Raw genomic sequence first — 115,343 nt, forward strand, 5'->3', positions numbered from 1 at the left:
GCACCTGCGAATCTCCCTGGCTGCCGTGTACCCATTCATCACCGGCATCTGAAGGTCCATCAGAATCGCCTGATACGTAGAAGGGGCAGATGAGGAGAAGGTTTCCAGGGCTTTCAAACCATTTTCCACGCCTTCCACGATAAATCCGGCATCGTGCAGAATCGTCTGTGCAATTTCCATATTAAGCGCATTATCCTCAGCCAGCAAAATGCGCATACCCGCTCTCTGTTCCATGCGGGAAGCACTTCTAACGTCATTTCCCATATCCAGAACATCTTGTTTCTTGTCCGCAGGGGTCTGCCCGCTGTCATTCAGCTTCAGATTTACAATGACTGTAAAACAGCTTCCCTTACCTTTTTCACTTTCCACTCGTATATCTCCCTGCATAGCAGAAACGATTCCCTGGGCAATAGACATTCCAAGACCCGTGCCCTGCATGCGACGGACCTGTGGGTCATCAGCCCGGGAAAAGGGCAGAAAAACGTGTTCCAAGAAGTCTTTATCCATTCCAATCCCCGTATCTTCCACCGAAAAGATAAAGCGTCCGCCCCCCTGAGCAGGAGCGGCCGTTTCTTTTACCGTTACCTTGATGTTGCCGCCGGGTTTGGTATATTTGACTGCATTATCGATTAGGTTAATCAATACCTGGCGGAGGCGCCCGGCGTCACCCAGCAGCCGGTCATGAACCACCTGCTCTTTCTGAAATTCGATGTTTTGATTTTTCGATTGTGCCTCAGACCGGGTGATAGCGGCTAATGTTTCCATCCATTCCGTAAGGGAAAACGGCTCCTCTGATAGATCCAGCTTTCCTTTTTCAATCCTGGACATGTCGAGAATTTCATTGATCAAGCCGAGTAGATATTTACTGGAAACAGCGATCTTAGTCAAACATTCCCGAACTTTTTCCGGATCGTGTATCTGAGTAGATGCAATACTGGCCATACCCATAATCGCGTTCATAGGCGTACGAATATCGTGGGACATCTGCGCTAAAAAATTGCTTTTGGCCTCATTTGCATTCTGGGCTGTTTCATAGGCAGCGCGCAACGCTTTTCGATTCTGCTCTTCCTGCTCCTTTTCCTCTTCCACGCTGTGGGATGCCATGATAATTTTTTCCGGGACACCGTTTCTGCTTTCGGCTAGGATAATATGAATCCGCATCCATCCATAAAATCCTCCGTAATCTCTTTGAAATTCCACAGAATAAATGGTCTCGCCGCTGCGGATTCGACGACTGATCTCCTCAGCAGAAAGATTTTTCATAAACGCCGCCTGGTCTTCTTTGCGAATAAAGGATTGGGCGCAGGTCCGTATCAATTCGTGATAATCGTTTCTCTGTCCCATTCGGGCGCTCAAATCTTTAAGCCAGTTGTATGACTGGAAGGTCTGCTCGACCAAGTCAATATAAAAGACCGAATGATAAAAAGAGGTTAATCCCCGTATGATATTCTGGTATTCAAAATAAAGCTTTTGTTTCTGTTCTTCCTCCAGTTCTTTGATTTTTTGTTCATTAATATTCATATTGGCGAACACAACCTTAGTAACCTGCCCATCTTTCAGTTCCGCCACACTGAACCGAGCACGCACCCACTCGACCCGATCTGGATAGAGGCGGCGGAAATCCACATCGTATACCGGCTGTTCGTGTGATAACGTCTGCCGAAGGAACTGCGGCGTACCGGCCCTGCGCATTTTCTCTTGATCTTCCTCCACCACATAATGGTCTACGAATTTACTATAGTATGTATCAAGACTGCCTTTGGGAAACTCCTGCTGCCGGGCGATCATTTCTTCCTGCCAGATGGGCTCTTCAGTATTCTTTTCCAGATCGAACAGATAGATGGAATAGTAGCACTGGCAGAGATTGGTGAGAACTTCTTCCCGTCTTTTCGCTTCTTGTTTATCGTCCACATTACGCACAGTAATCAGCAGGCGTCCCTCCAGCTCCTGTTGAATCCGGGCGGAATAATAAGTATAATAATGCAGCTGGCCCATATCGTCGCAGAGCCGGAAGGTGCCGTCCATATATGCCTTATCTTCATATGTGGAAATATCCAGCAGCCTGTCGAAAATCGCTTTATCCTCTGCCGGCATTTTCTGTATCATCTGCTGATAGAAATTCCGGAAGGCACCTTGGCTATCTAATTTGAGAACACTTCCTGAGTAATGAATACATTTATATTCTGTTTTTGGAAAATCAATGCTGATCACCAGTGTATAAATTTGTGAAATTGCCATTTGCGCAGCAGTTAAAACCGTATCGTACTCATGTTTGAGCATGACTGTGTTGGTAATATTCTGATGATATCCCCGCAGACAGGTTCCCTTTTGAAAATTTTCGTCCTTTGCTCCGCCGCAGCGAATAAAAATCCTGCCCCACTTGGGATGAAACCAGGGGTACTGGACCTCTGCATGCTCACTCTGGGAAATTTTTTCTACTGCCGCTTGAATTATGGGACGGTAAGGAGGTTCGATTCGTTCATACCAAAACTGGTAGCATTCTTCCGGCGTTAAAGGATTTTCCAGCCCCAGAAGCTCCTCCATTACAGGATCCGCATACAAACGAGGCGCCTTTGCGTATTCCAGTTCGATGACCCACAGTCCGGTCTGGGCCTGCATCAGCACTTCCTGTACTTTTTCTGTATCCTTGAAACGATCTAACATGTTTCTGCTCCTATCATTCTGTGCCTTCTGTTGTACACGCAAGTAAGGTTTCAATCAGTTGATCCGCCTCGAAAGGCTTGGCGATAAATCGGTCCATTCCGGCAGCAAGTGCCTTTTCTCTATCCTCTCGAAAGCTGTTAGCCGTCATGGCGATAATCGCAACCTTCTTTGCATCCTTCCGGTTAAGTCTTCGAATTTCAAATGAGGCATCCAGACCGTTCATAATCGGCATTTGCACATCCATCAGAATCGCCTGGTAATAACCTTGCTGAGAATCCTTAAACATCTCAACTGCCTTTTGTCCATCGGAAGCCCAATCCACCTGAGCGCCTTCCAGTTCCAGCAGGGAAATCGCAATCTCAGCATTAAGATCATTATCCTCTGCTAAAAGAAAATGCATTTCGGACAGCCGTTTTCCCGATTTCATATGATTCGTGTTTTTGCACCCGGTCTGAATATCGTCCGCAAGGGGCAAATCCAAGGTAAAGAAAAAATCTGAACCTGTTCCAGGCCGACTGCTGACCTCTAAGGATCCTCCCATTAAACGCACCAGATTACTGCTGATTGCCAGTCCCAAACCAGTTCCCTGTACCCGATACTCGTTCTGATTGAGCTGTTCAAAGGAACCAAAAATCCGTTCCAGATCGTCTTCGTGAATCCCAATTCCAGTGTCCTTTACCCGAAACTCCAGGCTGGCATGGGTTTGGTTTCGGCTTTTTTCCTCAACTGAACACTGAATGGTACCGCCTTCAGGGGTAAACTTGCAGGCATTGGATAAAAGATTTACTAAAACCTGAGCCAGCCTGGTTTCATCTCCAATAAAGCCGTCTTTGCTCCAAGCTTTGCTAAATGAAAGTTCCAGAGATTTTTCTTCTGCCTGCAAGGTAAAGATGTCCTCGATCTGCCGGATAAGCTTGTTTAAAGAAAACGGCTCGCTTTGTATAACCATTTTATCGCTTTGCAGTTTGGACATGTCAAGAATATCGTTTACCAGAGAAAGGAGAAATTTGGCCGACGTGTCAATCTTATTCAAATTGCTGCCCACATCTTCAGGTGTACCGTCCATTTTTTTAGTAAGAGAGGTCAGCCCGATGATCGCGTTCATTGGGGTTCGAATCTCATGAGACATGCGCGAAAGGAAATCTGATTTTGCTTTTGCCATTTCCTCTGCCTTTTCCAGTTTCAATGCCATCGCTTTGCTCTTCAAACTGAGGCGTCCTATGGTAAAGAATACCAAGACCAGCAAAATGATAAAGGCAATCAGGAAGACAATAACTGCACCTATATGTGAATAGAGCATTGCTTTTAAGTTCGGTTTACTGATCTGTGAGGATATTAAATTCTGCTGTATAATTCCTTCAATTTCTTTTTTACTCAAACTATTGATGGCTTTATTGAGAATCGAATATAGATTCACATCGAAATCGCTGCTTAAGGCCATGGAAATCTGCATCTGCTCATTTCCCGCCGCACTCGGCGTTACATTGGCGTAATAATTGCTGGTAAACAGAGATTCCAGGAGAGCGGAGGGGATCTCCATATAATCCGCGTCTCCTGCGTCTATAGCTTTAAGGCAGTCAGCAAATGTGGGATAAAACGCCACTTTGTGGTTCTGTTCACCATTGGGTACTGCCATATCTTCTGGTACGGCTATGGTTAAATTTTTATCAGACAGCTCTGATTGTCTGTTTCTGATTATAACGGTATTCAACTGGGCGTATTTTTTTGTAAGGACCACTTGCTGTATATCTGCCTGATAAGCATCATTCAGATAGCTGCCCATGATATCCGCTTTTCCGTCCTTGATCTTTCCCAAAGCATCTGAATAGGAGTTGGCATAAACGTATTCAAATTTCAGCCCTGTTTGTTTCTGAATCAAGTTTAAAACATCCGGCACAATACCTTTCAGCGTTTTATTCTGACGATATGTAAGCGGGTATCCCTCTTTGATTATGGCTACTCGAACAGTCCCACTCTCTTTTATATAATTGCGATCCGATTCTGAAAAATGAATTGAATTGGTGTATGTATTCGATACATATTTATCATATAACTCCAGCGCCATATTGGGATCCGCTTCATAAATCTTCTCAATGGCCTGGCTCAGTTCTGAACATATTTCTGAAGAACCGGCTTTTGTTACGATATAATATGATTCCGCAGTAAACTTTGCGCAAACATCATATGCCGCATCTAAATTTTCTAAATTTGCATCGCTGCTCAGCATCAAATCCGCCTCTCCATTATCAAGGCAGCTTTCATACGCTTTTACATCTTTGTATTTTTTGATTTTGCAATTCAATTGATTAGATTCAAGAAATACCTTTAAGCGTTCGATTTTACTTTTTGCATTCTGAAAAACACCGATTGTTTTACCATTCAATGTCGAGATATCAAAACTTTTAACCTCAGGGTCATTTTCTCTGCTGATCAGAAGGCAATAGCTTGATCCGACCGCATATTTAGGATACTCAAAAAACGACTCATATTCCTTCTGATAGAACATGCCTCCCATTAAGTCGTATTTACCCTCCATCATCCCAGACAGCATTGTTTCCACGTCGCCAGTCACAAATTCATATTTCCAGCCGGTGTATTTGGCGATTTCCATAAGCCAATCATAAACAAGGCCTCCATAAGTACCATCCTCGTTTACTTCTTGGAGGCCTTTCGTCTCTGGAAAGGCAACGGTCAGGACCTGCTGGGGATCCTTTTCTCCCTTTTCATCTGCATATATGTTAGAGGCTGTTAGTGTGCATAAAATCATTGCGATTAAAAATATAGAACTTATTCTTTTCCACTTTTTCATATGAGATTCTCCATTGCTCACAGAAATGCAGCTCTTACCAGCTTCGGTTATGATCTCTGCGCCGCACTATTTTCTTTCGTTCGTTCTATTATATGTTAAATCCTTGAAGAAGGCAACAAGTGCAGCGCCATTTCGCGCCCCATTTCTTTTCAAGCCCCGGCAAGTGGCTGGACGGGGTTTCTTTATCATTTCCTCCAGCCCGGACAGCCTTCTATTGTGCAGCGTTTTCTCCAGCCCAAACCAATGCAGAAAGCAGCCGCAATAAGCAGCGCCAATATCCCAAAGAGCACAAAGACATAGCTTTTGGTCAGATCATAAATAAAACCATAGGCTGGGATGAGGATGATGGATGCAAGGGGCGCCCCCATGGAGACTTTGGCATAGATTTTTTCATAATCCTTTTGTCCATAAAATTGAATCGTCAAAATTGGCGCCAATACCATAATCCCGGAGCTGACCAGCCCATGAAGAAAAGTCGCGGTGCCAAAGACGAAAAACCCCGCCGAACTGATAAAAAAAGCTCCCACAGCCGCAATCCCGATGCCAATCAGCCCATAGCAAGTTTTTAGGCTTCCAATTCGGTCGCTGATCATTCCAATGGCAATCGAACCGATGGCGCTGCCTACTGATGCAAACGCTAAAGCAGTACCAGTCGCTTTTACCGAATAGCCTAGGACCGATCCATAGATGGGGATATGTTGTGTAAAAACGCCTGCGCCAGTTATCGCAATCATAAAAAAGAGCAGCAGGTAAAAAGATGCGGAGCGAAGCGCCGTGTTTTCAGTAATCGCCAGCTCTTCAGCTTTCTTTTGGGGCAGACTTTCTTGATTTTTTGTTTCCCCGTAAGGCTGCGTTCCTTGGTCTTCGGGCCGATTGCGCAGCAGCAGCAAAGACACAAAAAAGAGGATCAGAAAGGATCCGCCGCCGACCATAAAGTAGGCATCCCGCCAGCCGCTTACCTGAATCAGTCCGGAGGTAAACGGCTGAAGAACTGCACCAAACAAGCCAACGAAAGCCATCTGTAATCCCAGCATAGTACCCGCTTTTTTTGCAAACCATCGATTAATCAAAATTGGGCCGAGTAAATTAACGATCAAGGCGGCTCCCATTGCGTAAGGAATTGCCAGCACATACCACCCATACACGGTTTTCATAAGACCGAATCCGGCAAAGGAAAGAGCTTGCAGGGCAGCTCCGGCAGCGGCCATTTTACGCACATCATACTTGTTAATCAATTTTCCCGCCGCAGGAAGCCAAATTACCATTACTACAGATGTAATACTCAAATAAACGGATAAGCTGCCGATTCCGGTACCGATTTCGGCAGCAGCAGGAGCTAGAAATAGGCTGGAGGTCATGTTGAGTCCGCCGCCCGCAAACCCTCGTATAAGGATAACACCAACCAGCACCAACCAGGCATAATGCATGTGTTTCTTTATTATTGATCCCATACCCTCACTCACCTTTTTCAATTAACGCCAGAATTTCTTCTTTTGTTTTTGGGCCGAATGTTGGTTTTTGTCCATTCACGATCAACGCCGGAACGCTCATCAAATTCCACTCTTTTTTCATTTCCGGAAATAGTCCAATATCGATCATCTCAGCTTCAATTTTGCTACAGATCGCAGCTAAATGCTGGGCAGCAGCCACTACCTCCGGACAGAAATGACACGAGAGAGAGACGCATATCTGAAGATGCACCTCCTTTTGAATCCTCTGTGCCCGCTCGATCAGCTCTCCGCTGATTTCCTGGCCGGGCCCCGCCAAGTTATAGATCGCCAGGATAAAGGAATTAAATTCATGTCCGCCGGGAATTCCGCTGAATTTGATTCCTGTATAGGCACCCTCGCTGTCGAGAAAAGCTGCTGTCGGTACTCGTTCAAACCCAATTGCTTTTTCAACCTGTAGATTTTCTCCCCTTTGGTAGACTTGCAGATTGATATGAGAGCTGAGGTTTGCGATATTTTTTAAGAAATCGGTAAGTTCTTTTGATTTTTCATTTGTTTCATCGAATATGGTTACAATCGTTATGTCTCGATTCAGCTTTTCAAAAACAGTCAATACTTGTGCACGAACTTCCGGTTCCAGACCACCTTGATTTTCCGTCTGATCAGCAGCGGCCGGACGCTCTTTTGTTTCCTGCTTACCTATAGCCGTATGGGTATATTCTTCCTCAATTCCGTATTTCTCTTTTATTTTTAGGATATATTTTTCGGCCTGAGTCGCTGCTACCGCGCCGTCCGCAGTTGCCGTAACCAGCTGCCGCAAAAGTTTGGGGCGCACATCTCCCGCGGCAAAAACGCCGTCTTCGCTGGTCTGCATGGTTTCATCTGTAAGAATATACCCTTCCTGGTCCAGCTGAATTTGGTTTTTAAACAGCTGCGCATCAGGTTCATAACCAATAAAAACAAAGACGCCGAATGTTCCGTCCTCTTCCGAAGCCTTATACTCTGTTACTTCACCGGTCTTATTGTTTTTTAAGACTGCTCCTTCCAGCAGCTCTTGCCCGTATACTTTAAGCAATTCCGTATGAAAGCGCACCTCGATCTTTGGGTGAGATAGCACTTTATCAGCAATGGATTTCGCACAGCGAAATTGATCTTTTCGCACGAGGACTGTAACTTTTTTGCCGAATCTGGTCAAATAAAGGGCTTCCTCGGCAGCACTATACCCTCCTCCGACTACAAAAATATCCTTGCCTTCAAAGAACATGCCGTCGCAGGTCGCGCAATAGCCTACGCCTCTGCCTTTAAACGCTTCTTCTCCCTCAAATCCCAGTTTTCTTGGATTGGCGCCTGTTGCCAGGATTACGGCCCAGCTCACAAAAGTTCCTGCGTCTGTTTCCACCTCTTTCTGTTCGTCCTTCAAATTAATCTTGCGCACCTGGCTTTGAAGAAATTCCGTTCCAAAGGATTTGGCCTGCTCAAGCATAGTTGCCATCAATTTCGGTCCGGTTGTTGTCTTCAAACCCGGGTAATTAGCGATCTCATCTGTGGTAGCCGCCTGGCCGCCCGCCTGCCGGTTTTCTATAATCAGGGTTCTCAGCTTAGCCCTGCCTGCATAAATACCAGCGGTCAAACCGGCGCAGCCGCCGCCAAGAATAATTAAGTCATAACTGTTTTTATTACGCATAGTTTCACTCCTTTTCCCATTTTAAAAGCAATAAATGCTGCAAAACAGCTGGAAACCAGTCATTTTGCAGCATCCTTCTATCTCATTGCACCTTAAAGCTTGCCTACTAAATCCAGGCTTGGAGACAGGGTCTGCTCACCAGGCTTCCATTTAGCAGGACAGACCTGATCGCCGTGTTCAGCTACAAATTGAGCAGCCTGCACTTTGCGCAGCAATTCCTCAGCATCTCTGCCAATGCTGTTGTCATTGACTTCATAAGCTTTTATTTCTCCCTGGGGATTGACGATAAAGGTTCCCCGAAGAGCCAGCCCTTCCTCTTCAATCAGCACTTCAAACATTCGTGCCAGTATTGCCGTCGGATCAGCCAGCATCGGATACTGAATTTTTTTGATGGTATCAGAGGTATCCGCCCATGCTTTGTGTACAAAATGGGTGTCTGTAGAAACAGAATAAACCTCACAGCCAATGTTTTTAAAATCCTGATAATGATCGGCCAAATCCCCTAGTTCTGTCGGACAAACAAAAGTGAAATCTGCAGGATAGAATACAAATACCGACCAATGGCCCTCAAGGCTCTGTCTGGTAACCTGAGTAAATTCACCGTTGTGATACGCATTAACTTTGAATTCATCCAATTGTTTATTAATTAGTGACATAAAAAACCTCCTTCATGATTTATTTATCTTTAGTATTCTTTATGGAAGAAAATTTATTCTGCCGCAGGCATAAAGAACTGTTTTTTATCTCATACTAAAAACTATCAACGACCAGGATGGTGAAAATACATGAAATGTTTTGAAAATAAAATTGCATTAGTAACATCTTCCACAAAGGGAATCGGGCTGGCCTGCGCACTCAAGCTGGCACGGGGCGGCGCTCATGTCTATATGGGTGTAAGAAGGCCGGATGCCGCGGAAGAGATTTGCGTCCAGCACCCTGAATATCAAATGACTCCAGTCTTTTTCGACGGCACGCAAACGGATAGTTATGAAACGATGATCGAAGAAATCATAAAAAAATCAGAACGCATTGACATCCTGATCAACAATTTTGGAGTGGGCCGTCCAGCTGTGGATTTGGACCTAGTAAACGGCAGCGAAGAAGCTTTTTTTGATCTGCTGCATCTCAATCTGGGAAGCGTTTATCGTCTTTGCAAGCTCACCATTCCCCATATGATCAAAAGCGGCGGCGGCAATATCGTCAATATTTCCTCCATCGGCGGCCTCATTGCCGATATAACCAGAATCGGCTACGGAGTTTCGAAAGCTGCGATTAATAACATCACACAGCAAATTGCACTGCAATATGCCCGCAATAATATTCGATGCAATGCAGTACTCCCCGGGCTGACCGCAACTGAGGCGGCCATGAAAAACATGCCCGAAGATTTTTTAAAATCGTTTCTATCTCATGTTCCCCTCGGCCGTATGGCAAACCCGGAGGATATCGCAGATGCGGCGGCATTTTTCGCTTGCGATGCATCTTCTTATATAACTGGCCATATCCTGGATGTGGCAGGCGGGTACGGGCTGGGAACACCCCAATATGCGGACAGCCGCTCTTAAAAAAGTTCAATTCTGCGATTGAAGCGGCTATCGTCTAGTATATACAAGCTAAGATCAAATCTTTGTTTTAAACAAGCCGTGTTTATTGCAGTATCCGTATACTACACTTTTTCCTCTCATTTGAAAGCGACCTTCTGCAGCCTGCTCAGGATAAAGCTTTATCATTTGCAGATATCCGGCAGAATTAATCGAAGCCAGAAAGGAGATGTAATGATCCTTTGTCATGGGATGATCGATCGAGAGGTATAATTCACCGTCTATTTGTTCGGCTTGAATGTTATGAACCTCGTCTATTTCCTCTGCTTCCAAAGGCGGAAGCGTTATGCCGCAGCAGCTGTAAACACCTTCTCCCAGCGCATGAATCACGTTTCCGCACAAGGGACAGACATAAAAACGGGCGCGCAGCAGATTTGCAGCCGCATTGCGATTGATAATCTGTTCTCCGGATAAAAGCTCCGCCACCGAAACCTGCAGTTCTTTTGCCAATGGTTCCACCATACTGACATCGGGAAGCCCTTTACCAGTTTCCCTTAGTTAAAGATATGACCCCTCATTATCAGTCTACTTTTCCAATAAATCGGTAGTATATCTCTATTTCCTGTATTCTTTCGTTATCCTCATTCGTTGTTGCTTCGTGAATAAGGATTTTTTCTATCATTGCATTTAACAACGGTGCTGTCAGTTCCTTTGGTACGGAATACTCCTTAATTAACTCAATCCACTTTTCAGCACCTATCATATCCTGTTCCATTTTACTTAATTCTTCTCTTAGGTTGGTTATCTGCTGTTCCAGTTCTATCTGTTCTTTTTGATATTTCCCCGACAGCATGATGAAGTTTCGTTCCGTTATCTTCTCACAGGCTCTATCTTCATACATTTTCGTAAACAAGCGGTCAATCTCATTTTGTCGGTTCTCGGCTTTCTTCAAGGCACTTGCCTTTTTCTTCTTTTCCCGTATTCGCTCTGCATTCCCAGCCTTTTGTATCTTATTCAACACCTTTTCTTCGTCCTGCTGTACTGCCTTAGCCCAATACTGCAATCGTTCCAATACGGCTTGATACAACACATCATAACGGATATAGTGCATAGAACAAGTACCTTTGCCAAACTGTCCGTAGTAACTGCAAGCATAATAACTGTATGGCGTTTTATTTGCCTTATTTGTCGCAAACCGCATAGACCAGCCACAATCCGCACACTTGACAAGCCCTGCAAATATCGGCGTTGCTTTTTCCTTTGTCTGTCTACGCCTTGATTTTATCTGTTCCTGCACACGATAGAACACTTCTTTGTCAATAATCGGTTCGTGGGTATTTTCTACTCGAAACCATTCACTTTCGGGCTTACGAACTTTTTTCTTGCTCTTGAATGAAACTGTTGATTGTCGATTATGAACGCTGTTTCCGATATAGACTTCACTTTTTAAAATTGCCTTGACATGAGCAATCGTCCACTCATAACGCTTGCTTTCGGGCTTTCCCTCAAAGATATGTGCAAAAGTACCGTACCTTGTGAAATTCAGCCAAGACGCTGTCGGAACTTTTTCTTCTCGCAGTACCTTTGTGATTTTTGCACTACCGTAACCTTGATAGGCTAGGGAGAAGATTTTTTCAACAATCCATTTTGTTTCCTCATCAACCAGCAGTTTTCCTTTGATGTCGGGGTGTTTCTTATATCCTAACGGAGCATAAGCCCCATAATACGCACCCTCTGCAAATTTTGTCTTAAATGCCGATTTCACTTTACGGCTTGTATCTCTTGCCACCCATTCATTGATGATATTTTTAAATGGTGCAATCTCACTTTCGCCTTTTTCGCTGTCTACCCCGTCGTCAATCGCTATGTAACGGACATTATGGCTGGGAAAATACAATTCTGTATATTGTCCTGTCATAATATAATTTCTGCCAAGTCGGGAAAGGTCTTTCGTTACAACACAGTTGATTTTTCCTGCCTCTATATCTTCAATCATTCTTTGAAAACTCGGTCTTTCAAAATTTGTTCCCGACCAGCCGTCATCAATATACTCATCAATCACATTCAAATGATGTTCTTTTGCATATAAACGCAACATACTTCTTTGTGTGGTAATGCTGGAACTTTCGCCCTGTAATTCATCATCTCGGCTTAACCTAAGATAAAGTGCAGTATTGTAAATCTGTTGTTTCATTGTCAGTTATCCTCCTTTATAACTAACCCATGTTTACAATACCTGCTTGCAAGTAAAGTATAACACGGGTACTTTTTGTCATTCAATCTATTTCTTACAACTGCACTGATTTTATGCGATTGTCTGCTTTGCTTTTTCCAGCATGACATCAGTTAGAAGTTCTTCCATTGTTTTGCCCTTTTCGGAAAAATGCTCTTTTACTACAATCTTTGTCTTTCCTCTGTTGCCAATGCCACACTTGCCATTTTTCTTTTGAATTGTTTTTACAGCATTATCAATAACACATACCCCCTTTCTGTAAAATCTTTCTAAGCAATTCAACGGCTTTTGTCATAGCCCACAGGAGTTCCACCTCTGCATAGTTCTTATGTAGCCGTACCCATTGCGTGCGACGCTCTGAACGCTCAAGCTGTGGCTGTACGGGAGTATCATTATCTGACAGTACAGGTCATGGCGATAAAAGAGGACAAATCTTTTATAAGAACACAAATAGGTTTTCGCTCGCTCTTGCAGGGGAAAGGTCGTGGCGTATTTGTTTCAACGGCTCGCTGTCTGTCAAACGTATTGAATTGCTTTATTCAGTTGTCAAAGAACACGAAAGAAGAAAATCATCTTTCCTATATACCGCGTTGGAAAAGAGGGGAAACGTAACCAAAATCCAAAACTTTTTCCGTTATTAGTACAAATGGAACGGTTCATTTTGGCAATCAACGGTTGATTTTCTCCTTTTTCACTACTATCTGTACAGCAAACGTCCATTTGCTAAGTTGAAATGGAAAAATTTTAACTTCTTTTCTTGCACCATATAGGGATAGACATTGTCATTTTGCTAAGTTAATGACGAAAAAAGATTATTTTTCTTTTCACACCCTAACTACCCAAACCATACCGTTACTGCCAACAATAGAATGAAATATTTTCTTTGCACCATATAGGGAACGGAAACCTTAAATTGTTAAGTTTAGAATAAAGTATTTTCCTCTTTTCACATCAACACTCAACTGCTAATGCCTGTTTGAATACAAAATGATGATGCTTTTCTTCTTTTCATAGAACACTGTCCACTAATCACGAATTTCCGTCATTTTTTCAAAACTTTTTTCTTCTTTCACTTCATATAGGGACAGCAAGCCCCGATTTAATGACCTATTTTCAAAAAAAGTTTAGATTTCCTTTTCTCGCACCATATCTGTACGCAAGTAGCCGTTTTGTTGCAGATTTAATAAAAAATTTATTTTTCTTCTTTCACTTCACATAGGGAATGAAAACAGCTCTTTGCTGACTAAATCTGAAATTTTTCAATTACATTAAAAAATACCGTCATTCTCTTGTGGAACAGCGGTATCTATACGTTCTTCTATGGTTGATTTCTCTAATTGTAATAAATGTTTATGCTTGTCTTTAAGTTCTGCCTGCTCAATCATATCTTTCAGTATCGTTGTATGATTTTCTCTGTCTAATGCCTGTACCATTTTTATTGTTGGTGCAACTTGTCTTTGTAGCCAATGCAACGCTTTTTGTAAAGTGTAAGGCTCTGGCTTTGTGGTTAAGCGTATCGGCTCTCTGTTTTCCCCTACAAACCATGCCCAATCATCATTTGTTATCCATTGACTTTTTGGCTTGTCGTCCTCTCTGTCAACAAAGCGGACATAATGATTGATGATAGAAAAAGCGGTGCGTTCAGCGTCCCGATAGGTCAGTAAATCTACAACCGCATAATAGGCTCGTTCATTCTTCATGCGTATTTCAAAACGGTTCTTAATCTCCGTATCTTCAATTTCTGTGCCATTCTTGACATACTGCTCATAATTTTTCTGATAAGCACACATATATAATTCGCTACTTGTTGAACCGAGATATAAGGTTTCTCCTGTATTCTTTGGTAAATCGCTACCGCATTTTTCTGTACCGCTGTAATCTTTCTGCATACGAAAATAGGAAACACATTCGCCAGCCTTGTATTTTTCCTTTAACTTTGGAATATCCAATATTCCTGCTCGGTCATTGATAGCCAAATCAAGCCGTTTCATCACACCACCAGCCGTCATACAATCCAGCATGAAGTCATACCATGAGCGTTCCTGTGCCAGCAGATAACATTCCATTTGCCGACAGCCTTTGCCTTTCAGTTCCAATAAAACACCTAAATGCTCCTGCATGGAACACATGATATTGATGTCGCCAAGTACATATTTGCTTTCATATCCGTATTTTCCATAATCTTCATAAAGCATATAATCAGATTTCAGTTGTAATACATCACGGATAATCGCCAATGCGTCCGTAGTAGGAAAGCGGACACGAAAGTAATCAATCAATAAGAATAGTGGTTCTTGCGGATTGAAACGCTCAATCTGTTTTTCTATGACTTCTCTTAATTCGTCATTCAATGGCTGTTTCCCTTTTTCAATGCGGTTGTAATATTCACGGCTGATACCACAGGCAACAGCAAGCCTTGTTTGTGTTACTCCGTATTCCTCACGCTTTTGTCTTAGTTCTTCAATAAAGTTTTTATCATTCATTCTAAAATTCCTCCAATCAAAAAAGCAACTACCGTATTTGATAATTGCCTATACTTAAATTTCTGCAAAAGAAAAAGACAATCAATTTCTCGTTTGAAATCAACTGTCTTTCCTATGTCTTGTTCAATTTTCCCAAGTGATAATGGCATAATTTATATCACACCATGTAAAATGCAGTTTCGCCTTGTAAATACAGCGTTTTCCGCTTGTTAATGTATATTGACTCTTGTTTTTTGTGCCCCCCTTGTTAGATAACGGGGGCTTGATGTTCGCTCGCAAGCTCGCTCACAGATGAAGTGAACCAGCCACTTGCAAGCATGGCGGAAAAATCTTGGGGATTTTCCCGCCACCATGTCTGGATCACTCCGTCTTTGTAAGAGATTTTAGGTCATCTTCCACATAAACTGGGGTTGTACTTATTTATCATTTTTCAAATGTGTAGTTGATAAAAGTAAAAAAGAAATACCTAATAATAAAAATATTATTGCTGAGGCAGTATTCTTATCCATAAATTTCATTATTGACACTATAAAGAAACATATTGAGGCAAATAAAAAACATATAAACCTAATTTTATCTTTTTCCATAATTTTTCCACCTTTTTAACTGCTAATTATATAAAACTCTTTTCCTCTTTGCAAACTGGGATTTACCTATTTCAAATCAAAGAGAGAATTTTCATAGTCCTTTACATAGTACCGTACATTTTTCCGCCCTTTTTGAATAATGGTGTGTCCTTCTGCTTCTAATTTTTCTTTTTGTGCTTCAATACCATTTGGATATTTAGCATTTAGTTCTCCGTTCGCTTTCAATGTTCTCCAATAAGGCGTTTCATCTTCTGAACGCTGATAACTCGCCCATGCCACAATAGAAACAAAAATTCCTGCTGTAATCGGTTCTGTAAAATCTGCACCACTTAACTCCGCAAAGTATTCTCGTATTTTCCCGACGGTAATCACTTTACCATACGGAATTTTTTTCATTACTTTGTCATAGTCGATTGGCGGTGCAAAATACATTTTACTTCCACCATATTTTTCAATGCTTTTCTGGTCTGTAATGATTTGAAATTTTGGCATATCCTTATTATCGTGCAACATAGCATTAAAATCTTTTTTATCTTCGTTTGCCATTTCTGCCACCTCCTACTTTAAGGATAATCTGTTTGGCATTCCTATGCAATGAGGCTGTTTGAAAAAACTTGACAACTTCAAATTTATCCTTTCAAGTTTTTCAAAGCAGACGGATTATTCTCATGGATTGCCCTAACAGTAGGACAATTTTCTAAATTTGAACAGTTGGCACAACTAGTAACACCTTTTTTCATTGCACACTGGCGAATACCACAGATACTATCACAAAATACGGTTTTAAGTCCGTCCACACGACAACCTTGACAGTTAATGTGCTCTGGAAGAATAGGAGCATTATTTAATTCAGCCCATAGTTTTGCAGTTTTTTCTCGCAATTTTTGATCGTCATTGATTGTTGCAATATATGCGTCGCATTTTTCACAATCTAGTCCACAATATGCAATCATTTTTTTCATCATCGTTATGTACCTCCACAACTTCAAATTTATTGCTCTCTATATAAACTGGAATTGTCTATTTGACGATAAATCTATAAAGTGCATAGGCAATCCATATAATCCAAGAATAAGCCCATAAATCAAAGAGAATACTTACTGCTAAATAAAAGATAGCAACAATGATTGCTATTATCCAATTTTTCTTTTTAGTTTTTTCCACAATCGACCACCTCCGCATCTTCCAATTTATCTTTATGTACATTATATCATACCCCTTCAATATCGTCATTTCTTTTCTGCTTTTGAAAAGCTACTTATCCGTCTATGATTTGTAAAGGGTGCTAAAGCATTGCTTACGCAACAAGCCCTTGACAACCCACAGACTAATAAGTTTTAGGACAATCAAGCAGAAATGAAATAGCCTGCTGTTTCACTACATAGAAAAAGAGATACCAACACGTTTATGTAGTATCTCTTAGCTTACTTAGTAGCGACATTCTTCTATTTGCAAGCAGGTAAACACAGGTTATTTCTCAATATCCTTTTGTTTGGGAAACTCCCGTTTCCCACTTGGAAATGGTCTTGTCGCTGACAGACAGACGCTCTGCCAGCTGCTTTTGTGTATAGCGCTTCTTTTCTCTCAGAATTCGGATTGTACTACCTGTAATATAATTCATTGTAATTTACTCCTTTACTGTTTGTTAAAAACAGCATATCCGAACTGGCCTTCTTTTACAACCTACGCTCCGTAGACTGTACCTGTCAGAGCAATAAGCATACACAGCAGCAAAGAGTATGTAAGTTGTAAGATAACCATTGGCCACAAAAAGGAAAATAAAGTTAAATTCGGACCCGATCCGCCATTGACGGTTCCAGGTCCGAAGATTCTCATAGGGCATTCTCGTTATTCTACTGTCACTGCTGTCCCGGAAGCTGTCACCATCAGCATTCCGTTGTCCGCCCCAAGGACTTCATAATCGATATCCACGCCAATTACCGCATTAGCACCCAGCTGAGCCGCACGGCGCTTCATTTCTTCCAGAGCCTCGTTGCGTGCATTGCATAGCTCATCCTCGTAGCCCTGGCTCCTGCCGCCGAACATATTTCTCAGCCCTGCGCCAATATCTTTAAAAAAATTAATACCCGTGATTACTTCTCCGAATACAATATCCTTGTATTCAACAACCCGTTTGCCTTCAACCTGATTCGTAGTCGTTACAACCATTTTTAACCTCCAATCTGATTAAACGATTTGTATTGCCGGACTTGGTCCAGTCTGCATACAAGTATCATTCCGTTTAGGTCTATTATATTTCATCGCCCATTCTTGCGTCAATCGCTTATTCTAGAACATTGATACGCTTAACGGAAATCATACCAGCAGTATCTCCCCTTTCCTTGAGCTTTGGCCTTATAAAGCGCCTCATCGGCCCTGCCATATGCCTCTTCAAATGTCATATCTGCATCATCTACGGATACTAATCCCACCGAACAGCTCTGCGGCGGCTGCAGCTCCATCTCCTCAAGAGCCAGTCCGGTCTGCCGAATTAACTGATCGGCTGTCTTTTCTGCATCACTTTTATTCAAATCAGGACAGAAGAGCATGAACTCATCTCCTCCCATCCTGCCCGCAGCAGCCGAACCGGTCTGCAGTCCCTGTAATACCTTTGCAATCTGTTTCAGCACTTTATCACCAGCCTGATGCCCCTGTATATCGTTTACCTTCTTAAAATCATCCAGATCAATGAGAAAGAGAGTACCGGCTGTTTTGTGCTCCAGCATCCGATTAACATATTTTTCCATAAACTTGCGATTCAGAATACCGGTCATCGGGTCCAGCTGAATGTCCCTTTCCAAAACCGCACTTCGTTTCATAGCTTCTTCCGCTTGATCAGCAAAGGTCTTGGGATAATACTCTCCTTCCCTTTGATAAAGGTAAGGAACAGAATGATGCAGACTGTCTACCACCATTCTTCCGTCCGGTTCGCAATGCAGGGATGCGGTTATCCTGGTATCCATATGGATAATCATCCGTTTTCCCTCTATATTTGTTTCACAAGCTTTAAATTCACCATATACCAAACATACATCGTCTGTAATCAGTTTTGCCTCGTACCATTCATTTTCAATTATAAAGTTAATGCCTTCCGCTTCTTGCTGGTCTTTTTTCAGCCCCGCTCTCAATGCATTGAGGTTTTGGTAGAATTCATGCTTGCCCGTTCCTATCACCAGAATATCCGGCGAAATGTATTCCATTACGTCCCTTATCTTTTCTGGTTCTCCTGAAATATAGCTGCTCATTATTTTTTGAATCAACAGGCAGGCTTGTCTGCAGACATCATCATGCATAGCAGCTACCTCCGCATTTTGCATACCCGCCTTTCTGAGCGGAAACGATCAGCATCATCGGGCGCCGCATTTCATCGGCCATCCCCGGTATGTCCAGCATTCTTTCCGGCGGCTGAGGTTCAATCACATGTTTCAGTTCAAACCCGTTCTCCAGCAGAGTGTTCAAGTATGTGGTCAGGGTCCTGTGATATTTTGTCACCTGCTCACCTAAAAAAACTGCCTCCCGTTTTCCTTCATAAAAATACCGGTCAACAGGAAAATGCTCAATATTCCCATCGGTACCATAATACCAATCCTGATTGCCATAAGCTGTGAACACAGGATGTTCCACGGAAAAAGTCAATTTTCCTTGCGGCTTTAGCCATGCGCCGATACGCTTTATCAAGGCACTGAAGTCTTCAATATAATGGAACGCCAGGGAACTAATGATCACATCAAAGGTATCTTCTGCAAAATCCAAATCCTCCATGGCACAAAGCCGGTATTCAATCTTATTATGGCTGTTCTTTTCCGCAGCAGCAGTCAGCATCTTTTCTGAAATATCGGTACCGATCACGGATTTCGCCCCATGTTGAGCCGCATACAGACAGTGCCATCCATAACCGCACCCCAAGTCAAGGATGCTTTTGCCCTTAAAATTGGGAAGCACCCTCCGCATAGCCGGCCATTCACCCGCGCCTATAAGCCCCTGCTGCGAACGATTCATGGCCTGATATTTCTTAAAAAAGATTTCGTCGTCGTACTTATTTTCTTTCATCTTTTGCATGGCTCCTTTTCGCTCAAGTATGATATAGACCAACAGTCCCCATAAAATATCTGTCTCCTAGCCTTTTACTTCCCGACAGAAAGCCTTCAGTTCCTCTTTTCTGCTTTTTTCCAATTCTGTCTTTTTTACATTCCTGATCGCGCCTTCCAGGCCATAGAGCCGATTAATGCAAGCGGACGGATCAATTTCATAAATTTTCAGCCAGGCTTCCTCACTGCCAATCTGCCTGAGCTTTTCCGGCGTATCGATCCCTACGCTGATCAGCTGTTCCTGCAGCTTCTTTCCGATATTTGGAAGGTCCGTTAACGTTGTCATCCTTATCACCTCTTTTACTCTAGATTCAATTGGTAGATTCGATTCGCATTCTCAAAGAACACTTTTTCCTGATACTTTTCCGGCACCAGCCTGGAGACGAATTCAATGTATTCAGCCAAATTGGCAAGAGGCCAATCGGTTCCAAACATAATATCGTCGTATTCTCTCAGATATCCCATCCAGGTTTTCAGCGCTTGGGTGTAACCCTGCTTTTCTTCAAAAAACAGGTCGAGATTGACCCGTCCCTCGAGCAATCCGGAAATATCGGCTGCCACGTTTTCATTTTTGCTGACAACTGCCGCCGCATCCATCAGCCAAGGATTCCCGTAATGACACATAATGAACTGAATTTGCGGGTGGTTCGCAGCTACCTCGTCCAATGTCATCGGATGACTGTATTTTAAATAGGCATTTGGAGTCGAAGTTTCCCCTGTATGGACAGCTATCGGCTTTTGGTAGGCTGCTGCCAGCTCATAGATCGGTTCATAGGCCGTATCACTGATATACATGGGATAATACCCCGGATAAAGCTTTATTCCGACGCACTGAGTTTTTTTTAGATTTTCTTCAATCTGTTCGATGGTATCCGATATCTGCTCATTCTCTAAACATGAACGGTCAATTCCAATACAGTAACGCATAAAGGCAGGGTATTGATGGTCTTTGGGATCCACGGTCCGGTTTCCCATGACAATGCCGCAGACAATTCCCAGCTTCTCATAGATTTGCTGTAAATGTGCTTCGTTATTATCATGTCCCGCTGCCCGGGCTAATTGTGAAAATCCGTCTTCCTCCGGGCAAAAATGCAGGTGGGCGTCAATAATTTTCATAGTCAACTTCCTTTCTGCTCATTATCTTTTAGTATAGCGCTTTTTGCATGAAAACAAAAGGTTTTCCAATTTATTTGCACAAAAGATTCCACCATGGAGTATTAAACGATTATACAACTTTCTAAAAAGCTTTAGCATAAACAGGAATATAAAGGGCCCCTGCAACTTGTTTTGATCACAAGAAGGCAGGGGCCTGAATTCGCCTTATGTGGATTTTTTCTCAACCTTCATGCCAGCAGGGCAGAAACCTTCACCGGCGATATTCCTCCACAACGTTTTCACCGTCGTTCAATTCCCTTCAATTCATATCCAGCATCTTGAATGGCTGCTTCGAAAGTCCCATCTTCGATTTCTTCTTGAGATTTAACGGTTGCTGTTCCGCCTTCCAGATCCACACTTACTTCGGCTCCGTCCAATGCCTCCAGGGCTTTGGTCACGTGGGCTTTACAGTGTTCGCACATCATCCCTTCGATTTTAAGTTCTGCTTCATGTTTTGACATTCTTTCCATCTCCTTTTCATCTTTCATCTCTATATTTGGTGCCGGAAAGCTTTCCTCCTCCGGCGGGTTTACCAGCTTAGCGTCTCCATGTTCCGGTTTGAAAAATTTCAGCCGCAGGGCGTTGCTGACTACGCAAATGCTGGACAAACTCATGGCCGCTGCTCCGAACATGGGGCTGAGCTTCCAGCCCAGCGCAGTATAGAATACGCCCGCTGCCAGCGGTATGCCAATGCAATTGTAAAAAAAGGCCCAGAATAAATTCTGCTTAATATTGCGAATGACCGATTTGCTCAGTCTGATCGCGGTCACTGCATCCAAAAGATCGTTTTTAATCAAGACCGCATCGGCGCTTTCAATGGCTACTTCCGTACCTGCGCCGATGGCGATTCCCACATCAGCCCGGGCCAGCGCCGGAGCATCGTTGATGCCGTCGCCGATCATTGCCACTGTATGGCCCTGATCCTGCAGAGACTTGATATGTTTTTCCTTATCGTCAGGCAGCACTCCGGCAATCACCTTTGGAATATCCAGTCTTTTTTGAATCGCGCCTGCAACCCGCTCGTTATCTCCGGTTAGCATCACCACTTTGATTTTCATATCTTTGAACAACTGGATAGCTTTGCGGCTGGTGGCCTTCTCCATATCAGAAACCGCGATGATACCGATAACTGTTTTATCGTCAGCAAAGATCAATGGCGTTTTTCCCTGATCCGATAACTGGGCCGCTGTCTTCTCAACCTGGTCACCATAGCCGCCAGCCTGACTCTTAATCAGCTTTTCATTTCCCGCGAAATAAGTTTTTCCATCGATCACGGCTTTAATCCCTTTTCCGTGAATGGCTTCAAATTCCTCGGTCTGCAGCAGGGAAAGCTCCTTTTCTTCAGCTCTTCGTATAATCGCCTCCGCCAACGGATGTTCGCTGGATTTTTCCAGGGAAGCGGCTAATTGCAGCAGCTGGGTTTCAGACCCGGAAAATGCGAGTATATCGGTCACCTTCGGATTTCCTTCGGTGATGGTCCCTGTTTTGTCCATGACCACGGTATCAACCCGGTGGGCGATTTCCAGCGCCTCTCCTGATTTGATCAGAATTCCGTTTTCAGCACCCTTTCCCGTGCCCACCATAATCGCCACAGGAGTGGCAAGCCCCAGGGCGCATGGACAGGAGATCACCAGTACCGCAATTGCGGTGGAAAGGGCAAATTCAAAGGTCGCACCTGCGATCAGCCACACAATCGCAGCCACGACTGCAATCCCGATAACCACAGGAACAAAGATTCCGGCAATTTTATCTGCCAATTTGGCAATGGGCGCTTTGCTGGAGCTGGCTTCATCCACCAGGCGAATGATCTGATTGATGGTGGTATCCTCGCCCACTTTGGACGCCCGCATTTTGAAAAAACCGCTCTTATTGATGGTCGCGGAAACGGCTTTATCACCCACTGTCTTTTCCACGGGGATACTTTCGCCAGTGATTACCGATTCGTCCACGCTGGAATTTCCTTCTGTAATAATACCGTCTACCGGTATGGCCGCTCCCGGCTTGATTACCAGAATGTCTCCGGTCATGACTTGTTCCACTGGGATGACAGCCTCTTTGCCCTCCCGCTCTACAATGGCGGTCCGGGGGGAAAGATCCATCAGTTTTTCAATGGCCTCGCTGGTCTTTCCTTTGGATTTGGTCTCCAGGTACTTACCCAGAGTGATCAGAGCCAGAATGGTTCCTGCTGATTCAAAGTAGATATCCATGCTATACTGGTGTACCAGGTGCATGTCTCCGTGGCCCAGTCCAAAGCCGATCCGGAAGAGCGCAAAGCAGCCGTAGATTGCAGCTGCGGCCGATCCGATGGCAATCAACGTGTCCATGTTGGGTCCGCCGTGAAAAAGGCTTTTGAAGCCAACGATATAATACTTTCGATTGGCGTATAAAATGGGCAGCAATAGCAAAAATTGGGCAAAAACCATGCTTACTGCGTTCTCGTTGCCATAAAACGTATCCTCAATAAAGGAGGGCACCGGCATCCCAAAATCCATCTGCATCATGTGTCCCATGGATAAATACATCAGCGGAACTAAAAAGGCAATTGATACAATGAGCCTTTTTTTCATTTGCTCCACTTCTTCCAAAGCGACGTTTTTACGGCTGCCTTTGTTTTCAGCTTGTTTCGTTTCATCGGAAAGCTGAGCGGCGCTGGCCCCGTAGCCGGCCTTTTCCACAGCTTCAACAATGTCGTCCATGGAAAGCTTTTCTTCATCGTAGCTGACCTTCATGCTGTTGGTCAGCAAGTTTACACTGACGCTGCCCATGCCGTCCAGCTTGGCCGTGGCTTTTTCCACCCTGGCCGAACAGGCGGAGCAGGTCATGCCTGTGATGTCAAATTTTTCTTCTCTCATAATCGCAAACTCTTTCTTTTATTTCATTAGTTTTTGCAGGGTGGCGCACAGTTCATCCACTGCCGCTTCATTGCCCTGTTTGATATCTTCCGTAACGCAGCTTTTGATGTGGCTTGTTAGCAGCACTTTGTTAAAGGAGTTGAGGGCGGATTGTATGGCGCTGACCTGTGTGAGGATATCCACACAGTAGCGTTCTTCTTCAACCATTTTTTTCACTCCCCGTACCTGACCTTCGATGCGGCTGAGACGGTTAATCAAATCCGTATACTCGTTTGACTCTCTATGTTTATGTTTTACGGTTTCATTCATAATTATTACCTGCCTCTCTATATACCTTTACCGGGTATAAGTATTTTAACAAGATATCTGTCATTTGTCAACGAAAAAGAGTTTTGATGATGTTCCATGGTGCCCTGGGGAGGCCCCGCTTCCACAGCCGGCGCCGCATAAAAAGGCTGCCCCCATGGGAGCAGCCTCTTTTTCCTAAACAAATTTTCCTTTGTATTCCTGGAGCGGCTGATAGGCACGAAAAAGACTAAATGCTTCTTTGCCGCTTTTTGCCTTTTTGCTGATCCAGTTGACTTGTACGGCTTCTGCCTGAACTTTCACACTGGCTGCGCCTTCGTGATTCGCACCAACCGGTCCTGTCACGGAAGTGAACAGGGATTTTGACTGTTCGCCCGGGCTTACCGGGATGCTATAGTAGTAATAGCCGTCTTCTTCCAGCGTCCAGACGCCGCTTTTCCGTTCGGCTTCCGATGGATCAGCGGTAATCGTATCCGAAATCAGCTGATAATCCTTCCCGACAATGTTCACATTGCGGTTAGCATTCTCCGTATCCGGCGATTCCACCTTAGCCCGAACCCACATATCCGCTCCGCCGCCGTTGATTACCTGCGCATCATCGTTCATCGCAATGCTGGCCAGGGCCATCTCTTCTTCCACTTGCTCTATGCTGCTGACATAGGCCGCTTCATCCTCTTGTGAAAACCAGGTGCCATACACGACTGCCCCGCTGATGCACAGCAGTGCGCAGATTGCCCCGATCATTACAGCGCTTAACTTGTCCACAAACTCCCCCCTTGTCTTATGTAAACGATTTCCCTGTTGAAAATCTTAACACAAAGGCAAGGCGTATGTGCTTGCAATCGTCCCCAAATTATCTACAAAATCTTACACAAATTTGGAGAAATCAAGTTTATTGAGCGTGTCCTGCAGATCCTGTTCCGTAACGTACACTTCCTGCGGCTCCAACTCTTTTTTGCACTCTTCATAGAGAGCAAGTTCTTCTTTAGATGCCGTCGTGTATTTATCCTGCAGTGCCTGATATTGCTGTTTGTCGTCGTTGTCCAGGGCTTCCTGCATGGCATCCGGTTCTTTTTCCCAAGCAGTCTGTATGCCGGAATAAACCTTTTCCTCCAGCTCGTCCAGACTATCGATGCCGACTGCTTTTTTAACCTTCTCATCGAGCTTTTCCACAGCCTTTTCGTATTCCTCAGACTTGGCATCGGACGGTTCGCGGGTCATGGCCATGGTTATGTAATAATCCCCTGCTTTTCCAAATGCGGTTCCGTCAGGGCCTTGGGTCCTGCAGATGAAGTCGCCGCCGCTCTTGGGCTGATAAGTGAAGTTTTTCATCATATCTTCAACTGTCTGGGGAGCCGCATCCTTATCTTGTGCCTGGAAGGATGACGACTGATAAGGAAAGACCCCTTTCGGTGTTATGTTCAGCAGGAGAAGTACGTTTCCCCGTTCTTCATCCTCCTGCTCAATCTCAAGATACAGTTCGCCGTCGTCGAAGACATAGCCTCCATCATATTCCTTCATCGTAGTCTGCAGCTGCTTGGAAAGCTCGTCTCCCAAAAAACCGCTGAGTTTTCTTGCTTCCAGCTCTTTTTCAACTTGCTCATAACTGGTCAAGTCAGTAGCCTTGGCCGCGTATTTTAACCCGTATGTTTCGCATAGCTCTTTCACCTTGGCCGGAGCCTCGTATATGGCTTCATCGCTGGTATCGATTACTTTATCCAATTCCTCATCAGAGAGGCCGTCGAGATAGGCTTCGTATTCAGCACTCGCTTTGTACTCCGGCGCTTGCAGCAAACTGCTGTCAGCAGTCTTTGCCGAGCCGGATTTTCCGCCGCCTGAAAACACGCCGGTCACAGCAGCTACAATGCCTACGATTACCAGCACGACCGCCAGGGCGATCACAATCAATAACAATTTCCGATTTCCGGTTTTCTTGCTTTTCATGTTGTCCATCTTTTCAATCCTTCCTTTTATACACATTTACACATATTGAGCGTTCCCCTCTAGTATGAACGATTTGACCCTTTCGTGCAAGAGGAAAATTCAATTCAATCAAAGCTTGATCTCCTTGCGGCACAACGCCGGACAGCGCATCAGAGCTTCAAGCCCAAAAGCTGGGGCCGAAAGAGCCTTTCCTCCATCACCTTCAGGTCCGGCGATATGAGGGGGCGGAATTCCATTTTACCCAGAATATCCTCTTCCAAATCAATGCCGGGAGCAATTTCAATCAATGTAAGTCCGCCTTCGGTCAGCTGGAAAACAGCTCGCTCGGTGATATATAAAACAGTCTGCGTCCCCTTTTCCCGGGAATAATGGCCTGAAAAAGTGATATGTTCCACATCCTTTTTAAATTTGATATAAGGGCCGTCTTGAATGATCCGAAGGCGCCCGTCTTCAATGCGGATATCGCTCTTTCCTGCAGTAAACGTACCCAGGAAACAAACGGTTTTCGCGCCTTGCGTAATATTGATAAATCCGCCGGGCCCGGTCACTTTTCCGGCAAACTTGGATACGTTCACGTTTCCGTGGCGATCGATCTCCGCTGCTCCCAGTGCGGCAAAATCGATGCCTCCTCCATCGTAAAAGTCAAAGATATCCGGCTGTTTTAGAATCGCTTCCGGATTGTAGGCTGCTCCAGTGGCGATGCCGGGCGCGGGTACGCCGCCGGTCACGCCGGATTCTATGCTGGAAGAAATGGCCTCGATGAGCCCTTCCTCATTGAGCACCTCGGAAACGCCCATGGAAATCCCGATCCCCAAATTGATAAAGTCGCCGGCATGGAGCTGGAGAATGCTCCTCCTGCATATCACCTTGTGAATATCAAAAGGCAGCGGCTCGATGTGATCCAGGGGGATCTTTTCGTCTCCGCACCAGGATGGGATCGGCCGGCAGTCGCCGATGAAATGCTGCCCGGTGTTCTCTGGTTTTCCTGTTATTACATAATCCACCAGCGTGGAAGGAACGACAACCTTTTGGGGATGGATTTCTCCATATTCCACGACTTGGTCCACCTGTACCATCACAATGCCGCCGGAGTTTCTGGCCGCAGCCGCCATCTCCATCTGCTCCAGATGAAGGGCTTCCTTTTCCATGGAGATGTTTCCTTTTGTATCGGCCGTACTTCCTTTAATGATGGCAACATCCAAAGGGAAGGCCGGGTAGAACAGATAATCTTCCTCGTGCAGACGGATCAGCTCCACGATGGTATCGCCGCTTTCCCTGGCAGCCTCATTGATCCGGCCGCCGTCAATGCGCGGATCGACGAAGGTTTTCATTCCCACCTGGCTGATAACGCCTGGCTTGCGGGAAGCGATGGCGCGCATCATATGGGAAAGAACCCCCTGGGGTATCATAAAAGTTGGAAAGGCATTATCCATAATCAGAGGGTAAAGCTTGGGCGCCAGGCTGAGATTGCTGCACAAGAACCTGCGCATCAGCCCTTTGTGGGCAAAATGGTTGATGCCCCGGTCCTTGCCGTCGCCTCCCAGTCCTGCCACGTTGACCACTGAAAGCTCTCGTGGATGACCTTCTTTCTTAAACCTCTCTTCAATTTCACCGAGTATATCATCCGCCAGACAAAATCCAATGAACCCGTCGATGGCAACGGTGGTATGGTCCTCAATCAGCTCAGCGGCCCTCTTAGCATTTATAAATTGTACCGTCATAATTCAACCTTTCCCCAGATTTATTTATTCTTAAAGCATATATCCGTTTCTTTGCGCAAAAATCCACCCATTCCGATCTTCTGATCCTCAGTCTCAAACAGCTTGCTGAAGATTTCCCGTTCAAAGAGGCAGCCTTCTTCCATATCGGCAGCTGCTGCGAAATTGATGGCTGCTTTTGCAGTTCGAACGGCGATCTGGCCGTTTTTCTCAATCCTTTTTGCCAGATTGAACGCTGTTTCCATCAAGTCCTCCGGCTCTGTCACCTGATTGACCAGCCCGATGCGCAAGGCTTCCTCGGCATCGATCCTTTTTCCGGTGAAGATCATCTCTTTGGCCAGACCTTCACCGACGATTCTCGGCAGCCGCTGCGTACCGCCGGCGCCGCAGATCACTCCCAGGGTGGTTTCCGGAAGTCCCATTTTGGCGTTCTTTGAAGCTATGCGAATGTCGCAGGCCATCGCCAGCTCCAGTCCTCCGCCCAGCGCATAGCCGTTGATGGCTGCAATAACCGGAATATCCAGGTTCTCCAGCCGCAGATTCAGGCCGCTGCCCAGAGAGGACCAGACCATGATCGAATCCTTATCTTTCTCATACATTTCCTTGATATCGGCTCCGGCGATAAAGGCCTTGCCGGTGCCGGTCAGGATCAGCGTATAGACTTCTTTATCCGCTTCCGCAAGGTCTACGGCCTCATTGATCTGGCGGAGAAAATCCTCACTGAGCGCGTTTAAATCCGCAGGTTTATGAAAGGTGATAATTGCTGTATGTCCTCTTTTTTCATATAAAACGTCCGTCATGCCAAACCTCCTTTACAGCCGGTCATCCAAAAATCATACTGATGGGCAGCGCCACCAAAAAGGTTGAGGCGATGGGTACCACCAGACAGGTTACAAAATTATATTTATACGACAGCTTGTGAGTCGTATGGCAGATGGCGAATACGGAAACGATGGAACCGTTCCAGGGCAGGGAATCCAGCCCGCCGCAGCCGTCTGCGCAGAGACGATGGATAAACTCCAGATTATATCCCTGCTGGCCGTATTGGAGAAAAGTATCTCCCAGGGTTTCGTACATGAGGGAGATGCCGCCGGATGCGGATCCCAGAATACCGGCAAAGATATTGGAGCCCACTGCCGCCACCATATAAGGATTGGCGTCCGAATTCATAAGGATATGGGTCGCAAAATCGTAAAACGGCGTTTCCTTGACAACAGAGCCAAAACCTACAATAATAGCGGTGTTGATGATGACCGTTACCGAGGTGATGGCGGCGGAATTGAACATTTCCAACATTTCCGGCTTGGGCAGGTGCTTCCAGAACAGAATCAGCGCCAGAATAATTCCCATGAGCAGGCACAATATAATATCCAGTTTTGTTATATTAAAAACGAGTAGTACAAAGGCAATGGGGAGAATGGAAACGATCCCGCCGGGAGCGTTTTTCACATCTTCAATCCGTTTTACGTCCTCAGGCCACTGAAAATGTTCGCCCCGAAGCCTGGCTTTCCTGCACGCCCGGTTCATATAGAGCACGATAGCCACCGCCATTACCGCTGCGCTGCAAAGCCCGGGAAGCAGCCCGGCATAGGATGGCGTCCCCAGATACTGCATGGAAACGATATTGGGAATTTGGGGCGTAAAAGGACCGGTCATGGCAAAGGTCCACATGCCTCCGCAGACGATCCCCGGCAGCAGATAGGTGGGCAGATCGGCATCCTCAAACAGCTTGAGGGCGATGGGATATACGGAAAAAATGATGACGAAGCTGTTGATACCGCCGTAGCTCAAAATTGCCGCCGGAATCATGCAAGCCAGCATGCAGTGTTTGCTGCCTACTTTTTTTGATATCATGGAGCCGATCTTGGCGGCTGCACCGGAATTTTGATAGATATTGCCAAAGATATTTCCTAAGAGAAAAATAAAGAAATAAGAAGTAAAAAATCCCGTAACTCCGGTCATATACGTTTTGGTAACGCTTTGAAAAACGGGCGCTCCGCTGGTCAGGCAGACGAGAATCGCTGCCAGAGGGCCGATGATAATCGGAGAGACGCGCTTAAAAATGAGGATCGCCATGCCCGCCAAAGCGGCAAAGACCCCCACTGCTGATAGTAGTATTGTTGTATCCATTTTGACCCACTCTTTCCCGAATGTACTGACCTGCTCCTATTTGGATGGCTATCAGCAGGCCAGTACACAAATTCTGATTTACGCTTCAAATATTATAGCACTCATTTCTCGTTCTGGGTAGAGTCAAACCGAATCAATCGTCTAATTTCCTGTGTTACAATAACTTTTCAAATCCTTCCGTAGTATATTCTTTTCCTTCGTTTTTCAATGCCAGCGCTTTTCTGAGAAGAGAGAAATTCTTTCGATTGATCGGATAAATGAGGATACATATCACAGATAATATGGAGACAAGGGCCGGTGCAAGGGTGTTCAAAAACAGAATCCCCTGTTTAACTGCCTCTGAATGAATCTCAGCTGTTCCATCGTATCCAACCGCAGAAAGCACCATACCACTGACCCATACGGATACGGCAGAGCCTATTTTCTGCGCGAACAGGATCACGCCCGAAACGGCTCCTTCTTGTCTTTTTCCAGTTTTAAATTCGACCACCTCATTGTAATCATAAAGCATCGTAGCCCCTACGGACCAGAATGCCGCTGCGCTAAAGGAATGCAGGAACGTAAACACGATCAGCTCATTGAACGAATTGATGCCATGAACATAAAAAATTATGCTGACTAAAATTCCCAAAATAACCGTAGCTCCCATAATGAACTTCTTTTCCGTTTTGTTCGAAATAAAATTGCATATGGCGATATCCACAATATAGATGGCGGAGTATAGAGTCCAGTATAGCGCTTGTTTCGCCTCACTCAGCCCTAAATTCACCGACATCAAATACACAAAGGCCGCGCTCGCTATGCCGCCGGCGAATATGTAGGTCAATCTCAGCAATATGACATATATACAAATCTTATCTTTCAGTAATGTGGCATAGGTTTTCATAACCGTCATCAGCCCTTTTCCGGATTCATTCCGGCACAGGTCATCTCGCTTGTCGACCATTTCTGTCCCTCTCAGAATTCGCCATGATATCAATCCGCAGAACAGTGTCACCAAGGAGAAAACCGCGGCAGCGATCGTCCATGCGTGGCTATAGCTCACACCTCGTGCGGTGGCAAAATCAATGATCACCATAGGCCCTGCCGTGATCACCCATACGGCGATATAAACGAAGTATGCCGATATGCACTGTATGGTAACTCTTTCATCATAATCCTGCGTTATTTCAGCTCCCAAAGAAAAATATGGAATCACATAACCTGTATAGAATGTGCGGAACACAAGCGCTAAAAAGATATAATACACGACGTTTCCGGTAGAACCAAAATCCACGGCCACGAACATCAGAATCGTTATGAGGAACAAAGGAAACAGCGAGACAAGCATGTACGGCCTGCGCCGTCCATATTTGGATCTGCTGTTATCTGACAGGTATCCAACAACGGGATCCGTCACAGCATCCCAAAAAAGGGCGATCATGGATATTGTTCCGCCAATTGCAGCAGGGATGCCCACCACATTGGTAAGAAAAAACAGAAAATACGTTCCGTACAAATTATATGGGATCGAGTCGGACATCTGTCCCAGGCCATATCCAAATCTCAGTTTGAAGGGTAACTTCTCAATTTTATTTCCCATGATTTTCACTCCTTTCATCTTACCAAAGCAGGCCTTCCTCTTTAAACATCTTCTTTCTGCATTCGACTGTTAAGTCCGGCTCCGGCAGTTTTTTATAAATCGGAGCGTCTTTTATACATTCCGCATAAGGCATTGGCGGATTAAAATGCGGCAGCTGCCTTAAAAGCTGATCCGTATAGCCCGTACCGTACCGCCGGATGTTTTCCACTTGATCCAGATCAAGGGTCATAGTTAAAGACACAGGCGTTTGACCTGCTTCATAGAGAATTCTCCCATCAGGCGCGGCAACCATGGAATGTCCGTAAGCATACCCGCCGGCCCACTCGCCTGCATGGTTTAGAGATATAAAATAGGCCTGATTTTCAAAAGCTCTTGTAGGCGCCACTGTTTTACAAGTCTCATATAACCCCTCCGGATCAATGGCGGGCTTAATGAGCACTTCTGCTCCCAGTAAAGCTAAATTTCGGGATATTTCAGGGAAACACCAGTCATGGCAATTCAGCACTCCTATTTTAATGTTCTTTTCCTTTATATCAAATGTCACATACCTGTCCCCTGGCGTAATTGCGCTTTCCGCCGGATAGTAAGGGCATATTTTCCGGTACACGTCAATCAGCTCGCCCTGGGGATCAAAGATCGGAATGGAGTTGTAACGAATCGTTTTGCCGTCCTTCTCCACTCTTTCTACCATGCTTCCCGGCATGAAATAGATACCGTTTTCTTTTGCGATGGCTGAAAGCTCCTGTGTCACTCTGCCTGGAATCGTATCGCCTTCCAGTTTGTCCGGACTCCCTTTCCAGCAGCATCCCACCGCCATCTCTACTCCTGCGATCAGCTCCGGAACATTCATGCCGCCCATTAATTTTTCAACATCTTTTTTAATTCTGGCAAGACAAGTTTCAAAATCCGCAGCAGGCCCTCCGCTCTGCACCATTCCCACATTTAAACATCTGCTCATTTTTTATGCTCCTCTCATTTTTCTATCAACTGTGTTGTCTTATATGGCAGAAACAAATACAGCGTCATACTGTTTCTCCGTGTTCGCCTGCGCCTTGGCTTTTTTTCTTATTTGGAATTCCATTTCACTACCTACTAACAGCAAAAGGCGTGCCAACTTATTTTTTTTTCATAACCATAAGAATGACTTCTTAAAAAACTGTTGAAATTTCAACAGTAATGTCTTGCAGCTCTTTGGTGCATCTCAAAAGGTTTTTATTGGTTATGGGTGTCATAAATTTGTACAATTTTTTGCAAAAAAATTCTAATAAAAGTAATTCCAACGTTTTCACCCAGTAGTCATGATTTTCGTCACTGTCCAAAATTTTGACACTTTGCCTGAATATTCTGTAGGTTTCATCAAATATCTGTGCTATAATAATTGAAATAAAGTTTGTGCAGGAGGCTGTTATGGGCAAAACTTATCATCCCAACTTTGATTTGACTTTGGATGAATGCAGAGCGGTTTTGGATGCGATCGGCGGACTTGTAATTGTAGATGAGAATGGAATCATCAAGTACTTTTCCGATGACATCAGAAGTGGTATTGAAGAACTCAATTCAAAAAAACTTCCTGAAAAAATAGTTGGTAATAAAATCAGAGACGTGCATCCCACCACGAAGATCATACAGGCCTTAGAGGAAGGTTCAAAAGATGAGATTCAGATTTACTATGGTTCCGGAACGCTTAATGTGACCCGCATTTTGCCTGTAAAATCTGATGGGCGTATTGTTGGAGCCGTTGATCTTGACGTATTCAAAACGAGCTGGGAACTGGCCCTCTTTCTGAATCGCATTAAAGAATTGGAAAAAAACGGGACCATTAAGCTGCCGGAAACAATTGAAGAGTTTTCTCATCAACGGAAACAAAGGATTGGGAAATACACAGTTGCGGATATCCTGGGCAACAGTCCCGAAATGAACAAACTCAGAGATGATATTTATCAGCTGATGGAATCCACTTCCACCGTACTGATCACCGGAGAGACCGGCACGGGAAAAGAAATCGCCTCACATGCGCTTCATAATATCAGCGGAAGGCAATTATTTCCATTTATTGAGATAAATTGTGCGGCAATTCCTGAAAATCTCTTTGAAGCCGAGTTCTTTGGTTATGAAGAAGGTACCTTTACCGGTGCGATCAAGGGTGGAAAACCGGGGATCTTTGAGCAGGCCAATAACGGCACTTTATTTTTAGATGAAGTGGATCAGATTCCGTGGCATATGCAGCCAAAGCTGCTCAGGGTTTTACAGGAGCAGGAAGTAAGCCGAATTGGCGGACACAAAATTCCGATCAACGTTCGCATCATCGCTGCGACCAACAAAGATTTAAAGAAAATGATCGTCTCCAATGAATTTCGTGAAGATCTGTACTATCGCCTCAATGTGGTAAACATAAAAATACCCCCGCTGAGGGAGCATAAAGACGATATCCCAGTTCTTGTCCATCATCGGATAGCACGTATGAACCATATCTTGAACCGGAACATTCGGGGAATCACGCCGGATGCCTTGTCCCTGCTGTGCCAGTACAGCTGGCCGGGAAACGTCAGGGAGCTTTTTAACTGTTTAGAGCGGGCTATTAATATGTGCAATCAGGACATGCTGACGCTGGATCACTTTGCGGATATCCAGTACTACGCCCGGGAAGAGCAGCTCCGCAGTTCCTATCAGACAACTCTCAGCAACGGTTTGGAGGCACTTTTGCATTCTACTGAAAAAAATGCCATTGAACATGCGCTGCGCATATCAGACAACAACAAGACAAAAGCAGCCCAGATTCTCGGCATCGCACGGACCTCGCTTCACAATAAAATTAAAAAGTACGGCATCCACCTAAAATGAGGGAGTACACCCAAGTTGGAGCATATGGGTGCACTCCCATCCAGAAGCGTTTTTTATCAGACCGGCGCTCTCCCTGTCAAAAAATAGATAATCGAAACTGCGGCCAATAACACCAATACACCCACCCAGTAGACAATCGCGCCCCGCTTGCCTGCAGGCATTTTCTTTTTCTCCTTCATTGCTACACACTCCTTTCCTCTCTTCCTTTTAAGAATCTTCGTTTATATTTTAAATTGGCATATTCTGTAACATGCCTCATATAAACCGCATCGTAAATGCCGCCTGCTGCTCCGACAATGGGAATTCCCTGGAGAAACTTCAAATACAGCAGTTCCCTTGAAAACAGCGCCGCTGTCTCTTGGATCTGCTCTTTTTGATCGTAACCCGCCGGCAGCCGCCCTTCTTGAATAAAGGCGTTCGCTTCCCGATTGACCGCTTCTGCCTGTTGTCCATAGGAAACCGATCCCTGCAGCAGCAAAAGTATAAAATAGCGTTCTTCCTCCTGCTCATAATCGTACCCATAGCTGAGGGCGATTTCATAGACGCTTTTCATCATCATCCCGGTAAAGAGAACAATATCCGGAATACCGATCCCCAAAACTCCCAGCCCCACACCGGAAATTCCCGACATCAACAGGTTTACGGTCCCGGTTCCCTGGGCCTTTTTCGAGAAGGCCCGCAAGGTTCGGCGGTCCTCTTGAAGGTCAGCCGCGTATTCCCTGACCTGATAGTTTTTTTCTCTTTTTTCTTTCCGATATGTTACTTCTATGACGCCGGTCCCCTTTTGGAAAACCACCTCAAAAGCTTTGACAAAGGCTCCGTCCAAAGTGTCCTGCAATTTGTCTGGTACCCTTCCCTCCAGCTTCTGATTGAGAAAGGATTCTTTCTTTTGCGCATGCTTTTTCAAAAAACGTGCTTCCTGCCTCTCCAGATTAGCCCATTCTTTTTCCCAGGCCGTTTTTCTCTCCAAAATCCCCATTGAAAGTCCTCCTTTGCATAGCGTTTGAATATTCTGTAATTTCATTATAGCCTAGTTGGACATTTATCGCAAATGCTTCTGTTAGCTTAACTTCGGGTTTCGATCTTCAAAAATCAGCCATTCGCTATCAGGTGTCTGACAGCAAAGAAATAATCGATGAATATCAGCCTTTTGCCGTAATCGTGGCAACTGGGGCAGAGGCAGCGGCTCCAAAAATTCCCGGCTCTGATTCGGATTGGGTGGTCACTTACCATCATCGAAATGGCTGATCAGATCGCACCCGGCGCCTATCCTACCAATGCGAACGATGCAATCAGCCGGCTAAAGAGCGGCGGGGTTACGTTCCTTGCCGGCCGAAGATTGGAAAAAATTGAAGACGGCTGCCTGCAACTGAGCCGAAAAACGGCACTTTAGAAACCATCGGTGTGGATGTGGTTGTGCCTGCGATTGACATGCGCAGCTGCGATACGCTGCTGAAAGAGCTCTGGCACGGTCGATCGGTTAAGGACGCTCCTTTAATTCCATTTTTATAAGGCCATGGGGCAGGTTTGTTTCCTTATCGAGGTAAACTGCTCCGGCCATTTCCCCCGGTGACTCTTTCAACTCCATTGAATGGAGCAAACCTTTATATCCGCCGAGCAGCAACACCTGATCATCGTTTAACTGCTCGGCGAGTTTATCGGCCGCTTTCGTAAGGCGTTCTTTTAATTGAGCAGGATATTCTTTTTTTATCAGGCAACTAAGGTATTCCCGCATTTGGCCTATTTTCGCTTTAGCAGCGTTGTTGGCCGATTTTAAAAGTTCCCTGGCAGCTTCGATATTATGATAATTAAAACTTCCTTCCAAGGGCGAGTCGGCCTTTACCATTTCAACGGCGACGTGATCGAAAAACACGTCAAAAAAAGCTTTCTGTGGTTCCTCTAAATATTGGGCTTTCTGAATATTGCGCAAAATAATGTACTCCCTTGGAATCGGGACATCATCCACCATAAGCTTCACTGGATTGGCAGTCTCCTGACACAGCGCACCTTTTATGGATGAGCCGGGCAAATAATAGTCCGCAGTATCCGGACTATAAGACTCATAGAGCCCGTACTGGTAAAACGGATAGATGACTTTTAGTTTTTCTGTCTTTACGCAATCTGAATGACCTTCAACATCCTTTAAGGAAAACTGGTCTAAATCCTTATAAAAGGCCAACGAGGTCCTCGGTGATACAATCAGGCTGGAGAGTGTCGTTAATTCATAATAAATCGTTTCCATGGTTATACCTGCCTCTCTCTCAAAATAATTGGATACAAAAACGCGTTTCCAAAAACAATGCTCCTGCTGTTAAAGGGAGACTGGATTGATTTTCCCGCCTTTTCTGCACCTTCAGGCGCCGCGATAATGCTCCCCTGCGCAAGATAGCTGATGTAATACTTGGGAGAATCCTCGCTCCACCCGCCCATCATTTCAAAGGGCCGTCGCTCGGATGTGAACAGCCGCATTGAAGAGGCTTGAAAATCAATATGATCCGGCAGCAGCATTCCGGTGTTGATATAGTTATCGCTGCCTAAGGTCGGAAGTTTTTGCTCCGTGATCCCTTTTACACGAAAGCGGTTCAGCCCCTGTGAAGCTCGTTTCCCCAGGATAAGTTCCAAATTTTCCTCCGCTGCTGACTGAAGCAAGTTCAAAAAATCGGAGCAAAACGCACGATCGTCTGCTTGCAGATAAAAGCAAAAGTTTTTCACAGCCCAATTCTGCCCTTTGTCGTCTTTATCCTGACTTACTTCACATAAATCCACGGTGGGCACCGAATAAAGGCGGGTATCTAATTCAGGGAGATCATAGCGGAGACTGTCGATAGATGCCCGCAGCTGCTGCAAATTCTGCTGCTTTACATAAGGGTATATGCTTTCGCATTTTTCAGGGTTATCCAAAACAGATTGCAATTTGCCAGATTTGATATAGCTTCTCATTTTTATTGCTGACCGTACTTTTTTCAAATCAAGTTCTTCATTGCTGTTTTCTGATAACTTGTCGATCAAATAATCCTGCGGCACCGGCAAATACCCTTCCGGCATAACATTGGACAGCGCTAAATGGGTTTTCTTGTTCAAAATGGATTTTGTCAGTGCCGTAGCCTTCTCATCCCCATAGGTTTCCGCAAACAGATAAACGAGCGCGCCGAATAGCTTTTGGGAATCCGGCACCTGCGTCATGGCGCCCGTCACTTCAAGCTTAATTTCATAATTTTTCATAGCTCTTATTCTCCCTCTTGGCCTGTCAGAAGCTGCACCTTTCCATAACCTCTGCTCTTTGAGTTCCCTAGCCGGTAAAAGCCTTCGTCAAATTTTTTCAGGTTGTAAAGCACATACTCCCTGCAAAGCGCCGCTGCCTCTTCGCCCAGTAAATTCATTTTATAAAAATCGATTTCACCTTCAAATTCCAGATTGCTTTTGGCGGTTTGATAGGTTCTGGGTTTTGACTCTGGAGTCTCCCCCTTCGTATCGATGGTATTTTTCATGTCAATGGAAAAACAGGTTTTTTTATTGCGGAATTTTTCACACAAAAGTAAATCGCTAAAGAGCAGTTTTGGTGTATTGTTAAAGCCTTTGATTCCAAAAATACATTCTGCGGACGCCTCCTCAATCGCCTCTTCGTATCGCTCATTTATCCTTTTGCGGGCCTCTTCTTCCTTAACCAGGGCCATGACTTGCGGCAGATTTTTCTCTCGTTCTTTTTCCAGATAAGCCTTGAACAGTGCGCCAATTTTTTCGGCCATCGGACTTTCGTCTTCCCGCACCATAGTGCGCAGCGTTCCTTTTAATGAAGAAGCGGGAATACATGGAAAGCCCTCTTGGTCGATGGCAGTCCGCTGATCAATTCCTCCAATTTCAAAAGGCGCCGGCATGCCGCCGATATAGAGATTGGACATCGTTTGTATCTTTATAGTAATAAAATTTCTCATTTTGCGTTACCTCCTCCGCTCTTTTTCTTTTCGTTAAATCTGATGGACATCTCTTTGTATTCGTAAAACAGCATGAGCGAATCTATGAAATCCGAATTCCATTCGCCTTCACTATGGGCCAGCTCTAGAAATTTTCCTTTGTTAAAATACAAAAGACACGGGGATTTGCCGTCCTGTTCTCTATCCCTATTTGCTTTCTTGATTTCATCTGCACTGTAGCCATTTTTTAATTCAATCATGTTCGCCGCTTTTTCTACCGGGACTTTGTCGGTATCACGCATTCTCACAAACATGCTTTTTTCAAGCTTAAGTCTTTGAAAGCACGGGATTGTTTTTTTATCCGCAGTCTGATAGTTTTCTTTTTTTATAAAGATATCCCTCAGCGGTTTATTCCTACGTTCCAGCACCGTTCTGTACAAATAATCAGCTGACTTTGACAGCAAATATTTTCGGGAATTCTCCAACTCTACATTACTATAGTCCAGCTTCGATTTAACGTCCGGAATCAATTGAAAACGGTTGTCGGAAAACAGAAGCATTAGCCGCAGGTAAGTTTCCAGTCGATGCTTGCTTTTCTCATTTAATACAATGTTCATACCCTTGCCCCAATTTTTCCTCATAAGCTGGCTCAGAATCCGGCCATTTAAAACCACTTCCAATTCCCGCAGCTTTTTATCGGAAGAGTTGAGATATTTAGGCAAAAGGTGATACAGCACGCTGTTGATATACTTCCTATTGTCTTGCTGCACAGTATCATCGGCGAGCCTGTCCAGTAACGTATAGAAAAAACCGGAGGTTCCCAGCATTTTGTCATATGTATCATTTGACCTTATGGCGTTTATGCGGTACACATCATTTAAGAAATAGTCCCATATCGGCACAGCCTGAAGCTGTTCGTCAATTTCGCCCCGCTTTCTGCAGTTTTCACACTTATTGCATCTATTGTTTTTTCTACCTTTCTTGTTCCTCTTATTCATGCATACCAAAGTTTGCTTATATGTTTTCATGGCGTTGTAGTCGATATCCAGAAAAGCCAGTCCGCCAATGGAAATCTTGGCCTTCACGAACTGTTTTAGCAACTTGGGCGTGTTTTCTTCTTTAGCATGTTTTAACTGCCGCTCCACCATCTCCATATAGTAACGAATCGGTTCCCGGTTAAAGGTAATCTCTACGCCAATGCTGATGGACAGCGGTTTCGAGGACTCTTCTTTCTCCAGGCTTTGTTTAATGCCGACAAGGATTTCCCGGCATAAACGGGTGCCCTTGGTCAAATTTGCCATTGAGACAGCAAAGAAAATATCATCGCCAGCTATGTAAAATGGAAACAGCCACCCGGTACGGCCCTCCGGCCGGCATTTTTCTGCCATCTCATGCAGGCCCTTCAAAGAAACCTTGTCACTCAAGATTTTACTGATCCGGCTGTAGCTTTCATAACTCTTAATCTCTTTAAACATATTTCCCATGCCATCCAGATCAGCCTTTATGACTGCGATTCGAAAACGATTTTCGTTATCCCCCTCTTCCCCTGAAAACAAAGCGTTAATATCCTCTGCAAACATGGGATAGTTTTCATCGTCTTTTTGGGGCTGGGCCTCCTTCGCATCGATCTTGCAAAATTTGAAAAGCTTATCTTTGTTTTCCTCTATGCGCGCATTCAGGCAGTTGGATTGTTTCAGACGTTTCTTAGCTTCCTGAATCGCTCCAATCTCATCGTATTTCCCTTGTGGAAACGAAACGCACCGCAGCCATTTCTGCCCCTGGGACTCTTGATAATATTCGAAAAATAGCTCATTGAAAATATTGTGAATTTCTTTTTCCGGCAGTTGGCTTCTGAAGATATATACACCGGAACAGGAAAGCAACACCTCGTTTTCCTGCGCCGAAAAAGCTTCTTTGACTGTGTTTTGAAAACCTTGGGAAATTTCCCGCGAGGCATTCATGATCTGTTTCAAAGTGGCCTCTTCGGTCTGCTTTTCCTGTACATGCGCATGGATGGCTTCGGTCAAAAATGTCTGCACTTTATCGATTGAAAGGGCCACAATCTGCGTCTCGTTATTCATGGGTTTTACCTCCTTTGCTATGCCGATTAAACATTTTAGCGTACGCCATGTGTGGGAATGGAATTGGGTTGTTGATCAGCATCAGCAGTTGGTTTAACTGCAAGTTGAATGACAGAAGAGATACGCCTTCCACAGCGTAATCTTCGAGTTTTATATCTTCAAGGCCAGTGCCTTCGTTAATCTCTCTGTCTGTCTTCTGCCAATCCGCATGGTTTAAAGCAAGGTACCAGTCTTGCAGGTTCTTTTTGTTTTTATCAAACTCAATCTTCAATAATCCACTCTTCTGGAGGGAAGTCTTGATGATCACATCAAACAACATCTCCCCGTTTTCTAAAAGTACATTCACATTATCAGTATTAAGACAACATAAAATACGCAGCGGCCGTGTCTGAGTCTGCGTTGAATTTTTTTCTTCTTTTCCAACAATAATTCTGCCTGCTACTCTAGTATAAGATTCTAATGAAGTCGTGAGATTTGTAATGCTTGCTGCCCACTTACTTAAAGTATCATCATCCATTGAAGTGCTTTTACATTCCACCACAACAGCCACCGCCTCGATGGGGATGAATTTTATCCGGCCGTAACGAAATATGTAAGGCGTATAAGTTTCATCGAAAATTGCCAGATCAACCTCCCTCGATACCTTTCCGTTGGAATCGATAATAAATACCGACTGCTCAATGACAAATTTTTTAGGGATGATCTGCTGAAACATCTTCCGCCAAATATCTTCTCGAAATCCACCGATTGTAGTTCCGTGGTTATCTACCTTAAAAGCTAATTGTTCTACAATCGCCATCTCATTTTGTCTATAATTGCTGATAATATTGCCAACAACATCCTTTTCTGTTTCACACATAATTCTGCTCCCTTCTATGTGCTTCCGGTTCTATAGCGTTAAAATCAAAGAAATTCTACCTTAACCCGTCCCATGCCAAAAGTCGTGTTGCGGCCGATATTCAGAGTCTGGGCGGCATACAGCCAGGGGACAAAAGGGGTCAGAGGTCCTTCAAACCATAGCTCGCCCATCAGGCCGCTGAAATCCATCTTCTCACCGGTACGGTTTGAATATCGATTCAGATTCACCAGCTTCAATTGTTCTTTTATTGTCGATACATCTGTGGCAAGCGCTTGTATGTGCTGGGCCTCTTTCTCATCAATCCAGCCTCCATAACGCTCACAGAGCCGTTCAATCCTTCGTGTAATATTACGGACTATCGTTGGAAAATCAACCTGCTCCAGCAGCTTGCCGTTCCGACGGATACGCAGCGGCGTAAGTGTCTTAAGCCGCACTTGTTCCAGTGACGAAAGGCTGCGACAAGGCAGTGCTGCGCTGCGGACAGCGACTTCATGAAAAATGCCGGCTTGCCAAATCACCCTTTGATCCAAACTATGGGTGATTTTATCCAATTGAAAGGGATATCTGCCAGCACCCAGTCCACGCCTGCCGATCCCCTCTATCGCGAAAATCAGCTGAGGCGTGTATCTAACTGCGTCACCAAAAAGGATAACATGAAACGTCAATTTCTCGCCTTTCAGATAAACGCTTGTTTCTGCCATCGGCGGACGGATCATATATGGGTTTACTGTATCCTGCAGGTTGCTGCTGAGGGCCCGATTGTTATAAAGATAATTGTAGGCCTCCCGATCCTGGCGCAGGGTTTGTCCAATCACACCGCGCAGGGTAGAGCCTAAAAACAGGGGCAGTTCGGCTCTGTCCATGGATATCAATGTGACTTCCATAGGCAGATAATTTAAGAAAAACGATGCCTCTGGTTTCATTGTTTTTCACTCCTTTTGCTAATACGGCAGATATATTTTATAACCTTTTATCGGTCCCGTCCATGACCAGGCACTCCTTGCGATAGAAGCAAACCCCATACTTTTTAATATCGCGATAGCCGTCGGCCCGCAAAGCCGCTTCGTAATCCCGCTCTTCGATCTGCGAGAGCGCATCCATGCAGGCGTCCTCCATCCCCTGGAATGCTCCCGCTACCTTCAATTCCAGGATCACAGCGGCCCCGCCTCGAATCCCGGGCGTCTTCATCAGGATGTCCGGTCTCCCGATCCCGCTCTCCCTGTTGGAGAGAATCTGGTATTTTTTCAAAACTTTTAACAGACCCGACAGAAATCCGTGGTAATAGATTTCGGCGTAGTCGAAAAAGCTAATGGTGTCCAAGAGTTGTTCGGAAACGATGCGGCCAAAGGTTTCGCAGTCTCCCGTTTCGATGGCTGTAAGCAAAGGGGACAAATCGGCCGTCTGCATTTTTTTATCAAACCAAGTGAGAATGGTACTGCGGTAAATCGATCGGATTTCCGCATTGGGAATCGTCAGTTCCAGATAGCTCGTTTCTTCCTGCTTCCGCTCTCCCACTGCTTTTAAATACCCGGTAAAGTACAGGAAGTTCCACAGATTATCCCTGGATTCATGGATTTCCCCATAGGTGATGTCTTCATGCACCGGTTTTTCGATCGTATTCCCCGCGATCAGACTTTCGATTTCGCTCCTTGTCTCAAAGTCCGCCTCTTCCACCAGCTCCCGGATGATGCTGTTGGAAGACGTGTTGGACCAGTAAGGTTTGGGGAAAGCGTCGCGGTCCAGCAGTGCTGTATCCGCATAATTAATAATGCTCCATGGGTTATAGATTTCCTGGCTGCTGAACTGGTACCCGTCGTACCACTGGCGCACTTCCTCATACTTGTCCGCAAGGTCGTAATAAGCAAGTATCTCTTTTACTTCCCTTTCCGTGAAACCAAAACTGTCTGAATACCCGGGACTCAAAATGGAATAGATTTTCAGATTGTTCAGCCCTGTGAAGATGCTCTCGCGGCTGATGTGCAGGCATCCTGTGATGACCGCAAACTCCAGATAAGGGTTCGTTTTCAGCGCCGACTCGAACAGAGATCGGATGTATCCGATCATTTCTTCGTAAAACCCGGAGAACCAGGCATTTTCCAGCGGCACATCGTACTCGTCTATGAGAATAATGGCGTTTTTCCCATGGTACTTTGCAAGACAGTCAGACAGGAATCTCAATGCGCCGGCATAAAGCAGGGGATCGTCTTTCAACGCCAGAATATCCTCATACTGCACTTTCTCCTGTTCTGTCAGTGCGTCGCCTCGCAGCGCATAGCGGTGCCGGCCGAATTCTTCTTGAAGTTCTCTTTTCAACATGCCATAAGCCATCTCAAAATTGGGCTGTTTGGCTGACTTTAAAGATAAGTTGATGACCGGGTACTGCTGCTGGTGGGTCAGGTATTCTTGCCCGCAGGAGGTGATGGCGAGGCCGTCAAACAAATACCCATTATCCACCTGCTGACCCTGGTCGTCCATCTCTTTCTCAAAAAAACGCCGGATCATGCTTAGATTCAGCGTCTTGCCGAATCGCCGCGGTCTTGTAAGCAAACTCACGCTTACGGCGGAATCCATCAGCGTTTTGAGCATGTCCGTTTTATCAACATAGTACGCGTGTCTATCTATGACTCTCTTGAAGTCTTCATAGCCTACCGGAATTGGCTTTTTCATATCATCACCGTCCTTCTTATGGTTAGTATACGGGAAACAGCCTTCAATTACAACGGAAAGCCAGTCTTTTTAAGCCTTTGTTTATCAAAAAAACAGGGCTGCTGCATGTCAAATGAATGATGAATGCGATCAGCTCCCTATTCGCACAGATTTCGCGAAGTGTTGAAATGCGAAGATGGCCGTAAAGATTCCGCCTTTGTGACGTATTGACTCAAGTCAGTCACGTCGGGAAAATTATATTGAAAGGTTGTGTTTTTTTCGCAAAGCTGTGGGTTTGCTGGGCTTGATCCTGACAGCTTGCGGCCCGCGCAGCCTGATTGCGGATTTGAGAGGGCCTGGCTGTTGAAACTTGCGTAAAAAATGAAATCTTATTTTACATTTTTCCCAAAACCCAAGTCGCAATCAAATTCGCCCCGGTCCCGGCGATATTCTCCGCAATCACCTGACCTGGCGCTATCGGTCCTTTTACCCATATGCGCTTCACCGCCTTCATGATCACAAACAGATCATCCTTATCAACAGGGCGGTCGGTTCTCACCGATAACAGCGGCATATCTGCGCGATCGGTTTTCACCACCGTCGTCAGCACACGTTTTGGGCTTTTTATTTCCTGCTTTGCAAACGCCTCGCCTTTGCTGCATTGATTGCCGGTCACAGAAAAGGGCGACTGTTCCACCTGCATGACACAGCTTTTGGGACAAACGGTACAGATCATATTGCCTTTTCTGCCTGTCAGCTCTTTCTCCACACAATCGAGCTCGCGGATGGAAGAATCGCCTCTTCCCAGATAGCGAGCCGCCTTCCTGCCGACGGCCATCGCTTCCTGGGTCACATGGTCCACAAGATCATGCACGACATGGGCATTGCCGCAGACCAACAAACCCGCCTCCTCCCCCGGAACCAACTGACCGCAGACTTCCAGTTCAGGAATCAGCCCCGCTGCCACCAGCAGCGTATCGCAGGGGATATACTCTTTTCGCTTCAAATCCGGCTTCCCGGCTTCTGTAAAGGGTGCGATGGAAACCCCTTTCAGCCGCTCATAACCGTGGGTGGAAACGACCGTCCAGCCGTAGCGCATTGGAATATCAAAATCCTCCACACACTGGACGATATTTCTTGCAAGTCCGGTCGCTTCCTGCCCCAAAATCAGCTTTACCTTAATACCCTCCAGGGTCATCCGCCTTGCCATGATCAGGCCAATGTCACCAGAGCCGAGAATCACCGCGCTCCTTCCCGGCAGATAATTTTTCAAATTCATCATCAGCTGTGCGGCTCCTGCGGTAAAAATGCCGGACGGCCTGCTACCGGGAATCCGCATCTGTGGAAGGGTCCGCTCCCGGCAGCCGGTGGCGATAATAACCGCATCCGCCGGGAGAGCCCGTGCTCCGCCGGCGGCGCTGACGCATTTGACCTTCCATCCCTTTTCAATGGAAAGAACGGTTGTGTTTGTCAGAACTTCAATACCGGCATCCTTTGTCTTTTTCTGCCAAAGAAGGGCGTATTCACCGCCTGTATAGTCCTTTTCATAGAGCTGGGTGCCGAATCCGTTATGAATACACTGGGGCAGAACGCCGCCCAGATAAGACCGCCTTTCCAGCAGCACAACCTCTTCAACTCCCTGTTCTTTTGCCGAAACCGCAGCTCCCATTCCCGCCGGTCCGCCTCCGATTACGATCACTCTCATGGGCGCAGCCTCCCCTTCACCATCGGGCTTCCCGGCCCGCTTTTAAAAATTTGCTCCGGCGGTTTTCCCCATTCTCTGCTGAGGATATCAATGATTTCCGGCGTGCAGAAACCGCCCTGGCATCGTCCCATCCCGGTCCGCAGCCGTTTTTTCAGTCCATTGAGATTGTGGGGCGGAAGGGGCGAATCGAGCACGGAAAGGATATCCCCCTCCGTAATGCCTTCACACCTGCACACGGCGTTTCCATAAGCGGGATTTTCCTTCAGTAGCTTGGCCTGAAGCTTTGGGTCCGCTTTCAAAAACAAAGGCTTTGCCCGGTAGATGGGATCGAACGCTTGATTGCGTTCCTGTCTTAAACCGGCCTCAAAAAGATGCGCGAGAATTTTTTCCACCAGATAAGGCGATGCGGTCATGCCCGGATTTTTAATGCCCAGAGCGCTGACAAAACGCCGCCCGCTGAGGCGCACGACAAAATCCTTCTCTTCTTTGGGTACATTTTCAATATTTGCCCGAATTCCTGCAAAGGACGCGATGACGCTGCCCAAGTCCAGGTCAGGCAAAAGTTTTTTCGCAACATAGGAGATATGATCGATTCCTTTTTGGGTGGTCTCCGTGCATTTGTAGCTTTTCGCTTTGTAGGATGTGGGGCCGGCCAGCATATTGCCATCCACAGTCGGTGCAAGAAGGGTTCCCTTTTCATCATGCTCCTGGGCCTGATAAATCACATGCTTAATGGGCGAAGGGCAGTCAAAGACCAGATATTCGCCCCGCTTGGGCTTTATAACCAAATCCCTGCCGCGCACAAATCGCTCCAATTCCGCAGCCCCTTCGCCTGACGTATTGACAATATAGTCAGCATGAATTACCCCGCGGTTTGTATGCAGCGCGTATCCCTCTCCAGCAGCCTCTATATGCTCTACTTTCGTATTGAATTGAAAGCGGGCGCCATTGGCCGCGCTGTTGAGGGCCGTATGAAGCACCAGCTTAAATGGCGAAACGATTCCCGTCGTTGGCGCATGCATAGCAGCGATGATTTCAGAAGACAGCCTCGGCTCCATATTCCTGGCCTCATCCCCGGAAATCATCTTCATGTCCGGCACCCCGTTCTTTCGTCCCTTTCCTATCTTCTCTTGAATGTGATCGATACCCTCCTGGTGAAAGGCAACAAAAAGAGAGCCCACATAGTCCATCGGGACATCCAGGTCCCTGCAAAGCTGCCGGTGCATACGATTGCCGCGGGCGCAGGAAATCCCTTTCAGGCTCCCGCCCCGCGGATGAAAACCGGCGTAAAGCACTCCGGAGTTTGCTTTTGTCGCACCCTCACCGATATCCGATTCTTTGTCCACCACCAAAACATCCAACTGATATTTCATCAATTCTCTCGCTGTCAGGCAGCCTAAAATACCGGCTCCCACGATCACCACATCGTATTTCATTAGACCACCTTTCTCTCATTTGCAGCTTTTATTCCCTTCCGGACTCTTCTAAAACTCCTGTCCTTTCAAAAACTCCCGTATATTTCTGTGAAGAATTCCGTTTCTGCTTCGTTCAATCTCATCCATCGTAATCACAAATTTGGGATAATTGTCAGGAATCTCTTCCAGCACCCCAAATTCACGCTCGACTGTCTTTTCATCAGCCAGCATATATGCAACCTGAACATAAATTCTCTTCTCTCTTTTTTTTGCTGCAAAGTCTACTTCCCGCGTGTTGGCCTTCCCTATGGTAACATTATAATCCCGACGCAGAAGTTCCATAAAAACGATATTCTCAAGGATCTGGTTAATATCCCTTTGGTTATGGCCGTAGACGGCCTGGCGCAATCCGTGATCGGTCAGGTAAATTTTCTCCTGAAACTGCAAGATTTTTTTGCCAATGAGATCCTCCCTGGATACCATTTGCAGAATACATGCATCTTTGCAGTACTCGATGTAATTGTACAGGGTTTCCGTCGAGACACTTCGATTTTCGTTTTTCAAATATTTTTTAATAGATGCGGCAGAATACGTATTCCCTATTTCCGCGATAAAATACAGTAAAAGATTTTTAAATGCCCCAATGTCGCGTATCTTATTTCTCTGGGCAACATCTTTTAAAATAATTGAGTCGAATAAATCTTCCAGATACATCAACGCGGCCTGCTCTTCCATCTTATTTTGATAAATAAAGGGCATCCCGCCATAAGACAGATAGTGCAGGAAAGCCTCTGCCTCATTGACCTCTTCTTGGGTTTCTCTCATAATATCCAATATTTCCGCAAAAGAAAAAGGGTATATTTTAATCTCTACATAGCGCCCGCCCAGGTAGGTTGCCAGTTCACCGGACAAAAGTTTTGCGTTGGACCCTGTAATATAGATATCCACATCAAAGTCGATCATCAGCGAGTTGACCAACTCTTCCCACCCGGGTAAATCCTGAATTTCGTCAAAAAATAAATACTTTTTTTCTGATAACAGCGGCTTCAAATAGTCAAAAGCGCTTTGAACATTTTTTGCAAAAGGCAGCAGCCTGCTTTCAAAGTTCAGCATGATTATGCTGTCCTCACTTCGTCCCTGCTCTAAAAGCTCCCTTTGAATCAGCTCCAACATGACCGATTTTCCGCTCCTGCGTATTCCGCTCATGACTTTAACCACATCCTTATCAATAAATGGACGAATCTTTTGTATATAAAAATCTCTGCAAATCATTCGATACACCTCCGCGTTTACGCTTATTATCGTTTCTACTATATCGAAATCTTTTCACATTTTCAACATTAGTTTTCGATATATCGAAAACAATTTGCAACTATTTTCCCCATTTTTCTCGTCTCTGCAAAATCAGCGCGCGGATTCCCATGCTTATGGCGATCAACGCCAAGAGGACTGCCGCTAAAATCAAGTAGACCGGACTGGTCTCTTTCTCCACATCATTACTGAAGGTGGCCGTATTCATGTTTCGTTTCAGCATTTTATTGAGCGGGTCTTTATATTCCTCTTTTTTCTTTTTCGCCTTTTCCAGCTGGTTCAGCTTGTTCTGCGCGTCTTTATCTTTTTTCTGCGCCATCATCGCCTGCATTCTCTGGCCTCTGGCTTCTGACTTTTCCGCTTCTGTGGCAGTGCTTCCGGCCAGCACCAGCGCGGACAGAGTCTTTCTCTTAAAGAACTGCATTCCGTTGGATTTCACCGAATTGATCTTATTGAGGCTGCCCTTCTTACCCACCGAATACACGGTACTGGATTTCTGGCTGATATTGTCGTCGATGGGCATCTGGACTTCCACCGTTTCCGAAGGCTGAATTTTACGGTCGTCCTGGTAAAAGTGAATCCGGTAGAAGATCGCTTCTGTCTCCTTATCCGACAAGTTTTTTTCCATGGACTTATAATCGACCGTCTCCTGGCCCATTCGTCTGACAAACAGCTTTGCATTTTCCGGCAGAGAATCCACAGGCGCGATCACATAGATGCCGGTGACTTTATCGTAAAAGACCTTTTGTTCTTTTTGCACCTTTGAGGCTTTAACCTCAATCATCGCATCTTCCAGAGCTTTCACCTCATCGTTAATTTCATTCTGGGGCGTATATTGGTCCATTTCCTCAGCCCGCTTGATTTCTTCATCCAGGTTTTCCACTTCAATGCGGCCGTACTGGCCTTGATCCAGGCCCACATTGGCATGGGCTTTTGCGTAGAGTTCCCTGGCTTCCTTCAGTTTTTCCTTCAGCTTGGTAATATCCGCAGGTTCCGGCTTGTCGGACTTGGCGTTTTTCAGAAGCCTCTCTATATCATTGATCATGGATTTCATCATACTTTTCGCAGACGGCTGCAGTTCAAGTCTGACCGTATTGTGCGCTTTTTTATTGTACTGGCTGAGGACCTCTTTCAATTCCTTGATATTTGACCGCTTATACTTGCCTTCTTTCAAATCTTTATTGGTAACAGAATTGAGGAAGTTCTGTACCTTATCCGCCTCATTTTTCCAGAGGGTCAGATCCGCATAAGTCTGCACGGTAAAGCGCATGGGAACCTTGTTGACCGTGTAACCTTCGCCGTCAGCCTTTTTGTGCCAGCTGGAAATAAATTTGTATTCCTGATCTTTTTCTTTCATATATTTAGACTTTTCCGCAGAGGTAAGCCCTTTGTTCGTCTCCTGGATATAGCCGATGTTGTTGCCTTTTTCATCCTCCGCAAGGATCAGCGTAATTCCATTGTTGGCCTGCATGCCTCTCAGAAAGCCGAACTCATATCGGCATCCCGGCTCCAGTTCAAAGCCTTCAATTTTAAACACCCAGCAAGTACCTTCGCCCGACGGGTCCACCTTATCGCCTCTAGTTGCGGGAGTTTGCACATAGTCATTGAAATTTGCAATGCGGGAACCATTTTTATATGCGAATAAGAACTTTTTTCCATAGCCGATTCGGCTGCTGCTTTCCGGCCAGGGGTTGCGATCGGTCATCGCGTAGAAGGTGTAATTGGATCCATCGCTCTTTTTCGCCTCCAGATAATCCACGCCATTCTCCACACCGGTGTATTTCACCACCGGACCGCTATTGTTAAACGGGCTGCTGAGCCAGTGCTGACCTTTTTCCGTATCAACCAGATACCCGCGGGGGGTAAATGGATTCTTGCCCTTTCCGCTGGTCCCGAATTCCCACGTCTCCGCGCTGGCAACTGTGGCCGCCAGCCCCATAGCCATCATCACTATTAAAATTATCCCGGTAAACCTGGAAAACTTTCGCATTTTATCCTCCACCTATGATATGATAGTTTTTAGCAATAATCGACAAAGGAGTATCACTATGTTCAAACGCAAACGGCCTTATTTGATTGTCCTTGCCCTCTGCCTCGCCCTGTCCCTATCCGCCTCATTTGCTTTTGCTGAGGGCGGCGATGGAACCGGGGGAGGAAACGGGGAAAACCGGGACATTCCTCTGACGCTGAAAAGCGCTTCGATCGCTGACGGCGCCGCAGGCGTTGCCATTAATGAAACCATTCAGCTCAATTTCAATAAAAATGTTTGTAACGTAACCGTCCTTGCGGACAACAAAAAGTGTTTTCATCTCACCGACGCAGACGGAAATGCCGTTGCCATTAACCTGATCTTTCCAGACAACCAAGTCCAGAAGGATTATCGGCGGGAGGTTTTTATCCGGCCCGCCAAAGACCTGAAAAAGAACACCCAGTACCGCATCTCGGTGGATAACACCCTGGCGGCCAAGAACGGCACCACCATCGACAACGCTTACGCCATCACCTTCACCACCGGCTCAGACCGCACCAGCGAGGAAAACGAAATTCTCAAAAAGCTGGGCGAAAACATCATCACCTACGAAACCGCCTACGGCGAATCGGCGGACTTTGTACCCGTAGATAAATCGGGGCTGGACGATGTTTCTAAAAAGCAGGGGCCGGATACCGGATTCATTGCCAAGATCGCCGCTGTAATCCTGATCCTCGCGGTCATCCTCTTCACGGTCATCTATCTCAAGCTCAGACGTAGAAAAGAATAAATTTCATCAGGAACTTTTTCCCTCTCTTCTGAGTGGAATAAATATGGCGGCCTGCTGCTTTTGCGTAGGCTGCTATTTTTTTATGCTCCTCTTGGGAAAGATTTCTTTCTCCAAATCGAACATCATTTATCAATCTGAGGAACTGGGCAAACCGGATTTCGGTGACAGCATCGTAAGCTGAGCCTACTTCCTCCAGCTTATCGTAAGGATTGGCCGGAATCGGGTGATGGTCAAAGGCCATCACCTTGGTTACATACTTGTACATCGCATATACGTTCTCCTTGTTCCCCACATTGCCGAAGGACGCCAATAACCGCCGGATGCGCATTCTGCCCAGCACTTCGTAAAGGGCTATCAGCAGCAGGAGCGCCAGGCCGGCAAACCACCAGGGACTGATCGATTTGTCTTGCTCCTGCTTGTCCTGCTCCGGCTGATCATTCTGAGGCGCCTCATCCTCATAGCTCTTTTGTTTTTCTTCTTCAATCTTCTCATCTTCCTGCGTTTCTTTGGTCTGTTGCTTCTCCATGTCATAAAAACCGGGGATGACCTCCACCGGGAACCACCCGATCTCATCGATATAGATTTCAACCCAGCTGTGAGCCAAAGAATCGGGTATATCCATGGTAACATCGTCCATCTGTGTATAGAGCTTCATGTAATCCGGCGACAGATAATAGCCTTCCGCGTACCTGGCCGGAATCCCGGCCTGTCGGAACATGAGGGCCGCCGCTGTGGCAAAATACATATCGTTTCCCGCTTTGCTGTGCTCCATGAAATAGGCCAGCTGATCCTTGCCTTCCGGCGCTTTATCCTGTTCGACATCATAGGTAAAGGACTCATCAAACTTACTGCGGATATGATGAAGGGTGTATTCAATGGTTTTTCCTACGCATTGATCGATCCCGCTGCTCTTCAGGGCTTCGGCGTCCTCATCGGAAACGTACAAGTACGTATCATACACATATCTCCGATACACGCTTTCCGGCTCCGCATAATCGTTCCAGTCCGGGCTGCCTTTCAGCTCCGACAGCCAGCCGGTCAGGGCTTTTTCATTGTAGTCCTCGAACTTGGGCAAAAAGGTCTTGAAGGAGTAGTCTCTCTGCCCCCGCAGCCCCTTTGCAAAGGCTCCGTAATCCTTGATATAGCGGACCTGATCGGGCATGGTATCGCCGCTGACGGCCGCTTCATAAGGCAGATACAAGTATTTGCTGCTGCCGTTTACATTCTCTGCCTTTACGGAAACAAAATCATAATCCTTCGACATCCGATACAGCCGGTCCTGCTGCATCCAGGGATAAAAATCCTTTTGCTCCAGCCATTCGATCATGCCGGTATATTCGCCGGAATAGGCGCCTTCCGGGGCCGGGGCCCACTTGCCTCCTGCGAAATCTCCTCCTGCAAATCCCCTCAGATACATAGCCCGGGGCAGCAGCATATTCAGGGTCAATACCGTATTCTCCGTATAAGCCAGCGGATGGGCGCTGTTCAAATCGCCCCTTGACAGCTGATCGATTTCGTCTCCCTGCAGCTTATCATAGCGAAGATGCTCCTGTGCGGCAACGACCGACGCCTTGGCTCCATCGACGCTTTGGGGCGGACGATAATCGTCTCCGGAAAAGACCAGCACATAGCACAGCAGCAAAGCCGTCGTAACGCCTAGAAAAATATAGGGCAGGGGCGAATTTTTCTCATTTTGTATGTAAATGGGCTTTCGTTTTTTTCTGCTCACCGGCCTTGCCACCGCCGAGAGAACTAAAAGTCCGGTCCAGCCCAGCATCAGCAGGATCAGCAGCCATATGGAAGGACCTACCTTTAGGCACAATCCGACCATAACCGGAAGGGCGGTCAGCACAAAGCCCAGCAAAGGCTCTTTGTGGTAAATGCTATGGGCGATCCCCATGGAAGCCAGCAGGATGACCGGGATGACCGCCAGAAGAACATCCTTGCCCCAGTCCGCCGTATCCCCGGTCAATTCAAATGGAATGAGGCCGGCATTGAGCTGATCGTTTAAGACCTGGATGATGATGTTGACCATGACCAGAAAGCCGTTCCACACCGCCTGGTATGCCAGGACAAAGTAAATGGCAGTCAAAAGAAAGACATAGAAAACCAGAAACCGTCCCAGAAACGGATTGCGGCAGAGCAGATAAAGCCCGATGGGCAGCCCTGCGATCAGCAGCATGTTGATCATGGGGTCAACTGGACTGGGAAACATGGAAAAATAGGTATACCAGCACCCGACGGACAGCCCCGCCGCCAAGAGCAGCTCAAAGACCACCCGTCTGCGCGGGTGGCTTTTGTCTTGTTCGGTTATCTGGTTCAGCTCCATTGAGGTCTGTGTTTTTTCCTTCATCCAGTTCATAGACTATACCATAATCTCCGGGATCCCTTCCGCCGCTTCACGGACGGATATGGGTACCAATTGTACGGCCTGCTCGGCCTCATCCCTTTTCTGTTCATCGTCATATACGTAAATCGTTTTCATCGTCTGAGAGACTTCCATCTCCGCCACTTTATCCAGATCCAGATCGGAAACCACATAAACCAGCGTACTGTTTCGGCTGCGGTAGCCGCTGGCCCCATAGTAATCCAGCGCCACCGCTTTTTTGTCAGAAGCATACGAGGAAAGCAGCTGGGCCGAGGCCATATCCAAATCCTCAAAAGCATCCAGTTCCCGCACATGAAAAGCGCCCTCGCCTGCGTCGTACCAGGCCAGGTTGTGATTGATGCCGCTTTCCAAAAGCGCCTTGGAAAGGGATAAGTACAGTTCCACCACTGCGTCTACCACCTCTTCCTTGCCCAGCGTCAGCTCCAGGAGCAGAAAAAGGGAATAGTTGAGGGGCAGGCTGAAATCCCGAACCATCGTCTTATCGATCTTGGAGGAAAGTTTCCAATGGATCTTGCGAACTTCATCGCCCGGCACATAGTCCCGCAACGCAAAAATTTCGCTCACATCCTGTCCCGGACGGTCAGGAGAATACCGGCTGCCGTCGCCCATGGTTTCAATGGGCTTTTCCATGTACACGGCCGCTTCCCGCAGATCCGGATAAACCACGGTCGCCTGGTCGGTCAGGCTGGCTTTTTTCAAAGTAAAGAGGCCGAAGGCATCATAAACGCAGATTTTTTTCGTGGAAATGATCACCGTTCCAACCTTGCTGCCTTTCATGGAAAGATGGGCGTCTACCGTCTTTTTTCCGCCCACGGTGGCGTTGACTTTTCTCATCATCTTTGAACCCGTCATCTGATTTTCCAGCTCAATGGTAAAGGTTGCTCTGGCCACAGGAAAAAGGCTGTGGTTGACAAAATGATAGGTGAACACCGCATCTTTCTTTTCTACCGATTGGGGCACATCCAGCGTAATCGAAAGCCCCCGCCTGGAAAAAAGCATCAAGCCCAGGGAAAGAAGAGGCAGCAGGATGCACAGTCCCAAAAGGGTCAGTGTGTAATAGGTATTTGTAAAAATGTAAATCGCTGTCATCATAGTCAAAAGCAGCGCATAAAACACTCGGTTTCGCAGCATTATTTTACCTTTCCTTCCAGCACCGCAGGCGGTTTCACTTGGTCCAGAATATCCTGCAGAACCTTTTCTTCCGTTTCTTTGCGTATCTTTGCCCTGGCGGTCAGGATCAAACGGTGGGCGCATACATCGATGAATACATCCTTTACATCCTGCGGGATCGCATAGCTTCTGCCCGCCAGCAGAGCACCTGCCTTGGCCATCTGGACCAGGGCCAGAACGGCTCTTGGGCTGACGCCCTGTTCCACCGCCTGTGCAGTTCTGGTTTTCTCACAAAGAGCCGCGGCGTATTCGATGATCTCATCGGACATCTTCACCAGCTGCACTGCCCGTTTCATCGCTTTGATATGGGGTGCACTGACTAAAGGCCGAACCGTTTCTATGGGATCGGAAGTCTGCCGCTGTTTTACAATGTTGACCTGGCTTTCAATATCCGGATACCCCATGGACAGTCTTGCCATAAAACGGTCCATCTGGGAATCCGGCAATTTCTGGGTCCCGGCGCTTCCCAAGGGGTTTTGGGTAGCAATACAGACGAAAGGTTCCGGAGCCTTATGGGTTACCCCATCTACGGTGACGCCGCCCTCTTCCATGACCTCCAGCAGAGCTGCCTGGGTCTTTGCGGAGGTACGGTTGATTTCATCCGCCAGGAACAGGTTGCAGAGCGCCGCGCCCGGTTTATAGTCCAGCCCGCCGGTCTCCTTGTTGTAGATGCTGAAACCCGTGATATCGCTGGCCATGGTATCGGGCGTGAACTGCATCCGCTTATAATCCAGGTTCATGACCTTGGAAAGGCCCAGCGCCAGGGTCGTCTTTCCTACGCCCGGCACATCCTCCAGCAGAATATGGCCGCCGGCCAAAATGACCATCAAGACTTTTTTAATAACCTGGTCTTTGCCCACAATGACTTTTTTCAGCTCAAGGATCATTGCAGCCACGACTTTTTGCATCTCCGCGGTCACCGAATCCTTAGGCGCTGGCGCAGCCGGCTGACCCTGCGGCGTTTTCGTTTCGTTTGACTGATTTTCCATTTCTGCCTCCTACTGGGCCGGCGAATTGGACATTCGCATCCCTTCGCCGGAAAGTATCTTTTTTACTGCTTTATGATCCAGTTTCAGATCAAAATATTCCTGATAATAGTCAGATGTATACGCTTCCAGGTCCATATCCGCAAACTTATCCGGATAAAACAGCTTCGCCACTGCCAAAACGCCCATATGGGCTTCCATAGATCCCGGATGGCACCAGCGGGTGGCTCCCACCGGAAGGGTATAGACCTTCTTATTTTTCACTGCCGTAAGCCCTTCCCACTTGGAATCGGAAAGAATATAGTCGGTTACCGAGGATTCGTTGGCGATGAACGCAAAGGGATCCCATTTGTAGATTTCTTCCAGGGTGGTATAGGTCTTGTCTCCGCCGGCCTGTACGCCCTTTTCAATGGAAATGTTCTTAACTGCAGCCAGGTTCATGATCTCGCCGCAGATATCCCCCTCCCCATCGGTTCGAATCGCTTCGTTGACGGAATGATAGACTGACGGCCAGTTCTCTTCCGCCACATCTTTCAGCTTCCCATTTACCATTTCGATGGTGTCCTTTTGGAACTGAATATACTTCTGCGCCTGCTCTTCTTTGTTGAACACCTTTCCCATTACATCGATGGCGTTCTGCAGCTCTTCGATGGTGGTATAATCCACCACAACATAAGGGATTCCCACCTTTTCCAGCTTTTCCACTTCACCTTTGTTGGAAGCGGTGGAATAACGCACCAGAGCCATGTCCGCTTCGACCCGCAGCAGTTCCTCCACATTGATCGAGCCTTCCTGATAAGGGGTGGCCGTCTCTTTAATCTGCGGATATTTCATCTGCATCAGCACATCGGATTTTACACCACCTGGCGCGCCGACGATTTTATCGCCTTCATCCAGCATGGCCATCATGTGGGCCGTTGACGCATAGAGGCATGCCACTCTCTGGGGTTCCTCAGGTATCTCAACCGTGCGCCCGGCGCAGTCTGTGATGATTTTTGCCGCTCCCTTTGCGGGCCCGCTGCTGCTGCCGCAGGCTGTGACGGAAAAAAGCATCACCAGAACGGCCAATATGCTGACTATCTTCTTTTTCATGCTTACCTCTTGTTTCGCAGCGGAAGAATATACTTTCGTTCACCGGTTCCGTTGCTGACGATTTCTGTAATAATGTTAAAGGTCGCTTCCAGGTTTTCCGTGTTCAAAACCTGGGACGGCGTTCCCACTTGGGCGAAGTTGCCGTCGTTGATGAGGGCGACTCTCGTGTTGACCCCCGCGTTCTCCAGATAATAGGCCTGGTTGAGAAAATGGGTCGCCATGATGATGGAAATCTTTTTATCCCGCACCAGCCGGGCGATGATCTCCATCACGTTCAGCTCATGGGTAAAGTCCAGATGGGCCGTAGGCTCGTCCATGACCAGAAGATGCGATTGCTGGGCTATGGCCCTGGCGATAATGACCAGCTGCAGCTCTCCGCCCGAAAGCTTGGTATACTCCCGATCCTCAAACCCGCTGAGTCCTACTTGCTTTAGTGCATCTCTGGCGATGGTTTTTTCAGCTTCTCCTGGAGGTGCGAACGTCCTGGCGGCATAGGTCCTGCCCATGGTCACCACGTCGAGCACCGTGTAGGCGAAGGTGGTTTTGTGTCCCTGCGGAACGTAGGCCACATGCTCTGCGAATTCTTTGGGCTTTAGCTTTTCCAGCGGATTTCCGCCCACGAGGATCTGTCCTTTTTTTAATTTATTCAGGCCCAGGACGCAGTCGATGAGCGTCGATTTGCCGCATCCGTTGGGGCCGATGATGCAGAAAATTTCTCCTTCTTCCACCTGAAAATTCACGTGTTCAAATATGGTCCGTTTGCCGTCATAGCTGAAAGCGGCATTTCTCACTTCAATCAGAGGCATAGACATCACCAATTCTTCCCTTTCGTCTTTTTCAGCAAATAAATGAAGAACGGTCCGCCCACGATGGCAGTTACAATGCCCAGCGGGATCTCCGCTCCGCTGATGGTCCTGCAGATGGTATCTACGAAAACCATAAAGCAGGCGCCGATGGAGATGCTGGCGGGGATCAGCCATTTGTTGTCGCTGCCAATGACCATTCTGCACATATGGGGCACCACCAGCCCGACCCATCCGATGACGCCGCTGATGCAGACCGCTCCTGCGGTGGCCAGAGTAGCAAAGCCGATGACAATGCCTTTGTTAAGTCCCACATTCAGGCCCAGGGTCTTTGCCTCCCGGTCTCCCATGGAAAGTACGTTAAGCCGCCAGCGAAACAGGATCATCCCCGCCAGTCCGACCAGCATCGGTACGGCGGAAAAGACCAGCTCCGCCGATTTGGTGGAGGCCAGGCTGCCCATGAGCCAAAAGGTAATGGCCGGAAGCTCGCTATAAGGATCCGCCATGTATTTGAGCAGCGACAGGAGTGCGGAAAAGATGGATTGAATGATGGTGCCGCCCAAAACCAGCGTGATAGTCGGCGTCCCGCCGCTGACCTTTCCCACCAGATAGGCCAGGATCACCGCCAGAATGCCAAAGCCAAAAGAAAAGAGAGACGTCATCACCATATTGTTGAACAGCAGAATCGACAGCGCGGCCCCGAATCCGGCCCCGTTGGAAACGCCCAGCATGCCGCTGGATACCAGCGGGTTGCGGAAAAGGCTTTGAAAGCAGGCTCCGCTCACAGCAAGACATCCGCCTACCAGCAGCCCTTGAATGGCTCTCTGAAAACGGATTTCCATAACCACGGTATAGGTCTTTTGCTCAACGCCCAGATCGGTTCCGGTGATGGCCGTGGCAAAACTTTTGAACACATCCTCTATACTGACGCTGTACCTGCCGATGCAGATGGTGCCGATGAAAAAAATCAGGGGCAGGGCGGCCAGAGCTATTACGATCAGCCATTGTTTTTTCTTGTGATTTGCTGTCAAACTCGTTTCTCCATTTTATTTCACACAAATAAATCCGTCTGCCGTCCATCTTCTAAACAGACAGTTGTAACACGCATGTTCGGTCTCTTCATAGCACTCTTCCACGTCATTGTCCGCTTCAAATTGATCGCATGGGGTGGTCCAGGTGGTGATTTTCTGATCGCCTTGATAAAGATCCTGCTTGGTGCAGGCTATGTACCTTGCGCCTCTTTGGGCCGCGATCAGTGTTTTCTTATGATCCACCATGGCCAGTTTCAGCTGTTTATCCACGGATACTTCTTGTTCGTCATTCAATTCTTTTCCATAAAAGTCCAGAACTTGTTCAATGCCCATCATGGTTTTCCACTTAGCCGCCGTGTAGCTTTTCCCTGCATGCTCGCTGCCCTTTCCGCCCCGGAAGGTCCCGTCGCAGCCGGAAAGCCGCAGGCCAACGCCCGCAAGGGCTCCGATGACACCAATCCCCGTGCCGCCGTATTCTTCCAGAACCGTGCCGCCGATTTCTTTTGCCAGGGCGTAGGCCTCTTCCTTTTTAATGATCTCTTTCTGCGCCCGCTTGCCGTAAGCGATCAGCCGGTCCGGCTCCCTGAGCTGGTCCAGCCTGCAAAAGCAGAGCCCTGGATCGGAGCTTTCCGCCATGTTGGTCTTCAGCACTTCCTCGGCAGCCTGCTTCATCTGGGAAACGGTCACCCCTTCTATGTTCATTACCATGCACATGGAACTGTTGTGGGATGTGTAGTCGATGTCCTCATGGAGCAGCAGCTGATGGCGGGTGATGCCTTTTTCCAGGGCGCCGCCCATGGCCTGAATGCGTTTTGCGATCAGATCGGAAATTCTTCCTGTGCTGGTGCTTTTGGTCAAATCGTCGGTGTCGTCTACACAGATGTATATCTTCATTGCCTTGTTCCTTTCATATACCACGATTATCTTGCTTTATACGAAGCTGCGGCCGAGTAGGCGCTGTAAATCTTCTTGCCCTTTATTTTCCGATAGGCCCGAACTTTATAATAGTAGCGTTTGCCTTTCTTCAATTTGCTGTTGGTGTATTTTGATGTCTTGCTGCTCACCGACTTGATGGATTTATAGCCTTTGTTTTTCTTTGTGGAGCGGTAAATCCGATAGCCGCTCGCTCCCGATACTTTCTTCCAGGAAACCTTAATCTTTTTCGATCCGCCTTTTTTCGCTTTTACGCGGGTCGGCTTGGATAGCACTGGCTTTGCGCCGGCATAGGAGGAATAGCTGCCGGAATATCGTTCGTTTCCATTTGTCTTATAGGCGCGAACCCGGTAATAATAGGTGGTTCCGGTTGTTTTTCCCGTATCGGTAAAGCTTCTTGCCGATGCGGATTGGGTGTACTTTTTCGTATAGGAACCGTTTTTCTTTGTGTAGCAAAAGATTTCATATCCGGCTGCGCCGCTGATTCCCGTCCAGGTGACTTTGATTTTATTGTAGCCTGCGGATACAGCTTTTACCGCAGGCGCCGCAGGTGCGTTTACTGTGACCGTACATTTGGCTTTGACCAGGCCTTCCAACGTCTTAGCAGTGATGACCGCCGAACCCGGCTTTATTCCTTTTACGTTTCCGTTTTGATCCACCGATGCCACCTGGGGGTTTGACGAGGACCACATCACGTCTTTGCTGTTGTTATTGTAGACCGTCACATTGGCCGTAAGTTTTTTTGTTGCCGCGACCTCCATGGAGAGGGTTTGCGCGCTGAGGGAGATGGCGATTTGGGAGGTGATGTTGTTTTTATACTGTCTCCAGCCTAATGCCGACTTATATGCGTTTACGCTTCCCGGCGGAACAAGGATCGTTGTGATCGAGTCCGGAAAAACCGCGCCATCGTATTGTGGCGGCGTCTTTGCATTGATGATAATCCGGCTGCCCAGACTTGCGCATTCGCCAAAGGCGCCGTTTCCCAGCTTCTCCAAAGCGGAAGGCAAGATGATGTCTCTGAGATTTCTGCAGCCTGAGAATGCGTTTCCTGCAATAATTGTAGTGTCTTCATTCAGCCGGACTTTTTTCAAGTTTACCCGATCTTTGAAGGTGCTGCTTTTGAACCGATTATCTTCTAACACCGCATTTGACAAATCAATTGTCGTTGCATTAAGGAAATTATCCTGCAAATATGGAATGTCGTCACTGTAATCTAAAACTGCATTGCCAGAAGTTTCGATCCTCAGTGTGTCAATCTGACTTTCAGATTTATTTTCCAAGTTCAGTGCGGCCTCTGCGGTCTCTTGCAGAGTGCCTGTTTTACTTACTCGTAAGGACAGAGTATCTTCAATCTCATCTTCCTCAATTTTAAATTGCTTCCAATATTCGTGGTTTCGATATGCTTCACCGCATCCATACGGAACCTTTATGCCCAAAATGCTGGTTCCCTCAAAACAGCCTGGATACTCACTGCATTCCGGAGGTGTTACTGCATTGATCGTAATCATCTTTCCATTTAATGAAGGACATCTGGCAAAAGCATTATCACCGATAAAAGTCACTCCAGCAGAAATTTGAACATTGGAAAGCGCCTTACAGCCGTCAAATGCCTTAGTATTGATTTTTGAAAGACGATCAGGCAGCTTTACGGTGGTCAAATGATTCATACCCTCACAAACCATGGGTGGAAGCGCATCAACCGTACACTTGGAGATGTCCAGCTCTTCTAAGGCAGATAGCTTCTCCCTCATATAGGTGAAGTCCTTGTCTGATAAAGATGCTCCCCGTACGGTAAATAGCTTGATCTTTTTAATGCTGTTCAGTTCGCTTTCCGGCTTACCGCTCTTTTCTATGACGGTCTGCAGCACACCTTTTGTATCATCTGAATTGCCCTTTGGAATCCCGACTGAAAAAGCATCCCCGGCAGAAGTCACTTCAAATTCAATTGCCCTGGACGCTGCCTTTGCTCCGTCCGGAATGGATTCTGGATGATCCTGATGCCATTTTGAAGTAGCTGTAATATGGCTTTTTTCACCGGCCTTATTTGCCCACAGAGCAGTCCACTCGCCGGTTCTTTCATCGATATCGATATTATCACTGGCTGACCAGACATATTTTCTGTAATCACCCTCGCTGCCGGGATTCGCGGTAACGGAAGTCTTTGCTGTTCCGTAATTTCCTACTGACAGCTTGGAAGGAACGCCTATGATGTCATTTACCGTGGCCTCTACTACCCTCACCGCCTGCAGCGCATCGATAGCGTCACTGAGCTTTTGGGCCATTTCCTCTTTCTGAGCCAATGTCGCATTTTCATTATTGCGAAGCGCTTTTGCCTCATCTAATTGAGATTTCAATGCCTCTTTCAGTGTCCCATCGCGGTATTCTCCCGCCTGCGTTCCTATTACCGCAGATTCATTCAGTTCTTCTGCGACGGTGATCGCTTTATCCAAAGTGTATTTTCCCTTGACTTTGAATTGAAACGCTACGGGGACGCCCAAAACTTTTTCTACATTATTACCGCAAGTTTCTGCGCCAAATTCCAAAATGTAGTCGCCTGATTCTAGCGTCTTTTCCGTATAGAGGGTTATCCTGCCGGAACCGTCTCCATTGGAGGCATTGCCATAGGTCTTGTTATCGTCAACAAAGAGATTTCCTTTTTTGTAATTGATGATCGGCTCCTTGTTTTTCGCCCAGTCCTTCCCCGTATAGGAGTCGCCCGGTTCCAGAGAATAAATGTTGACCTGAGTCTTTTTATCCGGGCTCATCCCTGAATACTGGCTCGGATCCGGGTTTAAATTGTACTTCGTAAAGTTCCAGTTTCCCGCTTCTCCAATCTGGTTCATTCCCGCTGTCATGCAAAGCGCGAATTCAATTCGGCCCGCGGTGCCGTCAAGGGTTTCGTTAATTTGATTTAAGAAATAGCCGCCGGAATTGTCCGTAGTGTGAAGCACCGTTATATCCGATGGTTCTACCAGCTTCATGTTGTTGTAATCTTTAATGCCCTGTCCTGTCTGCAGTGTCCCCTGCAGACCCTGAAAACCATATTCGCTTTCTGCATGAACCTCTGGCAATGGAATCAAAGTAAGCAGCAGCAGCGCTGCTGTGATCCATGCGATCATTCTTTTATTTAATTTTTCCGTCGTATATTGGCTCATCATATTCTTCCGTAACTACCGCAAGTATACTGCTTTACAGCATACTTGCGATGTCTTTTATTTTGCTTTAACCCTTTGTATTTTCGTATACTTACTGTAAACTTTTTTGCCATCTACCACGCGGTACGCACGCAGCTTATAAAAGTAGGCTTTTCCACCGCTGACTTGCTGGTCGGTAAAGCTTCTCTTTGCCGTTTGTCTCACCAGAATATAACCGCCATTCTTCTTTGTACTTCTATAAATCTGATATTTATGCGCGCCTTTTACTTTTGTCCATTTAACTACAATGCCGTTCTTCTTTGCTTTCAAGGTCATCTTTGATACGGCAAGGGCTGCTTTTGCACCCGCAGGTTTGGATATCTTGCTGTAGACTTTTCTGCCATCCACATTACGGTAAGCTTTTACTTTATAATAGTAGGTTTTTCCGGTCTTGACTTTTTTGTCAGTAAAGGATTTGTTTTTTCCTCCTTTTACAACGGCTAACTTTTTATACGCTCCATTTTTCTTAGAAGCTTTATAAATCACATATCCGCTGGCGCCGGGAATTTGTTGGTAAGACACCTTTGCTTTGTTATAGGAGGCCTGCGCCTTAACCTTTTTGATAGGCTTTAAGGCTGGCTTTGCCGCAGAAGTATTGGAATCAGCACTGTAATATTTAACGCCATTGACTTCCGTATAAGTTCTGACTTTATAATATTTCGTTTTGCCAGTCTTCAAACCCTTATCGAGATAGCTGAAAGCTTTGGTCTCCGTTAATTTTCCATACTTGCCGTTTTTGGATGCCGCTCCGTAGACTGCGTATCCGGCTGCGCCGTCTACCTTTGCCCAGCTAATCTTGGCAGAGTTATAAGCGGCTGCGGCAGCTTTGATCTTTGCCGGGGCGACTTGAACAGGATCCACAGTGACCTTGCAGGAGGAGGACAGCCCGTTCTTGTTAACTGCAGTAATGATAGCTGTACCCGCTTTGACTCCCGTAACGTTTCCGCTGTTATCGACCTTTGCCACCGAATGATCCGTTGAGCTCCATGTTAATTCTGTGTCATCCGCGTCTTTTGGCATAAAGGATGCCTTTAATTCCAATGTGCCGTTGACTGGGATGTTTGCAGAAGGTTTGTTGAGGGATATGGCTGTTGCTTTGGTAAACTTTTTGGTTTTGAAGTAAAATACTGCCTCTTTTTCAATCATACTATTCTGCTTGAAAGAATCATCAAAAACAAGTGCATATTCTGTATTATATTTCAACGCTTCTTTCTTTATAGCGAACTTAACCGTCGTTGGGTTCTGCACTTTGTTCGTATCTACTGATTTTAAAATAAGGGTTTCGTCTCCAAAAGTCCCTATTGTCTTAGTCATTTCTTTATTGCAAAGTTTGATTTTATCCAACATATATTTTTGAACATAGTCATCTGGTTTTTTATTTCCATCACCCTTTGCGCTTGCTGCTGTAAAGCTAAAGCTTGAATCTTTCGTATCTACTAAAGTGTTAATATAGTTTTCATACATAAGCTGGTTGCTGGTATTCGTTGAAATATGTAAATCATTTAATTTTAACGTCGTCCCATTTTGCGGTCCCTGAGCTTTATAATCTTCCCGGTTACCTGTAGCTGCATTGGAAAATCCCGGAACATTAACAGTAACTGTGCATTCGCCTAATTCTCTATAATCATCATCTGCACTTATATATTCCATAAGACGCAGTTTTGCCGATCCATTGGCTGCTGGTTTAAAGTAGCCCCTTTTATAGGACATGTCTTCTCCTGGAGCTTCTTTGCTGACGAAGGAGCCAACATTTGCATTTCCGCTTTGATAAAGTGTACCAAGTCCATCACTGGCACTGTCTTTTGTAAAGTATCTCAAATAGACTTCGTCTTGGGTATTTATAGACAAAGTGTCTCCAACCCACTTCCATTTGCTCATATCAGAAGTGTTTTCATGTCCACCTTCCACAATGTATAGCCCTGGTTTGACAACAGTAACTCGATAGCTCGTCGTATATTGCTGCCCATTGGTCTGTTTTATTTCTATATTGGTTCCACCATTTGCAATACCTTTTACTACACCATCTTGATCTACGGTTGCTACAGCCGGATCCTCAGACGTATATTGAAACTGTGGTTCAGGGTTATTGTCAGCTGGCAAAACTTCTTTAATTGGAATCTTTGATTCCTCTCCTGCAGATAGACTCGTGTATGTTTTCGACAGGATAATTCCTGTTTTCGTCTGGATTTCCAAGGTAGCCTTACCTGTTGCAAACTCTTGATCTTCTAAGGTAAATGTCAGTTCCGTATTTCCATCTGCTATGGCGGTTACATTTAATTTCACTTGTCCTGTCGTAGACTTTGTTATAGCAACATCTTCAGATTTGACTACCTTCTCATTGGTAGACTCAATGCATTTCAAATTATCCGCAAACCATGCAGCCCTTGATTCTGATGCTGCTGTCGAGGTTTGATCACGAGGTACTGACGCAAGAATAGCAGTCGCTTTGTTCAAGCTAACTTTCTTGGGTTTTCCTCTATTGATCAAAAATACATCTGGATCAGAAATATCCATCTGAATCAATGTAACATGGCATTTTGCTTGATTTCCATTTTGATCCGTGGCCGTAATCGTTACCTCTTCTCCCACTTTAGGTTTTACCGTTGTCACCAAACCACTTTGGCTAACTTGCAGTACACTCGGGTTGCTGCTTGTCCATGTTGGCGACACTAACTTCCCCTCCGCATCTTTTGCGCGCAATTCTTTTTGTCCATAGATCGCTATCATCTCTATTGTCTGATCGGTCAGTTCTTTGTTAGCTACATCCCAAATCGTAAGCGGCGCTGCCTTTGACTCTGCAAAAGCAATCGCAGGAATGCAAGTTGCTATCATTACCATTACAATTATTACATTTATTATTTTTTTCATTTCTTTAATAAGGCGGAGAAGATGCCTTCTCCGCCGCCTCCAAACTATTTTTATTCAGTATCAAATTGGAAATTTACAGGTACGCCAAGCTTTCTGGATGTATTATTTCCACATACATCGCCGCCAAACTGTAAGATGTAAGTTTCGCCTGATTCCAGCCCTGAGACCTTAATTGTGATATTCGGGGAAGCAAAGGACTTATAAGTAACAGTCGTACCAGGCACTTGCTCTTTAGATGTGTCTAAAACTTTAATATGCGGCAGGCTGTTAGCAATGAAATTCGCAGACTGGAAATTATTGATTCCTGCACTTAACGTAAAGGTAAAGTCGCAGGAAGTATTTGCCGTCAAGGCAACAGGATCATTGATTATATTATCGTATCCTTCCGCAGTCAACACACCCCCTGTAATATTATCCGGCGTAACCATCAGCATGGTATTTCCGCCAGTTCCCTGGTATCCATATGTGGTTGACTCCTCTACGGTCACCGTAATGCTGTCGGTTGCCAGGATTGTACCCGTACAATCGCCGCTAGGTCCTGTTCCTGTTCCTCCTGGGGCCTCACCTTCTCTCAGCGTTGCGGTCAGTGTTGTGGTTCCTTTTGCAACAGGCGTAATATTGCCCTTGTGAATACCAATTGTCGCAACATCTTTATTGCTGCTTGTCCAGTCAATATGCACAGTTGTCCCCGCTGGCTGCGTGATATCTGCTGCTGCCCGCGGATTCGTTCCGGTCAATATGGTCCCTGGGTTTTGAATTGCTACGTCATACCCAGCTACAACGGATTGGGCAAACGCCATCCCTGGCATCATTGCCATCACCATCATCAACGCCATTACGACGCTGACAATGATCCTCTTATTGCTTTTTGCAAGATTCATTTTTTCGTCCTCCTTTTTAAATGTAATAATAAGCTATATATAATTACTCTGCATCGCCGGATGCAAAGGAATTATCATTTGTTTAGTAGGCTAAATGGATGGGCCGGTTTACACCAAAACATTTATTTAACCTTTACAGTCTTCAATTGTGACGTCTTTCCGTATACCTTCTTACCGTCCACCACTTTATACGCGCGGACTTTGTAGTAATACCGCTTTCCTTTTTTGAGGCCCTTATCCGTATATTTGTTCTTTACTGTGATGCTTGCTTTTATATATTTGCCATTTTTGCTTGTGCTTCTATGCAATACATATTTATCCGCACCTGAAACTTTACTCCACTTTGCCGTAGCTTTTCTTTTCCCTGCCTTTACTTTCAAGGCCGGTTTGGAAGGCACCGGCCTTATTGATTTCTTTGCAGAGTAGCTGCCATAAACTTTTTGTCCATTGACAAGCCGATAAGCCCTCACTTTATATGCGTACGTCTTTCCTGTTTTCAGATTTTTTCCGACATAGCTGCGGGCAGTTGTATGTTTTACAGGCTTGTATTTCTTCGATTTTGCGTTATATCGATAGACGGTATAACCATCGGCCTTTGCAGCTTTTGACCAGGTCAGCTTTACACGATTGTAGCTGGACGAAACTGCTTTTAATGATACTTTCGCAATTACGGGAGTTACTTCCACTGGACAGGAAGCCTTCAGATTTGTTCCATCCTTTGTTACTGCCGTAATTGTCGTTTTGCCTGCTTTCATCGCTTTGACTTCACCATTGGAATCAACTACGGCAACTGCTTTGTCTGCCGAAGTCCATGTTACTGCTTTTTCTTTTACATTTTCAGGCTTAATGGCGGCCTTTAATGTTTTAGTCTGGCCTTCTTTTAAGGTTACTTTACTTCCCAGGGAAATGCTCTGTGCAAAAGCATCTGTGGAAAAATGGAAAACAATCTTTTTATCCAGCAATGTCTGTACGCCCATGCCTGACTCAAAGACCAGTACATACTGTGTATTAGCAGCTAATGCGTTAGCAGGAATCTCCAAAAATACATCGAACCCTCTGAGCGGTCCGGAACCAGTTCCCCCGCCATTGGCCAGCCTCTGATGTTTCCAGCCCTTGTAAATCTGAGTACCTGTCAGGACAACCGTGCCGTCCGTCTTCTGAATGCTCATCTTGGGAATAATATTACTAGCCATAATTTGGTCATTGCACTTGGCAGTCTGTGAACCGCCCAGGAAAAATCCAAACTTAATGGGTTGGGTCGGATTTAAAGTTCCCTGAATATAGTTGTCCCAGTATGCGCTAACGGACGTGTCGGTCATAATCGAATAGTTATAGGCATAAGAATTCACATACGGATGGCTATCATCTGCCATACCGCCGTTCTCTTTTTCTATATCTGCCCCATTGAAAAAATACTGTTTTATATTCGTTGTACCATATTGTCCAATTCTGCTATCCTTAGAATTAACGGAAGCATCTATATAGTTTACGAACATGCCCTGGTTCTGTGATGTCTGGGATAGAGCCGTATTCCCTGCTGTGTTTGCGAACGCCATTCCCGGCACCATGACCATGACCATCATCAGGGCCGTTACTACACTGACAGTGATCCTCTTTTTGCCTTTTGCAAGATTCATTTTTCATCCTCCTCGTTCAATATACGAATAAGTTGATAGAACGCCTCACATCTCGAAATGCAAAAGAAGTATCACGCACTTCACTTTAACATTTTAAATCGATAAACTTGTTGCCACAAAAATAAGGAATGCATATAAAAAATAAAACTCTTTCCTAAAAAACGGGAAAGAGTGATTTACCTCTGATACATCATTCCTTTCCAAAACACGGGAGGCAGCACCGTTTCCAGTATTACCCATCGACGCTCAACCATAGGCCAAAGCCTTTAGGTTTTCACGTTCGGAACCATCAATATTTACTTTTATAATCCAAAATTTACTAGATTCAGTTACATTGTATTATAGCTCGTATCTTTTCGCAAGTTTTTTCTTACTTCTTCGATTTTTTTCTTCATTATGAGACATGATGTGCTTTCTTTATCCCTATTATACTACAGCAAACGACAAATTTCCGTTGTCTTACCAACATTTTCTAATCTTTTATAAAAAACGTGGAAATGACGGAATCAAAGATTCCTATTTCCACATGTCGCCCGTAAGGGGGCGACTCTTTGCAAGGTACTGTTGCCGGTAACGTAGTGCGTAAAAACATCCGCTGGCTGATCCCACTGTACACCGTTGGATCTGGAAATTCTTATCAGCCTATTTTTATTTACCAGCTCGCGAATACGTTTTACTTGGCATTTACTTTTGCTTATTTTTGTTCTATGATATATAGAATCTTTGTTAAAGGAGGCGTTTATATGAAGAAACTCGATTGTTTAGGCCAAATCTGCCCCATTCCTGTCATGCGGCTGCAAAACGAACTGTCGGTCATCGGGCAGGGTGAAGAGGTTATGCTCGTAACGGATCATAGTTGTACCTGCAAATCCGTTCAAGAATTCTGCAGGGCCAAAGAACTGGTCTGTTCATGCGAGGAGGTGATGAACGGTATCTGGGAAATCACCATCCGCAGCGCTCCCGAGTCAGCAAATCATCGAGTCAAGCATTCGTTCCAGATAGGCAAATAAATCTTTTATTTGTACATCTTCCTGTTGAGATTTTGGATTTTTGATTAAATAGTAACGAAACTTAAATTCAAACTCTTCTATTTCGATAATTTCCAACTGTTTGTTATACAATTCTTTCTTTATGGACGAATATGGGAGAAAAGCTGCTCCCATCCCATTGACTACCGACTGTTTTGCCGACTCAAAGGATTCAAATTGGCAGGTCACATTCATTTGCTGCCTGGAAACTCCTTTTTGAGCGAGATACCCATCCAGCTTCTGCTGGGTTCTGTGACTGCCGCTGATCATCATCATCGGTAGTTGTTGCAATTCATCCAAGTCCATTTTCTTTCGTTTGTGCGTTCTCGGAGTCATGACCAAATGCACTGGATCAGAGAACATAAAACGGCTATATAATTCTTTATTTGCAGGAGGCCCGACGATAAATCCAATATCACCCTGACCGGCATTGATTTTTTGTTCGATCTGTGCGCTGGACATTACTTTCGTCTCCAAGCGGACTTCTTGAAATTTTTTCTGTATTTGAAACAGCGCACAAGGCAGTGCATAAGTATAAATCACATCCATGGAAAGGATATGGAAACAACGATCCTTTTTCTGCAAAAGTTCCAGTTGGTTGACCAGTGTCTGATAAACGCCCAAAATTTCCTGGGCACGCTGATATACTAGTTCACCGGCAGGAGTCATGCTCACGCCCTGATTACTCCTGTCAAGCAGCCGGCAGCCAAAGGAATTTTCCATTGACTTGATTTGCTGGCTCAGTGCGGACTGCGATACGTGAAGACGTTCGGCTGCCTTTGTAATACTTCCATTGTTAATAATTTCAATAAACATAAACAGAGTATCGATATTCATCCCTACCTCCAATCCTATCTTACACCAGGGTTATCCCATAACTATGCCCATTATTATATCACAACAATCTGAATTGTCATAAGATTTTCTAATATAGCTTCACGTATTACGATTACCCGATTAATTACGCCCATGCTATAATGATCCCATAGTCATCGTCAAAGAATTAACAGTGATAGAAAGGAGAAACGAAAATGGGTGAAGGCCAGAGTAAACCATCGTCCATAGAGCGCAGTCCCAGAAAACGGACACCCCGCAAACCAAAAAAAAGCCAGATTCCTTATGCGATTCTGGTTACCATCGGAATCATCTTAATCGCATGGCTGGTAAATCGCGGCAGTACCACTGCCGCAATCGGCTGGATATTCGGAATCGCATTCGGATATGTCCTTCAGCGATCCAGATTCTGTTTTACCGCTTCTATGCGGGACCCGTGGATTACCGGCAGTACTTCCCTGACAAGAGCTGTACTGATCGCATTTGCACTGACCACTTTAGGTTTCACTGCCATCAAATACAGTGCTTATCTGAGCGGCAGTGACATTCCCGGAGCCGGTGCTGTGCATCCGATCAGCATCCCCCTAATACTGGGAGCGACCATGTTCGGAATTGGGATGGTAATCGCCGGAGGATGCGCCAGCGGAACACTGATGCGTATCGGTGAAGGATTTACAATGCAGATGCTTGCGCTGGTATTTTTTATCGTCGGCTCTCTGTGGGGAGGCCACGATATGGGCGCTTTCTGGAGCAATCTGGAAACAAACGCACCAAAGATTTTTTTGCCCGATGTATTCGGATGGGCTGGAGCACTGGTTGTCCAAGGAGTGATTATTCTGCTGCTTTATCTCGCCGCCCTTAGTTGGCAAAAGAAAAAACTAGGTTCCATTGAGTAAATATTATAAGGATAATTTGTTAAAACATGAACAGGAGGATTTAAAAAATGGCTGAATATGAATTGGATTGTTTAGGAGAAGCTTGTCCGGTACCACTCATGAAGGTGGAGAAAAAAATGAATGAGCTGGAAGTTGGCGATGTTCTTTTTGTGGCAATCGACCACAGCTGCGCAATGAAAAATGTCCCGGAATGGGCGAGAACACAGGGACACAATGTGGATATCGACGAAGTGGATGATGGTGAATGGGAAGTTGTAATTGAGAAGACCAAATGATTACCCTGAGAAAAGGCGGTGAACATAATTGAAAGAGTTTTGGAATAAGTTAGGGGCTAATCCCGTTTACAAACGTCTATTGAAGGAGCCTATGACTTACGTTGGCGGCGCTGTACTGCTTTCGATTCTTCAGATTGCCCATCTGGCAGTGTTAAACTCCGGCTGGGGCGTAACAACTACCTTCAGTATCTGGGGAGCCAAGCTAGCAGAGCTTATCGGAATTCACGCAAGCGACTGGGCGTATTTCGCTTCGGATAACATGCATAAAGAAGTCACCACCAGTTTTTTCGCTGATGTAGGCAGTCTGCGAAATGTGGGCGTAATTGTAGGCGCTCTTGTGGCAACCTTGTTTGCATCACAATTTAAAATTAAAAAAATCAAATCCATGCGTCAGGTCGTTGCAGCGATTCTGGGAGGCTTACTGATGGGATATGGCGCGAGAATCGCTACCGGGTGCAATATCGGTGCCTTGTTTACAGGTATTTCATCCCTTTCCGTATCAGGATGGGTGTTTGCATTATTCCTGCTGGTCGGCGCCTTTATCGGCAGCAAACTGTTGGCAAAATATTTTATGTAACTGTAAAAATGGTTCATGAGTTAAGGAGGAGCATTCTTGGAAAAGAAAACAGAGCGCTATGATGTTGTCATCATAGGGGGAGGCGCGGCAGGATTAACTGCGGGAATTTACTGCGGCCGTGCGCGTCTCAAGACATTATTAATTGAAAAATCGTTGGTCGGGGGCCTTGCCACCTACACCAATGAAATCGAAAATTACCCTGGTTTTCCTCAGGGCCAAAGCGGCCTGGATTTGATGAATTTATTTCATCAGCAGGCGAAAAAATTTGGAGTAAAGTTCAAATTAACAGATGTAAAATCCGTTTCTTTAGAGGGAGATACAAAGGTGGTAGAAACGTTTCGCAATCGATATGAGTGCAGCGCGGTCATTATTGCCAGCGGCGGAAAACCCAGGCTCACAGGAGCGAAAAACGAAGAAAAATACCTTTATGACAAAGGAATTTCTTTCTGTGCCACCTGTGATGCGGCAGCAAATACTGGAAAAACCGTTGTCGTTATCGGCAGCGGCGATGCCGCCATTGAAGAAGGCATGTTCCTGACCAAATTCGCTGATAAAGTTCTGGTCTCGGTCATGCATGACGTGGGAATTATGGACTGCAATGAGATCGCAAAAGGCCAGGCTATGGATAATCCGAAAATGGAATTTCTATGGAATACGGTTCCTGACAGCTTCGAGGGAGATGATCATTTGGAAGGGGTGGTTCTGAAGAATCTCAAAACTGGTCAACTGGAACCGATTGCTGCGGACACCTGTTTTCTCTTCATCGGATATCTGCCGAACACTGAACTGTTCCAGGATATCCTCGATATGAGTCCATCCAAATATCTAAAAACCAATGAACGGATGGAAACGAACATTCCCGGCGTCTGGGCTGTAGGCGATGTCCGCGATAAGTTTTTGAAACAGGTTGCAACTGCTGTAGGCGATGGAGCTGTAGCCGGTTATGGTGCAGAAAAATATATCGCAGAGTCTGAGATGTTTGAAAGCCAGATTCTGCGTGCGGAGAAACCAGCCTTGGTCTATTTGTTCAGCGCCGTTGATCCGGATGCCCGTGAACTTCTTACATATATTGAACAGTTGGAGGAAGAAATTTCTCCACGATTGTCCGTCGCCAAAGTTGACATTTATAAGTCGGACGGAATTGCCCGCAGGTTGGGGATCAACCGCTTTCCTGCCGTAGCGCTGGTGGAAAACGGCCGTATTGTAAAGACTATGACAGAGCATGTAAATGAAGGTTCTATACGTGAGTTCATCGGCTGAGGATTGATCAGTCATCATTTATGGAATCCCATCCTTAAAGAGAAGCGCACCTGCAGCGGTCGGCCGCAGGTGCGCTTCTTGGTGTTTGTTATCTTGCAGGCCGTTTTTCGTTATTCACTATAACTTTCTTCCAAATCTTGGACAATATGATGTATAATACATTTTATATGGATGATTCTTTAACCGGAATAAAAGATAATCCATTATTTAATTCAAAACCCATTTAGAATCATGTATAATATGAATTAGATCGATTAACGAAAGGAGCGCTTGGTGTTTTTTGACACCAACAACGAAGAAATATGGGCAGTGCAACAGCAAAACCGATTCAATCCGTCGAACGGGCGTTAAGAATTCTCGAGCAATTCACTTTGTCAGAACCCAAAATCACACTCTCCGATCTGGCAAAAAAAACCGGTTTGAAAAGGACCACTTGTTATGGTATCGCAGAAACTTTACTGAAACACAAATACCTGGATTATGATGAATCGACCGGTAAATACTCCCTAGGCGTTTCCAATTATATTTTAGGCCAGCTCTATGCCCAGAGCATGGAAATACGCGCCATTGCCAGCCCCTATATCAACCAGTTGGCGGACAACTATCAAACGGCTGTTCATTTGGTCGTACCGGACGGCTACGATGCGGTCTACATCGATAAGGTGGGCGAAACCGAATCTTTTCGAATCCTGTCCAGAGTAGGCAAACGGGCGGAATTGTTTGCGGCCGCCATCAGCAAGGTGGTGTTGGCTTATCAGGAAGAATCTGTTCTCGATCAGCTGCTCAGCAAACCTATGCCCAGATATACGGTCAACTCGATTACCGATCCATTCACATTTCGAAGAATGTTAAATGAAGTGCGCGAAAGGAAAATCGCTTTGGATAATGAAGAGCTGGACGTCGGCCTAGTATGTATTGCGACCCCTATTGAAAACAACCAGGGAGATTTGGTGGCAGTCATCAGCGTTTCCGGCATTTCTGAAAAAATGCATGAGCAGGAAAAAGCCATAGAAAAAGATTTGCTGCAATGCGCTGCAAAGATCAAACAGACCATCGGCGATGTACTCTGATGGGTTCCCCGTTTTATACAAAACGCTCTGTCATCCGGCGGGCCTAGAAAGCGCCACGATCAAAAGCTTCGAAAAAACCTCCCATTACAGACAGTTTTCAGCCATTGACATGCCTTCACATAGTCAAGCAATGATAAAACGATCAGGATTGATCCCGGAACCATTCAATCCTGATCGTTTCTTTTAATGGCTGCCGACAAAAGGATCGGCAAAGCGGCCCTTTTTTCTGGATACTAACAGCCCTCCCATGAAAGCAGCCCGGCGCGAGAGGTTCCAGCTGCCGTTTTGAGCTAATGTATAACATCAAACGAAAGGATCGCTAGGCACATTAATTAAAGGGTAAACCATAATAACATATACACAAGCGCCTCAGTTTTGTTATAATATTCTGAACAGTTAGATAATTGTAAAACAAAGCAGGAATAACCCTGACAATCTAAATCTTAACTGGACACTTATAATAGAAAGAGAGGTTAAAATGAAAAGAAAAGCATTATTAGCCAGCATTATGGCACTGCTGCTCGCAGTATGTATATCCTTTGCGGGATGCGGCAGTACTGACAAAGACTCCGCCGAAAAAACAAAAGACGTGAAGGTAACAGCACCCACCGGAACATACATCGGCCAGGAAAACAACGGCGTTGCTGAATTCAAGGGAATTCGCTACGGGGAATTTGCGCCTTTTAAACCGGCAGCAGATGTAACAACAACGGAAGACGACCAAATTGAGGCGACGGAATTCGGAAAAAACTGTATCCAGCCTTATGACGAAGTAGAAGTTGCTTCTCAGGACCCATGTTCTCAGGACTGCCTGTTTCTCAACGTATGGACAAAAGATGTTGCAACGAAGGATAAACCTGTCATAATGTTTATTCATGGCGGCAGCTGTATCTGGGGAGGAACATCGGATCCAACCTACGATGGGGAATATTTTGTCAGAAACCTTGCCGAGAATGAGGATTGCGTATTTATTACAATTAACTATCGGCTTTCAATATTGGGAAGCCTTGACCTTTCAGGACTTGAAGGGTACACGGATGATTATGCAAGCGCAATCAATCTGAGCAAACTGGATCAAACTCAGGCTTTGAAATGGATCAACCAAAATATTGAAGCATGGGGCGGAGATACAGAAAATGTGACAATCATGGGACAGTCCGCAGGCGGCGGTGCGGTAGAAATGCTAATGGCTGACACCGACACCCATAAATATTTCAACAGAGCAGTCATAAACAGCGGCAGCCAGTCACGCGAGGCCTTATCAAAAGAAAAGGTCAAAAGCAATTCGGAAAAAGTTTTTAAAATACTAGGCGTTAAATCGATTGAAGAACTCACTGCACTAACAGATAAGCAGATTTCAGATAAAATGACAAAAATTACAGACGAATTGGGCGAAGCCCATCCAGGGCTCAAATGTGCGGACGGTAAGATTATTTCTGAAACATGGTGGGAAGACCTACAGAATGGCGCTGCCAAGGATATCGATTTACTCATAGGCGGCACCAACGGAGAGGAAGATTGGAATTCCATTGATTGGGATAATAGTATATCCAAGCCTATTAAAGATCCTGACACAATCAAAAAATGTATGGAAGATATCGATGATGCACGTGCGGATACATATGGAAGATTCTATGCTCTCGATCAAAAAGGATTCTATGACGGATATCTTGCTATGGGAGATGACAAAGTGAAGCAGGCACAAGATTTGTTTAACGATGTGTACTTTAATTATCCTACACATCTGATTGCCGAGGTACAGGCCAAGCACAATAAAAACACGTATCTGTACAACTGGGAATATGCTCCCGATATGAATAGCGTTTTGGATTACAACGGCGATGCTGCTGAAGTGTCTCCTTGGGGAAGAGCTCTCCACTGTATGGATCTCTGCTTTGAATTCGGAACCAAAGAAGGTTATCCTGAGATGACCGGCGACCCCAAAGAAATGTCAGATGATATGATTGCCCAGGCCCGTGAGATGCTTTACAGCTTTGCAAAAATCGGCAACCCAAGCAACGATCTGATTGGCGAGTGGAAGCCATTTGACAACGATCAAATGTACAGCATGGTAATTACAAAAGACGCAAAGTGGGACTGCAAAGCCAACTATCGAAGAGATATCATCGATTACATGAAGAAACTCACTCCATATGGAATGTAGTGTTTACAGCCACTGACATGCCTTCACAGCGTCAAACAATGAAAAAACGATCAGGATTGATCCCGAAATCATTCAATCCTGATCGTCTTTTTAATGACCGCTAGCTCAAGTATCGGCAAAGCGGCTATTTTCTCTGGATACTGACAGTCTCCCATGGAAACAGTCCGGATACCAAGGGAAATCGCCATCGGAGTGTCAGAGTCCATGAACATGCTGCGCTGTTTCGATATTTCGCCCGGCAGCAGGGCGGGGCAAGACGGAACGGCGATGGCGCAGGAGATTCTGATTTCAGATTGACTGTAACGTCTTTTCATACGGCTCTTTCGCAAATACCGCAGCCCCTATGGCCCCGGCCTCCTGGGGACAAATTGAAAGCTACCTCTTTATCTGAGTTTTATTGTTTATATACCCTTCAATTTTTTTATACACAAATTCAGCATTGGTTATCTGAGTCTCGGTATCCGTTCTGCTGGCTATAAACATATCATCATAGTCTGATGCATTTCTTATCGTAAATGCCGCGCCGATCATTTTTGAAAGTTCCACAGGAAGCAAGCCCTCTTTTATATACCTTCTGCGAAACTCAGCAATAATCCCGCTATGCTTACTGGTATCAAAATTATCGAATACTAATAAAGCCCGTATTGTATGGAACATGGCGTAATATGCCCTGTTATTTGCTGCCCGATATTCTCCATTTGCAAACAGCAGGTGTGCCGCCCGCAAATCTTCTTTTGCCCGTTCCAGGCGGTATCCTGAGTAATCTATCTGTGTTTGCGTATATTCAGACAATCCGCACACCTTCTCTCTGTATATTTTGGTAGAAAGCAGATACCGGCCTAAATTTTTGATATACTTCAACACTTTGAAATACCGGCGCTAAAACCACATCATACTGTCTGTCCAGCTTATCCGAAATATCAAAGATCTTGTTCCTTTCCACCCCGATCTCCTGTGGCTTTACGGTAAGAAGCAATAAAAGATCGATGTCGCTGTCAGGCGTGTGTTCCCCCCTTGCGCATGAACCGTAAAGGATCACCTCACTGAGTTTGTCTCCATAAATCAACTTTGCTTCCTCTGCAAAGCTTGCAACTACTTCTTTTATTTTTCTATCGATCATCTTGATTCTCCTTGCTAATTGACAATACTTATCTGAATTTTATCATATTTAAGGTGTAATATCCATGGCGATTTCGCTTCTCCATTCATTCATCTTTTGGATAAATTGCAGAGATACCTCTAGTACCGAATTCGCCCATATGCGGAACAGCGTGCCACGCAGGGATTTCACCCTGTATCCGACAGAAATAATGACATCCAGATTATAGTAATCCACTTGATAGACTTTGCCATCTTCGGCAGTATGGGCAAATTTTGCCCATACTAATTCCTTTTGTAATTCTCCATCATCAAAAATGAAAGAAAAAAATTTTAATTTCAAGAGCCAAAAATATTTCCCGAAAAAACTCAGAGGATAAAATGGAAACGTTTATGGTATTTAACTCCATAGGGGGAGATCTAAACCGAGATTCAGTTGTTGCAAATTTTGCAACAACTGCTGCAGATGGAAAAACCTATCATGTTGATTATTGCAGTTACTGGAAAAAAATGCTTGACCGTATCAGTTATATCTGTTTTTCTGCAAAAGTGCTTTACAGAAAGAGCCACTACCAAAGTCTTAGAAAAACCTTCCATATACAGACACTTTTCAGCCATTAGCACGTCAAGCAATAATAAAACGATCAGGATTGATCCCTAAATCATTCAATCCTGATCGTTTCTTTTAATGACCTCCAATAAAAGTATCCATGGACATGCTACGCCGTTTTAATATTTCGCCCGGCGGCGGTGTGAAACAAGACGGAGCAAAACGGCGCGGCGCGGGAGCTTCCGATTCCAGATTGATTATAACGTCTTTTCATACAACTCTTTCGCAAATACCGCCGCTCCGATGGCCCCCACTTCCTGGGGGTGCGGGGCCGCTTTTATTTCCCGGCCCAGTTCTTCTCCCATCGTCTCTACCATATTGGAATTCAGCGCCACCCCGCCTGTCATAACCACATTCCCTTTCAGGCCAACACGCCCGCACATACCGGCCACTCGTTTGGCAATCGCCCTGTGGGCGCCCTTGGCGACGTCCGAGCGTTTCTCGCCTGACGCCAGCCGGGAAATCACTTCACTTTCCGCAAAGACGGTGCATACGCTGCTGATGGGCACATCCTTGGTCGATTGATCGGCCAACTGGGACAAATCGCCCAAGTTACAGCCCAGCACTCTGGCCATGACTTCTAAAAACCGCCCTGTGCCTGCCGCGCATTTTTCATTCATCACAAAATTCTCCACAATTCCGCCAGCCCCGATCCTGATTACTTTTGCGTCCTGGCCGCCAATGTCAATGATGCACCCGGCAGTTTCACATAAATAAGACACCCCTTTGGCATGGCAGGTAATTTCTGTGATCTGTTTGTCCGCATGTTCATAAGTGATTCGCCCGTATCCTGTGACCACCGTAAAGCTGACGGCATCAACTCCTATTCCTGCTTGCTCAAATGCCAGCTCCAACGCTTGATCGACGCCTTTTGTCCCCGTCCCCTCATTGACAGCCGCATGAGCGATCAATCCGCCCTCGGCATCTAAAATTGCGGTTTTTGACGAGGACGAGCCAATATCAATTCCTAAGTACATCTTTCCCTCCTTCACAGAAGCATCTCGGCAAAGCTCTGAATCCTGGTCCGGATCTGCTCAAAGGATTCGATCTGCTGGTCGAGCTCAAGATACAGGACCGGAATTCCCGCCTGCTCAAGCTGCGCCTTGTAAACCGGATAATCGAACTCTTCCGGATCGCAGAATTTCATCATACATACGACCACGGCCCGGGCCTCCTTTTCCTTGACCAGATCGATGAGCATCTGCCCCCTGGATTTTTTCTGCTCCGCCAGAAAGGCGCATCCCCTTTGGTCGATGATCCTCCCCGCCATTTTTTCCCAGACACTGCCTTCCTTTCTGGCCGGCGTCCGAAACTGTCTCGATTCCTGGGCCAGATCATCTGCGGCGATGGCGATATCGCATTCACGGAATAAATCCAGAATTTCCGCAGGCTCCCCGATGAGCCCTGTAGTTACGACCTTGACGCCGCCAAACCGCTCTTTTTCCATGGCCCTAAGGCCCTCGATCACTTTCTTCATTTCCGCGGTATACAGCTTTTTGTCCATGAAGTATCCGGCCTTAATGAGCAGATGTCTTCTTTTGGCGTCGATGGTAATGGGATAGTCTCCGGCAACCTCTGCGAATTCACGCATAACGGCCCGGTATTCTTCATACACGGCAAAGGCCTCTTCCACCTTTTTATCGGTGATCAGCGTATGGGTCGCCTGCTCCAGCTCAGAACGAACGCGCTTTAATTCCGTCTCCAGATAGGCTTCTGCCGCCCTGGTCCACCTGGCCTGAGGATAAATCAGCCCGATCATCGGCACCTGGGGCACCGCAGTTTTCCAGTTTTCAATGACGCATTTCAGCGTATCGCACAGACCCGGTATGAGGATCGCCTTCAGCTGGTCGTAAACGCCCCGCATGCCCAGTTCGATGTTGGCTCTCATAATGGAACAGCAGAATCCTTGCAGAAACTGATCGGCCCGTTTGATTTCCGTCTTGCCGCCCCAAAGTCCCACGGGCACAAACCCTCCCGCATAGACGATTTCTTCCGGTGTATAAATGGGGAAGCACCCCACCGCATCTTTTCCGCATTCTTCCTTGATGGAAGCCAGCGCTTTTCCGGGATGCAGCGCCCGCTCTTCCAATTTGGTGATTGTCTCCTTTAACATTGCTGTTCCTCCTTTGCCGCCTTGCGCTTTTCCATCATTTCCACCAGCGCCTGTATTCTCGTCTCATATTGGGCCTGGGAAAGGATTCGCGGATCGCACATATCTCCGTCAAAGACAACGGATGGAATTCCCGCCTTTTCCTCCAATCTCCGCTGCTGCTCGTATACGGTAAAGTCCATGAGCTTACAGCTCCTGTTGGAATGAAACACGACTCCGTCTATATCGAACTCTTTCGCAAGTCCGATCATAGTATCGGAAACATAGTCCACGCAGCGGTTGGCGTGATAGTAGCTGTACGCCCGGGCCATACCCTCGATATCGTTTGTTTCATAACGAATGGTCCATGCATCGGGATAGAGGGATGTTACCACGTTGACTCCGTATTTTTTCAGGATTTTGTAGGTTGGGCTCAAGTGAACCCAGCAGGCAATGCCGTCCCAGATCACTCTGTACTTCTCCTCCCCTTCTTTCCAGGGGCCCAGTCCGCTTTTCGCCCGGGCCTCAAGCTCCTCGCACCACAACTTGAATAGATCCCGCCCTTCCTTCTTGCCCCGGATACAGACCACCAGGGCCATATAGTTGAACATATCGAATCCGTTGAGCGGCGACGGCTTGGCGCGGGCCGTAAAGCATGCCTTTCTCCACCAGTAGGCGGTTTCGTTGGAAATTTTCATGACCTCCGACAGCTTGTCGTAGTCAAAGTCCCTGCCAGTCACCTCCTCCAGCTGTTCGATGGCATATTCGATCTGGCCTCTCATGTAAGCAACCGTATGATCCGGCGCTTCATAGAGATGATTGAACGGCGTATCAAAGAAGATAAAGGGAATGTCCAGCTCAGTCGCCAGGTTTTCATACCATTTGGCAACAGTGGTGCAAATATTATTACAGCAGAATACCAGATCCGGCGCCGGAATGTTGCAGGCTTCCGATTCCATAATATCCTTGTACCCCAGGTTCACTCGGGCATAAGAACAGATGTCGATGGAATACCCGCACCCTTCGGATTGCTCCAGAAATTCCATGGACTGTTTTCGCGCCGCAACGGCGGCCGCATGGTTTTCCGGATAAACAACATAAATATCCATAGCTTCCAGAAGCTCCTGGGGGCAAATGGACGTAGCCCACGCTACCAGCTTTCCTTCTTCTTTTGCTTTTGCCGCATCGGCATAATGCCGGGCAACCAGCTCATTTAGCAGCTCTTTTGATGTTTTTTTCTCTGCCATACTATCACCTCATGCTTCCGTATCCCACTGAGCGATCAGTTCCGGGATCACCTTTTTCAAATCCCCGCAAAGGGCATAATCGGCCAGCTCCATCATCGGCGCTCCCGGGTCTTTGTTGATGGCTATAATGATATCCGAATCCTTCATGCCGGCCTGATGCTGGATGGCTCCGGAAATTCCGCATGCAAAATAAATCTTCGGCTTTACCGTGGTTCCCGTTTGTCCCACCTGATGGCTCTGGTCGATCCAGCCCGAATCGACCGCCGCGCGGGATGCGCCCACCACGCCGCCCACTTTATCCGCCAGCTTTTCGATCAACTCAAACCCTTCCGGGCCGCCCAGGCCTCTTCCGCCGGAGCAGATAATTTCCGCATCGGTTAGAGAAACAAATGCTTTCGCTGCCTTGACTGTTTCCACAACCTCCACGTGAATGTCGTCCGCCGACAAGTTGACGGGAACCTTGATGAGCTGGCCTCCGGCGCCTTCGTTCTTTTCCTTTCGGTCCATCACACCGAGCCTTACGGTGGCCATCTGTGGTCTGGTATTGGGCGTAACAATGGTCGCCATCAGATTTCCGCCAAAGGCTGGCCTGGTCTGCTTCAAACCTTTGTCGTCTCCTTTCGGATCAAGCCCGTCCGTGCTCGCTGTCGTATCCCTTTTGAGATAGTCGATATAGTTCGCTGTGCGGATGTCCAGTCTGGTACAGTCCGCCGTAAGCCCGGTGTCCAGTCTGGCGGCGATTCTCGGCGCCAGGTCCCTTCCGATGAAGGTAGCCCCAAAGAGAACGATCTCCGGCTTATAGGTATTGATGGCATTGGTCATCACTTTGGCGTAAGCGTCCGTGGTATATTCCTTCAAAAGCGCATGGTCGATTTGATAGATAACGTCTGCACCATATGCATATAATTCGTCTGCAAGATGCCCTGCCCGATCCCCGATCAAGACTGCGCAAACCCTGGTTTCTTCACTGATTTCCCGCGACAGCCGGCAGCCTTCGCCCAAAAGCTCCAGGGACACATTCATCAGTTTTCCGGCCCGCTGTTCGGCAAATACCCATACGTCTTTGTATTGTGCAAAGTCTGTCATGTTCAATCCTCCTAGATTCTATGTTTTTCCTTCAGCCCTGCGATCAGGTTTGCTGCCAGCTCCTTTGCCGTATCTCCTTGAACTGTCACCCCTTTTCCCTTGGGCTTGGGCGTGAAGGATTTATATACATTGGTGGGAGATGCTTTCAGCCCTACCAGCCCCTCGTTTACGCCGATATCCTCTGCGGTCCAAACTTTGATGTCGGCTTTCGCTCCCCTCAAAATGCCCGGAACCGTCATATATCTGGGTGTGTTCAATTCTTTGATGCAGGTCAGGAGGCATGGCGTCTTTGTTTTGAGAAGCTGGTACCCGTCTTCCAGCGCTCTTTTTGCGGTAACCCGGTTTTTATCCAAATGAAACTCCTTAACGTAGGTAATTTGCGGGATTCCCAGCTTTTCTGCGATCTGGGGACCCACCTGCGCTGTGTCTCCGTCAATGGCCTGTCTTCCCGCAAAGACGATGTCAAAACCGCCGATCTTTTTGATTGCCGCCGCCAAAGCGTTGGACGTGGCCCAAGTGTCCGAGCCGCCCAGCAGCCTGTCCGACAGCAAAATCCCTTCATCGGCGCCCATGGCAATACATTCCTGCAGCATTTCCTTTGCCTGGGGCGGTCCCATGGTCAGAACCGTCACCTTTGCCTCCGGGTCCCGGTCTTTTATCCGCAGCGCCTCTTCCAGGGCATTGGCATCATCGTGATTGAGGATGGCTTCCACCCCATCGCGAATCAGCGTCCCGGTTTCCGGGTTGATTTTAATTTCATTGGTATTCGGCACCTGCTTTACGCATACGATTATTTTCATATTCCCCTTCCTCCTAGCTGAAGATGCTGCCTGAGATGACCATTTTCATCACTTCCGATGTGCCTTCGTAAATTTCCGTTATCTTTTGATCCCGGTACATCCGCTCCACCGGATAATCCTTGATGTATCCGTACCCGCCGTGAAACTGGACCGCTTTATCCACCACATAGGATGCAGCTTCGGAACAGGCCAGCTTGGCCTCCGCCGCTTCAATGGTACTGGGGAGCCCTCTGTCCCGCATATTGCAAGCGTTATACAGAATCAGCCTGGCGCCGTCGATTCTCGTTTTCATGTCAGCCATTTCAAAGGCCAAGGCCTGGAATTTGTTCAAACTCCTGCCGAACTGCTTTCGCTGTTTCATGTATTCCACGGTCTGATCGAAAGCTCCCTGAGCGATTCCCAGCGCCTGGGCCGCGATCCCCAGCCTTCCCACATCCAGGGATGTCATGGCTGTTTTAAAGCCTTTTCCTACTTTTCCCAGCAGATTTTCTTTGGGTATCCGGCAGTCTTCAAATACCAGCTCCGCCGCGATGGACGCGCGAATGCCCATTTTGTTTTCCTTCTTTCCCCTGGAAAAGCCCGGCGTTCCTTTTTCTACGATAAAGGAGCTGATCCCTTTGTTGCCTTTGCTCTTATCCGTCATAGCCATGATCACATAAACGTCCGCGATCCCGCCGCCGGAAATAAAGACCTTTGAGCCGTTGAGGATCCAGCAGTCTCCGCCGTCCGCCGCTGTAGTCTGCTGCATGGCCGCGTCCGTTCCCGCATTGGGTTCTGTCAAACCGAAAGCGCCCAGCTTTTTTCCTAACAGCAGATCAGGCAGGTATTTTCGTTTCTGTTCTTCTGTTCCATAAGTAAAAATCGGCCAGCAGCAAAGGGCATTGTGGGTCTGAACAATGACACCGTGGGAAGCGTCTACCTTGGAAAGCTCTTCTACTGCCATAATATAGGTCAGATAATCAGTTCCCGCGCCTCCGTATTCTGCGGGAAATGGCATTCCCATCACACCCAGGCTTCCTAGCTTGGCTACGGTTTCATATGGATACTTCGCCTCTGCGTCAAGCTCCTCTGCGATGGGAGCGATCTCTGTTTCCGCAAACTCTTTGATCATCTTTTTTACCATTTGCTGTTCTCGTGAATAAGTAAATTCCATCTGTTTGTCTCCTTAATAGTTCTCCCTGAAGCGGGCCTCGAAATCCGATGCCAGTTCTTCCCTGAAATCGGGGTCGGCGATGGCGATCAGCAGCCTGGCCCGTTCTTTTACCGTTTTCCCTTTGAGACCGGCGATACCGTACTCCGTTATCACATAATCCACGTCGTGCTGAGAAGTGGTCACTAAAGTACCTGCTTTGAGGCTGCCCACGATCTTTGAAAATTTCCTTCCATCCTTTTTCACCGCAGCGGCACGCATGGCAATGATGGCGATGCCTCTGCCGTCTTCCGACATGGCGGCGCCCCGAATAAAGTCCACCTGCCCGCCTACTCCGCTGTAAATTTTTCCGCCCATGCTGCCTGCGTTCACCTGACCCCATAGATCCACTTCAATTGCCGAATTGATGCAGACAAACTTGCTGTTTTTCATGATCACCAGGGGATTGTTGGTGTAATCCGCCGGCTTCAGCTCGATCAGAGGATTGTGATCTACAAAATCATAAAGCTTCTTTGAGCCGTACAGGAAATTCACCACAACCTTGCCCCGGTCAATGGACTTTTCCGAGCCGTCAATGACGCCCGCTTCAATCAGGTCTATGGCTCCGTCGGAGATCATTTCAGAGTGGATGCCCAGATGCTTTTTCTTTTTCAGCGCTGCCAGCACCGCGTTGGGGATTCCGCCCATGCCCAGCTGCAAGGTAGCGCCGTCCTCGATGAGAGAAGCGCAGTAGCGGCCGATGGCCATGTCCTTCTCGCCGCTTTGGCCCCAGAAAACTTCCGGCAAGGGATGGGACGCCTCTACGATCCAGTCAAAATCATCGATATGCACATAAGCATCTCCCCCAACTCTGGGCATCTCCTGATTAATCTGTGCGATAACCGTTTTTGCTGATCGGATCGCCTCCATGGTATAATCGCAGGAAACCCCTACGGAGCAGACTCCCTTTTCATCGGGCGGGGATACCATAACCATGAAGACATCGACGGGAAATACTCCCCTTCGGATCATGCCAGGTATCTGGCTGAAATACACCGGCGTAAAGTCGCCGTGGCCCTGATGAATGGAGGCCCTTGTGGCCGGGTCGGTAAACCAGCCCACATAGCAGAAGTGCTCCCTCATCTCCGGCTTTGCATAGCGTCCCTGGCCCAGGGATATCATGTGGGATACGGTGACATCGGTGTAGGCCCGGTAATTTTCCACCATCGCTTCCACCAGCACTTTTGGTTCCGCCGCGGCGTGGGCCAGGAGCACCGTATCTCCGCTCTTAATCTGTTTGACCGCCCCTGCGGGCGTGGTAAGTTTGTCTTTGTATGTATTTTTCCAGTTCATTTTTTTGTCCTATCTGGTTTAATTTAGAAGGAGAAACAGTGCGTCTCTCCTTCTTACTAGCGTTTACTTTATAGTACGAAACCGAATACCAAATACAGAATGACTGCCGCAAGCCCTGCAATGATGGCATATGGTAATTGTGTCAACACGTGCTCCATGTTATTAATCTTAGTAACCTGCGAAGACATGATCGTAACATCGGTATAAAAACAGGCATGGCTTCCGAAAGCTGCCGCGCTGGCAATGGCGCCTAGGACTAAAAAGATCGGTGCGCCGCTCGCTACGGCAAGAGGTACGATAATCGGCACGCATACGACCGGAACACCCCAGCTGCTCCCGGTCACAAAGGCCAGCAATGCGACAACAACAAAGGTAATCGCAGCCAGCGTATCCGGATTGACAAACGGCAGTACCGCATTTACTACATAAGTAGGAAGATTAATGCTGTCCATAGACATCTTCACCACCTGCGATGCCATACAAATCGCAATCATCGGCAGCATCGTGGTAAGACCTTGTGTGAACACCTCGCAAAACTCCTTCGGTTTCATGACCTTCCTTGGTATATAAAGGATTCCGGCAACACAGATGCCGATCACAAGGGCTGTCAGCAAATCGTCCTTCCAAATAGCCACTCCTACAACAACGGCCATCGGGAGCATGAAGTCAATGATCTTACCATCCGGCAGCGGCTCATCTACGGACAATTCATCCTTATTCAACTTGGCGCTAAGCTCGGAATAAACCATGCCTGTTTCGTCGACCCTTTTATAAGCCTTTTTCATAGCCCCTATCTTTGGTACAACTCCTAAAATAACCAGCGGAACCAGTATGACAGCCGTAAATCCATAGAATGCGAAGGGTATGCTATGTAAGTACAAATAAGCGCCATCCCCTAATTCCGCCAGCGACTCCTGCTGCGCAAATACGTTACCATAAAAGACAGCCCAGGTTGACAAAGGCACCAGAATGCATACGGGTGCTCCCGTGGAATCCAGCACGTAAGCGAGCATTTCTCTGGGCGTGCGCTGCCGGTCAGATACTTCCTTTGTACAGGCGGATACGGTCAATACATTTAAATAGTCATCAATAAAAATCAAAAGTCCCAGTACCCATCCGAACATTAGCGTCTTTTTTTCAGATTTTGCATATTTCTGCAGGAACTTGGCAAAACCAAAGGTTCCCTTTGAGGCGGATAAAAGTGTAATTAAACTGCCGACTAATGCCAAAACAATATACATCCAAGCATTTTCAGAAACCGCAGTCTGGCAGCTGTCTAAAAGGGCGGGAATACTTCCAAAGAAACCCTGGGACATGATGAATGCAATCCATGCGCCTAACATTAAGGATTCAAAATTAAGCTTTGTATATAAGGCGACTCCAATAACAATAACTGGCGGTAAAAGCGTTAAAAGACCATAAGAAATTTCCGTCTCCATTTTTTTCTCCTTCCGGACGCATCGGTTGGTTTTAAATAAAACCACCATAATGCCTTTGTGAAACCACATGATACAAATAGTTGATAAGCGTTACCGTATCGAATACCGGCCTGCTGGTCGCCGCTTGAATTGAGGCCGCATATGGGGGCATATCCGTACATTCCAGCAGGATGGCTCCAATCTCCGGATGTTCTTTTACCATTTTTTCTGCTAAACCGACCAGCTCCTTCCTGATAATACGGGTATCCAGGTTTCCCGGTTCAATCGCTACCTTGGAAAATTCAGGCTGGTCCTGCGCCCCATAAATGATGCACCTTTCATAATCTTCTTTTGAAACGCCGCACTCTTGGAATAGTTCAAAGGTAAGATTGGGTCCGTCCGCGCAAAGAATTCCAATTTTTTGTTCCGGCTTCAGTCCTATGCTGATAATCGGGACCTGAATAATTCCGGACATATACACCGGTACCTCTACGGAAGCCGCAACCTTTTTTTGATAATGGCCGAAGTACCCGCAGTCGCCGATAATAACGCGGCATCCGTCTCGTTCCAGTTTTTTTGCGGCTTCAATGATTCCATCTACAATATCTCCGCTACCCTCCTTCACAACGGACTGAATGCTGGACTGTTTGGCCTCTTCGTATTTCACCGGGAAGTGAAACGTAGTGGCGTTGGTCACATGGCCCGGCTGACATGGAAACCATGCCGGAAGGACGATGATGCCCACGTTAAAGCCTGCCCTGAATCCATCCTTGTTGATAAAGTAATGCATGTCTTCACCTGGCTCAATGTATCCGTAATACTTTGTGTTGTTTTCATCCATGTTCTTTCACCTCCTCAATTTGTAACGTATTTTATTAATTGATCCAAAGTCATTTCGTCGATACCCATTTCCTGAGCAGTTCTTCCTTTTGCTGCAATATCCATTTGCATAATTGGCGATCCTAAAGTAATAATCGCCTTGGTAACAGGAGTTTTTATCCCGGCAATCTGTCCAATCGTTAACCAGCACATCATTGTATAGGGAATATCTTCCGTTAAGTACCGGTCGTCCAGACTTTCGGGTCCCTTTATGTATTCCATTGACATACACCCGTTTAATTCTTCAAAGATGCTTCTGGGTTCCCTGCCTCCGGCCATTTCCTCAGGGACGGTGAACAGGCAGCCGCCCACTTTCTCTGCAATTCGGATACGTTCTTCCTCCAGGCATTCCATGACTCTGGCAACGCACGGCGTAATTCCTTCTTCATATAGATAGAAATTTCCCTTTGACCGCTCAATTCTGCCTGCGTTGAGCACGCATCCGGGAGCATGATAGCAAGGGTTGGTACTGTGGGTTACGCATTGCAGCACATTTTTTGCCCGGTCAAAGGAATAGAATTCCGATACTTTATCAAGCACTTGGTCAGTATTGGCTGCGGGAAAAGCCGCACACAAAACCTTTGATTTAGACATGATATCAACATGTCCCTCTTTGGCTCTGCAGCTGTACGGGAGTTCGCTGGTTTCCGCAATTAAAATATGCTTGTCTATTTTCTTCCGTTCCAGTACCTTGCGAAAAACCAAGGTCCCCAGCAATCCTGGAGTGAGAAGAACTAGCTGCCCGTCCTCTAAAGCATCTGCGATCAATTCAAAATATGCGGCTTGGGCGAAGGCTGGCAGCGGACAGAAAATACATGCGCTGCCCTTTATCGCTTCTTTCGGATTTGTTGTTACGGACGCCACCGAAACCTTCTTGTTGAGAACACCTTCCGCAGTAATATATCCGCGTTCCTTTACATTTTTCAGCTCCATTTCCCACTCCGGCAAAACCAGCATATGCACTTCATTGCCCATGGCCGCCAAATCTGCCGCCATGGCATGGCTCCCGCTTCCTGACCCTAACACGGTTACTTTTTTCATAACGCTCACCTCCACATTTCAATAATTTCTAAGCAATCCGATTTAACGCTTCGCCTTGTAAAAAGGCAGCCAGATTGTCATAGGTCCATTTTATGAGCCTTTCTCTCGCTTCCCTTGTCGCCCACGCCATATGGGGAGTGATAAAACAATTGGGCGCTGCTAACAAAGCATTGTCCTCCTGTGCCGGCTCTACCGATAATACATCCAGTGCCGCAGCTGTGATTTTTCCATTTTTGAGGTTTTCTGCCAAATCCGTTTCATTGATCAGCCGGCCTCTGGCCGCATTGACGATCATCACGCCGTTTTTCATCTTGCTGATGGCAGCCTGGTTGACGAATCCCTCATTTTCCTTTGTCAGCGGGCAGTGAAGGCAAAATTCTTTGCTATTGAGCCACATCCCCTCCTTTACCGCTTGTGCGTGCTGCTCCGCATGTACGGCCAGCATCAATATCATGGATATGGTAAACTGTGCGACCGATGCCGTGGAATATGCAGGCACATTGGTTACGGTAATCGCCTTTTCTTTTGCATATTCCAGGTCCACCATGTTGTAGCCTGTGGCCAGCACGCCGATGTATTTGAGCTTTGGGCAGACCTCCATGACTGATCTGGAAATCACGCATTTTGACGTTAATATGATGTCGGCATCTTTGCACCGTTTTGCAACCAGTTCCGGCGGCGTATTATGGAAGACGGTCAGTTCGCCGAATTCCTTCAGACACTCCCAGCTCAAGCCGTCTTTGGTGATGATATTCTCGTCGAGAATTACAATCTCAGGGTTTTCACATAACCAATTTCTAAAGTCTTCTTTTCTCATAGCCTAACCTTTGATGCTCCTTTCCAAAATCTCCACCATACCCTTTTCGCCATCAACCCTTACATAATCCCCTGTCCGAATGCATTGGCACGGATCCTGTTTTTCCGGGAAATCGCTTACACAGGGAACTCCTGCCATTACAACAGCAGTCCCGCATTTTGAATCCATCTTGGTCAGCACATAGCCCGCCGTGCCATGACCGTTCAGATGGCAGCCATAAAAGAAATCCGACCAGCCGATTGAGCCTCTGCTGCCTGGAAGAACAAGGATTTTGTTTTCAATGGATTGGCCTTGATATGAGTGGCCTTTTTCTGTAATAACACCTGTCTCAACATCGATTCCATTCCAGCCCATGATGCTGTTTTTGCAAACCAGCGCGTATCCTTCCGCAAGCTTGCCGCCCGATGGGCGTCCCCGTAAAATCTTATCTTTGTTCATCTACTTACCTCCCCAGTAACCTGTAACCGCCGCATCCATCAATTCCTGATCCGAGCCGTAATAGACGGGTATGCTTTGCTCCGTCTTCTGATAGTGAGTCAATTTGGCCGATGATAAGGCGATGGCTTTTGCGCCTTCGGCTGCGCACGAATGTACATTGAGGCACCCGCAGGTGGAAATGAAAACGCCAGCCTGGCGCAGTATTTGCGCATATCCGTTTACTTCTGCGGTTTTTAGCATTGGAAAGGCGGTGTTGATGATAAACTTTACTCCGTCCTTAACCTTTTTCCCTCTCATGTAAGCTGCAAACTCCTGCAGCTCTTCGATCCCGCAGTGGGGACAGCCGATTTCGATATAGTCCACTTCACCCGGCTGTGAATGGCACAATTGGCTTTTTGCATCATCTATCATTTCTTGTGTAATGGTAATTTCGCCTGTGGGCTCATGTCCTTTTAACGCATCCTCCAGGGTTCTGGCTTCCGGCGAGAGGCCTACGAAAAAGCACAGCTCCGCGTTGCTGGTTGTGGCAAGGGGAGTAAAAAACTTTTTCAGGAGCGTAATGTCTGGCTTTTTAAATCCATCTGCGATAATGGGAACATCTCCGCTGGACAATTGAGTTCCCAGCACGTATCCCAGCAAATCCCAGTCCTGCCTTGACTCAGTCTCGCACTTGATATGCACAATGTGAGTTCCATACCGGTTTTCATCCAGATGGTAGCCCCACTTCGGCGTGCGCCCGGTTAAAGTAGCTAAGAACGTTGTAGCTTGTCCCCCGCAATTTCCTCTGGCCCCAAAAATCGAGTTGCACATCAATATATTGCTGGATTCGGTTGTAACAAAAACTTCTCCCATCAGAGGAATCCAGCCTGTAAGATACGGCGTGCAGCACCCCACGCGGATAACGCCCAGCTCCTGCGCGCGATCCAGGTAGCCTTTGACATAATCGTAGAATTCTTTGGTCTGGTTTAAGGCTTCCCAGGATTCTCCGTCAATGCTGCAGGCATCATCTTGGCAAAAGCAGTGTTCGGCCACCAGAGAATCCAGCTTCAGTTCCTTGCCTAAGTACGCGAGAGAATATCGTGAATCAAGATCATCGCCGCACTTTAAAAAATCAGACATATCGTCATAGCAGCTCGTGCTTTTGTCCACGTCCACAAGCTCATCCGCGCCGAGTACTTTTGCATATTCAATGGTTTTTTCCATTGCAAGTTTTTTAACTTCACCAAATTCTCCGTTGAGCATCTTTCTGTCTTTTTCCGAAAGTTTCATAAGCATCTCCCTTTCTTCCAGAGTTTGTCGTCGTCATTGTCGACTTTAAGTTATTTGTTTTTATTATCGACTTATTATCTATATTATCGACAAAATAACCATATCACTTTATTCGACCATTGTCAATATATTTATGCTACAACTGTCGGAATTTTTTATATTTTTCGATAAATATCGTACACGTTAGAACAGTTAACCATCTCCATTACCTCTTCTCCCGCAATATTTCCATACGGTGCAACGGAATAATATATGAAAAAGAACGAAAAAAAACGCTGTAGCTTTCTAAGCTGCAGCGAAATAGGAAAACAAGCAAATTTTAGAGTTGTACGTAAACAAGAATATACCATAACTTTATACAGAGACACCCTCGTCCCCTCCACTCCCCTATCTGGAGGGGACGAGAGACGCCTGCATACCTCGCACGTCCTATTTGATATATGTTTCCTGCCACATTTTATTGGCTGGAATCCAGTTTTCCTTTGGATCGAACTTCCGGGAGAGTGCGTAGAGAATCGCGGCTAAAACAGCATATACCCCTGTCATTACTCGGATTCCTGTTATAATCAGTTCAAATGCCCCTTCGAACCCATAGGTTTCCATGTAGTATTCGGCTCCCCAGGAGCCTTCGTACCAAGGAAGAAAGAGGCTGGAAATAAAGCCTAAAATCGCTAAAACTCCAATCAATTTAAACATTCTGTCCAAGTCCCCGTAACATAATTTCGTCTTAGGGTTGATCGGATTGTTCTTGGGATCCGTAGAATGGAGCCCTCCCCGCTTTATCTTAAACCAAAGGTATATGAATTGGATCAAGAGGATTCCAAACTGTCCGCCCAGGAAGTAATCGGCGCCGTTGATCAGCAGAGAGATCACTGCAATGATGATTCCCGGCAGGATAAAGAGGGAATATCCGACATTCCCCAGTGGCACTCGGAACGGGCGGTACAAATCCGGCGCTTTTATACGCATATAAATTCCGGAAATAAAGATTAACACATAATACACCAGTGACAGCGTCACGGTAATCGTAATGATCACATCGAAATCCAACTGACAGGTGGCCAGGGCCACGACTGCGATGGAGAGGATCGAAATATGCGGCACACCGCGTTTTTGGCTGATTTTTGTAAGGCCTTTCGGGGCCAGATTGTCCTCTGCAATTGCATAAAATCCTCTTGATAAAGAAATCATTGCTGAATTAAAACTGGAAATATTACCGGCCATTGCAACGATACAAAAGGCGAGCCCAAACTGAGCGCCCGCAAGCTGGGCGACAGAACTGTAATTTACGCTGATCCCCCACTCCTGCCAAGGTCCTACAGAGGCTACTCCGGCAATCGTAGGCACCACATAGGTTATAACCGCAAGCGGCAATGCAACCAGCAAGGCTTTCCAAACAACGCTTTTATCTTTACAGTCGCCCGCAAGGGTAGAGATCGACGTATATCCGGAATACATCCAAATACCGATTGCCAGTGACCCTGAGATGCTCCAGCCCAAACCGTTCTCCCGGTCAAAGAATGGGACAAACGGGTTATGATCCATATGAACGAATCCGATAACCGCTACAAAAGCAAATGCCGCCATTACAATAATGGACAGAGCCGTGCTCACCCAGCCGACTTCATTGATACCCCGCAGATTAACCGCCGTGATGATTAAAATAATGATTGCTTTTACTGCATATGCCGACATATTGGTTAAGTCCACCAGCATGCCCAGATAATTTGTGGCCAACACCACATACCCTGCCATTTCAAGATATTGGGAAATTGTTCTGCAATACCCGGACTGGAAAGCCCAATATTCACCTAAAGCATTTTGAATCCATTTGTAAAAGCCGCCCGCGTAAGGCATCGCGGAGCCCAGTTCAGATGCCGTAAAGATCTGTGGAATCGCCCAAAAGAATACCATTAGGATCAGAACGAGAATCGCGATTCCGGGTCCTGATGAGGAAATCATTTCCTCGACCCCAAAACAACCTCCGCAGCAAAAGCTGAAAATGATGAATACCATTGCCGATACTTTTACATCTCGCTCCACAATCCTGCTGTTATCGTTAATGAGGGGCGCACCCGCGTTATTGGTCATTCTACACCTCCTTGAATTTGAACTATAACTGTTTCAGTTTTTATATAAATCCGCCGTAGTGACGCTGCGTCACTGTGTTGCACAGGAATTTCACCATAGTCGTCGCGTCAAAAATTGGCAGGTTGACCGCCTCCTGAATTGCGGCCGTATACGGAGGAATATCCGTACATTCCATTAAGAACGCGCCTATTTCAGGATGTTCCTTTTTCGTTTTGACGGCCAGTTGGACCAATTCGTCTCTTACTTTTTCGCCATCGAATTCCCCTGCCTCTTCTTGGGTTAACTTATTGAATTCCGGGCATTCCGCCGAAGCGCCTACAATAACGCAACGTTCAAAATTCTGTTTGCTCACCCCGCAGGCTTCAAATAAATCGTAAGTCAATCCCGGACCATAGGAGCAGATCAGACCTAAGCTCTGGTCCGGTTTGAGAGAAACCGTAATCCACGGCACCTGAATCACGGACGACATGTAGACTGGTATCTCCACTGCGGCAGCGACTTCTTTTTGGTATCTTCCAAAATATCCGCAATCAGCGAAAATCAGACGGCATCCATCCTTTTCCAATCCTTTCGCCGCTTCAATGAGCAAATTCACCACTGCTTGATCACCTTCATGCACGACCCGTTCTACGCTGGCTCCCGGCACTTCCACATATCGTACTGGAAAATCAAAGGTCCATCCGTTTGATACATGTCCGGGAGGACACGGCATCCATGCATCAAGCACGATCATGCCCACCGGCTCGCAGGTTCCCATTCCGCCTTTGTTGCAGCTATAACGAATTTGTTTGCCCGGTTCTATGTAACCATAGTGTCTGAAATAATCACTCATTTCCCTTTTTTCCTTTCTCAGATTTACATGACTTGCACACATCACATTCATCTCCAACATAAAACTTCTTTTGCATTTCTTTTTCAATGCGCTGCCCCGTCGGCGTGATGCACAAACCGCCCAGCATTGTAGCGCGCAATTCTCTTGCCATCAGTTCTCCGCAATTCATCATTGCCTGAATGGTTTCATCGAGCGGGACCACACCGTCGAATCCACCGACAGCCAGCTGCGCGCTTATGATGGCATTGGATACGGTAGCCGCATTCCTGCTGATACAAGGGATTTCCGCGCATTCGCCCAGGGCATCACAAACAAGACCCAATAGATGCTGAAAGGCAAGGCTTGCGGCGTTCAAAGCCTGGTCAGCGGTTCCGCCCAGAAGATGCACGCCTGCTGCCGCCGCCATAGCGCTGGCAGACCCGTTTTCCGCCTGACATCCGGCGACCTCTGCGGCAAAGGTTGCCTGCTCTGCGATGAATACACCGATTAACCCTGCGCACATTAACGCTTTCACCAAGTCCTGCTTATCATAGTTTCCTTTGTTATATGCGGAAAACAAAATACCAGGCAGAACGCCGCAGGATCCCGCGGTCGGTCCGGCCACCAAAATGCCCAATGCAGCATTGCACTCCATTACTGCTACCGCATAGATGCAGGCTTCTGCGATAATTCCTGTATCAAACCATTTTCCTTCTTCATATGCCTTCTTAAGCTGCGCTGCCTTGGGTGTCAGAAAACCGCTCAGTTGGAAATCGCTTTTTATCCCGTAGGCCACGGAACCTCCCATCCGATCTAGCAGCATTTCTGCAAAATTTAAAACCTCTTCACGAGACCAGCCCGTGCGTTCTTGTTCATACAAAACAGCCGCTTCCCATAAGGGAATATCGTGGGTCTTCAAATACGCTTGAAGCTCCGCTGCCGTAGAATAGCTCACCTTTACATCCGGCTTATCTACTACTGGCATGACTGGATCCAAAATTCTTACTCGGTCCCCGTAATCTTTTATTTTCTCTTGAATCTCGTTTTTGACTTTTGCGTCCAAAATGGCATATACTCTGATTTCGGCCAGCGCATCCTCCGGTTCTGTGATTACATCAAACGGTATCTCTCTGTTTCGCAGAATTTCGGTAATTGTATCGATACATTCGGGTTTTTCATCCGCCATAACGATGATCTCTGTCGTTGATCCTTTCAGGCTGACTGCAATATCATTGATGCTAATGATCTCTATGATCGCGCCTCCAAGAGAAACGCCTTCCATTTTTACCTTCTCGCCGTCCCTTCCGGTCATGCTGATTTTAATTAAATCAGGGTGTATGACTTCCACATCTTCTACGACAATGGAAACGGAAATCCCCGCGGCCTCCGCCTTTTCGTAGCTTTTCAAAAAGTCTTTATGGGTCAGATCCATGCCCAAGATCCCGGCCACAATGGCTATGTCCGTCATCGATCCTCTGTAAGATTCTCCAAATCCGCCATCCCTTGCAAAGCGGATCTCAATTTCTTTCACATCTTCCATCAGCATACCGGCCATGCGCCCGACTCTTCCCGGTCCTGCAGTAGCGGAGCTGGACGGCCCCGTCATCACCGGACCCAGCACGTCATTGAATATACTTGCATAATAACGGCTCATATCTAACCTCCTAATATAATCGTGCTCAAATTTATTTTTCCAACGTTTAACCAGTATTACGATTTCATGACTTTCACCTCCAAATTTTCAATTCCGAAACAATCTCCTTCCATCCTCCACGTCCCTGTCCAAATAATTGGTCATTATCATTTAATATTTTGTTCTCATTGTCGACATATCATCTATATTGTCGACAACTCAAATTTATCATCTTATACTGCATTTGTCAATACAAATCATTTGAATTATCTGAATTTTTTATACAAAATAGCAGGACACGATGAAAGGCGATATTTTGTGTAATGAAAAAGCCCGAAACACCTTGGTGTTCCGAGCCAAATACTCATTGGGGCGAATGTCAAACAACTATTTTTATCATTCTGGTTCTATTATATAGGATTGCAAACTCTTTTTACATCCATTTTTTTCATAGAAATGTTCCAGCCCCGGCTGGGCGCCAAAATACAGCATGGTTGGGGTATTGTCTCTGACAAGCTGAAGAAGTCTGCTGCCGATTCCCTGTCTCTGGTACTCCGGAAGAACCAGCAGCTCTGTAATTGTTCCGAAGTAATAGCCGTCTGTAAGAATTCGCAGGCAGCCCACAAGTGTTTCATCATCATAAGCAGTGATATTCAATGTTTTCGATAGTGCGGCCTGCGTTTTATCCGAGTCATACTCTCCCGGCCATATTCCGTTTACAAACGGAATAAATGTGGAGGAGCTGAGATCTTGATCATTTATTTTATATTTCATTGATTTTACACCTTTCTAGCTTCCGATTGATCAAATGCGAATAAATATATGAATAGCCATTCCATCTCTGCATTTTTTAAATAAGATTCATCCTCATCAGCTAACTTTTTTAGTTTCCTTTCTCGAATATATAGTTCAATCGAAAATATCGGTATTGGCGAAGAACGACCTCCATTTTGACACTTTTTTCATGCAGACTTAAAAACAGAGCAGCAACTATCAACATTACAGCCTATTTACAAGAATTATGATACTGGATGTTTTCACGGCTTTCTTTCTGGCGATACAGCTCGCAACGTATCTCTATTTTTTATAGAACCCTGGCAAATCCAATATTTTCTGACAATGAGAAGTGTATCCATCACCTTTCAAACCGAACAACATAAGACCCCAGAATTTGTTCGCAGTTTATTGATGCTGCCGCTTGCGCCGAAAGTTCCTGCCTCTCGTAAGTTTGCTGGGGCTCCGTTGGACAGGCTGGCACAGATTTGCCGCCAATGCTTATTCCGTGAGCATCGCCATCAGCGAATTTCCATTCAAATTGACAGTCACAGAATTCTTTATTTTGATCGATCACCTCTGTTGTTCGAAAGTCTGTTTGTTCTCCGATGAAAAAGCAGCCGTCATTATCTTTTTCCGCCGGGCAGCCGCCTTCAACACTCACTCCAGTATAGGTGATTTCCAGAAACGGACACTGAAAAGTAACCGCGGCTCCACTTCTCTCATACGAAATATCTGTGGCAGGGCTTTTCCAATTGGCAATATTCAGCCAGCCCCGTTTGTTAAACGCTGCGACAGGCGTATTAAGTTCCACGTAAACAGTTTCATCTTTGTCAGTTTTTCGTATTTCCGCATTGATTCTCAACACTGGTCTGAGGGATTCAAACCCTTCCGGCAGCATGGCCCGCAGACGATCCTGCTCCACTTTATATGCCATTACAAACTGTTCCACTTTCATAGTCACTCTTTACTCCCTCTATCAAAAAATTCCTGCAATTTATCTACAAACTGTCCGATGTGCAGGCCATCCACAAAGGAGTGATGGGCCTGCACCGAGATCGGTATTAGAGTTTTCCCCTCTTTTTCGTAATATTTCCCCCAATCAAACAGGGGTGTTGCGTTATCTTTTTGCCCCGAATTGGTATGTGAAATATGGGTATAAGTAACCCACGGCATGGGGGAACATTGAAACACATCGTTTGCCAAAGGTCCTGTAAAATATTCCTTTTGTTCAGTTGCTGTTTTCATTGCCAATTCACAGTATGTTTTCAAGTCGTTTGTCATGGGCACATTGACGACCTTGAAGAGCTCCGTATCCTTGTTCAAATATGTGAACACCGTGTCAATCCGATCGAATAATGCGACCTTTCCACCTACAAAACGATAGCGAAAGGCTTCAATTTCATTTGCGCATTTACATACAGCGAAAACCATAGCCATGGTGAAAGAAAGCCCCTGTTTCTTGACTTTACGCCTGAAATTTGTAATGTCTGCTTCAAAGGTCACACAAAATGCAGGTTCGACGCTGTTCCTAAAAACCATGCAATGCATTGCGCGGTCCCATGTTTTTTCATCAATCAATTTGTATGTACTTTTCATTTCTTCCTCCTGTTCCGTCTATAATAAGAAATGGGCCAAGTCGAGTTTCTTTCACGATTCTATACCTTACGGCAACGCAGTATCAATGCTCATGTTCTCAATATGAGTCGTCGTAAATGCGCATCTTTGCGTAAAATCGAAATTTGTTAAAAATTTTCCGTAACGCGTCTATTGCTGAAGTAGTCAATTCGTCTCAGTACAGCCTCATTTCTTGATCTTTTTCCATCGGTATTTCTTATAATATTCCAGTGCTTCGATCACATATTCCTCTCTTTGCCACGAAGGCAAGTTTTCCGGGAAAAGCTTCTGCATCCGATCCTCCTGAAAAAGCGCGTTCTTTCCTTGGTCCATTTCTTTTACGTCCGGTTGATTTACTTTCATGTTTTGGGCAAGGGAATCTGCTTTTCGGGAATTAAGGGAAGGGATCCTGCTCATCAAAATCCTCATTGCCTGATCTTCTTGCACCTTCAACTGTTTTCTCTTTTTTATTTTAAACTGCTCTTTATATTTTGCGGGAGTCGCTTTATGCCACTCTTTAAAAAAGTGACTGAAATAACCAGGCGAAGAAAAACCACAAAATTCGCTTACCTGAGTCAGTGGCAGATTGCTTTCCAAGAGCAAGACTTCTGCGTATTCCATCCTTATATAATTTACAAATGTTTGAAAATTAAGTCCTGTTATACGTTTTAATAGATGTGAAACATAATAAGGGCTCAGATACACATGCTCCGCTGCTTCCTGCAGACTGATTTTGTTTTCATAATTTTGCCCGATATATTTGATTATCTGGTAGGCCCTCTTGATATCGAGTTCTTTTGCAGTTTCCTGGGATACTTTAAAGCAGTGGTTTTCGATGTAAAAGCCCTGGAATTCTTTCACCAGTGTATGGACCAACCGTTCCAGCATTTCCATTATATATGAGCGGTTCTTTTTTTCCTTTGCCGTTTCCAACATAATGCAGCCAAGAACATGTTTTAATAGCTCCACCTTGTTTTTTAGGCCGTATTCTGCGTCTTGAAAAGCTTCTGAACATTCTTCGCATGTAAAGACCATGATTTCAATATCCGGGTATAGATGCGAAAAGCAGGCCGCGTCCAAATGCATTACAACGGTCAGAATATCTTCTGTTGCGTTGTAGAATTGATGGAGATCCCGCATATCGATCAAAATTAAATCACCCTCGCTTAATTTATACTGACTATGGCGGACCTTCAAGCTTGTCGTTCCCCGAAGTACAAGAACAAGCTCCAGTTCTTTGTGGTAATGATATGGTTCTTCCAATACGGATTGAAATTCGATGGAAGCAGGCAGTTCTTCCAGATAATTGATACTTTCTAAGAGCATGTGATCACCCCTACTTGTAAATACAAAAAACTTATTTTTGTATGTTTGCGCAACAGGAATATTTTTCTGAGCAAAATCTTTCTTTTTTGTTGTGTATATTCATTATACAATATAACAAAACAAATTGATAAGGAGGTTACTTATGAAATCGAAAAAAGTTTTATTCGTTGTGTTGGCCTTGGTAATGGCATCCTTTATGTTAGCCTGTTCTGACAAAAGCACGGATTCTCAAAAATCGGCAGGTGCGGCGGATACGCCTTATGAAAAGCATCTGCTCCCAACGCCTGCGGAATATAGTGAGCTTGAAGGCGGAGGAGCTTCTTATGAATCGGTGGGTGACCATTTTGATACTCCATATTTTAAGATACTGGATGTCTATAACATGAAGTCAACCGATACTCTGACGATCCTTTCGAATTTTGCACCATATGAGGAAACAACTGAATACAGCTGCGGTGCTGCATCTGTATTTATGACGATGAATTGGCATGGGAATACGGATTATGATGAACGAACCATCGCTAAAATGGCCGGTACGACCGAAAAGGGCGTTGGAATTGACGGGCTTGAAAAGTTCTTTAAGAAAATCGGATGGAACTATGAGAGAAGTGTAAATGGAGAATACACCTTTGACTATGACGCTGACTGGGATAAAGCTACCGCTGATTTTACTGACTGGGTAACAGGCCATCTGAAACAGCAGCGCCCTATCATCGTCCAATGGTTCGATTATGGCGGACACTACATGAATATTATCGGCTATGACACAATGGGCACTGATGATTTTAGTGATGATGTTCTCATTTTCGGCGATTCTTATGATACGACAGACCATTATCAGGATGGATATTATATTATGGGAGCCGAACGATTCCTCTGCGATTGGTTCCAGCCCGCAAGACACGCTACTTCCGCGAATCTGGATCCACAGCCATGGATTATTGCATGGCCCAAGTAATAACTTCTATTACTTCCAAAGCATCGTCCCATCGTACACTTTCATGGCAGCCTCCCAGTAGCCCTGCCGCTTGCATGCGGACACCGCCATATGCCGAGTATAATCAAAGACCTCTTTCATCTTTTTCGCATAATGAGCAGGATCACTTTTCATCAAATAATTGGCTGCCTCCATACTCATTTGAAAAAGTTTATAGTCTCCAGGGGTCTTTTTTCGGTCAATCAGCTTTGGAATACTTCTTTCAATACGATAATTGGACTGTACCACTCTGTAAACAGCCTGTAATGTGTCATACTGAATATGCTCTACCAAAAAATCCAGCAGTACACTGGGAGAACTCTGGTACATATATCCGTCTTTCCAGAGTCGATTCAATTCATTCGAGAGCCAGCGGGCATCTTCCTGTAAAACATGAGCCGCCACATGGGCCGCCACGCCCTCAATGGTCATGGAAAGCAGTTCCATACTATCCACAAAACGCCGCACATGACAGGCGATCAATTCCGGATCGATTTGGATCTTTTTCAAATCATCCTGATTAATGGCTATAAATGTTCCTCTGCCCCGTACCGCTGTCACAACACCCAACCTCTGCAAAATCGAGATTGCTTTTGAAATTGTGTCGATGCTGACGCAGTAGTACTTGCTCATTTCCTGATACGGCGGCAAACGGTCACCCAACCGATATCGCCCCATAGCAATCAGTCCGATAATATCCAGATACACGCTGGAATATCGTTCCTGGGCCTTGCTGATCTGATGTTCCAACTCTTTTGCTTCGATTTGCAGCGAAGATTTGACTTCTAACTGACGCCCGGAAAGCTCCTCTCCATTTTCCGAAGGCAATCCATACAGCACAAACAGCTCGTCGAAGTGAACGCGTTCCGGCTCATCTCCGTCCTTCATTGTTTGCATCAAATTTTCCAGGCCTGTGCGATAGTTTTTTCTCAACTCAAAAGTCCCCGGCAACAGTTCCAGCCCTCCAAAACCTAGATGATCCACAATGCGTACGATCAAATCGTTTTCTGTTCTACAGATAAAAAAGCGCCAAAACCGATTGGAAAGGTTCCAGAATTCAGCCGGTTTTTGCGGATCCATTTTCTCTACAATTGCTTTGGGGATATCCCAGTCTTTTCCCCTACAAAGGCGGAGTCCCCTCTCATTGATCGGATAGCAGAGCAGAATACCTGTTTTTATAATATCATTGATCGACGCGGCATGCGCCATTCTATGAAAACGGGAATCTGCAGGTGCCGGCAGTCCTCCAGTATACGCATAAGAAACCATAGGCCGCTTTCGCTGCTCTGTTTCAACAAGGCCTTCCTCAATCAACATTTTCAATGCGCGGCGTATCGTTTTTTCCGAGGTCTGAAACTCCTGGCAGAGGTTCGCTCGCGAGGGCAGTTTTGTACCTTTGGTGAGCAAACCGGACATAATTTTATTTTTTAAGATCTGGTAGACCTTTTCATACATTACAACATCATTTTTCATTCAACTACCCGCCTATTGCTACATTATACAACATCTTAACAGGCATTTCACGTATTTTTGGAAAATGAAAAGGTCTTTCCTTTGTTGTTATGAACGCCATAGGTATTCCCCCTTATCCTTACTTTGAAAGAAAATCCGCTAATTCAATCAATTCCAAATTGCATATTGCCGGCATTTCCACCGCATCCTGTAAATCCATGCTTATCACCGTATCTTTCTGTATTCCGATTGCTTGACCACAATTCCTCCCCATAACTTCTACAATCGTTGTTCTGTCGTGTGAACTTGCCGTATCCTGTATTTTGCTGACTGCATCGAGAACTGTTCCCACGGCCGTATCAAAACCGATCGCATAATCCGTATATCCCATATCATTGTCGATTGTACAGGGAATGCATATGACGTTTATACCAAGTTTTTTCAATTCCAAAGCGCCATGAAAGGATCCGTCGCCGCCGCATATAATTAAGGAATCCATTCCATGAAGCCGCAAATTTTTCAAAGCGGCTTGCCTTCCTTCAGCCGTAAGAAACTCTTCACATCTGGCAGTCTTAAGAACCGTACCGCCTCGCTGCATGATATCTTCAACGGATTTGTAACTCATCAACTTCATTTCATCATTAATTAGTCCACTGTATCCGCGCTCAATTCCCATTACCTCCATACCGTATGTCATTGCGCAGTGTACAACCGTATGGATTACAGAATTCATGCCAGGGGCATCTCCGCCACTGGTTAAGATTCCGATTTTTTTCATGTATTACCCTCCTCTTTCAGCACATATTCCATAGCTTCTAACGTGCTGTCGATATCTTCCTTTTTATGGGCGTAGGAAATTGTAAGTCTCTTTGGCTCTGCAGGGGCCCAATAATGCCCTCTTTCGATCATTGCTTTTCGGAACGCGATTGACTTTTCAGCATCGCCGCGCAAAATGTCTTCATGGTTGTTAAAAGGCCCTTCTGCCCATATCGGCACGGAAATGGAACCATAGCCTATGACAGACACTCCCTGCTCATACTGATCAAAGAGCCACTGCATATTCTTGCGAAAATAGTCGCCCAACTCAAAGATAGAATCAAATACAGGCTCTTTTTCCAAAAAATCAATCGTCGCAATCGCTGCCGCCACACAGGCCGGATGGCCGTTTGTCGTTCCTTGAAAGCTTACATTGCCCTCAGAATTGGTACTGAATGTATTCATGATTTCATCCCGTCCCATAATGAAAGCGATTGGGTATCCGCTTCCAAGGGCTTTTCCCATTGTTGTTAAATCCGGAATCACTCCGCATATACCTTGATATCCGCCAAGTCCAACTCTGAAACCTGTAATGACTTCATCGAAAATAAGTACAATGCCATGCTCATCGCAAAGTCTCCTAAGTCCCTTAAGAAACTCATCCGATAGCTTTACACACCCCAGATTATGGGCGATCGGCTCGACGATCAGCGCCGCGACCTCACCTTTATTACGGTTCATCGTTCGTTCCACATTTTCCAGATCATTCAGCCTGCATACTAACGTAGCGTCAACCGCAGCATCAAACATTCCCGCTGAATTTGGATTGCGTTTATAAAGCATATCAGCCGGGGTATAGCAGTTTCTTAAAACATAATCATGCCACCCATGGAAACACCCTTGAAACTTTATGACCTTTTCACGTCCTGTGAAGGCTCTTGCAGCTCGGATCGCATGATAGGTAGCCTCTGAACCCGAACTGCATGCAAGCGCTTTGTCAGCACATGGGACATGCTTGCAAATACGTTCGGCTAATTCTATTTCAAGTTCTGTAACTCCGACGCCATACTGGTCATGCCTGTCAATTGACTCTATCACCGCATTCTTTACAACAGGACTGTTATATCCAAGAATATATGGTCCCCAGCATCCATTGTAATCGACATATTTTTTTCCGTCCCAATCCCAGAGATATGCGCCGTCGCCTTCTTTCCACATCATAAACGGTTCTATGTTGCGTATGGACGAATTAACCCCGCCCGGCATTACTGCTTTTGCCCGATCGATCATTTCCTGTTTGGTAAACATTTATTTTTCCTTTCTCTTCAGAACATTTAATGCTTTATCTGATATTTCCCTGAACGTAAGTCCAAATCTCTCCATAAGATAATCTTTTTTTCCAACCTCACCAAATATATCATCGACGCCAACGGCTTCAATCGGGCAAGGACAGTTGGCTGATGCGCAATCAGAGACTGCGCTGTACAGACCGTTAACGCTTCTATGATTTTCTGCGACCACAATCGCTCCTGTTTCCTTGGCGCATTTTATGACAGCTTCTTCGTCAAGGGGTTTAATCGTAAACATGTCTACCACGCGTGCATTTACTCCGTAACTTTTTAGCACATCAGCCGCTTTCAGCGCTTCCGACACCATCAAGCCGCACGCAATAATTGTCAAATCCTCTCCCTGTTTCAGCAAATTTGCTTTTCCGATCTCCAGGGTAAGGTCATCATGGTAAACACATGGTACCTGTTTACGCATGCTTCTTATATATACATTTCCATAAAGCTCGGCGCATTTTACCAGTATTTGTTTTAACGCCGCCGGATCTGCAGGCTCAACGACAATCATTTCAGGAATACTTCTCATGATCCCCATATCCTCAAACGGCATATGAGTCCCTCCATTTGCTTCTGCACCGATTCCTGCATCCCAGCCTATGATTTTTACATTTAATTTTGCATATCCGCATGATAAAAAGACTTGGTCAAAAACTCTTCTTGTGGCAAAAACGCCGAACGCATTTAAAAACGGAATTTGTTTTTCGGCTGACAATCCGGCTGCAACCCCTACGGCATTTGCTTCCTGTATCCCTATATTCATATATTGCTCAGGATAAGCCTTTTTAAAGGCTCCGGATGCCATCGATCTGCTGCAGTCAACATCCAGTACCATAATGTTTTTGTTGGCCGCCCCAAGTTCAAGCATTGTATCCGAATATGCCTCTCTCATTTCCCTATCACTCATGGCAGAATAGTCCGCCAAGCTAAGCACCTTATTCATAAGCCGCCTCCTTTTTCACGATTCCCGCTTCATATCTGCGATTGATTTCGGCCTCGGCCCGCTCTGCATCTTCCTTTGTAAAACTCATATGGTGGTTTGCTTGCGCTTCTTCCGCAAAGCTGCATCCGATTCCCTTCACCGTATCAAGGATAATCACCCTTGGTCCGCCTTCCTTCATGCTTTCTTGCGTGGCTTGAAGAACTTCATCAACATCATACCCTTTTACTGTTTTGCATTTCAGTCCAAACCCCTCAACCTTTTTCTGAAGATCAAATGGTTCGCATACCTCATCAAGAAAACCATCTAACTGTTTCTTGTTGTTATCTATATATACGGTCATATTATTCAGTTTTTGATGCGCGAGGAACTGAAAAGCTTCCCATACTTGTCCTTCTTGGAGTTCTCCATCACCTAATATGGTATAGACCCTTGATGAACTTTCTTCCTTTCTCAATGCGGCTGCCATTCCGCAGGCTACGGAAATTCCCTGTCCAAGGGAACCCGTGGACATGTCAATACCCGGCGTCCGGATCCTGTCGCAGTGACTTGGCAAATTTGTTCCTCCCTGATTGAGCGTGTCGAGCCATGTCATTGAAAAAAAACCGCTCAATGCGAGGGCTGCATACACCGCTGGGCCGCTATGTCCTTTCGAAACCACTAACCTGTCCCTATCTTCCCAATCAGGTCTATCCGAATCATATTTCATTATTTTTCCATACAATACGGATAAGACATCACAAATTGACATTGCACCGCCTACATGGCCGCCCCCGGCCCCAGCCATGCAATATAAAGCCTTGATCCGTATATCTGCTGCCAATCTGCGAAGCTCTTTATTTTCTGAATTTGCCATCATACCATCACATCCTTTCACTACAACAGAATATTTACAGGTAGATCATATCACGCAAAAATACGAAATTCAAGTCAAAAAATGAAAATATGCACATTTATTAAGTGTGACGCCTCAGCGAGCGCTATTCGAAAATAAATAAAATATGATAAACATTATTCATTATTTGTTTAAAATAGCACAATATTTCCGAAAAAAAGTAATTACTTTATTAAAATCACCAATAGAAATCATGCATCGCGCTTTACACTTATATTAAAATATGCTAATATAGAACAAATAACGGAGATCGTGATGAAAGACATTGCGTCTCAAACTCATTTATTTGCTTCAGTAAAAGTAATCATACTTAGGAGGAAGAAAATTATGAAAAAGAAAGTGTTAATGGCTATGATAACCGCGCTGTGTTTGGTAAGCAGCATCTTTGTCTTTACCGGATGCGGTGAGGATTCTTCAGAAAAAACTGCTTCCGGAGACACGATCACAATTAGACTTGCTTCAGATGAAACGAAGGACGTGCCAATCTCAAAAGCTACGGAAATTTTCGAGAAAGAAGTTGAGGAAAATTCAGGCGGGACAATGCAGGTTGAATATTACAGCGATTCGGCTATGGGCGACGAAAAGGAAATCGCTGAATCCATAAACATGGGTAACCTTGAAATGGGAACAATATCAGCGGCGTATATGGCAGCATATGACCCGAACTGGTATTCGATCGACTTACCGTATGTATTCGAAGATAGAGAAACTATGTATAGTATGGTTGATGGTGAATACGGTAAACTTCTCAGCGATGGCCTTTCTGAAAAATCAAAGATAAAATGCCTCGATTTCGCAGATGGCTCCTTTAATATTGTTCTCAATGTTAAAAAACCTATAACGAAGGTATCTGATATGGCCGGCCTCAAAATCAGGACCATGGATAGTCAGATGAATACGACGATTTATAATGCCTGGGGATCAACGGCCACCCCGATGGGAATGAGCGAAGTGTACACTGCGCTTCAGCAAGGTACAATTGACGGCGTTGATACATCTCCGCTTGCCATGGTAAGCAATAAATTTCAGGAATTAGGCAAATATTATACCATCAGCAACCATAAGGCCATGGTTCTTGTTAGTGTAATCAATGAAGATTTCTTTCATTCGTTGACTGAGGAACAGCAGCAGATCATCCTTGATGCCAGCCAGAAGGCATACAAGCAAGAAGAAAGAAATCTGATTCAAGATGCGGAAAAAGAATCGTTTGGCGTGCTCGATCAAGCAGGCGTTAAAAAAACAGAGCTTTCCAAGTCGGATGTTAAGACGTTCAAGGACGCCAGTAAGAGTGTATATGATGCGTACAGCGATAAAGTAGATAAAAAGCTTTATGAATTGTTAGGACTCTAAACGGCATATCGCAAAGCCAGTGTCAAATATTCATGTCAAGCATAGATGAGACGCTGGCTTTTCTAATATTTTAGAAGGAGGGCTGCATGAACACATTAAGGAAATACATAAATATCTATAACAACATTGAAAAATGGTTTCTGATCATAATGATGGCATTGATGGTTGTTATCATTTTTGCGCAAGTAGTAACGAGATATGTATTTGGGAATTCGTTGTTTTGGTCGGAAGAAATCGGTAAGTTTATTTTTGTGTGGATTTCATGGATTGGTGTTAGTGCAGGAATGGTGAATCATGAGCATATTCAGATTACAATTGTCTTGGATATTCTGAAAAAGAAAGGGTTTATACATGCACAAAAATTTATGGAACTTGTCGGAAATATCGCGTGGATGGTTACAAGCTTCATCATATTGGTCTATGGGATGGAACCGATCACCACACAGATGAATTCGGCCGTTGTCGCTGCGGCGACCGGTATTCCCATGTGGATCGTTTACCTTTGTCTGCCTATTAGCTCTGTGCTTGTATGCGCCAGATTAATAGGCGTCATTTATATGAATATCCATGATATAGTGAAAGGAGGAGAAACAGCATGACTGGCATGATGGTGATGTTTGGCGTGATGATGGTAATGATCTTTATCGGCATGCCAATTGGATACGCAATCGGTTTTTCTTCGATTGTCACATTTGTTTTCTTCTCCGATATATCGGTTTCTATTGTTCCGCAAAATGCCTTTACAGGGTTAAATTCATTTGTATTGCTTGCGGTACCCTTTTTCATATTTGCCGGAGTAATTATGAGCGAGGGAGGCATTGCAAAACGTCTTGTTGATATTGCAGATGCCATTGTGGGATTTGTAACAGGCGGCTTAGGGATTGTTGCAATACTGACCAGCACTTTTTTTGGAGCCATTACTGGATCAGGAAATGCTACGACATCAGCCGTAGGTTCGCTTTTAATTCCTGCGATGGAAGAAAAGAAATATGATCGCGTATTCAGCAGTACGCTATTAGCAGCAGCAGGTTCGATCGGAATCATCATCCCTCCCAGCATCCCCTTTGTCATATACGGGGTTGTAACCAGCACTAGTATTGGGGATTTGTTTATTGCCGGAATCATCCCGGGATTGTTGATGGCATTAGCGCTGATGATTACCTGTTTTATTGTTTCGAAAAAAAATCACTATGGAGGCAGCGATACAAGGCCGTCTATTAAAAATATAGCGATCTCTTTAAAAAATGGCATTTGGGCGCTGCTCGCACCGGTTATCATATTGGGCGGAATCTATACCGGCGTGTTCACACCTACGGAATCAGCGGTAGTTGCTGTTGTTTATTCGATTATAATAGGCGCGTTTGTCTATAAGCAGCTTACGCTGAAGAAACTGGCGGATGCGCTGTATAAAACCGCAATTCTCAATGGTGTAACGAGTTTTATCATGGGCTTTTCGGGAGCAATGTGCAAGTTTATAACAGTTGAACGCATTCCCGATGTAATCGTAGATGCTATTACCGGTATTACTACAAATAAAATCGTCATCCTGCTTATGATTAATGTCATATTATTGCTCGTTGGTATGGTAATCGACATTATACCGGCAATCATCATTATAGCTCCTATATTTTTGCCGTTAGTGGTTCAGCTGGGGGTTGGTCCTGTACAGTTCGGCGTTATTATGGCGATGAATCTTGGCATTGGCTTTGTTACACCGCCGTATGGTACAACCTTATTCGTTGCCTCCGCAATTTCAGGCGTAAAGGTGGATCGTATGTTTAAAACCGCATTTTTATTTGTCGGAGTGTTATGCATAGCACTGCTTCTGACAACATATATTCCGGCTGTAACACAGGTGCTTTTGTAAAAGTGAACAGTATTTTTAAGTGACTTTAAAGGGTGAAATCCCATTTCAGAGGATTCACCCTTTTTTAATGCTCATTCATTCGTTTGATTAAGCGTTTTTAGTGCTTCCGGAATCGTCAAAAGTTGTTTGTTTAATGTAGAATCAACCGAATCATTGTCGTCGTTTATATCGAACGGGTGCAGCTTACTAAATACGGTAGGGGGAAGTCCAACAAATTTTTTAAAGGTTCTGTTGAAATGATTTGGGTTTGTAAAGCCTACACGGTAACAGATTCGGTTCATGTCTATATCGCTATAGACAATATACTCGCAAGCTTTTCGAATGCGAACATAATTCAAGTAGTCAATTATGGTGATATCTGTGTCCTTCTTAAACAGTGAGCAAAGATAATTCCGGTTGTATCCCACATGGTCCGCCACATCGTCCAGATAGATGCGTTTCATATATTGCTGCTCGATAAAATCGATAGCTTTAATTGTAATTTTGTGAAAGCCTGCAGTATCTATAAGCTCTGAATTGGGAGCCTCTTCCACGTCATTTTTATTCGCAATGTGGACGAGCAGCGAGCATAAGAAGGCGTCAGTATTTCTTATATAGTAGCTGTCTTTCGATCTTCCATTGGCCACAATGCTGGGTATGATACTGCGAAAAAATTCATCTCCCACAAACTGCGGCGTTTCTAAATTCAAATGTTTCACAATATCCTCATCATGAATCAAAAACTTGATTTCATACGATATCAGCGTATTATCTTTTACCTTCTCCAGTTCATGGGGAACTCCGGGAGGTATGATATAGCACAAATCAGGCTTAGCATCGAAAACTTGTTCATGAATGATAAACGAACCATTGCCTTCCACAATATAAAACAAGTGGTAATAGTCATGCGAGTGTTTTTTTATTCCCCACCCGATCGGAAACTCAGCTTTCTCTGTCCAAAGGACCTTAGTTCTATTTTTCATTCTTACCCCTCTCAAAAAAAATACAATACATACAAATGATTGCAGTATTTATGTGTATTATACAATAAGAAATGAATATTTGCAAATCAAAGCGGAGTAACATTTGAGAGTCGAAACACTAAAAGTAGTTAGTTTTCAACGCATATCCGCTAAGTGCGTCATCTTGTCACGAAAGGCATTTTCTTATTATATGTTTATCGATGCATAGGAATATCCTGAATTGTCAAGCCGTCACTCAGCTTCAGTGCCTTTTATGCGCATCCTAGCCCAATTTGCACGGCAAATTGCGGCAGGTGCCATACAGAAAGCACAGGATTTCACATCCGTGGTGCTTTTTCAGTGGTTCGAATCCTCTCATTCATATGCATTAAAAAATCGCACTCTTGCAAGTGCGATTATTGAATGCTTGGTTGCGGGGACAGGATTCGAACCTGCGGCCTCCGGGTTATGAGCCCGACGAGCTACCAACTGCTCCACCCCGCGATATCAGATATGAAATTAATTGGTGCCGAAGACCGGGGTCGAACCGGTACGATCGGTAAGGATCACGGGATTTTAAGTCCCGCGTGTCTGCCAATTCCACCACTTCGGCAAGCCTTTCATTTGGCTTCCACCCTGCCGGGTTCTCGCCGTCTTTCGGAACTTCCAAAATTGGCTCCAAGGGTGGGGCTCACGCTTGCTTCGCAAGCTGAATACGCTTCACCGTGCTTACGCACTGTTCCGCGAAGAAATCTTCACTGAAGATTTCTACCCTCTCGGGTTCTCGCCCTTCTTTATCGGAACTTCCAAAATTGGCTCCAAGGGTGGGGCTCGAACCCACAGCCTACCGGTTAACAGCCGGTTGCTCCACCATTGAGCTACCTTGGAACATCTTTCCGCTCGTTCCAGCGACAGATATTATTATACAACAGTAAATAGGTTTGTGTCAACACATTTTTTAAATGAATTTACCTTTTTGTATAATTTCCTCGATCGCCGAAAACTGCCGACCTTACTAGGTTATCCACTTCGCTTGCTAGTATTCATAAAACACCAAAGCAAAGTGATTTTTTCTAAATGTCCCATCACCACCATAGCCAAAAAGTCTGTTGTTTTTGGTCAAATTTCAAAATTGGCCATTTACACAACAAAGAAACGAAAAAGACTCTTTTTTTATATCCAAAATACAGGCTCAGGGCCGCCAGCACGAGCAGCTTGAACACGAAAACGGCCGCTTCACCTGAAAACAGCGAAAATGAGGCTTGAACCCGTTGAAAACAGATACAAAAATCTGCAAAATCAATATTTTTATAGCAACACCAAAACCCGGATCAGCCAGTCAAGCCGAAGACAGCGTTCCTACCCTTTTGCGAAAGATCAGTCGGTAAGAAACCCGCAGAATCAGCCGCACATTTTATGCGGACTTGGACGACCGTTCCTTCTTATCCTGCCTCAAAGTCGGTATAAATCTGGCAGCAAACCCTTTGCCCCGATTCTTTATATAGACCAAGCCGAAAATCGAGAAGGTCACTGCGCCCAGGAAGTTTACGAACAAGTCGTGCATGGTATCATAAAGTCCGATATCCAGATATTTGTCCCAGACCTGGCCATTGACCGTTACGCTTTCCACATCCACATGAACCGGCACATTGGCGCCCTCCGGATTCAAGGCTACCGAATTAAAGGCGGTCAGCCAGGTGTCTTTTTGCATATCTTTACCAAAGAACATATCCATAGACCATTCAAAAAACTCCCACAGCACGCCGATCGTCATAGAGAAACAAAAGGCTACCATAGCCACAAAAGCCGGCGACAGATTCATAGAAACCTTTTCATGACGATTGAGGATATCGATCATGGCAAAACCAATCGCCGCAGCCAGAAAGCCGTTGAGCGTATGTAGCATATCATCCCAGCGGTCAAAGAGCACATAATACTCCCGCACTTCCCCCAGAATTTCGGCGGCAAAGATAAAGCAGATAATGATAATTTCAAGGGTATTGGGCAAAACAATATGCATCTTACTCGATAAAAATGACGGCAGCAAAAGCAGAATCAACGTTAACGCACAGGTAAACACATTGTCCCAATTATGGTTGAAAATCTGCGCGATCATCACCGCGATCACCAGCACCCGGATAACAATATAAACAATAACTTTTCCCCTGCCGGCCGGCTTTGTCTCTTGGTCGCTCACTTCGCGTCTCCTCCCTACCTATCCTTACGATCCAATCGCTTAATCTTTTTCTTTCCGGAATCCCTTGCCATTGGAAGTTCTTTGATTTCCTCAATGAACTCCGGCTTCTGATCCTTAGGCTCCTGCTCCTGCAGCTCTTTATCTTCCTTGGCGATTTCCTCTTTAAAGGCTTTTTGATCTTCTTGAATCGTTTTCTGTACCAGCTCAATCTTCTTTTCATATTTACGCCGGTTTTCACGGTCGCCCGACTCGGTGTAAATATCCACCAGCTCCTGCATGGTTTCAATGTGGCTGGCATTCATGGTCAGTACCTTTTTAAAGCTGGCGATGGCCTGACTCTTTTTCCCGGTCATCTCATAGGCAACTCCTAAATAATAATGGAGCGGCCACCAAGTGTTGAATTGGCTGTTTAAGAAAGGCTCCAGCTTTTCCCGGCCTTCTTCATAGCGTCCTGCCAAAACATCGTTATAGCCGCTTTCAATCTGAATGGGCCCCTGCAGCTGCTGTCTGCGCTTGCGTATTTCCTTTTTATCAGGTCCATTTTTGCTGAATCGCAGGAATTCTGCCCAGGTCAAATCCGCTTTTATGTAGAGGCCCATGTTGAGGTAAGCGTATCCCAGATAATAATAGGCCTGTGCAAAACGCGGATGAGTCTCAGTGGTAAGCTCGAAGAAATCCAGGGCCTCCGCTTTAAAGCGTCCGACATATTCTTCATTGCGGCTGTCCTGGTACATGGCCCTGCACGCCCGCGCATAACTGTACATGGCGTGAAGATAATCCGGTTTCATACACAAAGCCGCCCGGAAATGGATGCAGGCATCATCCATCGCACCCCGCTCTGCGGCGTCGCGGCCTTCCTTCATCATGCCCTCGTACAGCTTATAATTATAAATCCGGCTGAGGATCGCCACATAATCCTTGGTATGCTTGAAATGGGGATCGCAGCCCATGACCCAGGCCATATTTTCCGCAATGACCAGCATGGGCAGACCCTCTCCGCCGTCAAAAGCTTTCAAATCCTTTTTCCGCAGCGGGATCGGCACACCCTTCAGCAGATCGCCGGCCTTGGATTCCTCAATAAATTTGGGAGAAAATTCGTCGAACACAAACTTGCTCAGGTACTTTTTAAAATAACGGCCGATCCGGTCCTCCCTCAGCTGTATATCCGATTCAGAAGGATCTCTGACTACGGTCCTTGTAATGCCCATGGTCTGGGCCAGCGTTTTTTTCTTTTGTTCTGCCATATGTTCCACCTACAGGATTGTCCATCCCTTTCTAAAAAATTTTTTAACTGCATCAAAGTTCATGGTTTGCTTTAAATCCCGTTCCAGCAGCGGAAGAAACTGCTCTCCCCGCCCCATCGAGCCGAAGAACTGGAAAAGAATTCGGTAGAGGTCTTCCTTTTTGTGCGATCGGTGTTGAAACCCCTCTGCATAATAGTAACCCGCGAGAGCTTCATAAAAATCAAAGGGCGTTTCGGCGGTCGCTGAAACAGCCTCAGATAACGTATGTGCAAAGCCGCCCCGATTATAGTAAAGATCCAAAACCGTCTCAATTTGTTTCAGCCTGCACACTTCCTCCGCTGTAAGAAATTGATTGGAAATGATCTGATAAGGCGCTTTACTCATATAGACATATCCGTATTTTTTCTCATCCGCCCGAATGGAGGTTCCCTTTAAGAGCTTTAAAAATCCAAGCTGAAGGTTGTCTGCGCCCAGTGCGTAAACATCATTGAAGGATTTTCGGAAAATCCGGTAGTCCTCATAGGGAAGTCCCGCGATCAGATCCACATGAATATGGCTGTTTCCCAGCAAGACCAGCCTGCCTACGCTTGCTAGAACTGCGGCCGTATCGCTGGATCGTCTGACTGCTGAAAGGGTATCCCCATTGGTGGACTGGATCCCAATCTCAAATTGAAACAATCCTTCTCTGGCCTGGCCCAACACTAGAAAAAGCTCATCATCCAGCAGATCGGCACAAATTTCAAAATGAAAATTGGTCACACCGTTGTCCTGATCCATGAGAAATCGAAAGATCTCCAAAGTCCGGGCCTTATCCCAATTGAAGGTTCTGTCCAAAAACTTGACCTGCTTTACATTCTGGTCGAGAAAACAGCGCAAGTCGGCTTTTACCCGCTCCTCAGGCAGGCTGCGGATACGCTTGTCCAGCGAGGATATGCAGTAGCTGCACCCAAAGGGGCAGCCCCGCGACGATTCATAGTAAATCACCCGGTCCGTCTCGCAGGGAAACGTCTCATACGGGAACGGAATCTGCAGAAGGTTCACCGGCTCTGCCACGGGATTGGCATAAATCCGACCATGGCTCCGATACACCAGACCGGCAGCCTGATCAAAAGAAACATCTCCTGCCAGCGCCCGGCACCACTGGGGAAAGCTACCCTCCCCTTCACCGGTGAGAACAAAGTCCACCAACGGGTTATCCCGCAAAACCTGCTCCCCATCGTAGCTGACCTCCGGGCCGCCCAAAAGGATTTGGATTTGAGGGCGGGCCTTCTTCAGATCCGCCGCCAGCTCCAGTATTTTTTCGATATTCCAGATATAGCAAGAAAAACAGACTGCATCGTAATCCGCCGTCACCAGCTCGGTAAACACATAATCTCTGCTGTTGTTGATGGTATATTCCTTTATGTCCAGACCATCGCAGACGTGTTTTCCCGCCAGGTACAGATATTTTAAGGCCAGATTGGAATGCACATATTTTGAATTCAGTGTGGTCAACAGTACCTTCATGCAATTCCCTTCACTACAACATTCTGAAACGCTCATCCTTGAGCATATTGTGATCCTTCATCGCCCGTCTTAAAAGGCCAATCATCTTTTCTTTATCCTGCGGCAGATCTCCCCGCAGGGACACATAGTTGGATGCATGGTTGCTCCTGAACACGCACCGTCTCTTAACATCGATGTTTTTCAGCATCAGCAGCGTTTCCGCCACCACTTCTTCAGCGGTCAGCACTTGGAACTTGCCGGAACGGATATCTTTTTCCAAAGGAACGCCCGGTTCTACCATGAGGGTCAGAAGCCCCACATAGGAAGGTTCCATCTGGCTGATCATGGTCCCGGTCTGCACCGCATGATCCTCCCAGCCGTCTCTGCCGCCCATGCCGGAAATAAAGGTCACAGACGCCTTAATGCCCGAATCCTCGATCTTCCTCACTGCTTCAATGATCTCTGCCCGCGTCGCTCCCTTGCAGATATCTTTCAGCACCTGGTCGCTGCCGGACTCGGCGCCGATATAAA

At 45.9% G+C, this 115,343-nt stretch carries 100 protein-coding genes, 3 tRNA genes, 2 pseudogenes and 1 riboswitch (2 of these 106 cut by a window edge); of the genes and pseudogenes, 16 read left to right on the plus strand and 89 right to left on the minus strand.

The features are described 5' to 3' along the window. From NIA71_RS05870 to ahpC, 5 genes are all read right to left on the minus strand, one after another. Window positions 1-2,664 carry the 5' portion of a hybrid sensor histidine kinase/response regulator gene (locus NIA71_RS05870; RefSeq protein WP_253019892.1) on the minus strand. Its footprint begins 165 nt before the window's first position, so 2,664 of the gene's 2,829 nt are visible here — the first part of the coding sequence; it begins with the start codon at window positions 2,662-2,664; its stop codon lies off the left edge, out of view. Between the two features lie 13 nt (window positions 2,665-2,677). Beyond that, window positions 2,678-5,473 (minus strand): ATP-binding protein, encoded by a 2,796-nt coding sequence (locus tag NIA71_RS05875; protein ID WP_253019893.1) that lies wholly within the window; start codon window positions 5,471-5,473, stop codon window positions 2,678-2,680. Window positions 5,474-5,658: 185 nt separating this feature from the next. Further along, window positions 5,659-6,924, minus strand: a complete 1,266-nt coding sequence (locus NIA71_RS05880; protein WP_253019894.1) for an MFS transporter — start codon at window positions 6,922-6,924, stop codon at window positions 5,659-5,661. A 4-nt stretch (window positions 6,925-6,928) separates the two neighbouring features. Next, complete coding sequence (gene trxB / locus NIA71_RS05885) at window positions 6,929-8,605, minus strand: thioredoxin-disulfide reductase (protein ID WP_253019895.1); 1,677 nt, start codon at window positions 8,603-8,605, stop codon at window positions 6,929-6,931. 92 nt (window positions 8,606-8,697) lie between these two features. Further along, window positions 8,698-9,261, minus strand: a complete 564-nt coding sequence (ahpC, locus tag NIA71_RS05890) for an alkyl hydroperoxide reductase subunit C (RefSeq protein ID WP_148396439.1) — start codon at window positions 9,259-9,261, stop codon at window positions 8,698-8,700. Between the two features lie 129 nt (window positions 9,262-9,390). Here ahpC and NIA71_RS05895 point away from each other — a divergent pair, with 129 nt between their 5' ends. Further along, a complete protein-coding gene (locus tag NIA71_RS05895; protein ID WP_148396437.1) occupies window positions 9,391-10,170 on the plus strand; it encodes an SDR family NAD(P)-dependent oxidoreductase in 780 nt (259 codons plus the stop codon). Window positions 10,171-10,224: 54 nt separating this feature from the next. Here the strand turns inward: NIA71_RS05895 and NIA71_RS05900 are convergent, their stop codons facing one another. The 23 genes from NIA71_RS05900 to NIA71_RS06010 all read right to left on the minus strand — a co-directional run bounded on the left by NIA71_RS05900 (window position 10,225) and on the right by NIA71_RS06010 (window position 32,182). Continuing rightward, entirely contained in the window at window positions 10,225-10,656 is a 432-nt protein-coding gene (locus tag NIA71_RS05900) for a desulfoferrodoxin family protein (RefSeq protein ID WP_253019896.1), read from the minus strand. A 70-nt stretch (window positions 10,657-10,726) separates the two neighbouring features. Beyond that, complete coding sequence (locus NIA71_RS05905; protein WP_055225116.1) at window positions 10,727-12,340, minus strand: recombinase family protein; 1,614 nt, start codon at window positions 12,338-12,340, stop codon at window positions 10,727-10,729. A 111-nt stretch (window positions 12,341-12,451) separates the two neighbouring features. Beyond that, window positions 12,452-12,661 (minus strand): hypothetical protein, encoded by a 210-nt coding sequence (locus NIA71_RS05910; RefSeq protein WP_002303258.1) that lies wholly within the window; start codon window positions 12,659-12,661, stop codon window positions 12,452-12,454. Between the two features lie 986 nt (window positions 12,662-13,647). Then, window positions 13,648-14,862: an XRE family transcriptional regulator gene (locus tag NIA71_RS05915; protein WP_009243662.1), complete on the minus strand. Its 1,215-nt coding sequence runs from the start codon at window positions 14,860-14,862 to the stop codon at window positions 13,648-13,650. A 416-nt stretch (window positions 14,863-15,278) separates the two neighbouring features. After that, entirely contained in the window at window positions 15,279-15,449 is a 171-nt protein-coding gene (locus NIA71_RS05920; protein ID WP_180958649.1) for a hypothetical protein, read from the minus strand. A gap of 66 nt (window positions 15,450-15,515) precedes the next feature. Further along, a complete protein-coding gene (locus tag NIA71_RS05925) occupies window positions 15,516-15,995 on the minus strand; it encodes an MGMT family protein (protein ID WP_005422089.1) in 480 nt (159 codons plus the stop codon). An 83-nt stretch (window positions 15,996-16,078) separates the two neighbouring features. Continuing rightward, window positions 16,079-16,414 (minus strand): DUF3795 domain-containing protein, encoded by a 336-nt coding sequence (locus NIA71_RS05930; protein WP_367177875.1) that lies wholly within the window; start codon window positions 16,412-16,414, stop codon window positions 16,079-16,081. Between the two features lie 55 nt (window positions 16,415-16,469). After that, on the minus strand, window positions 16,470-16,613 hold the full coding sequence (locus NIA71_RS05935; RefSeq protein ID WP_195609068.1) for a WxxxWxxW domain-containing protein: 144 nt from the start codon (window positions 16,611-16,613) through the stop codon (window positions 16,470-16,472). A gap of 313 nt (window positions 16,614-16,926) precedes the next feature. Continuing rightward, on the minus strand, window positions 16,927-17,070 hold the full coding sequence (locus tag NIA71_RS05940) for a helix-turn-helix transcriptional regulator (protein ID WP_367177876.1): 144 nt from the start codon (window positions 17,068-17,070) through the stop codon (window positions 16,927-16,929). Between the two features lie 227 nt (window positions 17,071-17,297). Further along, window positions 17,298-17,618 (minus strand): putative heavy metal-binding protein, encoded by a 321-nt coding sequence (locus NIA71_RS05945; RefSeq protein WP_148396434.1) that lies wholly within the window; start codon window positions 17,616-17,618, stop codon window positions 17,298-17,300. A gap of 137 nt (window positions 17,619-17,755) precedes the next feature. Beyond that, window positions 17,756-18,742, minus strand: coding sequence for a diguanylate cyclase domain-containing protein (locus NIA71_RS05950; protein ID WP_253019897.1), 987 nt, complete (start codon window positions 18,740-18,742; stop codon window positions 17,756-17,758). Continuing rightward, window positions 18,735-19,499 carry a class I SAM-dependent methyltransferase gene (locus NIA71_RS05955; RefSeq protein ID WP_253019898.1) on the minus strand — a complete coding sequence of 255 codons (765 nt, stop codon included), beginning with the start codon at window positions 19,497-19,499 and terminating at the stop codon, window positions 18,735-18,737. The genes NIA71_RS05950 and NIA71_RS05955 overlap by 8 nt, the downstream gene beginning before the upstream one ends. 66 nt (window positions 19,500-19,565) lie before the next feature. Next, window positions 19,566-19,823, minus strand: a complete 258-nt coding sequence (locus NIA71_RS05960; protein ID WP_148396428.1) for a TfoX/Sxy family protein — start codon at window positions 19,821-19,823, stop codon at window positions 19,566-19,568. Window positions 19,824-19,837: 14 nt separating this feature from the next. Continuing rightward, window positions 19,838-20,653 (minus strand): amidohydrolase family protein, encoded by an 816-nt coding sequence (locus tag NIA71_RS05965; protein WP_148396427.1) that lies wholly within the window; start codon window positions 20,651-20,653, stop codon window positions 19,838-19,840. Window positions 20,654-20,931: 278 nt separating this feature from the next. Further along, window positions 20,932-23,544: a heavy metal translocating P-type ATPase gene (locus NIA71_RS05970; RefSeq protein ID WP_253019899.1), complete on the minus strand. Its 2,613-nt coding sequence runs from the start codon at window positions 23,542-23,544 to the stop codon at window positions 20,932-20,934. Between the two features lie 18 nt (window positions 23,545-23,562). Next, complete coding sequence (locus NIA71_RS05975; RefSeq protein WP_148396423.1) at window positions 23,563-23,853, minus strand: metal-sensing transcriptional repressor; 291 nt, start codon at window positions 23,851-23,853, stop codon at window positions 23,563-23,565. 174 nt (window positions 23,854-24,027) lie between these two features. Continuing rightward, window positions 24,028-24,615 (minus strand): hypothetical protein, encoded by a 588-nt coding sequence (locus NIA71_RS05980; RefSeq protein WP_148396421.1) that lies wholly within the window; start codon window positions 24,613-24,615, stop codon window positions 24,028-24,030. 102 nt (window positions 24,616-24,717) lie between these two features. Then, window positions 24,718-25,803, minus strand: coding sequence for a hypothetical protein (locus NIA71_RS05985; protein WP_253019900.1), 1,086 nt, complete (start codon window positions 25,801-25,803; stop codon window positions 24,718-24,720). Between the two features lie 140 nt (window positions 25,804-25,943). Further along, window positions 25,944-27,515: an acyl CoA:acetate/3-ketoacid CoA transferase gene (locus NIA71_RS05990; protein ID WP_148396417.1), complete on the minus strand. Its 1,572-nt coding sequence runs from the start codon at window positions 27,513-27,515 to the stop codon at window positions 25,944-25,946. Between the two features lie 20 nt (window positions 27,516-27,535). Beyond that, the gene (locus NIA71_RS05995) at window positions 27,536-28,312 is read right to left on the minus strand and encodes an enoyl-CoA hydratase/isomerase family protein (RefSeq protein WP_253019901.1); all 777 of its coding nucleotides are present in this window, start codon (window positions 28,310-28,312) and stop codon (window positions 27,536-27,538) included. A gap of 22 nt (window positions 28,313-28,334) precedes the next feature. Further along, window positions 28,335-29,642 (minus strand): GntP family permease, encoded by a 1,308-nt coding sequence (locus tag NIA71_RS06000; RefSeq protein WP_253019902.1) that lies wholly within the window; start codon window positions 29,640-29,642, stop codon window positions 28,335-28,337. Between the two features lie 154 nt (window positions 29,643-29,796). Beyond that, window positions 29,797-31,224, minus strand: coding sequence for an MFS transporter (locus tag NIA71_RS06005; protein WP_253019903.1), 1,428 nt, complete (start codon window positions 31,222-31,224; stop codon window positions 29,797-29,799). 19 nt (window positions 31,225-31,243) lie between these two features. Further along, complete coding sequence (locus tag NIA71_RS06010) at window positions 31,244-32,182, minus strand: carbon-nitrogen hydrolase family protein (protein ID WP_253019904.1); 939 nt, start codon at window positions 32,180-32,182, stop codon at window positions 31,244-31,246. Window positions 32,183-32,631: 449 nt separating this feature from the next. Here NIA71_RS06010 and NIA71_RS06015 point away from each other — a divergent pair, with 449 nt between their 5' ends. Then, a complete protein-coding gene (locus NIA71_RS06015) occupies window positions 32,632-34,065 on the plus strand; it encodes a sigma-54 interaction domain-containing protein (protein ID WP_253019905.1) in 1,434 nt (477 codons plus the stop codon). A gap of 56 nt (window positions 34,066-34,121) precedes the next feature. Here the strand turns inward: NIA71_RS06015 and NIA71_RS19895 are convergent, their stop codons facing one another. The 13 genes from NIA71_RS19895 to NIA71_RS06075 form a co-directional block, all read right to left on the minus strand. Continuing rightward, window positions 34,122-34,244: a hypothetical protein gene (locus tag NIA71_RS19895; RefSeq protein WP_264473058.1), complete on the minus strand. Its 123-nt coding sequence runs from the start codon at window positions 34,242-34,244 to the stop codon at window positions 34,122-34,124. A 2-nt stretch (window positions 34,245-34,246) separates the two neighbouring features. Further along, on the minus strand, window positions 34,247-35,044 hold the full coding sequence (locus NIA71_RS06020) for an EcsC family protein (protein WP_253019906.1): 798 nt from the start codon (window positions 35,042-35,044) through the stop codon (window positions 34,247-34,249). 501 nt (window positions 35,045-35,545) lie between these two features. Then, window positions 35,546-36,307 (minus strand): hypothetical protein, encoded by a 762-nt coding sequence (locus tag NIA71_RS06025; RefSeq protein ID WP_253019907.1) that lies wholly within the window; start codon window positions 36,305-36,307, stop codon window positions 35,546-35,548. 2 nt (window positions 36,308-36,309) lie between these two features. Further along, window positions 36,310-37,287, minus strand: a complete 978-nt coding sequence (locus NIA71_RS06030; RefSeq protein ID WP_253019908.1) for a hypothetical protein — start codon at window positions 37,285-37,287, stop codon at window positions 36,310-36,312. A 5-nt stretch (window positions 37,288-37,292) separates the two neighbouring features. Then, window positions 37,293-37,997: an RAMP superfamily CRISPR-associated protein gene (locus NIA71_RS06035; protein WP_148396400.1), complete on the minus strand. Its 705-nt coding sequence runs from the start codon at window positions 37,995-37,997 to the stop codon at window positions 37,293-37,295. Continuing rightward, window positions 37,994-40,057: a Cas10/Cmr2 second palm domain-containing protein gene (locus NIA71_RS06040; RefSeq protein WP_253019909.1), complete on the minus strand. Its 2,064-nt coding sequence runs from the start codon at window positions 40,055-40,057 to the stop codon at window positions 37,994-37,996. Before NIA71_RS06040 ends, NIA71_RS06035 begins: the two co-directional genes overlap by 4 nt. Further along, a complete protein-coding gene (locus NIA71_RS06045; protein WP_253019910.1) occupies window positions 40,050-40,916 on the minus strand; it encodes a DUF6602 domain-containing protein in 867 nt (288 codons plus the stop codon). Before NIA71_RS06045 ends, NIA71_RS06040 begins: the two co-directional genes overlap by 8 nt. 44 nt (window positions 40,917-40,960) lie before the next feature. Then, a complete protein-coding gene (gene cas6 / locus NIA71_RS06050) occupies window positions 40,961-41,839 on the minus strand; it encodes a CRISPR system precrRNA processing endoribonuclease RAMP protein Cas6 (RefSeq protein WP_253019911.1) in 879 nt (292 codons plus the stop codon). A 37-nt stretch (window positions 41,840-41,876) separates the two neighbouring features. Continuing rightward, the gene (locus tag NIA71_RS06055; protein ID WP_253019912.1) at window positions 41,877-43,583 is read right to left on the minus strand and encodes an AAA family ATPase; all 1,707 of its coding nucleotides are present in this window, start codon (window positions 43,581-43,583) and stop codon (window positions 41,877-41,879) included. A 373-nt stretch (window positions 43,584-43,956) separates the two neighbouring features. After that, window positions 43,957-45,267: a DUF1667 domain-containing protein gene (locus NIA71_RS06060; RefSeq protein ID WP_253019913.1), complete on the minus strand. Its 1,311-nt coding sequence runs from the start codon at window positions 45,265-45,267 to the stop codon at window positions 43,957-43,959. Further along, window positions 45,264-46,703: an NAD(P)/FAD-dependent oxidoreductase gene (locus NIA71_RS06065; protein WP_253019914.1), complete on the minus strand. Its 1,440-nt coding sequence runs from the start codon at window positions 46,701-46,703 to the stop codon at window positions 45,264-45,266. Before NIA71_RS06065 ends, NIA71_RS06060 begins: the two co-directional genes overlap by 4 nt. Window positions 46,704-46,751: 48 nt before the next feature. Further along, window positions 46,752-47,954: an ATP-binding protein gene (locus NIA71_RS06070; RefSeq protein ID WP_253019915.1), complete on the minus strand. Its 1,203-nt coding sequence runs from the start codon at window positions 47,952-47,954 to the stop codon at window positions 46,752-46,754. Window positions 47,955-48,054: 100 nt separating this feature from the next. Then, on the minus strand, window positions 48,055-49,983 hold the full coding sequence (locus NIA71_RS06075) for a hypothetical protein (RefSeq protein WP_253019916.1): 1,929 nt from the start codon (window positions 49,981-49,983) through the stop codon (window positions 48,055-48,057). A gap of 58 nt (window positions 49,984-50,041) precedes the next feature. Here NIA71_RS06075 and NIA71_RS06080 point away from each other — a divergent pair, with 58 nt between their 5' ends. Further along, a complete protein-coding gene (locus NIA71_RS06080) occupies window positions 50,042-50,752 on the plus strand; it encodes an Ig-like domain-containing protein (protein WP_253019917.1) in 711 nt (236 codons plus the stop codon). Here NIA71_RS06080 and NIA71_RS06085 read toward each other — a convergent pair. The 11 genes from NIA71_RS06085 to NIA71_RS06135 all read right to left on the minus strand — a co-directional run bounded on the left by NIA71_RS06085 (window position 50,733) and on the right by NIA71_RS06135 (window position 67,736). After that, window positions 50,733-53,114 (minus strand): transglutaminase-like domain-containing protein, encoded by a 2,382-nt coding sequence (locus tag NIA71_RS06085; RefSeq protein WP_253019918.1) that lies wholly within the window; start codon window positions 53,112-53,114, stop codon window positions 50,733-50,735. The genes NIA71_RS06080 and NIA71_RS06085 overlap by 20 nt on opposite strands. 3 nt (window positions 53,115-53,117) lie before the next feature. Then, on the minus strand, window positions 53,118-54,272 hold the full coding sequence (locus NIA71_RS06090; RefSeq protein ID WP_253019919.1) for a DUF58 domain-containing protein: 1,155 nt from the start codon (window positions 54,270-54,272) through the stop codon (window positions 53,118-53,120). Continuing rightward, the gene (locus tag NIA71_RS06095; protein ID WP_253019920.1) at window positions 54,272-55,300 is read right to left on the minus strand and encodes an AAA family ATPase; all 1,029 of its coding nucleotides are present in this window, start codon (window positions 55,298-55,300) and stop codon (window positions 54,272-54,274) included. The genes NIA71_RS06090 and NIA71_RS06095 overlap by 1 nt, the downstream gene beginning before the upstream one ends. Before the next feature lie 9 nt (window positions 55,301-55,309). Next, window positions 55,310-56,389 (minus strand): ABC transporter substrate-binding protein, encoded by a 1,080-nt coding sequence (locus NIA71_RS06100; protein ID WP_253019921.1) that lies wholly within the window; start codon window positions 56,387-56,389, stop codon window positions 55,310-55,312. 2 nt (window positions 56,390-56,391) lie between these two features. Next, the gene (locus NIA71_RS06105) at window positions 56,392-57,201 is read right to left on the minus strand and encodes an ABC transporter ATP-binding protein (RefSeq protein WP_253019922.1); all 810 of its coding nucleotides are present in this window, start codon (window positions 57,199-57,201) and stop codon (window positions 56,392-56,394) included. Beyond that, window positions 57,201-58,223, minus strand: coding sequence for a FecCD family ABC transporter permease (locus NIA71_RS06110; RefSeq protein ID WP_253019923.1), 1,023 nt, complete (start codon window positions 58,221-58,223; stop codon window positions 57,201-57,203). Before NIA71_RS06110 ends, NIA71_RS06105 begins: the two co-directional genes overlap by 1 nt. Before the next feature lie 15 nt (window positions 58,224-58,238). Then, a complete protein-coding gene (locus NIA71_RS06115; RefSeq protein WP_253019924.1) occupies window positions 58,239-59,117 on the minus strand; it encodes a hypothetical protein in 879 nt (292 codons plus the stop codon). Window positions 59,118-59,143: 26 nt separating this feature from the next. Further along, on the minus strand, window positions 59,144-62,311 hold the full coding sequence (locus NIA71_RS06120; protein ID WP_253019925.1) for a leucine-rich repeat protein: 3,168 nt from the start codon (window positions 62,309-62,311) through the stop codon (window positions 59,144-59,146). Window positions 62,312-62,368: 57 nt separating this feature from the next. Continuing rightward, window positions 62,369-65,188, minus strand: a complete 2,820-nt coding sequence (locus NIA71_RS06125; protein ID WP_253019926.1) for an Ig-like domain-containing protein — start codon at window positions 65,186-65,188, stop codon at window positions 62,369-62,371. 80 nt (window positions 65,189-65,268) lie between these two features. Then, window positions 65,269-66,099, minus strand: a complete 831-nt coding sequence (locus NIA71_RS06130) for an Ig-like domain-containing protein (RefSeq protein WP_253019927.1) — start codon at window positions 66,097-66,099, stop codon at window positions 65,269-65,271. Window positions 66,100-66,221: 122 nt separating this feature from the next. After that, window positions 66,222-67,736 (minus strand): fibronectin type III domain-containing protein, encoded by a 1,515-nt coding sequence (locus tag NIA71_RS06135; protein WP_253019928.1) that lies wholly within the window; start codon window positions 67,734-67,736, stop codon window positions 66,222-66,224. 177 nt (window positions 67,737-67,913) lie between these two features. Further along, window positions 67,914-68,034, minus strand: a riboswitch (molybdenum cofactor riboswitch). Between the two features lie 445 nt (window positions 68,035-68,479). Here NIA71_RS06135 and NIA71_RS06140 point away from each other — a divergent pair. Beyond that, window positions 68,480-68,746, plus strand: coding sequence for a sulfurtransferase TusA family protein (locus NIA71_RS06140; protein WP_148396372.1), 267 nt, complete (start codon window positions 68,480-68,482; stop codon window positions 68,744-68,746). Here the strand turns inward: NIA71_RS06140 and NIA71_RS06145 are convergent. After that, a complete protein-coding gene (locus tag NIA71_RS06145; RefSeq protein WP_148396371.1) occupies window positions 68,702-69,601 on the minus strand; it encodes a LysR family transcriptional regulator in 900 nt (299 codons plus the stop codon). The two genes, NIA71_RS06140 and NIA71_RS06145, sit on opposite strands and share 45 nt — an antisense overlap. Before the next feature lie 194 nt (window positions 69,602-69,795). Here NIA71_RS06145 and NIA71_RS06150 point away from each other — a divergent pair, with 194 nt between their 5' ends. The 7 genes from NIA71_RS06150 to NIA71_RS06180 all read left to right on the plus strand — a co-directional run bounded on the left by NIA71_RS06150 (window position 69,796) and on the right by NIA71_RS06180 (window position 76,137). Beyond that, window positions 69,796-70,494: a YeeE/YedE thiosulfate transporter family protein gene (locus NIA71_RS06150; RefSeq protein WP_148396370.1), complete on the plus strand. Its 699-nt coding sequence runs from the start codon at window positions 69,796-69,798 to the stop codon at window positions 70,492-70,494. Window positions 70,495-70,541: 47 nt separating this feature from the next. Continuing rightward, a complete protein-coding gene (locus NIA71_RS06155) occupies window positions 70,542-70,769 on the plus strand; it encodes a sulfurtransferase TusA family protein (protein WP_148396369.1) in 228 nt (75 codons plus the stop codon). A 28-nt stretch (window positions 70,770-70,797) separates the two neighbouring features. Then, on the plus strand, window positions 70,798-71,346 hold the full coding sequence (locus tag NIA71_RS06160; RefSeq protein WP_148396368.1) for a YeeE/YedE thiosulfate transporter family protein: 549 nt from the start codon (window positions 70,798-70,800) through the stop codon (window positions 71,344-71,346). 36 nt (window positions 71,347-71,382) lie between these two features. Continuing rightward, entirely contained in the window at window positions 71,383-72,606 is a 1,224-nt protein-coding gene (locus tag NIA71_RS06165; RefSeq protein ID WP_253019929.1) for an FAD-dependent oxidoreductase, read from the plus strand. Window positions 72,607-72,908: 302 nt separating this feature from the next. Continuing rightward, on the plus strand, window positions 72,909-73,676 hold the full coding sequence (locus NIA71_RS06170) for an IclR family transcriptional regulator (RefSeq protein WP_253019930.1): 768 nt from the start codon (window positions 72,909-72,911) through the stop codon (window positions 73,674-73,676). A gap of 478 nt (window positions 73,677-74,154) precedes the next feature. Further along, window positions 74,155-75,840, plus strand: a complete 1,686-nt coding sequence (locus tag NIA71_RS06175; RefSeq protein WP_253019931.1) for a carboxylesterase family protein — start codon at window positions 74,155-74,157, stop codon at window positions 75,838-75,840. A 153-nt stretch (window positions 75,841-75,993) separates the two neighbouring features. Continuing rightward, window positions 75,994-76,137, plus strand: coding sequence for a hypothetical protein (locus NIA71_RS06180; RefSeq protein WP_253019932.1), 144 nt, complete (start codon window positions 75,994-75,996; stop codon window positions 76,135-76,137). Window positions 76,138-76,215: 78 nt separating this feature from the next. Here the strand turns inward: NIA71_RS06180 and NIA71_RS06185 are convergent, their stop codons facing one another. The 3 genes and pseudogenes from NIA71_RS06185 to rhuM all read right to left on the minus strand — a co-directional run. Next, window positions 76,216-76,632 carry a HEPN domain-containing protein gene (locus tag NIA71_RS06185; RefSeq protein ID WP_253019933.1) on the minus strand — a complete coding sequence of 139 codons (417 nt, stop codon included), beginning with the start codon at window positions 76,630-76,632 and terminating at the stop codon, window positions 76,216-76,218. Then, window positions 76,625-76,960 (minus strand): nucleotidyltransferase family protein, encoded by a 336-nt coding sequence (locus NIA71_RS06190; RefSeq protein ID WP_253019934.1) that lies wholly within the window; start codon window positions 76,958-76,960, stop codon window positions 76,625-76,627. The genes NIA71_RS06185 and NIA71_RS06190 overlap by 8 nt, the downstream gene beginning before the upstream one ends. Before the next feature lie 117 nt (window positions 76,961-77,077). Further along, a pseudogene (rhuM, locus tag NIA71_RS06195) lies at window positions 77,078-77,257 on the minus strand (RhuM family protein); the annotation flags it as partial. A 62-nt stretch (window positions 77,258-77,319) separates the two neighbouring features. On the opposite strand from rhuM, the gene NIA71_RS06200 reads away from it, so the two are divergent. After that, entirely contained in the window at window positions 77,320-77,559 is a 240-nt protein-coding gene (locus NIA71_RS06200) for a hypothetical protein (RefSeq protein ID WP_253019935.1), read from the plus strand. A gap of 186 nt (window positions 77,560-77,745) precedes the next feature. Here NIA71_RS06200 and NIA71_RS06205 read toward each other — a convergent pair whose 3' ends face one another. From NIA71_RS06205 to NIA71_RS06300, 20 genes are all read right to left on the minus strand, one after another. Further along, entirely contained in the window at window positions 77,746-78,525 is a 780-nt protein-coding gene (locus NIA71_RS06205; protein WP_253019936.1) for an acyl-CoA dehydratase activase, read from the minus strand. A gap of 11 nt (window positions 78,526-78,536) precedes the next feature. After that, on the minus strand, window positions 78,537-79,661 hold the full coding sequence (locus tag NIA71_RS06210; protein ID WP_253019937.1) for a 2-hydroxyacyl-CoA dehydratase subunit D: 1,125 nt from the start codon (window positions 79,659-79,661) through the stop codon (window positions 78,537-78,539). Next, on the minus strand, window positions 79,655-80,884 hold the full coding sequence (locus NIA71_RS06215; RefSeq protein ID WP_253019938.1) for a 2-hydroxyacyl-CoA dehydratase subunit D: 1,230 nt from the start codon (window positions 80,882-80,884) through the stop codon (window positions 79,655-79,657). Before NIA71_RS06215 ends, NIA71_RS06210 begins: the two co-directional genes overlap by 7 nt. A 9-nt stretch (window positions 80,885-80,893) precedes the next feature. Continuing rightward, window positions 80,894-81,970, minus strand: coding sequence for an electron transfer flavoprotein subunit alpha/FixB family protein (locus NIA71_RS06220; protein WP_415270813.1), 1,077 nt, complete (start codon window positions 81,968-81,970; stop codon window positions 80,894-80,896). An 11-nt stretch (window positions 81,971-81,981) separates the two neighbouring features. Further along, on the minus strand, window positions 81,982-82,770 hold the full coding sequence (locus tag NIA71_RS06225) for an electron transfer flavoprotein subunit beta/FixA family protein (RefSeq protein ID WP_253019940.1): 789 nt from the start codon (window positions 82,768-82,770) through the stop codon (window positions 81,982-81,984). Window positions 82,771-82,783: 13 nt separating this feature from the next. Continuing rightward, entirely contained in the window at window positions 82,784-83,923 is a 1,140-nt protein-coding gene (locus NIA71_RS06230; RefSeq protein WP_253019941.1) for an acyl-CoA dehydrogenase, read from the minus strand. Between the two features lie 12 nt (window positions 83,924-83,935). After that, window positions 83,936-85,252: an acetyl-CoA hydrolase/transferase family protein gene (locus NIA71_RS06235; RefSeq protein WP_253019942.1), complete on the minus strand. Its 1,317-nt coding sequence runs from the start codon at window positions 85,250-85,252 to the stop codon at window positions 83,936-83,938. 68 nt (window positions 85,253-85,320) lie between these two features. Then, window positions 85,321-86,691, minus strand: a complete 1,371-nt coding sequence (locus tag NIA71_RS06240) for a Na+/H+ antiporter NhaC family protein (RefSeq protein ID WP_253019943.1) — start codon at window positions 86,689-86,691, stop codon at window positions 85,321-85,323. Between the two features lie 31 nt (window positions 86,692-86,722). Continuing rightward, window positions 86,723-87,511: an aspartate/glutamate racemase family protein gene (locus NIA71_RS06245; RefSeq protein WP_253019944.1), complete on the minus strand. Its 789-nt coding sequence runs from the start codon at window positions 87,509-87,511 to the stop codon at window positions 86,723-86,725. Window positions 87,512-87,525: 14 nt separating this feature from the next. Further along, window positions 87,526-88,590, minus strand: coding sequence for an NAD/NADP-dependent octopine/nopaline dehydrogenase family protein (locus tag NIA71_RS06250; RefSeq protein ID WP_148396355.1), 1,065 nt, complete (start codon window positions 88,588-88,590; stop codon window positions 87,526-87,528). 28 nt (window positions 88,591-88,618) lie between these two features. After that, window positions 88,619-89,407 carry an NAD(P)-dependent oxidoreductase gene (locus tag NIA71_RS06255; RefSeq protein ID WP_253019945.1) on the minus strand — a complete coding sequence of 263 codons (789 nt, stop codon included), beginning with the start codon at window positions 89,405-89,407 and terminating at the stop codon, window positions 88,619-88,621. Window positions 89,408-89,410: 3 nt separating this feature from the next. Further along, entirely contained in the window at window positions 89,411-89,845 is a 435-nt protein-coding gene (locus NIA71_RS06260) for an aconitase X swivel domain-containing protein (protein ID WP_253019946.1), read from the minus strand. Next, complete coding sequence (locus tag NIA71_RS06265) at window positions 89,846-91,114, minus strand: aconitase X (RefSeq protein ID WP_253019947.1); 1,269 nt, start codon at window positions 91,112-91,114, stop codon at window positions 89,846-89,848. A gap of 429 nt (window positions 91,115-91,543) precedes the next feature. Next, window positions 91,544-93,205: an APC family permease gene (locus NIA71_RS06270; RefSeq protein WP_148396351.1), complete on the minus strand. Its 1,662-nt coding sequence runs from the start codon at window positions 93,203-93,205 to the stop codon at window positions 91,544-91,546. A 40-nt stretch (window positions 93,206-93,245) separates the two neighbouring features. After that, window positions 93,246-94,037: an aspartate/glutamate racemase family protein gene (locus NIA71_RS06275; protein ID WP_253019948.1), complete on the minus strand. Its 792-nt coding sequence runs from the start codon at window positions 94,035-94,037 to the stop codon at window positions 93,246-93,248. Then, window positions 94,030-95,670 (minus strand): L-serine ammonia-lyase, iron-sulfur-dependent, subunit alpha, encoded by a 1,641-nt coding sequence (locus NIA71_RS06280; RefSeq protein ID WP_253019949.1) that lies wholly within the window; start codon window positions 95,668-95,670, stop codon window positions 94,030-94,032. Before NIA71_RS06280 ends, NIA71_RS06275 begins: the two co-directional genes overlap by 8 nt. Window positions 95,671-96,045: 375 nt before the next feature. Beyond that, window positions 96,046-96,423, minus strand: coding sequence for a GNAT family N-acetyltransferase (locus NIA71_RS06285; protein WP_253019950.1), 378 nt, complete (start codon window positions 96,421-96,423; stop codon window positions 96,046-96,048). A 361-nt stretch (window positions 96,424-96,784) separates the two neighbouring features. Further along, the gene (locus NIA71_RS06290; RefSeq protein ID WP_148396348.1) at window positions 96,785-97,387 is read right to left on the minus strand and encodes a hypothetical protein; all 603 of its coding nucleotides are present in this window, start codon (window positions 97,385-97,387) and stop codon (window positions 96,785-96,787) included. Beyond that, window positions 97,384-98,022, minus strand: a complete 639-nt coding sequence (locus NIA71_RS06295) for a CatA-like O-acetyltransferase (protein ID WP_253019951.1) — start codon at window positions 98,020-98,022, stop codon at window positions 97,384-97,386. Before NIA71_RS06295 ends, NIA71_RS06290 begins: the two co-directional genes overlap by 4 nt. A 204-nt stretch (window positions 98,023-98,226) precedes the next feature. Beyond that, the gene (locus NIA71_RS06300) at window positions 98,227-99,366 is read right to left on the minus strand and encodes an AraC family transcriptional regulator (protein ID WP_253019952.1); all 1,140 of its coding nucleotides are present in this window, start codon (window positions 99,364-99,366) and stop codon (window positions 98,227-98,229) included. A gap of 142 nt (window positions 99,367-99,508) precedes the next feature. Here NIA71_RS06300 and NIA71_RS06305 point away from each other — a divergent pair, with 142 nt between their 5' ends. Continuing rightward, window positions 99,509-100,324, plus strand: a complete 816-nt coding sequence (locus NIA71_RS06305) for a C39 family peptidase (RefSeq protein ID WP_253019953.1) — start codon at window positions 99,509-99,511, stop codon at window positions 100,322-100,324. 9 nt (window positions 100,325-100,333) lie between these two features. Here the strand turns inward: NIA71_RS06305 and NIA71_RS06310 are convergent, their stop codons facing one another. The 5 genes and pseudogenes from NIA71_RS06310 to NIA71_RS06330 form a co-directional block, all read right to left on the minus strand. After that, window positions 100,334-101,815 carry a GntR family transcriptional regulator gene (locus tag NIA71_RS06310; RefSeq protein ID WP_253019954.1) on the minus strand — a complete coding sequence of 494 codons (1,482 nt, stop codon included), beginning with the start codon at window positions 101,813-101,815 and terminating at the stop codon, window positions 100,334-100,336. Between the two features lie 235 nt (window positions 101,816-102,050). Next, window positions 102,051-102,572: pseudogene (locus tag NIA71_RS06315) on the minus strand (ATP-dependent 6-phosphofructokinase); the annotation flags it as partial. After that, complete coding sequence (locus NIA71_RS06320) at window positions 102,569-103,858, minus strand: aspartate aminotransferase family protein (protein WP_253019955.1); 1,290 nt, start codon at window positions 103,856-103,858, stop codon at window positions 102,569-102,571. The gene NIA71_RS06320 and the pseudogene NIA71_RS06315, both read right to left, overlap by 4 nt. Beyond that, a complete protein-coding gene (locus NIA71_RS06325; RefSeq protein WP_253019956.1) occupies window positions 103,859-104,836 on the minus strand; it encodes a transketolase family protein in 978 nt (325 codons plus the stop codon). It lies immediately after the preceding gene. Beyond that, a complete protein-coding gene (locus tag NIA71_RS06330) occupies window positions 104,829-105,692 on the minus strand; it encodes a transketolase (protein WP_253019957.1) in 864 nt (287 codons plus the stop codon). Before NIA71_RS06330 ends, NIA71_RS06325 begins: the two co-directional genes overlap by 8 nt. Before the next feature lie 291 nt (window positions 105,693-105,983). On the opposite strand from NIA71_RS06330, the gene NIA71_RS06335 reads away from it, so the two are divergent. The 3 genes from NIA71_RS06335 (at window position 105,984) to NIA71_RS06345 (ending at window position 108,945) form a co-directional block, all read left to right on the plus strand. After that, complete coding sequence (locus NIA71_RS06335) at window positions 105,984-107,078, plus strand: TRAP transporter substrate-binding protein (protein ID WP_148396339.1); 1,095 nt, start codon at window positions 105,984-105,986, stop codon at window positions 107,076-107,078. 86 nt (window positions 107,079-107,164) lie between these two features. After that, window positions 107,165-107,677 carry a TRAP transporter small permease gene (locus tag NIA71_RS06340; protein WP_253019958.1) on the plus strand — a complete coding sequence of 171 codons (513 nt, stop codon included), beginning with the start codon at window positions 107,165-107,167 and terminating at the stop codon, window positions 107,675-107,677. Further along, window positions 107,674-108,945 (plus strand): TRAP transporter large permease, encoded by a 1,272-nt coding sequence (locus NIA71_RS06345; protein WP_253019959.1) that lies wholly within the window; start codon window positions 107,674-107,676, stop codon window positions 108,943-108,945. The genes NIA71_RS06340 and NIA71_RS06345 overlap by 4 nt, the downstream gene beginning before the upstream one ends. A gap of 71 nt (window positions 108,946-109,016) precedes the next feature. On the opposite strand, the gene NIA71_RS06350 is transcribed toward NIA71_RS06345, so the two are convergent. From NIA71_RS06350 to NIA71_RS06385, 8 genes are all read right to left on the minus strand, one after another. Then, entirely contained in the window at window positions 109,017-109,907 is an 891-nt protein-coding gene (locus NIA71_RS06350; protein ID WP_148396337.1) for a helix-turn-helix domain-containing protein, read from the minus strand. A 407-nt stretch (window positions 109,908-110,314) separates the two neighbouring features. Continuing rightward, a tRNA-Met gene (locus tag NIA71_RS06355) sits at window positions 110,315-110,390 on the minus strand. A gap of 20 nt (window positions 110,391-110,410) precedes the next feature. Next, a tRNA-Leu gene (locus NIA71_RS06360) sits at window positions 110,411-110,499 on the minus strand. A 200-nt stretch (window positions 110,500-110,699) separates the two neighbouring features. After that, a tRNA-Asn gene (locus NIA71_RS06365) sits at window positions 110,700-110,774 on the minus strand. A 526-nt stretch (window positions 110,775-111,300) separates the two neighbouring features. Further along, entirely contained in the window at window positions 111,301-112,083 is a 783-nt protein-coding gene (locus NIA71_RS06370) for a DUF2238 domain-containing protein (protein WP_148396336.1), read from the minus strand. A gap of 14 nt (window positions 112,084-112,097) precedes the next feature. Then, window positions 112,098-113,327 carry a hypothetical protein gene (locus tag NIA71_RS06375; RefSeq protein WP_148396335.1) on the minus strand — a complete coding sequence of 410 codons (1,230 nt, stop codon included), beginning with the start codon at window positions 113,325-113,327 and terminating at the stop codon, window positions 112,098-112,100. A gap of 9 nt (window positions 113,328-113,336) precedes the next feature. Further along, on the minus strand, window positions 113,337-114,833 hold the full coding sequence (locus tag NIA71_RS06380) for a B12-binding domain-containing radical SAM protein (protein ID WP_253019960.1): 1,497 nt from the start codon (window positions 114,831-114,833) through the stop codon (window positions 113,337-113,339). 13 nt (window positions 114,834-114,846) lie between these two features. Continuing rightward, window positions 114,847-115,343: the 3' portion of a radical SAM protein gene (locus NIA71_RS06385; protein ID WP_148396333.1), read on the minus strand. 376 nt of this gene lie beyond the right edge of the window; 497 of the gene's 873 nt are visible here — the last part of the coding sequence; its start codon lies off the right edge, out of view; it ends in the stop codon at window positions 114,847-114,849.

The organism is Ihubacter massiliensis, assembly GCF_024125305.1.
Classification (GTDB): Bacteria; Bacillota; Clostridia; order Peptostreptococcales; family Anaerovoracaceae; genus Hominibacterium; species Hominibacterium faecale.

Coding starts and splice junctions, on each gene's coding strand:
- NIA71_RS05875 (WP_253019893.1), bottom strand. CDS start 5,473: ATGAAAAAGTGGAAAAGAATAAGTTCTATATTTTTAATCGCAATGATT.
- NIA71_RS05880 (WP_253019894.1), bottom strand. CDS start 6,924: ATGGGATCAATAATAAAGAAACACATGCATTATGCCTGGTTGGTGCTG.
- trxB (WP_253019895.1), bottom strand. CDS start 8,605: ATGCGTAATAAAAACAGTTATGACTTAATTATTCTTGGCGGCGGCTGC.
- ahpC (WP_148396439.1), bottom strand. CDS start 9,261: ATGTCACTAATTAATAAACAATTGGATGAATTCAAAGTTAATGCGTAT.
- NIA71_RS05895 (WP_148396437.1), top strand. CDS start 9,391: ATGAAATGTTTTGAAAATAAAATTGCATTAGTAACATCTTCCACAAAG.
- NIA71_RS05905 (WP_055225116.1), bottom strand. CDS start 12,340: ATGAAACAACAGATTTACAATACTGCACTTTATCTTAGGTTAAGCCGA.
- NIA71_RS05915 (WP_009243662.1), bottom strand. CDS start 14,862: ATGAATGATAAAAACTTTATTGAAGAACTAAGACAAAAGCGTGAGGAA.
- NIA71_RS05920 (WP_180958649.1), bottom strand. CDS start 15,449: ATGGAAAAAGATAAAATTAGGTTTATATGTTTTTTATTTGCCTCAATA.
- NIA71_RS05925 (WP_005422089.1), bottom strand. CDS start 15,995: ATGGCAAACGAAGATAAAAAAGATTTTAATGCTATGTTGCACGATAAT.
- NIA71_RS05930 (WP_367177875.1), bottom strand. CDS start 16,414: ATGATGAAAAAAATGATTGCATATTGTGGACTAGATTGTGAAAAATGC.
- NIA71_RS05940 (WP_367177876.1), bottom strand. CDS start 17,070: ATGAATTATATTACAGGTAGTACAATCCGAATTCTGAGAGAAAAGAAG.
- NIA71_RS05945 (WP_148396434.1), bottom strand. CDS start 17,618: ATGGTTGTAACGACTACGAATCAGGTTGAAGGCAAACGGGTTGTTGAA.
- NIA71_RS05950 (WP_253019897.1), bottom strand. CDS start 18,742: ATGCATGATGATGTCTGCAGACAAGCCTGCCTGTTGATTCAAAAAATA.
- NIA71_RS05955 (WP_253019898.1), bottom strand. CDS start 19,499: ATGAAAGAAAATAAGTACGACGACGAAATCTTTTTTAAGAAATATCAG.
- NIA71_RS05960 (WP_148396428.1), bottom strand. CDS start 19,823: ATGACAACGTTAACGGACCTTCCAAATATCGGAAAGAAGCTGCAGGAA.
- NIA71_RS05965 (WP_148396427.1), bottom strand. CDS start 20,653: ATGAAAATTATTGACGCCCACCTGCATTTTTGCCCGGAGGAAGACGGA.
- NIA71_RS05970 (WP_253019899.1), bottom strand. CDS start 23,544: ATGAGAGAAGAAAAATTTGACATCACAGGCATGACCTGCTCCGCCTGT.
- NIA71_RS05975 (WP_148396423.1), bottom strand. CDS start 23,853: ATGAATGAAACCGTAAAACATAAACATAGAGAGTCAAACGAGTATACG.
- NIA71_RS05985 (WP_253019900.1), bottom strand. CDS start 25,803: ATGGACAACATGAAAAGCAAGAAAACCGGAAATCGGAAATTGTTATTG.
- NIA71_RS05990 (WP_148396417.1), bottom strand. CDS start 27,515: ATGACGGTACAATTTATAAATGCTAAGAGGGCCGCTGAGCTGATTGAG.
- NIA71_RS05995 (WP_253019901.1), bottom strand. CDS start 28,312: ATGACGGACGTTTTATATGAAAAAAGAGGACATACAGCAATTATCACC.
- NIA71_RS06000 (WP_253019902.1), bottom strand. CDS start 29,642: ATGGATACAACAATACTACTATCAGCAGTGGGGGTCTTTGCCGCTTTG.
- NIA71_RS06005 (WP_253019903.1), bottom strand. CDS start 31,224: ATGGGAAATAAAATTGAGAAGTTACCCTTCAAACTGAGATTTGGATAT.
- NIA71_RS06010 (WP_253019904.1), bottom strand. CDS start 32,182: ATGAGCAGATGTTTAAATGTGGGAATGGTGCAGAGCGGAGGGCCTGCT.
- NIA71_RS06015 (WP_253019905.1), top strand. CDS start 32,632: ATGGGCAAAACTTATCATCCCAACTTTGATTTGACTTTGGATGAATGC.
- NIA71_RS19895 (WP_264473058.1), bottom strand. CDS start 34,244: ATGAAGGAGAAAAAGAAAATGCCTGCAGGCAAGCGGGGCGCGATTGTC.
- NIA71_RS06020 (WP_253019906.1), bottom strand. CDS start 35,044: ATGGGGATTTTGGAGAGAAAAACGGCCTGGGAAAAAGAATGGGCTAAT.
- NIA71_RS06025 (WP_253019907.1), bottom strand. CDS start 36,307: ATGGAAACGATTTATTATGAATTAACGACACTCTCCAGCCTGATTGTA.
- NIA71_RS06030 (WP_253019908.1), bottom strand. CDS start 37,287: ATGAAAAATTATGAAATTAAGCTTGAAGTGACGGGCGCCATGACGCAG.
- NIA71_RS06035 (WP_148396400.1), bottom strand. CDS start 37,997: ATGAGAAATTTTATTACTATAAAGATACAAACGATGTCCAATCTCTAT.
- NIA71_RS06040 (WP_253019909.1), bottom strand. CDS start 40,057: ATGAATAACGAGACGCAGATTGTGGCCCTTTCAATCGATAAAGTGCAG.
- NIA71_RS06045 (WP_253019910.1), bottom strand. CDS start 40,916: ATGTGTGAAACAGAAAAGGATGTTGTTGGCAATATTATCAGCAATTAT.
- cas6 (WP_253019911.1), bottom strand. CDS start 41,839: ATGAAACCAGAGGCATCGTTTTTCTTAAATTATCTGCCTATGGAAGTC.
- NIA71_RS06055 (WP_253019912.1), bottom strand. CDS start 43,583: ATGAAAAAGCCAATTCCGGTAGGCTATGAAGACTTCAAGAGAGTCATA.
- NIA71_RS06060 (WP_253019913.1), bottom strand. CDS start 45,267: ATGAGAGTGATCGTAATCGGAGGCGGACCGGCGGGAATGGGAGCTGCG.
- NIA71_RS06065 (WP_253019914.1), bottom strand. CDS start 46,703: ATGAAATACGATGTGGTGATCGTGGGAGCCGGTATTTTAGGCTGCCTG.
- NIA71_RS06070 (WP_253019915.1), bottom strand. CDS start 47,954: ATGATTTGCAGAGATTTTTATATACAAAAGATTCGTCCATTTATTGAT.
- NIA71_RS06075 (WP_253019916.1), bottom strand. CDS start 49,983: ATGCGAAAGTTTTCCAGGTTTACCGGGATAATTTTAATAGTGATGATG.
- NIA71_RS06080 (WP_253019917.1), top strand. CDS start 50,042: ATGTTCAAACGCAAACGGCCTTATTTGATTGTCCTTGCCCTCTGCCTC.
- NIA71_RS06085 (WP_253019918.1), bottom strand. CDS start 53,114: ATGAACTGGATGAAGGAAAAAACACAGACCTCAATGGAGCTGAACCAG.
- NIA71_RS06090 (WP_253019919.1), bottom strand. CDS start 54,272: ATGCTGCGAAACCGAGTGTTTTATGCGCTGCTTTTGACTATGATGACA.
- NIA71_RS06095 (WP_253019920.1), bottom strand. CDS start 55,300: ATGGAAAATCAGTCAAACGAAACGAAAACGCCGCAGGGTCAGCCGGCT.
- NIA71_RS06100 (WP_253019921.1), bottom strand. CDS start 56,389: ATGAAAAAGAAGATAGTCAGCATATTGGCCGTTCTGGTGATGCTTTTT.
- NIA71_RS06105 (WP_253019922.1), bottom strand. CDS start 57,201: ATGTCTATGCCTCTGATTGAAGTGAGAAATGCCGCTTTCAGCTATGAC.
- NIA71_RS06115 (WP_253019924.1), bottom strand. CDS start 59,117: ATGAAGATATACATCTGTGTAGACGACACCGACGATTTGACCAAAAGC.
- NIA71_RS06120 (WP_253019925.1), bottom strand. CDS start 62,311: ATGAGCCAATATACGACGGAAAAATTAAATAAAAGAATGATCGCATGG.
- NIA71_RS06125 (WP_253019926.1), bottom strand. CDS start 65,188: ATGGTAATGATAGCAACTTGCATTCCTGCGATTGCTTTTGCAGAGTCA.
- NIA71_RS06130 (WP_253019927.1), bottom strand. CDS start 66,099: ATGAATCTTGCAAAAAGCAATAAGAGGATCATTGTCAGCGTCGTAATG.
- NIA71_RS06135 (WP_253019928.1), bottom strand. CDS start 67,736: ATGAATCTTGCAAAAGGCAAAAAGAGGATCACTGTCAGTGTAGTAACG.
- NIA71_RS06140 (WP_148396372.1), top strand. CDS start 68,480: ATGAAGAAACTCGATTGTTTAGGCCAAATCTGCCCCATTCCTGTCATG.
- NIA71_RS06145 (WP_148396371.1), bottom strand. CDS start 69,601: ATGAATATCGATACTCTGTTTATGTTTATTGAAATTATTAACAATGGA.
- NIA71_RS06150 (WP_148396370.1), top strand. CDS start 69,796: ATGGGTGAAGGCCAGAGTAAACCATCGTCCATAGAGCGCAGTCCCAGA.
- NIA71_RS06155 (WP_148396369.1), top strand. CDS start 70,542: ATGGCTGAATATGAATTGGATTGTTTAGGAGAAGCTTGTCCGGTACCA.
- NIA71_RS06170 (WP_253019930.1), top strand. CDS start 72,909: ATGGGCAGTGCAACAGCAAAACCGATTCAATCCGTCGAACGGGCGTTA.
- NIA71_RS06175 (WP_253019931.1), top strand. CDS start 74,155: ATGAAAAGAAAAGCATTATTAGCCAGCATTATGGCACTGCTGCTCGCA.
- NIA71_RS06180 (WP_253019932.1), top strand. CDS start 75,994: ATGGAAACAGTCCGGATACCAAGGGAAATCGCCATCGGAGTGTCAGAG.
- NIA71_RS06190 (WP_253019934.1), bottom strand. CDS start 76,960: ATGATCGATAGAAAAATAAAAGAAGTAGTTGCAAGCTTTGCAGAGGAA.
- NIA71_RS06200 (WP_253019935.1), top strand. CDS start 77,320: ATGGAAACGTTTATGGTATTTAACTCCATAGGGGGAGATCTAAACCGA.
- NIA71_RS06205 (WP_253019936.1), bottom strand. CDS start 78,525: ATGTACTTAGGAATTGATATTGGCTCGTCCTCGTCAAAAACCGCAATT.
- NIA71_RS06210 (WP_253019937.1), bottom strand. CDS start 79,661: ATGTTAAAGGAGACAATCACCAAATTGGAAGAGCGGGCGCTGCATCCC.
- NIA71_RS06215 (WP_253019938.1), bottom strand. CDS start 80,884: ATGGCAGAGAAAAAAACATCAAAAGAGCTGCTAAATGAGCTGGTTGCC.
- NIA71_RS06220 (WP_415270813.1), bottom strand. CDS start 81,970: ATGACAGACTTTGCACAATACAAAGACGTATGGGTATTTGCCGAACAG.
- NIA71_RS06225 (WP_253019940.1), bottom strand. CDS start 82,770: ATGAAAATAATCGTATGCGTAAAGCAGGTGCCGAATACCAATGAAATT.
- NIA71_RS06230 (WP_253019941.1), bottom strand. CDS start 83,923: ATGGAATTTACTTATTCACGAGAACAGCAAATGGTAAAAAAGATGATC.
- NIA71_RS06235 (WP_253019942.1), bottom strand. CDS start 85,252: ATGAACTGGAAAAATACATACAAAGACAAACTTACCACGCCCGCAGGG.
- NIA71_RS06240 (WP_253019943.1), bottom strand. CDS start 86,691: ATGGAGACGGAAATTTCTTATGGTCTTTTAACGCTTTTACCGCCAGTT.
- NIA71_RS06245 (WP_253019944.1), bottom strand. CDS start 87,511: ATGGATGAAAACAACACAAAGTATTACGGATACATTGAGCCAGGTGAA.
- NIA71_RS06250 (WP_148396355.1), bottom strand. CDS start 88,590: ATGAAAAAAGTAACCGTGTTAGGGTCAGGAAGCGGGAGCCATGCCATG.
- NIA71_RS06255 (WP_253019945.1), bottom strand. CDS start 89,407: ATGAGAAAAGAAGACTTTAGAAATTGGTTATGTGAAAACCCTGAGATT.
- NIA71_RS06260 (WP_253019946.1), bottom strand. CDS start 89,845: ATGAACAAAGATAAGATTTTACGGGGACGCCCATCGGGCGGCAAGCTT.
- NIA71_RS06265 (WP_253019947.1), bottom strand. CDS start 91,114: ATGAAACTTTCGGAAAAAGACAGAAAGATGCTCAACGGAGAATTTGGT.
- NIA71_RS06270 (WP_148396351.1), bottom strand. CDS start 93,205: ATGACCAATAACGCGGGTGCGCCCCTCATTAACGATAACAGCAGGATT.
- NIA71_RS06275 (WP_253019948.1), bottom strand. CDS start 94,037: ATGAGTGATTATTTCAGACACTATGGTTACATAGAACCGGGCAAACAA.
- NIA71_RS06280 (WP_253019949.1), bottom strand. CDS start 95,670: ATGAGCCGTTATTATGCAAGTATATTCAATGACGTGCTGGGTCCGGTG.
- NIA71_RS06285 (WP_253019950.1), bottom strand. CDS start 96,423: ATGAAATATAAAATAAATGATCAAGATCTCAGCTCCTCCACATTTATT.
- NIA71_RS06295 (WP_253019951.1), bottom strand. CDS start 98,022: ATGAAAAGTACATACAAATTGATTGATGAAAAAACATGGGACCGCGCA.
- NIA71_RS06300 (WP_253019952.1), bottom strand. CDS start 99,366: ATGCTCTTAGAAAGTATCAATTATCTGGAAGAACTGCCTGCTTCCATC.
- NIA71_RS06305 (WP_253019953.1), top strand. CDS start 99,509: ATGAAATCGAAAAAAGTTTTATTCGTTGTGTTGGCCTTGGTAATGGCA.
- NIA71_RS06310 (WP_253019954.1), bottom strand. CDS start 101,815: ATGAAAAATGATGTTGTAATGTATGAAAAGGTCTACCAGATCTTAAAA.
- NIA71_RS06320 (WP_253019955.1), bottom strand. CDS start 103,858: ATGTTTACCAAACAGGAAATGATCGATCGGGCAAAAGCAGTAATGCCG.
- NIA71_RS06325 (WP_253019956.1), bottom strand. CDS start 104,836: ATGAATAAGGTGCTTAGCTTGGCGGACTATTCTGCCATGAGTGATAGG.
- NIA71_RS06330 (WP_253019957.1), bottom strand. CDS start 105,692: ATGATGGCAAATTCAGAAAATAAAGAGCTTCGCAGATTGGCAGCAGAT.
- NIA71_RS06335 (WP_148396339.1), top strand. CDS start 105,984: ATGAAAGACATTGCGTCTCAAACTCATTTATTTGCTTCAGTAAAAGTA.
- NIA71_RS06340 (WP_253019958.1), top strand. CDS start 107,165: ATGAACACATTAAGGAAATACATAAATATCTATAACAACATTGAAAAA.
- NIA71_RS06345 (WP_253019959.1), top strand. CDS start 107,674: ATGACTGGCATGATGGTGATGTTTGGCGTGATGATGGTAATGATCTTT.
- NIA71_RS06350 (WP_148396337.1), bottom strand. CDS start 109,907: ATGAAAAATAGAACTAAGGTCCTTTGGACAGAGAAAGCTGAGTTTCCG.
- NIA71_RS06375 (WP_148396335.1), bottom strand. CDS start 113,327: ATGGCAGAACAAAAGAAAAAAACGCTGGCCCAGACCATGGGCATTACA.
- NIA71_RS06380 (WP_253019960.1), bottom strand. CDS start 114,833: ATGAAGGTACTGTTGACCACACTGAATTCAAAATATGTGCATTCCAAT.